Annotated in this window: 105 protein-coding genes and 2 riboswitches (2 of these 107 running past the window's edge); of the genes, 58 read left to right on the top strand and 47 right to left on the bottom strand. The window is 66.1% G+C overall.

The genetic code is table 11. The annotated features are described in order from the left end of the window. A protein-coding gene (locus tag KHO22_RS08980) for a porin (protein WP_211946764.1) crosses the window boundary here: on the top strand, positions 1-668 show its 3' portion. The gene continues 397 nt to the left of window position 1, outside the view; the window shows 668 of its 1,065 coding nt (coding positions 398-1,065); the start codon falls outside the window, past its left edge; the stop codon is at positions 666-668. A gap of 416 nt (positions 669-1,084) precedes the next feature. On the opposite strand, the gene KHO22_RS08975 is transcribed toward KHO22_RS08980, so the two are convergent. After that, entirely contained in the window at positions 1,085-2,065 is a 981-nt protein-coding gene (locus KHO22_RS08975) for an NAD(P)-dependent oxidoreductase (RefSeq protein WP_211946763.1), read from the bottom strand. A 198-nt stretch (positions 2,066-2,263) separates the two neighbouring features. Between KHO22_RS08975 and KHO22_RS08970 the strand changes: the two genes are divergently transcribed. Beyond that, the gene (locus tag KHO22_RS08970; RefSeq protein WP_211946762.1) at positions 2,264-2,959 is read left to right on the top strand and encodes a Crp/Fnr family transcriptional regulator; all 696 of its coding nucleotides are present in this window, start codon (positions 2,264-2,266) and stop codon (positions 2,957-2,959) included. Positions 2,960-3,007: 48 nt separating this feature from the next. Here KHO22_RS08970 and KHO22_RS08965 read toward each other — a convergent pair whose 3' ends face one another. From KHO22_RS08965 to KHO22_RS08920, 10 genes are all read right to left on the bottom strand, one after another. Then, a complete protein-coding gene (locus KHO22_RS08965; RefSeq protein WP_211946761.1) occupies positions 3,008-3,694 on the bottom strand; it encodes an RraA family protein in 687 nt (228 codons plus the stop codon). Positions 3,695-3,779: 85 nt separating this feature from the next. Then, a complete protein-coding gene (locus KHO22_RS08960; protein WP_211946760.1) occupies positions 3,780-4,244 on the bottom strand; it encodes a bacteriohemerythrin in 465 nt (154 codons plus the stop codon). Positions 4,245-4,378: 134 nt separating this feature from the next. Next, positions 4,379-5,920 carry an acetolactate synthase large subunit gene (locus KHO22_RS08955; protein ID WP_211946759.1) on the bottom strand — a complete coding sequence of 514 codons (1,542 nt, stop codon included), beginning with the start codon at positions 5,918-5,920 and terminating at the stop codon, positions 4,379-4,381. Positions 5,921-5,998: 78 nt separating this feature from the next. Further along, entirely contained in the window at positions 5,999-6,781 is a 783-nt protein-coding gene (locus tag KHO22_RS08950; RefSeq protein ID WP_211946758.1) for a class II aldolase/adducin family protein, read from the bottom strand. Positions 6,782-7,156: 375 nt separating this feature from the next. Beyond that, positions 7,157-8,350: an alpha-hydroxy acid oxidase gene (locus KHO22_RS08945; RefSeq protein ID WP_211946757.1), complete on the bottom strand. Its 1,194-nt coding sequence runs from the start codon at positions 8,348-8,350 to the stop codon at positions 7,157-7,159. A 321-nt stretch (positions 8,351-8,671) separates the two neighbouring features. Then, entirely contained in the window at positions 8,672-9,514 is an 843-nt protein-coding gene (locus tag KHO22_RS08940; RefSeq protein ID WP_268914531.1) for a Bug family tripartite tricarboxylate transporter substrate binding protein, read from the bottom strand. A gap of 294 nt (positions 9,515-9,808) precedes the next feature. Further along, a complete protein-coding gene (locus tag KHO22_RS08935) occupies positions 9,809-10,990 on the bottom strand; it encodes an aromatic ring-hydroxylating oxygenase subunit alpha (protein WP_230426800.1) in 1,182 nt (393 codons plus the stop codon). A gap of 2 nt (positions 10,991-10,992) precedes the next feature. Then, complete coding sequence (locus KHO22_RS08930; protein ID WP_211946755.1) at positions 10,993-11,883, bottom strand: fumarylacetoacetate hydrolase family protein; 891 nt, start codon at positions 11,881-11,883, stop codon at positions 10,993-10,995. A 190-nt stretch (positions 11,884-12,073) separates the two neighbouring features. Beyond that, complete coding sequence (gene hglS, locus KHO22_RS08925) at positions 12,074-13,498, bottom strand: 2-oxoadipate dioxygenase/decarboxylase HglS (RefSeq protein ID WP_211946754.1); 1,425 nt, start codon at positions 13,496-13,498, stop codon at positions 12,074-12,076. Between the two features lie 233 nt (positions 13,499-13,731). Then, positions 13,732-14,700 carry a PDR/VanB family oxidoreductase gene (locus tag KHO22_RS08920; protein WP_211946753.1) on the bottom strand — a complete coding sequence of 323 codons (969 nt, stop codon included), beginning with the start codon at positions 14,698-14,700 and terminating at the stop codon, positions 13,732-13,734. Positions 14,701-15,102: 402 nt separating this feature from the next. On the opposite strand from KHO22_RS08920, the gene KHO22_RS08915 reads away from it, so the two are divergent. Then, the gene (locus KHO22_RS08915; RefSeq protein ID WP_211946752.1) at positions 15,103-16,047 is read left to right on the top strand and encodes a histone deacetylase family protein; all 945 of its coding nucleotides are present in this window, start codon (positions 15,103-15,105) and stop codon (positions 16,045-16,047) included. Positions 16,048-16,173: 126 nt separating this feature from the next. Here KHO22_RS08915 and KHO22_RS08910 read toward each other — a convergent pair whose 3' ends face one another. Genes KHO22_RS08910 through KHO22_RS08895 form a run of 4 tightly spaced genes read right to left on the bottom strand, consistent with a single transcriptional unit; the run spans position 16,174 to position 19,033 of the window. After that, positions 16,174-17,160 carry an NADP-dependent oxidoreductase gene (locus KHO22_RS08910; protein WP_211946751.1) on the bottom strand — a complete coding sequence of 329 codons (987 nt, stop codon included), beginning with the start codon at positions 17,158-17,160 and terminating at the stop codon, positions 16,174-16,176. 16 nt (positions 17,161-17,176) lie between these two features. Continuing rightward, on the bottom strand, positions 17,177-18,055 hold the full coding sequence (locus KHO22_RS08905) for an SDR family NAD(P)-dependent oxidoreductase (protein WP_211946750.1): 879 nt from the start codon (positions 18,053-18,055) through the stop codon (positions 17,177-17,179). After that, positions 18,052-18,699 carry a Dabb family protein gene (locus KHO22_RS08900; RefSeq protein ID WP_211946749.1) on the bottom strand — a complete coding sequence of 216 codons (648 nt, stop codon included), beginning with the start codon at positions 18,697-18,699 and terminating at the stop codon, positions 18,052-18,054. The genes KHO22_RS08905 and KHO22_RS08900 overlap by 4 nt, the downstream gene beginning before the upstream one ends. Next, a complete protein-coding gene (locus tag KHO22_RS08895; RefSeq protein WP_211946748.1) occupies positions 18,689-19,033 on the bottom strand; it encodes a hypothetical protein in 345 nt (114 codons plus the stop codon). The genes KHO22_RS08900 and KHO22_RS08895 overlap by 11 nt, the downstream gene beginning before the upstream one ends. 300 nt (positions 19,034-19,333) lie before the next feature. Between KHO22_RS08895 and KHO22_RS08890 the strand changes: the two genes are divergently transcribed. Then, on the top strand, positions 19,334-20,317 hold the full coding sequence (locus tag KHO22_RS08890) for an AraC family transcriptional regulator (RefSeq protein WP_211946856.1): 984 nt from the start codon (positions 19,334-19,336) through the stop codon (positions 20,315-20,317). Between the two features lie 20 nt (positions 20,318-20,337). Here the strand turns inward: KHO22_RS08890 and KHO22_RS08885 are convergent, their stop codons facing one another. Together KHO22_RS08885 and KHO22_RS08880 are read right to left on the bottom strand one after the other, a co-directional pair. Further along, the gene (locus tag KHO22_RS08885; RefSeq protein WP_211946747.1) at positions 20,338-20,937 is read right to left on the bottom strand and encodes a TMEM175 family protein; all 600 of its coding nucleotides are present in this window, start codon (positions 20,935-20,937) and stop codon (positions 20,338-20,340) included. Positions 20,938-20,945: 8 nt separating this feature from the next. After that, positions 20,946-21,659 carry a YoaK family protein gene (locus KHO22_RS08880; protein ID WP_211946746.1) on the bottom strand — a complete coding sequence of 238 codons (714 nt, stop codon included), beginning with the start codon at positions 21,657-21,659 and terminating at the stop codon, positions 20,946-20,948. Positions 21,660-22,254: 595 nt separating this feature from the next. Here KHO22_RS08880 and KHO22_RS08875 point away from each other — a divergent pair. The 7 genes from KHO22_RS08875 to KHO22_RS08845 all read left to right on the top strand — a co-directional run bounded on the left by KHO22_RS08875 (position 22,255) and on the right by KHO22_RS08845 (position 29,035). Then, entirely contained in the window at positions 22,255-22,953 is a 699-nt protein-coding gene (locus tag KHO22_RS08875) for a hydrolase (RefSeq protein WP_211946745.1), read from the top strand. 182 nt (positions 22,954-23,135) lie between these two features. Beyond that, complete coding sequence (gene ada, locus KHO22_RS08870; protein ID WP_211946744.1) at positions 23,136-24,212, top strand: bifunctional DNA-binding transcriptional regulator/O6-methylguanine-DNA methyltransferase Ada; 1,077 nt, start codon at positions 23,136-23,138, stop codon at positions 24,210-24,212. Positions 24,213-24,225: 13 nt separating this feature from the next. Continuing rightward, positions 24,226-24,933 carry a 2OG-Fe(II) oxygenase gene (locus KHO22_RS08865; protein WP_211946855.1) on the top strand — a complete coding sequence of 236 codons (708 nt, stop codon included), beginning with the start codon at positions 24,226-24,228 and terminating at the stop codon, positions 24,931-24,933. Between the two features lie 138 nt (positions 24,934-25,071). Next, entirely contained in the window at positions 25,072-25,341 is a 270-nt protein-coding gene (locus KHO22_RS08860; RefSeq protein ID WP_211946743.1) for a hypothetical protein, read from the top strand. Positions 25,342-25,361: 20 nt separating this feature from the next. Continuing rightward, complete coding sequence (locus tag KHO22_RS08855) at positions 25,362-26,675, top strand: CitMHS family transporter (RefSeq protein ID WP_211946742.1); 1,314 nt, start codon at positions 25,362-25,364, stop codon at positions 26,673-26,675. A gap of 9 nt (positions 26,676-26,684) precedes the next feature. Next, positions 26,685-27,836 (top strand): ABC transporter substrate-binding protein, encoded by a 1,152-nt coding sequence (locus KHO22_RS08850; RefSeq protein ID WP_211946741.1) that lies wholly within the window; start codon positions 26,685-26,687, stop codon positions 27,834-27,836. 146 nt (positions 27,837-27,982) lie between these two features. Continuing rightward, on the top strand, positions 27,983-29,035 hold the full coding sequence (locus tag KHO22_RS08845; protein ID WP_211946740.1) for an alpha/beta fold hydrolase: 1,053 nt from the start codon (positions 27,983-27,985) through the stop codon (positions 29,033-29,035). Between the two features lie 277 nt (positions 29,036-29,312). Here the strand turns inward: KHO22_RS08845 and KHO22_RS08840 are convergent, their stop codons facing one another. The 3 genes from KHO22_RS08840 to KHO22_RS08830 form a co-directional block, all read right to left on the bottom strand. Further along, positions 29,313-29,579: a hypothetical protein gene (locus KHO22_RS08840; RefSeq protein WP_211946739.1), complete on the bottom strand. Its 267-nt coding sequence runs from the start codon at positions 29,577-29,579 to the stop codon at positions 29,313-29,315. A gap of 214 nt (positions 29,580-29,793) precedes the next feature. Then, positions 29,794-30,267 (bottom strand): OsmC family protein, encoded by a 474-nt coding sequence (locus KHO22_RS08835; protein ID WP_211946738.1) that lies wholly within the window; start codon positions 30,265-30,267, stop codon positions 29,794-29,796. A gap of 142 nt (positions 30,268-30,409) precedes the next feature. Further along, on the bottom strand, positions 30,410-31,006 hold the full coding sequence (locus KHO22_RS08830; protein WP_211946737.1) for an AraC family transcriptional regulator: 597 nt from the start codon (positions 31,004-31,006) through the stop codon (positions 30,410-30,412). A 300-nt stretch (positions 31,007-31,306) separates the two neighbouring features. Here KHO22_RS08830 and KHO22_RS08825 point away from each other — a divergent pair, with 300 nt between their 5' ends. Then, the gene (locus KHO22_RS08825; RefSeq protein ID WP_211946736.1) at positions 31,307-33,046 is read left to right on the top strand and encodes a cation:proton antiporter domain-containing protein; all 1,740 of its coding nucleotides are present in this window, start codon (positions 31,307-31,309) and stop codon (positions 33,044-33,046) included. 96 nt (positions 33,047-33,142) lie between these two features. On the opposite strand, the gene KHO22_RS08820 is transcribed toward KHO22_RS08825, so the two are convergent. From KHO22_RS08820 to KHO22_RS08805, 4 genes are all read right to left on the bottom strand, one after another. After that, the gene (locus KHO22_RS08820; RefSeq protein ID WP_211946735.1) at positions 33,143-34,126 is read right to left on the bottom strand and encodes a Bug family tripartite tricarboxylate transporter substrate binding protein; all 984 of its coding nucleotides are present in this window, start codon (positions 34,124-34,126) and stop codon (positions 33,143-33,145) included. Between the two features lie 49 nt (positions 34,127-34,175). After that, the gene (gene tcuB / locus KHO22_RS08815) at positions 34,176-35,384 is read right to left on the bottom strand and encodes a tricarballylate utilization 4Fe-4S protein TcuB (protein ID WP_211946734.1); all 1,209 of its coding nucleotides are present in this window, start codon (positions 35,382-35,384) and stop codon (positions 34,176-34,178) included. Then, positions 35,371-36,780 (bottom strand): FAD-dependent tricarballylate dehydrogenase TcuA, encoded by a 1,410-nt coding sequence (gene tcuA, locus KHO22_RS08810; protein WP_211946733.1) that lies wholly within the window; start codon positions 36,778-36,780, stop codon positions 35,371-35,373. The genes tcuB and tcuA overlap by 14 nt, the downstream gene beginning before the upstream one ends. Before the next feature lie 77 nt (positions 36,781-36,857). Further along, positions 36,858-37,784: a LysR family transcriptional regulator gene (locus KHO22_RS08805; protein WP_211946732.1), complete on the bottom strand. Its 927-nt coding sequence runs from the start codon at positions 37,782-37,784 to the stop codon at positions 36,858-36,860. 231 nt (positions 37,785-38,015) lie between these two features. Between KHO22_RS08805 and cysK the strand changes: the two genes are divergently transcribed. Next, positions 38,016-38,933: a cysteine synthase A gene (cysK, locus tag KHO22_RS08800; RefSeq protein ID WP_211946731.1), complete on the top strand. Its 918-nt coding sequence runs from the start codon at positions 38,016-38,018 to the stop codon at positions 38,931-38,933. A 59-nt stretch (positions 38,934-38,992) separates the two neighbouring features. Here the strand turns inward: cysK and KHO22_RS08795 are convergent, their stop codons facing one another. Continuing rightward, positions 38,993-39,823 (bottom strand): universal stress protein, encoded by an 831-nt coding sequence (locus KHO22_RS08795; RefSeq protein ID WP_211946730.1) that lies wholly within the window; start codon positions 39,821-39,823, stop codon positions 38,993-38,995. A 299-nt stretch (positions 39,824-40,122) separates the two neighbouring features. On the opposite strand from KHO22_RS08795, the gene KHO22_RS08790 reads away from it, so the two are divergent. From KHO22_RS08790 to ccmI, 18 genes are all read left to right on the top strand, one after another. Next, positions 40,123-40,578, top strand: a complete 456-nt coding sequence (locus tag KHO22_RS08790) for a universal stress protein (protein WP_211946729.1) — start codon at positions 40,123-40,125, stop codon at positions 40,576-40,578. 106 nt (positions 40,579-40,684) lie between these two features. Further along, positions 40,685-41,209 carry a hypothetical protein gene (locus tag KHO22_RS08785; RefSeq protein WP_211946728.1) on the top strand — a complete coding sequence of 175 codons (525 nt, stop codon included), beginning with the start codon at positions 40,685-40,687 and terminating at the stop codon, positions 41,207-41,209. Positions 41,210-41,344: 135 nt separating this feature from the next. Then, entirely contained in the window at positions 41,345-42,553 is a 1,209-nt protein-coding gene (serA, locus tag KHO22_RS08780) for a phosphoglycerate dehydrogenase (RefSeq protein WP_338031331.1), read from the top strand. 216 nt (positions 42,554-42,769) lie between these two features. Then, positions 42,770-43,321 (top strand): hypothetical protein, encoded by a 552-nt coding sequence (locus KHO22_RS08775; protein WP_230426799.1) that lies wholly within the window; start codon positions 42,770-42,772, stop codon positions 43,319-43,321. A 237-nt stretch (positions 43,322-43,558) separates the two neighbouring features. Then, on the top strand, positions 43,559-43,726 hold the full coding sequence (gene napE / locus KHO22_RS08770) for a periplasmic nitrate reductase, NapE protein (RefSeq protein ID WP_211946725.1): 168 nt from the start codon (positions 43,559-43,561) through the stop codon (positions 43,724-43,726). An 89-nt stretch (positions 43,727-43,815) separates the two neighbouring features. Then, positions 43,816-44,130 (top strand): chaperone NapD, encoded by a 315-nt coding sequence (locus KHO22_RS08765; protein ID WP_211946724.1) that lies wholly within the window; start codon positions 43,816-43,818, stop codon positions 44,128-44,130. Beyond that, positions 44,127-46,622, top strand: a complete 2,496-nt coding sequence (gene napA / locus KHO22_RS08760) for a periplasmic nitrate reductase subunit alpha (protein WP_211946723.1) — start codon at positions 44,127-44,129, stop codon at positions 46,620-46,622. Before KHO22_RS08765 ends, napA begins: the two co-directional genes overlap by 4 nt. Before the next feature lie 31 nt (positions 46,623-46,653). Beyond that, positions 46,654-47,154: a nitrate reductase cytochrome c-type subunit gene (locus tag KHO22_RS08755; RefSeq protein WP_211946722.1), complete on the top strand. Its 501-nt coding sequence runs from the start codon at positions 46,654-46,656 to the stop codon at positions 47,152-47,154. Between the two features lie 22 nt (positions 47,155-47,176). Beyond that, positions 47,177-47,764 carry a NapC/NirT family cytochrome c gene (locus KHO22_RS08750; protein WP_211946721.1) on the top strand — a complete coding sequence of 196 codons (588 nt, stop codon included), beginning with the start codon at positions 47,177-47,179 and terminating at the stop codon, positions 47,762-47,764. 3 nt (positions 47,765-47,767) lie between these two features. After that, positions 47,768-48,448, top strand: a complete 681-nt coding sequence (ccmA, locus tag KHO22_RS08745; RefSeq protein ID WP_211946720.1) for a cytochrome c biogenesis heme-transporting ATPase CcmA — start codon at positions 47,768-47,770, stop codon at positions 48,446-48,448. Positions 48,449-48,454: 6 nt separating this feature from the next. Further along, positions 48,455-49,123: a heme exporter protein CcmB gene (ccmB, locus tag KHO22_RS08740; RefSeq protein WP_211946719.1), complete on the top strand. Its 669-nt coding sequence runs from the start codon at positions 48,455-48,457 to the stop codon at positions 49,121-49,123. Positions 49,124-49,128: 5 nt separating this feature from the next. Then, positions 49,129-49,920 carry a heme ABC transporter permease CcmC gene (ccmC, locus tag KHO22_RS08735; protein ID WP_211946718.1) on the top strand — a complete coding sequence of 264 codons (792 nt, stop codon included), beginning with the start codon at positions 49,129-49,131 and terminating at the stop codon, positions 49,918-49,920. Continuing rightward, positions 49,917-50,084: a heme exporter protein CcmD gene (locus tag KHO22_RS08730; protein ID WP_211946717.1), complete on the top strand. Its 168-nt coding sequence runs from the start codon at positions 49,917-49,919 to the stop codon at positions 50,082-50,084. Before ccmC ends, KHO22_RS08730 begins: the two co-directional genes overlap by 4 nt. After that, entirely contained in the window at positions 50,081-50,560 is a 480-nt protein-coding gene (ccmE, locus tag KHO22_RS08725) for a cytochrome c maturation protein CcmE (protein WP_211946716.1), read from the top strand. The genes KHO22_RS08730 and ccmE overlap by 4 nt, the downstream gene beginning before the upstream one ends. Further along, complete coding sequence (locus KHO22_RS08720) at positions 50,557-52,578, top strand: heme lyase CcmF/NrfE family subunit (protein ID WP_211946715.1); 2,022 nt, start codon at positions 50,557-50,559, stop codon at positions 52,576-52,578. Before ccmE ends, KHO22_RS08720 begins: the two co-directional genes overlap by 4 nt. Beyond that, complete coding sequence (locus KHO22_RS08715) at positions 52,575-53,114, top strand: DsbE family thiol:disulfide interchange protein (protein WP_211946714.1); 540 nt, start codon at positions 52,575-52,577, stop codon at positions 53,112-53,114. The genes KHO22_RS08720 and KHO22_RS08715 overlap by 4 nt, the downstream gene beginning before the upstream one ends. After that, positions 53,107-53,640, top strand: coding sequence for a cytochrome c-type biogenesis protein (locus KHO22_RS08710; protein ID WP_211946713.1), 534 nt, complete (start codon positions 53,107-53,109; stop codon positions 53,638-53,640). The genes KHO22_RS08715 and KHO22_RS08710 overlap by 8 nt, the downstream gene beginning before the upstream one ends. Further along, on the top strand, positions 53,637-54,848 hold the full coding sequence (gene ccmI, locus KHO22_RS08705) for a c-type cytochrome biogenesis protein CcmI (RefSeq protein ID WP_211946712.1): 1,212 nt from the start codon (positions 53,637-53,639) through the stop codon (positions 54,846-54,848). Before KHO22_RS08710 ends, ccmI begins: the two co-directional genes overlap by 4 nt. 62 nt (positions 54,849-54,910) lie before the next feature. On the opposite strand, the gene KHO22_RS08700 is transcribed toward ccmI, so the two are convergent. Continuing rightward, positions 54,911-55,882: an L-threonine 3-dehydrogenase gene (locus KHO22_RS08700; protein WP_211946711.1), complete on the bottom strand. Its 972-nt coding sequence runs from the start codon at positions 55,880-55,882 to the stop codon at positions 54,911-54,913. Continuing rightward, a complete protein-coding gene (gene kbl / locus KHO22_RS08695; protein WP_211946710.1) occupies positions 55,879-57,081 on the bottom strand; it encodes a glycine C-acetyltransferase in 1,203 nt (400 codons plus the stop codon). Before kbl ends, KHO22_RS08700 begins: the two co-directional genes overlap by 4 nt. Before the next feature lie 88 nt (positions 57,082-57,169). Here kbl and KHO22_RS08690 point away from each other — a divergent pair, with 88 nt between their 5' ends. From KHO22_RS08690 to KHO22_RS08675, 4 genes are all read left to right on the top strand, one after another. Next, the gene (locus KHO22_RS08690; protein WP_211946709.1) at positions 57,170-57,766 is read left to right on the top strand and encodes a helix-turn-helix domain-containing protein; all 597 of its coding nucleotides are present in this window, start codon (positions 57,170-57,172) and stop codon (positions 57,764-57,766) included. 230 nt (positions 57,767-57,996) lie between these two features. Further along, positions 57,997-58,212: a hypothetical protein gene (locus KHO22_RS08685; protein ID WP_211946708.1), complete on the top strand. Its 216-nt coding sequence runs from the start codon at positions 57,997-57,999 to the stop codon at positions 58,210-58,212. 162 nt (positions 58,213-58,374) lie between these two features. Then, a complete protein-coding gene (locus KHO22_RS08680) occupies positions 58,375-59,850 on the top strand; it encodes an MFS transporter (RefSeq protein WP_211946854.1) in 1,476 nt (491 codons plus the stop codon). Positions 59,851-59,967: 117 nt separating this feature from the next. After that, a complete protein-coding gene (locus KHO22_RS08675) occupies positions 59,968-60,888 on the top strand; it encodes a LysR family transcriptional regulator (protein WP_211946707.1) in 921 nt (306 codons plus the stop codon). Between the two features lie 30 nt (positions 60,889-60,918). On the opposite strand, the gene KHO22_RS08670 is transcribed toward KHO22_RS08675, so the two are convergent. Then, positions 60,919-61,353, bottom strand: coding sequence for a DoxX family protein (locus KHO22_RS08670; protein ID WP_211946706.1), 435 nt, complete (start codon positions 61,351-61,353; stop codon positions 60,919-60,921). Positions 61,354-61,825: 472 nt separating this feature from the next. On the opposite strand from KHO22_RS08670, the gene KHO22_RS08665 reads away from it, so the two are divergent. From KHO22_RS08665 to KHO22_RS08640, 6 genes are all read left to right on the top strand, one after another. After that, positions 61,826-62,512: a hydrolase gene (locus tag KHO22_RS08665; RefSeq protein WP_211946705.1), complete on the top strand. Its 687-nt coding sequence runs from the start codon at positions 61,826-61,828 to the stop codon at positions 62,510-62,512. 258 nt (positions 62,513-62,770) lie between these two features. Then, entirely contained in the window at positions 62,771-64,642 is a 1,872-nt protein-coding gene (locus KHO22_RS08660; RefSeq protein WP_211946704.1) for an amidohydrolase, read from the top strand. 61 nt (positions 64,643-64,703) lie between these two features. Then, positions 64,704-64,997, top strand: coding sequence for a XapX domain-containing protein (locus tag KHO22_RS08655; RefSeq protein WP_211946703.1), 294 nt, complete (start codon positions 64,704-64,706; stop codon positions 64,995-64,997). A 34-nt stretch (positions 64,998-65,031) separates the two neighbouring features. After that, positions 65,032-66,153, top strand: a complete 1,122-nt coding sequence (locus KHO22_RS08650) for a porin (RefSeq protein WP_268914530.1) — start codon at positions 65,032-65,034, stop codon at positions 66,151-66,153. A 30-nt stretch (positions 66,154-66,183) separates the two neighbouring features. Further along, positions 66,184-66,906, top strand: a complete 723-nt coding sequence (locus KHO22_RS08645) for a YoaK family protein (protein ID WP_211946702.1) — start codon at positions 66,184-66,186, stop codon at positions 66,904-66,906. A 30-nt stretch (positions 66,907-66,936) separates the two neighbouring features. After that, positions 66,937-68,130 (top strand): polysaccharide pyruvyl transferase family protein, encoded by a 1,194-nt coding sequence (locus tag KHO22_RS08640; protein ID WP_230426798.1) that lies wholly within the window; start codon positions 66,937-66,939, stop codon positions 68,128-68,130. An 11-nt stretch (positions 68,131-68,141) separates the two neighbouring features. On the opposite strand, the gene KHO22_RS08635 is transcribed toward KHO22_RS08640, so the two are convergent. After that, the gene (locus KHO22_RS08635; protein ID WP_211946701.1) at positions 68,142-69,053 is read right to left on the bottom strand and encodes an adenylate/guanylate cyclase domain-containing protein; all 912 of its coding nucleotides are present in this window, start codon (positions 69,051-69,053) and stop codon (positions 68,142-68,144) included. A 384-nt stretch (positions 69,054-69,437) separates the two neighbouring features. Next, positions 69,438-69,553, top strand: a riboswitch (guanidine-I (ykkC/yxkD leader). Between the two features lie 54 nt (positions 69,554-69,607). On the opposite strand from KHO22_RS08635, the gene KHO22_RS08630 reads away from it, so the two are divergent. Next, entirely contained in the window at positions 69,608-70,564 is a 957-nt protein-coding gene (locus KHO22_RS08630) for a TorF family putative porin (protein ID WP_211946700.1), read from the top strand. 142 nt (positions 70,565-70,706) lie between these two features. On the opposite strand, the gene atzF is transcribed toward KHO22_RS08630, so the two are convergent. The 8 genes from atzF to KHO22_RS08590 all read right to left on the bottom strand — a co-directional run bounded on the left by atzF (position 70,707) and on the right by KHO22_RS08590 (position 81,726). After that, entirely contained in the window at positions 70,707-72,542 is a 1,836-nt protein-coding gene (atzF, locus tag KHO22_RS08625; RefSeq protein WP_211946699.1) for an allophanate hydrolase, read from the bottom strand. Next, positions 72,539-76,243 (bottom strand): urea carboxylase, encoded by a 3,705-nt coding sequence (uca, locus tag KHO22_RS08620; protein WP_211946698.1) that lies wholly within the window; start codon positions 76,241-76,243, stop codon positions 72,539-72,541. Before uca ends, atzF begins: the two co-directional genes overlap by 4 nt. Positions 76,244-76,352: 109 nt before the next feature. Continuing rightward, complete coding sequence (locus tag KHO22_RS08615; protein ID WP_211946697.1) at positions 76,353-77,042, bottom strand: urea amidolyase associated protein UAAP2; 690 nt, start codon at positions 77,040-77,042, stop codon at positions 76,353-76,355. A gap of 8 nt (positions 77,043-77,050) precedes the next feature. Beyond that, a complete protein-coding gene (locus KHO22_RS08610) occupies positions 77,051-77,857 on the bottom strand; it encodes an urea amidolyase associated protein UAAP1 (RefSeq protein WP_211946696.1) in 807 nt (268 codons plus the stop codon). A 32-nt stretch (positions 77,858-77,889) separates the two neighbouring features. Next, positions 77,890-78,738, bottom strand: coding sequence for an ABC transporter ATP-binding protein (locus KHO22_RS08605; protein WP_211946695.1), 849 nt, complete (start codon positions 78,736-78,738; stop codon positions 77,890-77,892). Positions 78,739-78,741: 3 nt separating this feature from the next. Beyond that, positions 78,742-79,617: an ABC transporter permease gene (locus KHO22_RS08600; RefSeq protein ID WP_230426797.1), complete on the bottom strand. Its 876-nt coding sequence runs from the start codon at positions 79,615-79,617 to the stop codon at positions 78,742-78,744. A gap of 8 nt (positions 79,618-79,625) precedes the next feature. After that, positions 79,626-80,627: an ABC transporter substrate-binding protein gene (locus tag KHO22_RS08595; RefSeq protein WP_211946694.1), complete on the bottom strand. Its 1,002-nt coding sequence runs from the start codon at positions 80,625-80,627 to the stop codon at positions 79,626-79,628. Between the two features lie 56 nt (positions 80,628-80,683). After that, positions 80,684-80,812: riboswitch (guanidine-I (ykkC/yxkD leader) on the bottom strand. Between the two features lie 203 nt (positions 80,813-81,015). Continuing rightward, the gene (locus tag KHO22_RS08590) at positions 81,016-81,726 is read right to left on the bottom strand and encodes an SDR family NAD(P)-dependent oxidoreductase (protein WP_211946693.1); all 711 of its coding nucleotides are present in this window, start codon (positions 81,724-81,726) and stop codon (positions 81,016-81,018) included. Between the two features lie 167 nt (positions 81,727-81,893). Between KHO22_RS08590 and KHO22_RS08585 the strand changes: the two genes are divergently transcribed. Both KHO22_RS08585 and KHO22_RS08580 read left to right on the top strand, forming a co-directional pair. Beyond that, on the top strand, positions 81,894-82,766 hold the full coding sequence (locus KHO22_RS08585) for an EamA family transporter (RefSeq protein WP_211946692.1): 873 nt from the start codon (positions 81,894-81,896) through the stop codon (positions 82,764-82,766). Between the two features lie 161 nt (positions 82,767-82,927). Beyond that, complete coding sequence (locus KHO22_RS08580) at positions 82,928-83,905, top strand: Bug family tripartite tricarboxylate transporter substrate binding protein (protein WP_211946691.1); 978 nt, start codon at positions 82,928-82,930, stop codon at positions 83,903-83,905. Between the two features lie 15 nt (positions 83,906-83,920). Here the strand turns inward: KHO22_RS08580 and KHO22_RS08575 are convergent, their stop codons facing one another. Then, a complete protein-coding gene (locus tag KHO22_RS08575) occupies positions 83,921-84,529 on the bottom strand; it encodes a GNAT family N-acetyltransferase (RefSeq protein ID WP_211946690.1) in 609 nt (202 codons plus the stop codon). A 60-nt stretch (positions 84,530-84,589) separates the two neighbouring features. Here KHO22_RS08575 and KHO22_RS08570 point away from each other — a divergent pair, with 60 nt between their 5' ends. The 9 genes from KHO22_RS08570 (at position 84,590) to KHO22_RS08530 (ending at position 96,034) form a co-directional block, all read left to right on the top strand. Beyond that, positions 84,590-85,087: a winged helix-turn-helix transcriptional regulator gene (locus KHO22_RS08570; protein ID WP_211946689.1), complete on the top strand. Its 498-nt coding sequence runs from the start codon at positions 84,590-84,592 to the stop codon at positions 85,085-85,087. Between the two features lie 324 nt (positions 85,088-85,411). Then, the gene (locus KHO22_RS08565; RefSeq protein WP_211946688.1) at positions 85,412-86,725 is read left to right on the top strand and encodes an MFS transporter; all 1,314 of its coding nucleotides are present in this window, start codon (positions 85,412-85,414) and stop codon (positions 86,723-86,725) included. A gap of 68 nt (positions 86,726-86,793) precedes the next feature. Next, positions 86,794-89,355, top strand: coding sequence for a nitrite reductase large subunit NirB (gene nirB / locus KHO22_RS08560; RefSeq protein WP_211946687.1), 2,562 nt, complete (start codon positions 86,794-86,796; stop codon positions 89,353-89,355). A 36-nt stretch (positions 89,356-89,391) separates the two neighbouring features. Next, positions 89,392-89,775 (top strand): nitrite reductase small subunit NirD, encoded by a 384-nt coding sequence (gene nirD, locus KHO22_RS08555; protein WP_211946686.1) that lies wholly within the window; start codon positions 89,392-89,394, stop codon positions 89,773-89,775. A 30-nt stretch (positions 89,776-89,805) separates the two neighbouring features. Continuing rightward, on the top strand, positions 89,806-91,047 hold the full coding sequence (locus KHO22_RS08550; RefSeq protein WP_211946685.1) for an NAD(P)/FAD-dependent oxidoreductase: 1,242 nt from the start codon (positions 89,806-89,808) through the stop codon (positions 91,045-91,047). Positions 91,048-91,103: 56 nt separating this feature from the next. Continuing rightward, positions 91,104-93,824 (top strand): nitrate reductase, encoded by a 2,721-nt coding sequence (locus tag KHO22_RS08545; protein WP_211946684.1) that lies wholly within the window; start codon positions 91,104-91,106, stop codon positions 93,822-93,824. A gap of 420 nt (positions 93,825-94,244) precedes the next feature. Further along, positions 94,245-94,922, top strand: coding sequence for a CsgG/HfaB family protein (locus KHO22_RS08540; protein ID WP_211946683.1), 678 nt, complete (start codon positions 94,245-94,247; stop codon positions 94,920-94,922). 30 nt (positions 94,923-94,952) lie between these two features. Then, a complete protein-coding gene (locus KHO22_RS08535; protein WP_211946682.1) occupies positions 94,953-95,381 on the top strand; it encodes a DUF4810 domain-containing protein in 429 nt (142 codons plus the stop codon). Then, on the top strand, positions 95,378-96,034 hold the full coding sequence (locus KHO22_RS08530; RefSeq protein ID WP_211946681.1) for a DUF799 domain-containing protein: 657 nt from the start codon (positions 95,378-95,380) through the stop codon (positions 96,032-96,034). The genes KHO22_RS08535 and KHO22_RS08530 overlap by 4 nt, the downstream gene beginning before the upstream one ends. Before the next feature lie 82 nt (positions 96,035-96,116). On the opposite strand, the gene mdtD is transcribed toward KHO22_RS08530, so the two are convergent. Then, entirely contained in the window at positions 96,117-97,538 is a 1,422-nt protein-coding gene (mdtD, locus tag KHO22_RS08525) for a multidrug transporter subunit MdtD (RefSeq protein WP_211946680.1), read from the bottom strand. Positions 97,539-97,637: 99 nt separating this feature from the next. Beyond that, positions 97,638-99,791, bottom strand: a complete 2,154-nt coding sequence (locus KHO22_RS08520) for a TonB-dependent receptor family protein (RefSeq protein ID WP_211946850.1) — start codon at positions 99,789-99,791, stop codon at positions 97,638-97,640. A 295-nt stretch (positions 99,792-100,086) separates the two neighbouring features. On the opposite strand from KHO22_RS08520, the gene KHO22_RS08515 reads away from it, so the two are divergent. The 4 genes from KHO22_RS08515 (at position 100,087) to KHO22_RS08500 (ending at position 105,055) form a co-directional block, all read left to right on the top strand. Further along, complete coding sequence (locus KHO22_RS08515; protein ID WP_211946679.1) at positions 100,087-100,707, top strand: flavodoxin family protein; 621 nt, start codon at positions 100,087-100,089, stop codon at positions 100,705-100,707. Positions 100,708-101,094: 387 nt separating this feature from the next. Then, on the top strand, positions 101,095-103,587 hold the full coding sequence (locus tag KHO22_RS08510) for a penicillin-binding protein 1A (protein ID WP_211946678.1): 2,493 nt from the start codon (positions 101,095-101,097) through the stop codon (positions 103,585-103,587). Positions 103,588-103,729: 142 nt separating this feature from the next. Beyond that, positions 103,730-104,155, top strand: a complete 426-nt coding sequence (locus KHO22_RS08505; RefSeq protein WP_211946677.1) for a hypothetical protein — start codon at positions 103,730-103,732, stop codon at positions 104,153-104,155. 195 nt (positions 104,156-104,350) lie between these two features. After that, positions 104,351-105,055 (top strand): porin, encoded by a 705-nt coding sequence (locus tag KHO22_RS08500; protein ID WP_211946676.1) that lies wholly within the window; start codon positions 104,351-104,353, stop codon positions 105,053-105,055. 40 nt (positions 105,056-105,095) lie between these two features. Here the strand turns inward: KHO22_RS08500 and KHO22_RS08495 are convergent, their stop codons facing one another. The 5 genes from KHO22_RS08495 to KHO22_RS08475 all read right to left on the bottom strand — a co-directional run bounded on the left by KHO22_RS08495 (position 105,096) and on the right by KHO22_RS08475 (position 111,730). Further along, a complete protein-coding gene (locus KHO22_RS08495) occupies positions 105,096-106,124 on the bottom strand; it encodes a YeiH family protein (protein WP_211946675.1) in 1,029 nt (342 codons plus the stop codon). A 530-nt stretch (positions 106,125-106,654) separates the two neighbouring features. After that, positions 106,655-106,978, bottom strand: coding sequence for a hypothetical protein (locus KHO22_RS08490; protein WP_211946674.1), 324 nt, complete (start codon positions 106,976-106,978; stop codon positions 106,655-106,657). Positions 106,979-107,228: 250 nt separating this feature from the next. Next, entirely contained in the window at positions 107,229-108,419 is a 1,191-nt protein-coding gene (locus tag KHO22_RS08485; protein ID WP_211946673.1) for an acetate/propionate family kinase, read from the bottom strand. A 4-nt stretch (positions 108,420-108,423) separates the two neighbouring features. Next, positions 108,424-109,353, bottom strand: a complete 930-nt coding sequence (locus tag KHO22_RS08480; protein WP_230426795.1) for a phosphate acetyltransferase — start codon at positions 109,351-109,353, stop codon at positions 108,424-108,426. Between the two features lie 58 nt (positions 109,354-109,411). Further along, positions 109,412-111,730, bottom strand: coding sequence for a DUF3141 domain-containing protein (locus KHO22_RS08475; RefSeq protein ID WP_211946671.1), 2,319 nt, complete (start codon positions 111,728-111,730; stop codon positions 109,412-109,414). A 786-nt stretch (positions 111,731-112,516) separates the two neighbouring features. Between KHO22_RS08475 and KHO22_RS08470 the strand changes: the two genes are divergently transcribed. Beyond that, the gene (locus tag KHO22_RS08470) at positions 112,517-112,858 is read left to right on the top strand and encodes a YciI family protein (protein WP_230426794.1); all 342 of its coding nucleotides are present in this window, start codon (positions 112,517-112,519) and stop codon (positions 112,856-112,858) included. 186 nt (positions 112,859-113,044) lie between these two features. Here the strand turns inward: KHO22_RS08470 and KHO22_RS08465 are convergent, their stop codons facing one another. Both KHO22_RS08465 and KHO22_RS08460 read right to left on the bottom strand, forming a co-directional pair. Next, entirely contained in the window at positions 113,045-114,106 is a 1,062-nt protein-coding gene (locus tag KHO22_RS08465) for a porin (protein WP_211946670.1), read from the bottom strand. 426 nt (positions 114,107-114,532) lie between these two features. After that, a protein-coding gene (locus KHO22_RS08460; RefSeq protein WP_211946669.1) for an extracellular catalytic domain type 2 short-chain-length polyhydroxyalkanoate depolymerase crosses the window boundary here: on the bottom strand, positions 114,533-114,735 show its 3' portion. 817 nt of this gene lie beyond the right edge of the window; 203 of the gene's 1,020 nt are visible here — the last part of the coding sequence; its start codon lies beyond the right edge, outside the window; its stop codon occupies positions 114,533-114,535.

The raw sequence follows: 114,735 nt of genomic DNA, 5'->3' as shown, positions 1-114,735 counted from the left end.
ATCCATTCTCCCTCAATGGCCAGAACTCGCCATTCAACATCTTCAGTTCCGTTTCATCCCAGGGCACCGGCTATGTCCCCTATACGTCCCGGTTCAACAACGCAGTCCAGTACCTCTCGCAAGATCTAGGACCATTCTCATTCGCGGCGTTCGCCGCACCGGGCGAAGTTCCAGGTGCTACAAGCACCGGATTGAGCTTTGGCGCAAACGTCATCTATGAAACCGAAAAGGCCCTGCTGTTCTACGCATATCTCGGTCAGCGAGGGGGTGCCGCGGTAGACTCCGCTCTGTTCAACAACCATTTTGTTGGCGGATCCTACAGGTTCGGTCCGGTCAGGCTGGGCGGCGTGTTCGAGATGGCAAGCAGCAAGTTCAAGAACACCAACGCTGCGCGGGGCTATGGTCTGACCTTCAGTTGGGACGTGACCACCAACGACGTGTTCAAGGCAGCAGCGACCAAGCGCCACGTGATTGGTGCGAGTGACTCGCCGCTGTTCGTGACCGTGGGTTGGGATCATTCGCTGAGCAAGCGAACGACGCTCTACACGCGCCTGGTGTTCGTAGACAACAGCGCTGGCGGCAGCACCACCCTCAACGCCATTCCGATCGATCCGAAAAGCGGTGCGTCTGGCCGATCGATCAACTTCGGCATCACGCATCGCTTCTGAAGCGGTTGATGACTTGAGCCGCTGGCACAGCGGTGCGAAGGGCGCAAGCCAAAGCGTCGCTGTGCAGCGGGGTGCCAGGGCTCGGGAACGGAAGTCATCCGCGCGAAGGCCGGCATATTCGAACTGGTCCAGCAGTTGGGCAAGGTCAGCCAAGTCTGCCGCGTGTCGGCATACTCGCTCGACAGCTTCTACCGCTTCACTACTATCGACAACAATTCGCCGGGAAGTCTTGCCCGATCGCCTGAATTAAACCGGCCAGCCCCCCGCGCAAGCCGGGGCAATTCTGTTTCCCCGTGATTAACCCGATAACATCTTCCGGGAATCGCGCTTCAGCGGCTTGCGTCGGGCAGTGTAAAACTGGTCAACTTCTGCCCCAACAATCTGGCCGAACTGCATGCCGCTTGAGCCAGGACGGGCTATAGATTAACGACGTTCGCGTGCGTCTCTCCGCGAAGCAACCGCATGGCAATGTCGACTGCCGTCAGACCCAGAACGCGATCGGAGTCTCGCGTAATGCCGGCCAGATGCGGGGTCAGAAGGACATGCGGGTGCTTTCGCAATGCACTGTCCGGAGGCAGCGGCTCTGTTTCGAAGACATCCAGAACGGCCCCCCCCAGCCACCCGCTCTCAAGGGCGGAAATCATATCGGCCTCGTTGATCACTGCGCCACGTGATACATTGACCAGCACGAGCCCCTTTTTCGCATGCGAAAGTACACTGGCGTTGATCATGCCGCGCGTGTTCGGTGTCAACGGGCAACAGAGAACGAGAAAATCCGAAACCGAGATCAGTTCTTCGACTGACATGTATGGAACGTGCCCGGGCAATCGGGCGGGTGTGCTGGTATTGACCCGGACATCCATACCAAAGCCGTCGCGAGCTATTTCGCAGACCCGCTTCCCGATTTGCCCGAACCCAATGATGCCAAGCGATTTGCCACGTAGTTCGACTGATCTGCTACTGGCTGAAGCCCTGATGGAACGCCATTTCAGTTTTCTGACTTCACTATCAAAGTCGGCCAGCCGACGGCTAATTGCGAGCATGCCAGCTATGGCAAATTCGGCGACCGAGTTGGCGTTCCCACCGGGTATGTTGGCCACAGGAATCCCCCGGTGCGTGGCCCTGTCCACAGGGATGATGTCGACCCCTGCGCCATGCCTGACTACCGCACGAAGGCGGTTCGCTTCCTCAAATATGTCATTTGGCAATCTGCGACGCACTATAATCGCATCAGCGCGCTGTATGAGCACGCGAAGCGCCTTATCCGCCTCCACCGGTGACAGGTTCTGGGGCACTTCGAGCACCTGCGCTTGTTCCTGGAGCAAAGCATGTGCATCCGGATGAATAGGATCCGTCAGCAGGATGACAGGTCGGCTTTCTTCGGTCTTCAGGCTCATAGCTATTGCGTGACTTCCGTTGGAGATAGATCTCAGTCTAAAAGATATAGAGACATTTTCAATTACTGTGCGCCTACCGCATTGTCCTCTTTGTTGAGTTTTTGTCTACATTCCGGCACCATGTCTCGGTACTGTGGCTCGTACGCTTGGGACCTGTTATTCCCGTTTTGCCGGCATTTTCACTGAGCGGATTTCAGAATGAGCCATACCCTTATAAAGTTGACCATTACGCAGTCCGAGCTGTTCTCATCGTGGCCGGCGGAATCTATTGAACGGCTGATAGCCGTCGCAGATGCCATCGTGGTCGAACCCGGAACCTGCGTACACCGCGCGGGGGACGCCGCCGATTTTCTCTATCTGCTTGCCTCAGGCTCGATGACCCTGACGCGTGACATGCCGTCCGGAGTTTCGTTTGCTGGTGGTCTTCACCTTCCAGGAGAGTTCCATGGGCTTGGTCCTGTCATCAGCCGAAAACCTCATATTCATACCGCGGTCTGCAAGGAAGAGACCGTATTGGTTCGCCTGCCTGCACAACTGCTGCGGCAAATCCTGGCAAACGACGGCCGCCTGTTTTTCCCGATTTTTTCCGCCCTGGAACGTCGCCACCTCAGGGCGTTGAACCTCTACGCGGGTGCCGTCATGCACTCGACGCAAGCACGAATTGCTGCTTTATTGATATCTGTCTACGCGCGCAGTCCGTCGGGCTCGACGATGCAGGTTAAATTGTCGCAGAATGAGATCGCCTCGATGCTCGGAACCCAACGTCAGGTCATCAATCGCGCTCTGAAGAATATGGAAAGCGAGGGAGTCATACGAGTCGAATATGGAAGAATAATAATTCTGGACACAAAAAAACTGGCAGGGATGTCACAAGATATCCGCGACTTTGGCTAGCCGATCGCAACGATGATCAATGAATCATCCGCCATGCGTTTTCCACACCTACTGTAGCGTTTCAGACTCTGCCAGCACGCCTGCTTTGCGCAACGCCAGCGTCAGCCATGGGCCTCGTTTCTTTCCTGCCCGAACGGACGCAATTGTTTCTGCCTCTTCGGCCACCTTGCTCTCTGCAGCCACAAGCACATCGGAAATGCGGTGTCGCTCTACGACAACAATCCCGTCAGCATCACCGACGATGAGATCGCCGGAGCTCACTGTGACCCCACCGGCGCTGACCGGGTGGCCGATACGCCCGGCCCAGTTTTTCGTGGGGCCATTCGGGTTGGTTCCCATGCAGAATACGGGGAAATCCGGGTTTTGAATCTCGATACTGTCGCGCACGGCGCCATCAACAACGACACCCGAGATATGGCGAGCCTTGCACATGGCTACCATAATGGCACCCAGCAATGCCGACGTTTGATCACCCTTGCCGTCGATGACAAGCACATCGCCAGGTTGTGCAAGATCGATCGCAGCATGGATCATGAGATTATCGCCGGGCCGCACATCAACGGTCAGTGCGGTTCCTGCGACGCTCATACGTGAATCAAGTGGTCGGATACGGCCATGCATCGCGCCTCGCCTTCCCGATACGTCGGCCAGGATCGCGGTCTGAAACTGCGCCGCCTGTTGCAGAATATCTTCAGGGAGACGAGGAAAGTCGGAGATAATGTTGGCTTGCTTCATATGTTCCTGGGCGGCGTAGTCTGTGCCTTCAAGGCCAAAATCGATTCAGAGGGAGACCAGCAAGCGATTTTCGGCCGGGGCAACATCAGGTTGCCAAATCATTCTGGAATTTAGGCGCCCGGCTGATCTTTATCACGCTTCCTCCGTATGCCTCGTGTGCACGCGATTTGGCGATCGCGTAATCCATTTCGTTGACATGTTCCGGAAGCCATCGCATCAGCTCCGACGCCAGGCTCACCCGCAATCTCTCCGCCAGATCAGCATCCGTTGCCGGGCCGGATAGTCGAGCAATGACTTCATCCAGCGACTTCAATACCGCGGCGTGCTCGTCCAGGTGGCACTGCCCATTGCTCGGCTTCAACCGCCTGATCTCTGCGTCTTCTTTATCAAAGTGGTCCGCTGCGTGCGCGCGTAGATCCTTCAATACGTGAACAGCTTCCTGCTGTGGCGCGCCTGCCAGCATCCGGATGTGCAACTCGAACAAGGCATGATCTCGATCGAGTTCGGTGTCGCCCAGGGCAATCGAGGGGGAGGGTTCCATTTCGCGCATGAAAATCGCTTTCCGCTGTTTTCGTGAGAAAGACCGGGTTGCCAGTTCCCTCTCTCGTTTCGGGTGGCGGCGGACGCCGCGCACCCCATATCCCCGAGATGGAACTGCCGGAAGAATGCTGAGCGTCGCCGTGATCAAACCATGAGTTCAATCAGGAACGGGTGCGTGCTCTCGAAGCTCCTGGCCATCAGATCGGCACACTCCTCCATGGTGGTGGCCCGGGCGGCTTCAACGCCCATCCCCTGTGCGAGGCGCACCCAGCAGAGCGCCGGATCTCCCAGATCAAGCATATTCATGGCCGTCCGGCCCGGTATCGCGCCAACATCCCTGTACTCACCAAGGAGGATGTTGTACTTGCTGTTGTTGAGGATGATGGTCGTGACCGGAAGCCGTTCGCGCGCCTGCGTCCACAAAGACTGAAGCGAGTACATCGCCGAGCCGTCTGCTTGCAGGCTGATGACACGGCGCTGTCTTCGCGCCCCGATTGCCGCACCGGTTGCGACCGGGAGGCCGTCGCCGATAGCGCCGCCGGCAAGATGCAGCCAGTCGTGCGGCGGCGCGGCATGCGTATATCGATAGAAGCCGCGGCCATACGAGATGCTTTCGTCAGACACGATCGCGTGCTCCGGCATGAGCGCCGCCACGGTCTGCGCCAGCCCTTCGGGCGTCGGGCGCCCGCTGGCGACTTGTGGGCGCGGTCCCGGGTCGGGGATGGGCGCATGCGGAGCATTCAGGGCTTCCGCCAAGGCTCGCAGCGCCTGCACCGGGTCCTGCTCGGGACGCGTCAGCACGTGCAGTTGCGTCTGCGGCTGATACAGCGTTGAAGGCTTGCCGGGGTAGGCAAAAAAGCCGACCGGCGGCTTGGCGTTCACCAGGATGATCTGATCGAAACCCCCCAGCGCCTCGATGGCGGCATCCATGACGTACGGCACGCGCTCGAGTTGCAGGCGGCCGCGGCCGCGAGCGAGATGTGGCGTAACGAAGTCCGCCATGACGCTTGCCCCGGTGGCGCGGGCAATGCGCCAGGCGAGGGCCTGCGATTCGCTCATCACTGCCTGGCCTGCCAGGAGAATCAGTACATTGCCATGGCCGCGCAACACGCGCGCCGCCTTGTCGATGGCACTTCCGTCGACCGCCGGCGGCGCGGGCGGTGCAAGGGGCGCCGCCACGACTCCGCCTTCGTCCCAGGAGACATCCGACGGCACGATCAGCGTTGAAATCTGACCTGGAAAGGTTCGCGCCGCCTGGACCGCGGCCGCGGCATCCTGACCGAGGTCCGCCGCCCGGGTGCTGGTACGAACCCACTGGGACACGGTGCGGGCCATAGCATCGGTGTCGGCGGTCAGGGGCGCGTCAAGCGGTCGATGGTAAGTGGCCTGGTCGCCAACGATGTTCAGGACGCCGCTACGTGCACGGCGCGCGTTGTGCAGATTGCCGAGGCCGTTGGCGAGGCCCGGGCCGCAGTGAAGCAGCGTACAGGCCGGCTTGCCCGCGATGCGGTAGTAACCGTCGGCCATACCGGTCACGATGTTTTCCTGCAATCCAAGCACACAGTGCATGCCATCGCTTTGATCCAGCGCGGCGACGAAGTGCATCTCGCTGGTTCCGGGATTGGCAAAGCAGGTATCGACACCTGATTGCAGCAACGTTTCAACAAGGCTCTTGGCGCCGTTCATTCATATACTCCGGACTGACAGACAGGGACTCATATATGGCAACCAAGGCGTCAGCAGATGCCTTGGCGCACCCACGATTCAGGCTCGATACCCGGTGTCGTCGCGGTCGATGAGGCGCAGCAGTGCGGTCCAGAGCCGATCCAGGTTCTCCGCCCCGCGCTCGCCTGCATCGCCGATCTGCCTGGCGGCGTGCTCGCATACCTCCGGCGGCGGCATGACCAGTTTCTGCCCCGCGGACAGGGTCTCGATCTGAATCTCGCAGGCCTTGTTCATCGCGTGCATGCGGACAAACGCTTCCGCAACTGAACGACCGGTCGTGAGCAAGCCGTGGTTGCGAAGAATCAGATGATGATGCGGGCCCATGGACTGCACGATGCGTTCGCGCTCGGAAAGGTCCAGCGCCAGGCCTTCGTAATCGTGATATCCCACGCGATTGTAAAGGCGCATGCCGACCTGGTTGAGCGGCAGAATGCCGCATTCCATCGCAGCCACCGCCATGCCCGCCTTGGTGTGGGTGTGGACGACGCACTCGACGTCGGGACGGGCACGATGCAGCGCGCTGTGGATGGTAAAGCCCGGTGCGTTCACCTTGTAGCGCTCGTCGTCTACGGGGTTTCCGTCGACGTCAATCTTGACCAGACTGGATGCGGTGATTTCGTCAAAGAACCAGCCATGCGGGTTAAGCAGGAACTGGTCATGCCGTCCTGGCACACGCGCAGAAATATGGGTAAAGATCAGATCGTTCATCCCGAGCTTTGCCGTCATCCGATACGCGGCGGCCAGCTCGACCCGGGTCTTCCATTCTGCCGGGTCCATGTTGCGGGGAATGCGATTGAGGTGAGGATCGGGGTTCGAGTTCATGAGCTAAGAATCCGTTTCAAAATGCAATCGGGATGATTCGTCGCTCCCGCACAGGCGGAAGCCCAGCGACTTTAGGTGGCCATTCGAGCACCGAGAAGGCAGTGGGTCCCCGCCTCCATAGTGACGGCGGCTCCATCTGCAACTGACTTTCATTGTGCTTGCCGGCGCTAATCCGTGTCGATCCGGTTCGTGGATCGATTGTCGCATTTGGTGCAATTCACGCGACGCGCAAGAGGCCGTGAGAATTCGCGAAGCCGTGGTTCGGGGACGCGCAGGTCCGGCGCAACGATGCCGCTCGCGCGTGGCCCGCAGGGAATCAGGGTACTCATCACACGATGCCCGGTCGCGAGCACCCGGATTCCAACGGCCTCTGCGCTACCATCTGCGCAGCATATCGCCTTGCAGGTCTTGGCACGTGTTCACGCCGAGCATTCCCATGTTGCGATCGATTTCATCTCGCAGCAATTGAATGGCATGCGTGACGCCGGCCTCGCCCCCCACGGCAGAGGCATAGTTGAATGGTCGCCCGACGAAGACCATGCTCGCGCCCGCTGCAAGCGCCTTCAGGACGTCGCTGCCCCGACGCACGCCGCCATCGATGAAGACAGGGCGGCCGGCGGCCTCTTCGAGGATTTCCGGCAGGACCTGCAATGCAGTGACCGCGCCGTCCATCTGCCGGCCGCCGTGATTGGATACCCACAGGCCGTCCACCCCCTGCTCGCGCGCCAATCTTGCATCGGCGGGATTCAGAATCCCCTTGACGATCAGTACGCCTTTCCACAACTGACGGATGAGTGCCAGGTGGTTCCAGTTGAGGCGATCGCGGGCGGTGTGCTCACGCATGACGGTTGCGGACAGCACGGGCGCCCCACGCTCCGCAAGCGAGTTCTCGAAGTGGGGCATGCCGTGGCACATCAAGGTTCGAACGAACGTGCCAAGGAGCCATCGCGGCCGAATTGCTCCATCCCATGCCAGCCGCAACGACGGTCGAAGCGGGGCTGAAAATCCACTGCGGACGGCGTTCTCCCGGTTGCCCATCACGGGTATGTCGACGGTCACGACCAGGGTCTTGCAGCCGGAGGCCTGCACGCGCGCGAGCAATGCGCGGATCTTGGCCTCATCACCCGGAACGTACGCCTGGAACCAGGTATCGGGGGCCTCCGCCATCACCTCCTCGAGGCGGATAAGCGATCCGCCGCTGAGGACCATGGGAATGCCGGCGGCCTTCGCCGCGCGCGTCTGTACGAGATCTCCACGGTATGCGCTCAGGGCACTCAACCCCATGGGCGCGATGCCGAAGGGGGAGGCGTATTTGCAGCCGAAGAGTTCGACTTCCTGGGTCCGGGCGGAAACGCCGACCAACACGCGCGGCGTGAGTGCCCACTGCGAGAATGCCTCCCGGTTCTTCGCATGCGAGAGGTTTTCTTCCGCTGCACTCGCAACGTAGCCGAAAATGGGGCGGGGCAGGCAACGCCTGGCGGCGGCCTCGAAATCATCGAGGCTCAGGATGCGCCTCAGCCTCGGCGAGGCGGATTCGACGCGGGCTGAACGGCGCGGGTTGTGGTTCACGGCAGCGGGCCTTTAGCCAGGATTGATGATTTTCGGGACTGGGAGCATGGTCGTTTCTGGCGACTGCCGAGAGTCACCAAGGCTTGAAACTCGCCGTACGTTGCGGGACGACCGAAGGGCCGCGGCCAGGCATTGCTTCCCTCCCTCACGCCAGGACGGGCCAAACGCTCTACAGATGTGATCCGCTCATGCTTGTGCCCCTAGATGAAGTCCTCGCTGCCTCACCGCGCATGTATGGTCGCTTGCGTGTTGCGATCAGGTCGTCGGGGATGCGGTTGATGAACCGCATCATATTGCGCGGGTTGGGGCCGTCCGGAGCTACTATTTCAGTTCAAGCCTGGTTTCTTTGACGATGTCATCAAATCGTGCAATTTCTTTCGCCACAAAATTCATGGTCTGCTCTGGCGTGCTTCCCAACACATTATGTCCCTCATGAATCCACTCATTCCTGATCTCCGGCTGGGCAAGCGCCTTTCGAACTTCGAGGCTAAGCCGCTGGAGAATCGGATCGGGCGTCTTGGCGGGCGCCAGGATCCCTCCCCACGCGCCGACATCAAGGCCGGCGATACCGGCTTCCTTTGACGTTGGCACATCGGGGAGAAGGCGTGATCGGTTCGAACCGAGAACCAACAACGGCCTGAGATTTCCACCTTGAATCTGAGCAAGGGAAACTGGCACAAATTCAACGATGAAATCCGGCTGGTCCCCTTGCATAGCCGTAAAGAGAGCCGGCGCTGAACGATAGGGAACGATTGTAAAATCCAGATTTGCGCGATGTTTTAAAAGTTCCGCAGCCAGATGCTGGCTCGATCCGAGCAATCCGACTCCTGCCATGAAGCCGTTACCGCGTTTTTTTGCTTCCTGCGTCAGGTCGGCAAATGTCCTGATTTTCGAATTGCGCCCGACGAACACGGCCAGATCACTACTGATTACCGTCGAGACCCCTTTGAACTGCTTAAGGATGTCGTAAGGTTGTGGCTTCAGGAGCGCTTGGCTAATCGCAACGGCAGTTCCCGCGACCAGGAGCGTATAACCATCAGGTTGGGCAGCAGTCACCAGCTTGACCGCTCCAACTCCACCCGCGCCAGGCCTGCTGTCAACCACGACCTGCTGTCCAAGCGACTTGCTCATGGCTTTCGCCAGCACTCGCAGAACAAGGTCCATCCCGGTTCCTGCGGCATACATGCTCACCAAAGTTATTGGCTTGCTCGGAAACGACTCTGTCGCCATTGCGGCCAGGGAGTAGCCGCCACACGCAGCGGCGAACGGAAGAGTACCCAAGGTCTTGAGCGCGTCTCTACGATTTGGCATTTGATGACTCGATGTCCGTTGCTTTAAAAAATCTGTGCGTGACGCCTTTCCGATCTATGTGACCCGAAGCGCGCAGGCTGCTCCTCCCTCGTTCGAGTCGCTCTTTCGCGTCGAATCCGGGAAAGGAGCAGCCTGGCTGGCAACGCCTTAGTTGGTCGCGTATGACATAAGGGTGGAGGGGTTCTCCAGCCGTTGCCAGACCTTGGGAGGCGTTCCATTACGAACCGCGTCCATTTCACGATTCAGGATCTGGCGCAGCATGGCAATGCCGCGGTCCGACGCACCAAGGATCTCGTTAGCGCGGTCGGCAATCGCGCCTTGTCCAACCAGGACAACATAGTCCTGTGCGCTAGTCAGACGCACCAGCGGGTCGTCAGGATAAATGCCGGCAAACAGTTCGTCGTGGAAGTCCGACGATTGATAGGATTCGCATTCGTCAAAATAGCGCTGGAGATCGCGATCCGCTTCCGGTGTCGTCGAAGGCGAGGCGCGTAGCGAAATACGCAACGTATGGGTATCGTCGATCGGCACCATGAAATTCACACTTTCAATCCACGGCTGCCCCTCCTTCACGGACGGCACCGAAACGTGGTTGCAGTATGGGAACGTCCAATCGCTGATCCGGGTCTGAAGCTTCCCCGATGTGAGCTTGCGTACCGCAGCCTGTCGAATGCCAGCCGAGGTCTCTTCGTAGCTGACTTCAGGCACATCGGCGGTCACGTATTCGCCGAACACGCCGACTCGTCCCATTTGATGCGCAAAGCTGACATGGACCGCATCGAGGGAGTTCTCCGAGTGCTGAAGCCAATTGCACGGCCAGATCTCCTGGCGCGAGTTGACAATGACACCGGCTTCCTCAAATTTCGGCTTGCGGAACAGGTCGAAGGCTGGCGGCTCCCCCTCCCCCATGTAAATGAAGACAAGGCCGCAATATTCGTGCACCGGATAAGCCGTAACCCGAATGTGACGCTCCGTGCCCGGACGCTCTGCCGGGCGCTCGGTGCACTGCCCTGCTCCATCATATTTCCAACCATGATACATACACCGGAGTTCATCGCCCTCCACCCAACCGGTGTGAAGCTTGGTGAGGCGGTGCGCACAACGGTTCAACATAACATAGGCACGTCCGCTTTGCCCGCGATAAAGCGCGAGATCCTCGCCGAGCACGCGGATTTCCCGAGCCTTTCCTGGCTCAACGCTGCGCGATAGCGCCACCGGATGCCAGAACTGACGGAGTACCTTGCCCATCGTGGTATCGGCTGACGTTTCCGAGAGTTGCCGCATCCTTTCGGCGAAGTCTTCACGGGCTTTGTTTCGTTGTTGATCCATGATTATGCAACCCCCACATTAAGAACATCCAAGCCACTGACTTCGAACGAAAGCTCGTCCCCGGCCTGCAGGAAACGACCACGCGCAAACCCGACTCCGGCCGGAGTACCGGTAGCGATAATGTCACCGGGCAAGAGAGTCATATAGGAGGACAGCGCAACGATGATTTCCTCTGTCGAAAATACCATCTCGTCCATACCCGCGTGCTGAACAATCTCCCCGTTAAGGCGCGTGGTAACCGTTAGCGTACGATCACGCAAGGCCTTGAGAACTTCAGGATCGCAGCTAATAGTCGGCCCAACTGCAGACGAATCGTCGTGCGACTTCCCCGCGGTCCAATCGGGCCAGAACGCCGTAGCCGGTTCCGTCTTGCCCAATGCCACCTTGCCCAGGTTACGGGCACTACCATCGTTCAATGCACATACCCCGGAGACAAAATCCAGCGCGTTTTCGAGCGTCGCATTCTTGCATGGCAGCCCGATAACGACGCCAACCTCTCCTTCGTAGTCAAACTTCGTCACCAGGTCTCGATTGGGAGCCATGCACTCGCCGGGGTCGACGAAGTTGGACGGGGCCTTGTAGAACATCAGAGGGCGAGACGGTGGCGCAGTCTTCGCTTCTGCGCCATGGGCGACATAATTGACTGCGATCGCAAACACACGAGCGGACGGATCAATTGGCGCCACCACACGTGCCTCAGCTGCCGGTACCCGGCGCAACGGCTGGCAAGCGGACACGCCTTTCGACAACACGCGTGCCAACGCATCCTCCTCCGAAACCACGTCGACATAATCACCACTCGGTTGGCCCACGACGATCCGACCATCAATCTCGTAGCGGCCAATTCTAAAGTTCTTCACGATCTGCTCCTCACTGTGATTATCTTTAACCAATTTTAGAATTCCTCGGCCACGTTATCGACCAGCAAAGAACTCCAAATGTCATGTTTGTTGCCTTCTGAACCGGCAGTTTTTTTGGCAGATGGACATGCTGTAGCCCGGAGCCCCTCGGAATGGGATCCTCATTCCATCCTTCTCAAACTGAATATGTGGGGCGTGAGGCCTTCCCAGCGCCCGACCATGTCTAGTCGGACAGACCGACGGAGATCAGAGCGTCCTGGCACTGCGCGATGCCAAGCGCGGCAAGTGCATTGGTCAGCGACTGCTGCTGCTCCGCTGCGTAGAGCGCGAACTCATCGCCGACCGTCGCGCCGAGCGCCTCCTCGAACGCTGCGCGGTTGGGCGATGCCTTGATCGCGTCACGGCCATCGGTGCCGAGATTCGACTGAAATATGCCCGCGGCGCTCACGGGGAGGAAGTCCTCATAGGTAATCGGTTCGGCCTTCAGCACGCCAGCGGCCACCAGCGCTTCAACGTCACCATCGGCGCCAGGTATCGCATCACACGGTCGGCTATCGCCGGCCGCGTAGCGGAAGTATGCAAGTCCCTGCTTGCGCATTGCGGCGTACGTGTCGGGGAAAGCCGTGAAGGCATGGCCGAGGGCATTGCGGTAGTCATCCGCATTGGAGCCATCGCCTGCCGGCTCTATCGTCGCTCGCACGTCCGCCAGAATCTGGTCGTAGAGCCGGCGGCCGTCTGGCGTCAAGGCTACGCCCCGCTGCTCGATCTCGCCAAAGCGTGCGGTGTGGGTGCCCGTCTCACCCGGGTCAGTCTCCTGGATAAAAGTGATCGGTTCACTCAGGGCCATAAAGCTGGTCTGGCGCAAGAGGATCGGGCAGTCACGCGCAGGCGGGCCTTCGATCACCGCCTTTGGCCGGATGCCGCGCGCGGGCATCCTTGCCTGTGCCGCGTCAATGTCCAGCGTGCGCGGCGTGAGGTGATTGATGTGCGGGCCGGGAAAGCACACGATGTCCGCGATCAGCGGATGGGCCTTGCGCAAGTCCTGGTACAGCTTCGCCGACACCGTCGACTTGCCGTGCCAGCGGAACGTCTCCAGGGCTTCGGCGATCAGCTGCTCGGCATCATCGGGGGTCAGGCCGCCCTGCTGTTCGCTGCGCTCGATCATGGCCACGCAGCGGGGAGTAAAAATAGAGCGCTTGCTCAATACCGAGGCAGCGGCACCTCGCAGATCGGCATCCTTGATCAGGTCCAGGCGCAGAAGGGAGGTGAATACCCGAAACGGATTCTCGGCGAGGCCCGCAGCGTCGATGGGGCGGAACGCTGTGGAGTGCACCGGCACGCCGGCTACCGCCAGGTCGTAGTAGCCGACAGGAAACATTGCCATCACGGCAAACAGGCGGCGAATCATTGCCAGTTCAGCCGGTGTACCGACGCGAATGGCGCTGTGTCGCTCCACTTCAATGCGGGATTCCCGCGTCGTGATGCCGGCGTCGCCGCCGGCGCGACTCTGTGACACATCGGCATTGATCTCGGCAACGAGATCTATCAGAGTGCCATACTGCGGGACCTCGGCCCGGTACATGTGGGACAAGGCGCGCGAGAACCGGGCGCGAATCTGGCTTGGCGAAGCGAATGCGGTTGACGTCATCTCAAGGTGCCAAAAAAATGCCGGAAAGGCTGGCGTTAGGAATCGGGGCGGCAGCGACGAGGTCGGCGGCCTCTCCCCTACAACCGGGGGAACCGGAAAGAGTTGATGCACTTTCGACATCAACTTCATTCCTTTACCTGCTGCTGTCTCTTGTCATGCCGAAGCGTCTTGATCGCGCTGCCGGAGCAGCCACTCGGACACGGCAAATCAAAACCTTGATTGCTCTTTAATATTTATAAATCCAAGATCAACTCTCTGGATTTTGAGCGAGAGCAGCAAATCATCATCGTATTGCCTGACTCACGTTCGGCGTCGGTGAGAACAAGATCCCGATGATCAGGCGTACCTGAAATGACGGGTGTTTCGCAAGCACGGCAAAGTCCACTCATGCAAGAGTATGGGACGTCAATGCCCGCAGCGAGCACGGCATCGAGAATGCTCGTTTTCTTGTCGACCTTGATTCTTTGGTTCGTGCGAGACAGCACGACCTCGACTTCTTCGTCGGTGGTGATTGCGGGATTTGCAGAGACGGGAGCAGCAAAGTATTCCCGATGGACCGTTCCGGGGTCTCGCCCCTGACACGCTTCGTCGAACGCCCTTAGCATTGGCGCTGGGCCGCAGGAGTACAAATGGGTCGCGCTCCCCTGGGATGCAACCAGGGAATCAATATCCAGCATTCGCTCCCGGACGCCACCGTCGAATGTCAGGTGAACGGCATTTCCTGTTTGCTCCGCGAGGTTCACAACCTGATCGACGAATGCGGCGTTGGCGCGCGCCCGAGCGGAATAATGGATCTCCCAGGAAGATCCTATTTGCGAGAGGCGCTGCACCATACACCAAATTGGCGTAATGCCAATTCCTCCTGCAATAAATACCGAATGACTCGCCGATTCATCGACCGGAAAGTGATTGCGAGGAGCCGATATCCTTATTTTTTGCCCGACCCGCAAATTGTTGTGGACAAAGATCGATCCCCCGCGGCTCGCCGCATCCATGGCGACGGCTACAGTGTAGCGATGGGACTCACCAGGCCTATTGGTCAGTGAATAGCTTCGAGTCAGTCCGTTTGGCAGCAAAAGGTCGATATGCGCGCCAGCTGTGACAATGGGCCAATCGGCGATGTCACAGGGCCGCAGTTCGATGCCAATCACGCCATCGGAGAGCCATTCGATAGCGTGAACACGTGCGTCCAAAAAGTTCATGGTGTCTCCAGAGTTCGTCGAGCCAATCCTCCGGTAGTACACCGGCAGCGATTCATAGCCTGTACGACCGATTCTCGAACGATTGGAAAACACCCTCAAGCGCAGGGAAGGCGGAACTGTCCGCAAAGTTTCAGTCGCCGTGCACGGCTCGAAAAGTCCGCAATTCCAGGGCATCCGGCCAGCGCCACCGCCCGAAGGGGCTCCATCGAAAAGATAACTGTAAAGCACAAAATGCACGACCGTGCCGGGCTGACGCTGCACTCCTCAAAAAAACGGCTGGATAGTTGGTGTCCGCACTCTACTGATATATTACATATCTGATGGGATTGCCGTGACGATCGACGTAGGCCACCGGTGTGCGATTCAGGGAGCGTCGCCGGTTGAAACCGAGTACAGCCGAACATGACAACTACGATTATTTATACCCACACCGCGTGTCTCGAACACCGCCCCGGGCCGCACCATCCGGAGTCGCCCGAACGCCTGAGAGCCGTCGTGCAGGCGTTGCGAACGCCGGCGTTCGCTTCGCTGGAATGGCGCGATGCGCCAATGGGCACCGTCGAGCAGTTGCGATTGATCCACGATTCGCACTACATCGACGAGATCGTGCAAAGCGCCCCCACCCAGGGATACGTGCCGCTGGACGCGGGCGATACGATCATGTCGCCGGGCTCGTGGGAAGCCGTCATGCGCTGCGTCGGCGCTGCTTGCGCGGGTGTCGATGCGGTGATGGACGGCCAGGCGCGTAACGTGTTCTGCGCGACGCGGCCGTGCGGCCATCACGCTGAACCGGCGAAGGCGATGGGCTTTTGCATTTTCAACCAGGCGGCGATCGCGGCAGCCTACGCCTATGAGGTCCACAAACTCGAGCGCGTCGCTGTGGTCGATTTCGATGTGCATCACGGCAACGGAACGCAGGCAGCATTCTTCGACCGCCCGGAGCTGTTCTATGCATCCAGCCACCAGTCGCCTTTCTATCCCGGTACTGGAGCCCGGTCCGAGACAGGGGTGAACCACAATATTGTCAACGTTCCGTTGCCTCGCGGCTGTGAGCCGGCACAGTTCCGTGCCGCGATTTCCGCCCTCGTGCTTCCCTCGCTAAGGGCGTTCGCCCCTGAAATCCTCATTGTCTCCGCGGGATTCGACGCGCACCGGCTGGATCCCCTCGCTGGCATGAACCTGGAGGACAGCGACTTCCACTGGATCACCAGGGAACTGATGCAGATTGCCGACGAGACGTGCGACGGCCGCATCGTCTCGATTCTGGAAGGCGGCTATAGCCTTGACGCATTGGCCACGAGTTCGATGGCTCATGTCAGCGCTCTGATGCAGTTCGATGCCGAGTGAACAGACGGCGGCGCGACCGCGTTCAGCGCGCGCTCGCGGCTCCGACGATACGGGCGGTCACGAGGATGGATTCTTGCGGAAACTGACGTCCCGTCGGCTGACGGGCCGAACGGCGTTCGCCCGCGATCAGAAGTCCCGTGGCTCGGTGATACGCAGTACCAGCTTGCTTGCCGCCTGGCCCGACTGGACCAGATCGAGCGCGCGTCCGGCTTCTTCCAGTGGCAGGCATTCAATGCGAGGCGGTCGCACTCGCCCGGCTCCGAGCAGGGCTGCGATCTCGCGCAGCCGCGTGCCGCTGGGCATCTTGCTGAACGCCAGGGCGGCCCGGACGCCGCGTCGGGCGGCCTCGGCAGGATCGGGACCGTAGTCACCGCTGACCAGCGTCAGGATGGCCACCAGGATGCCGCCGGACTTGAGAAGGTCCATGCCCTCCGGCAAGGTGCCACCTCCGACGGCGTCCAGTACCAGATCGGCGCCGGCCGGCGCCCATGCCCGCATGGCGGCTGCGATCTCACCGCCCCGGTAGTCGATCGCCTGCTCGCAGCCGAGCGCCATCAGTTCGTCGCGGCGCGCTGCACTGCAGGTGGCGGCCACGGTTGCACCGGTCGCGTTTGCCAGTTGAACAGCAAAGGTGCCGACCGCTCCTGCGCCGCCATGGACGAGCACGGTCTGCCCCGACCTGAGTCCGCCTTCGTCGAACAGCCCCGTCCAGGCGGCCAGCGCCGGGGTCGGGACTGCCGCGGCGTCTGCGAATCCCAGGTTGTCCGGCATGGGCACCACGGAATCCTGGCTGACGGCAACATACTCGGCATAGGACCCCCATTTGCCTGCGCCGACCTCGGTTTGCGCGAACACGCGCTCCCCCGGGGCGAAGCCCTGTACGCCGGAGCCCACCGCTGCCACGACACCGCTCACATCGAAGCCGATCACGAACGGGAAGCTGTATTGCATGAAGTGGCTCAGATAGCCTTCCCGACATTTCCAGTCCGCTGGATTCACCCCGGCACAGGCCACGCGGATCAGGACTTCGCCGGCGGCGGGTTCGGGCACGGGAACGTCCGCGATCCTGAGTACATCGGGTCCGCCTGTACGGTCAATAACGACTGCGCGCATGCGCTTTTCCATGGGCTCAACCTCCGCACAGGCCAGACTGGTTCAACGCCGGATGCGCCCATGCCGGGACAACGGGCGGCGGCAGATCGCCCTGCCCGTCAAGCGTACGGACGTCCAGTCCGTGCGCGAGGGGGAAGTGCAGGCTGTGGGCGATGTAGCCGGTGCGCTCGCGAGCCGGAACGCTGCATAGCGCGAGCGCCGTTTCCACCAGGTACTCCACTGGTTCGGTCGGATAGCCTTCCGGTATATAGCGCTCGCTTCCCGGCGTACGAATCGCTGTGCTTGGCGCCACGGAATTCACCGCGATACCATCGGCCTCCAGTTCCGCTGCGAGTCCCTCGGTGAATCGGTTGATGGCGGCCTTGACCGCGGCGTAGGCCGTCGCCCCGCCCGCGTGGTCGAAGTCGTTATAGGGGCGTGAAGGAGACAGTGCGGTGACGGATCCCAGGTTCAGGATCCATCCCGCGCCGCGTGCGCGCATCCACGGGATCGCTGCCCGGCTGAGCACAAAGGGCACACGCAGGTAGTGCTCGATCGTTCTGTCGAAGACTTCCAGCGGCATCGATTCGATGCGGCTGTATTCCGCCATGCCGGCATTGTTGACCAGGATGTCGAGACCACCCGCTGCTTCTGCGGCCTGCGGCACAAGTTGCTCTCGCTGCGCCGGATCCTCCAGGTCCGCCGCCAGCGCCATGGCACGCCCCCCGTGCTGCCGGATCAGGGCAACCGTCTCGGCCAGCGTGCCGGGTTCGTCTTCGGACCGGCCAAGGTGCCGCGCCGTGGCAACCACCACAGCGCCCTCCGCCGCGAAGCGCTGTGCGATGGCGCGGCCGATGCCGCGGCTGGCGCCGGTGACCAGCGCAATCTTTCCTGTCAGTTTCCCGTATCCGGTCATGGCGCGTATTCCTCTCTGTTGGTGTGGTTGGCAATCAGGCTCGTCGCGAACGGACAGAACGCATGGGAGATCGCATCGACCGTCCATTCGGGAAACTCGGGGTCGAACCATCGGTCGACCCGGCCCCAGTGGAAGGGGTGCATCAGGTACTCGCCCAGCAGGTCGTCCACGCTGGCGAACTCCTGCTGCCAGACATGGGTCCACGCGCCGGGCGACACGACGCGGGCAAGCCGCCAGTTGAGAATGCCGGGCATGTAGTCCGGCATTCTCAACAGGTCCCGCTCCAGGCCGCGGACCTGCCAGTCGGGCGCCTCGGGCCGGACGCGGAACATCAGCGTGCGGCAGATCCCGTGGCGAAGCAGCGGGGCACGCAGTCCGTACGAGATCGGACGGTATGTAACGCTATCCACCTCTGCCATGCCGTTCACAGCGGCCGCGAGGTCAGGTGATTCGGGCGCGGCCGGGTCGAATTGCAGGTCGAGCGTGCAGTCGCCCGCTCCCCAGCTTCCCGTCAGATTCCGGCCAATCGCCACCTGGCGGATGCCTGGCAGGTCTCTAACCCGGGCAAGGAGTACTTGTTCCTGTGTGTCCGCCCCCGCAGGGGTGCCAGGGCGGAATCGGATCTGTGCCGTCTCAAACCGCATCGCGAAGCTCCTTGCGCTGAGGTAACGCCGGTGTCGCATCGGTCATCACATGGCGCCGCCTGATTTCACACAACGTATCGACCTCCGACCAGAACGCGATGACCGGAGCTTCGATGCCGGCGCGCATGGCGTAGTACGCTGGCGCATCCGCCACTTGCCACAGCAGCCAGAGCGTATTGGGCGCGTCGTCCAGCGCCACGGGCGGCGAAGCCCAGCGCTGCAGAAGCGTGAGGCCCCTTGGGCCGCTACCGGGAAGGTAGTGGCTTTCCAGCAAGCCAAGCACGGCGGGCAGGTGTCGTGGGGCGAGCACGATTTCATCGAGTATGTGGATCATCTTTGAATCTCGCGCGACGCAAGCCGTGCGCGGCAGGGCTGCGATGCGGGAATCCCGGATCTCCGGGAGGGGAAAGCGGTCATGGTTTTTCCCGTATAGGCAGGTGGATCAATGCATGGCAACCTCCGTGGCCCAGGCCGTACGCAGGTTTTCTGCGCGGGTGGAAGTGCCGGGATCATTATGGGAGGCCTGGCCGCCACGGATCCCTACCCTGCCGATCAACCATCGCTACCGAAGCAATCAGGACGACCATCCATGAATGCCAACTTGCCGGGAAATCCCGGTCCAGTCCCGCAAGGCATGGTGCAGCGCTTGCTTGAGGAACTGAAGCGGCAAGGCGTCGAGGTACCGCCTGAGACCGGCGCTCCCGGGCATGCGCGGCCGGCGCAGTTCACCGCGCTCTATCGTGCTTCGATCGAGCGGCTGGAAGCCCTGGTCGCGAAAGGCAACGGCCACCCTCCAATGCGCAAGCAGGAGGTGGACTTGTTGTGTCGTTGCGTCTTGAGTTGCCAGACGCTCAGGGAGGCGATCTGCTGCGCGGCCGATTTCTGCGCGATGCTGTATCCGCGTGCCGGCGCGCTCAGCCTCGGGCAACGCGCAGGCCAGGCGGTCTTCCGCATGGATTCACTGCGACGCGCGAAAAGCTCTGCAGCTTGCCTGGTGGACCTGACAGGGCTCTTCTTCTACATGCTGCTGTTCGGTTGGCTGATCGGCCAGCCGGTGCGTCCGACCCATGTCTACCTGGCGCATCCCCGGCGCGAGGATGCCTTGCCTTTCCTGGGCTTGTTCCATGCCACCGTGACGTCCGGCGCGCAGACCTACGGATTCGAATTCGATGAGGCCTTGCTGGACCGTCCGGTCATGCGCCAGGCAGCGGAACTCGATACCTTCCTGGAAGACTTTCCTTACCGGCTGATCGGTGCGCCGGTCGAGGTCGTATCACTGAGCCAGCAGGTGCGCGGCATACTGCATGCAGCGCTGGTGCATGGCGCGCGGCTGCCGACTCTGGCTGAGCTGGCCGTACGATTTGACGTGAGCGAGCCGACCATGCGTCGCCGTCTCGCGGCCGACGGCAGCAGCTACCGGGTGCTGCGCGAACACAGCCTGCAGGAGTATGCCGAGCAATGCCTGTGTGCGACGAACTGGTCGGTAGGAAGAATCGCCGAGCAGCTTGGCTTTGCCAGCGAGGAAGCATTTCGCCGGGCGTTTCAGCGCTGGACAGGCCATGCACCAACCCGGTTCAGGCGCGAAAGCAGAAGTGAGGCGCTGAAAACCGGCCAGTAACAAGGTAGTTTGGCACCACCCTACGAATCCTTGCCTTCCTGCCCCAGTAGATACCTTTCGATTCGCGAATCAGGAAAAAACCAGAATGCAGCCATCGCAATCAGAATGAACGTTGCGGCGATAGTGCTGTAGAAACTGACCATGATCGCCAGTGCGTACACGACAAGCGATACCCTCCCCTTCAGATCCTTGCCAATCGCACGTGCGAGCGAGGAGCCCTTTCCCTCCGATGCGATGATGAGCCGCTGCAATATCCAATAGGAGATGGCGCACATGAACAGCACAAAGGCATACAACGCAGTCGGGACCTCCGAGAATTCTGACTTTCCGGTCCAGGTGGTGGTGATGGGAATCATCGTCAACCAGAACAGCAGATTGAGATTTGCCCACATGATCTTTCCATTGATGCCGCGCACCATCTGGAACAGGTGATGGTGGTTGTTCCAGTAGATTCCGACGTAAATGAAGCTGAGCACATATCCGAAGAATTGACGCGCCTCTGCTCGTACGCCATCCCAGTTGAATTCGGCGGGAAGCTGAATCTGATAGAGCATCAGCGTCAGGCTCACCGCAATGACCCCGTCACTGAAGGATTCCAGTCGGCTTTTGTTGATGGTCATGGCCTCCCTCAGATGAACTGTTTGCGGAAGGACAGACTGGCCAGATACAGAATCACCAGCGTGAAAGGCAACACGCTCCAGAATCCGATACGCATGTAAAGCACGGCGCCAAGAAACGCGCCCGCAACGAACCCGACGACGATGCTCCCGCTTTTCAGCACGGCCACCCCGTGCTCACGGCCGGGCGTGCGCATGAAACTGGATAGATCGATGCCGAACTGAGTGGTATTCCCCGTCATCATGGTGCTGGGGCTGATGTGCTTGATCAGGGTCTTGCTCGCCGTATTGCGGATTGCCAGGGCCATCAGACCCAGGCCGCCCGTCAGCGCCAGTTCGCCCGCACCGGGATCGGAAAACGGATCGAAGTAGAGGCCCGTCAGCATGAAGCCCGACAGGAACACCGCCTCCGCCACGAACATCCAACCCAGGGTCTTGTGGGACTGGCTGCAGCGGTCAATCCATATCTTGGCAAGCATCACCGTGACGATAAATAGCGGAATGGCCCCGAGCTTCACCCACAGGCCCGCGCCTCCTTTCACGAAAGCCGCGCCGGCCAGCACCAGGTTGCCAGTCACATGGGCGGTAAAGAAGCCGAGCAACGCGATGAAGCCTATGGTGTCGATGGCCCCACCCACGATGGTGAGCAGCACTGCCGTGCGGCATTGCGCCCACAAGCTGGTAGCCGGGTTGTCGTGAGGCTGCGAATCGATGATGAGCGCCATGTCGTTTAGATCCTCCGAACGGCATTGACTGGTTCGGGCAACGGTGGTTTGGACATGGGGAGTTCTCCTGTTCGTTCGGGACTGCGATCTGGTTGCAAACCGGGAATCTGCACCGCACGCTCGTTCGATCGTGTTGAGGTTGTTCCGCGGCGCTATTCTGCCACCTGTATGCAATAGCCGGGGAGTATCGGGATTCATCGAGCGGACACGTCGAAGTGCGGCCAGGGATGCGACTGCGTATCCGCCGGACCCGCGCGTTGATACAAGGCCGATCGGCGCTTCCATCCGGCGAACCGTGGGATCGGTCCTCGCTGCGGCGTCCTGGTCCGCCGTGGTGGCAGCCCAGGCCGCAGTTCCGCAATAGGTCGTCGCTGCCGTACGTCAGCCCCCCGATCGGGCACGGTTATCTCGCCCGTCTGACCGGCAAATCGTCCGGCGCCTGAATGTTCATTTATTTTGAACAACTATTACAGCGAAAGCCCCGTTTCGGATCACATCTCGTCGCTATAGTTCTCCACATGGCGACGCGACAACAACACGCCGCCTAGCGTGAAACTTCAAACCAATTGAATTCATTCCTGAACGGAGAGCCCCCATGTCGAACGCCAAGCTGCAAGTCCTGACCCCGCGCAACAGCCAGCTCATCATCATCGACCACCAGCCGCAAATGGCGTTCGGCGTGCAGTCGATGGACCGCCAGACCATGAAGAACAATGTCGTCGGACTGGCCAAGGCAGCGAAGATCTTCGACGTGCCGACCACGATCACCACCGTGGAAAGCGATTCGTTCTCCGGCTATACCTACCCCGAACTGCTCGACGTGTTTCCCGGCAAGGAAACGCTGGAACGGACCTCGATGAATTCCTGGGATGACCAGAAGGTGCGCGACGCGCTGGCGGCCAACGGGCGCAAGAAGATCGTGGTAGCCGGCCTGTGGACCGAAGTCTGCAACACGACCTTTGCGCTCAGCGCGATGCTGGAAGGCGACTACGAGATCTACATGGTGGCCGACGCGTCCGGCGGCACCACCAAGGAAGCGCACGACTACGCGATGCAACGCATGATCCAGGCCGGCGTGGTACCCGTGACCTGGCAGCAGGTGATGCTCGAATGGCAGCGCGACTGGAAGAACCGCGAAACGTATGACGCCGTGACGGGCCTCGCCAAGGAACACTCCGGCGCCTACGGGATGGGCATCGACTATGCCTATACGATGGTGCACAAGGCGGCACAACGGACCGCGACAACGCACGCCTCGATCGCACCGGTCCACGCGCCCGTGATCGAGCACTGAGCGTCCTTCGGCGCAGCTTGCCCGGCAACGCCGGAAGGGGCTTCACGGCCCCTTCCGGCGTTGCGCGGTGCCGCCCTGCCATCAAGGTTGCCATGACGGAATTTGCCCGCAAGAATCGGAGTTCTTGCGGGCAAATTCCGGCCTATTCTGGCACCGTGATCGACAAACCCCAGGCAAGCATCATGAACACGAAGGCCACCCACAACCCCGCGTACGCGACCGACGCATTGCGCTGGCAGGCGGTACAGGCCCGCGACGCCGGCGCCGACGCGCACTTCGTCTACGCGGTGCGCACGACCGGCGTGTACTGCCGCCCGAGCGCCTCGGCACGGTTGCCGAAGCGCGAGAACGTCGAGTTCTTCGATAGCGCCGCGGCCGCCGAGGCGGCGGGATACCGCGCCAGCCGCCGCGCCCGCGCGGACCGGACCAGCGCCGCCGCCGGGCGCGCCGCGCTGGTGGCAGAGGTCTGCCGCCTGATCGAGGCTTGCGACACTATCCCCAGCCTCGAGGCACTGGCCACCCGGGCAGGCTTGAGCCCGTTCCACCTGCATCGCGTATTCAAGGCCGAGACCGGCCTGACGCCCAAGGCCTACGCGTCGGCCTATCGCGCGCGCCGGCTGCGGACCGTGCTGGCCACGCCCGATACCTCCGTGACCGAGGCGATCTACGATGCCGGCTTCAACTCCAACAGCCGGTTCTACGAGACCTCCGACCAGTTGCTGGGCATGCGCGCGCGTGACTACCGCGACGGCGGCACGGGTGCGGTGATCCGCTTCGCGGTCGGGCAGTGCGCGCTGGGCGCCATCCTGGTCGCGCAAAGCCAGCGCGGCATCTGCGCAATCCTGTTGAATGACGATCCGGACACGCTCGTGCGCGAGCTGCAGGACCAGTTCCCCAACGCTCAGCTGATCGGCGGCGATGCCGGGTTCGAGCAGCTGGTCGCGCAGGTGGTCGGCTTCGTCGAGGCGCCTTCGATCGGGCTTAACCTGCCGCTGGACGTACGCGGCACCGCCTTCCAGGAACGGGTCTGGCAGGCCTTGCGCGAGATCCCGCCCGGCAAGACCGTGAGCTATGCGGAAATCGCCGAACGCATCGGCGCGCCCCGGGCAACGCGCGCGGTCGCGCAGGCCTGCGGCGCGAACCACATCGCTGTCGCCATTCCCTGCCATCGCGTGGTCCGCCGTGATGGCGACATCTCCGGCTATCGCTGGGGCGTGGACCGCAAGCGGGAGCTTTTGCGGCGTGAAGCCGAGGCTTGATCGCGACCACGCCATGTCGTCATCCGTCACGATGTTCGACCGGCTGGACTGGCCGGACATCGCCGCACAGCTCGATCTGCAGGGGTACGCCGTGCTCTCCGGCCTGCTCACACCGGAACAGGCCCGCCACGCCGCGCAGCTGCCCGCCTTGCGCGGCGTGTCGCTGGCCCGCGCCGGGCTCGGGCGCGGCGAACTGCTGGGCTTCGGCGATGCGCTGCCGGCACCGTGGGATGTCTGGCGCGTGGCGCTGTATCGCAGGCTGGCACCCATCGCAAACCACTGGAACGCGCGGCTCGATGCCGGGCTCGATGCCGGATACCGCTACCCTGCCGAACTGGACGTATTTCTTCAGCACAACCGGCAGGCGGGACAGGTACGGCCACAATCCCATCTGACGCGCCTTCGAACCGGCGACTATATCGCCCTGCATCAGCGCAGCGATGGCAAGCACGTGTTCCCGCTGCAGGTCATCGCGCTGCTGAGCGAACCGGGCGTCGACTTCCTGGGCGGCGAGTTCGTGATGACCGAGCAGCGGCCGCGCATGCAGTCGCGGCCGATGGTGTTGCCGCTGGCGCTTGGCGATCTGGCGATCATCGGCACCGCCCAGCGCCCTTTCAGGGGGGCCAGGGGCGACTATCGCGTCAATCTTCGACATGCGATCAGCCGTGTCCGCGACGGGGAGCGCATCGGCGTCGAGCTGTCGTTCCACGACGATCCATAACGCCGGCAGCCGGCCACGCAGAGCCAACCTATCCGTAGTTACCCTAGGTATCCGTGACGGCGAAATGACAGCTTGAGTCTCTAGCATCCCCCCTCCAGCCATTCGGGCGGGCACCGCTTTGTCAAGGAGACACCTGTCATGCAGATCGCCAGCATGCTTCACGAATCACAGCGAATCGCGTTCGCAGGCCTTCCCGCGGCGGCAGCCACCGGGCCGTTGGCCGGTGCGCAAGAGAACCAAAGGCAATGCCACGCACGCCTCTCGCGCAACATATACTGCCTCAGTATCGACACAGTGATCGCGGCGTCGCAGCCGGCGATGCTGTGGACGCCATTGGCAGCCAGCCAGGCCGGCGAGCGCAAGCTGAATACGCGCGCGGCGGCGTCGGCCTGCCGGTTCGTAGCGTGAGCACCGCCGGAGGTTCGACCATGCTGACCGCCATCGCCTATACGATGATCATCGTCTTCATGGCGCTGATCATGACCAAGCGCCTGTCGGCGATGGTTGCCCTGATCCTGGTGCCGATCGTCTTCGGGCTGCTGGCGGGCTTCGGCATCGAGCTGGGCCCGATGATGCTGGAAGGCATCAAGAAGCTGGCACCCACCGGCGTCATGCTGATGTTCGCGATCCTGTATTTCGGGATCATGATCGATGCCGGCCTGTTCGACCCCGCGGTGCGCGTCATCCTCAGGCTGGTCGGCAACGACCCGACCCGGATCGTGATCGGCACCTTCGTGCTGGCGACCGTGGTCTCGCTCGACGGCGACGGCTCGACCACCTACATGATCACCTGCGCCGCGATGCTGCCGCTGTACAAGCGCCTGGGCCTGAGCCGCCTGGTGCTGGCCTGCGTCATCATGATGGCCGGGGGGCTCATGAACGTCCTGCCATGGGGCGGCCCGACGGCGCGCGCGGCCAGTTCGCTCGGCGTGGACGTGGGCCAGCTGTTCGTGCCGATGATCCTGCCGATGATCGTCACCGGCATGTGGGGCATCTTCGTCGCGGGCCTGCTGGGGCGCCGCGAGAAGAAGCGGCTCGGGGCACTTGTGCTGCAGCAGGCCGGGACGCCGGCCGACAGTGCTCCGGCGGTCACCGCCGGCAACCCGGCCACCGCGCGGCCCCGGCTGCTGTGGTTCAACTTCGCGCTGACGGTGGCCCTGATGGCGCTGCTGATCCACGGTGCGATCCCGCTGCAGGTACTGTTCATGGTGGCGTCGGCGATCGCGCTGATGGTCAACTATCCGAACATGCAGGACCAGAAGGAGCGGATCGCCGAGCATGCCGGCAATATCGTGCCGGTGGTCTCGCTGATCTTCGCCGCCGGCATCTTCGTGGGCATCCTGTCGGGCACGAAGATGGTGGATGCCATCGCCGCCAGCGTGATTGCCGGCCTGCCCAACTGGCTGGAGCCGTACCTCGCGGTCGTGACGGCGGTGCTGAGCGTGCCGTTCACGTTCTTCATCTCCAACGACGCCTTCTACTTCGGCATCCTGCCGATCCTCGCCAAGGCCGGCGCCGTGCATGGCATTACCGCGGCGGAGCTCGGGCGCGCTTCGCTGATCGGGCAGCAGGTCCACCTGCTCAGCCCGCTGGTGGCGTCGACCTACCTGCTGGTCGGCCTGGCCGAGGTCGAGTTCGGCGACCATCAACGCTTTACGCTGCTGTGGGCACTTTCGGCGGCGGTGGTGATGCTGGCCGCGTGCATCATTTTCGGCGTCATCCCGGTCATGGGCCGGACCTGAGGCATTGCCATGCGAAATCACCGCACGCCACGGCTCGCCCGGCGACGCGCCCTGCTTGGGCTGGCGCTGGGCTGGCCCCTGGCATCATCCGCGCAGGACGCCAATGAACTGCTGGACTATGCGCCACGGGCGAAGCCGCCGCCTGGCTACGCCCCGGACTATGCCAGCGTTGTCCGCGCGGCCGAGGACGAAGGCCGCCTGGTGATCTACGCCACCGCCGACGCCGACCTGGTCCGGCCCATGCTGGCCGACTTCCGGTCGATGTATCCGCGCGTCCGGGTCGAGTACGACGACCTGACCAGCACCGAGCTGTATCACCGCTACCTGGCCGAGACCCAGCTTGAAACCGAGTCCGCCGACGTGTTGTGGAGTTCGGCGATGGATCTCCAGGCCAGCCTGGTCAGGCGCGGCTATGCCATGACCTACGCCTCGCCCGAAGCATCCGGCCTGCCCGCCTGGGCCCGCTGGCAGGACCAGGGCTGGGCCACCAGCATCGATCCGGTGGCGATCGCCTACAACCGGAAGCTGCTGCGCGCCGCCCAGGTACCGCGCACGCACGCCGACCTGGCGCAGCTGCTGGCGACGCAGGCCGGCCAGTTGCGCCGCAAGGTCGTCACCTATGACATCGAAAAGTCCGGCCTCGGGTTCCTGCTGGCCACGCAGGATGCCACGGCGGGCCCGGCCTTCTGGGACATCGCCGCGGAACTGGGCAGGCTCGACGCCCGCTATGTGTCGACTACCGCCGCCATGCTGCGCCAGGTCGCCAATGGCAGCATGGCGATCGCCTACAACGTGCTCGGCGCGTACGCGACAGGCCAGGCGCAGCACAATGCCGCAATCGGCGTCGCCTTCCTGACCGACTACACGCTGGTGCTGTCGCGCATCCAGTTGATCAGCCAGCGCGCGCGCCATCCGAACGCGGCCCGCCTGTGGGTCGACTACACGCTTTCGCGGCGCGGCCAGACCCTGATGGCGCAGCGCGCCGGGCTGTACGCCGTGCGCAGCGACGTCGGCGGCGACACCACCGCCGCCCGGCTGGTGACACAGCTCGGCACCAGCATGCGGCCGATCCAGAACGACGCGGCGCTGACGCGTCACCTCGACATCGCGGCGTATCGCGAGTTCGTCACGCGCTGGCGCACCGCCACGGGGCAGAAGTAGTACGCCAGGCGGGTTTCTTGTATCGGCGTATTGGGCCGCCACGCGCATATACACGGCGATACAAAGCCCCGGGGTTCCCGACACATGCCGCTTGCCGCGGCCTCCTAGACTCGTGCTCAAGTTGATCACGCACACAGGAGAAAGAGATGTCGGAGAGAATCGATCTGCCCCGCCGGGGCTTTCTGGGCGCCGCGGCAGCAACGCTGGCCGCGGCGCAACTGGGCCTGTCGCAAGCTGCCCGGGCGCAGACCGGCGCGGCGAAGGCGGCACCCCTGCCCCCGGTCAAGCCTGGCACCCACACGACCTTCGCACCGATCCGGCAAGTCAATGCCGGCGTGCTGAACGTCGGCTACGCCGAGGCCGGCCCGGCCGACGGGCCGGTCGCGCTGCTGCTGCATGGCTGGCCCTACGACATCTACAGCTTTGTCGACGTGGCGCCCCTGCTGGCGGCGCGCGGCTATCGCGTGATCATGCCCTATCTGCGCGGCAATGGCTCGACCACCTTCCTGTCGGCCGATACCAAGCGCAACGGCCAGCCATCGGCCATCGCGGCCGACATGATCGCGCTGATGGACGCGCTCGGCATCCGTAACGCCGTGGTGGCCGGCTTCGACTGGGGCGCGCGCACCGCCGACATCATGGCCGCGCTGTGGCCGGACCGCTGCCGGGGACTGGTATCGGTGAGCGGCTACCTGATCGGCAGCCAGGCGGCCGGCAAGCAGCCGCTGCCGCCCGAGGCCGAGCTGCAATGGTGGTACCAGTTCTACTTCGCCACGGACCGCGGCCTGGCCGGCTACCGCAAGTACACGCGCCAGTTCGCCAGGCTGATCTGGAAGCTGGCATCTCCGCAATGGCACTTCGACGATGCCACCTTCGAGCGCAGCGCGGCCGCGTTCGACAACCCCGACCATGTGGAAATCACCATCCACAACTACCGCTGGCGGCAGGGGTTGGCCAGCGGCGAAGCGCGGTTCGATGACATCGAGAAGAAGCTCGCCACGGCACCGGCCATCATCGTGCCGACCATCACCATGGAAGGCGATGCCAACGGTGCGCCCCATCCCGAGCCCAGCGCCTATGCCAGCAAGTTCACCGGCCGGTATGAGCACCGCAACCTGACCGGCGGCATCGGCCACAACCTGCCGCAGGAAGCGCCTGCCGCCTTTGCGCAGGCAGTCCTTGACGTCGACCGGCGCTGAGGCGCGGGAGGATGGATGCAGAGACTGCTGATACTGCTTGCCATGACGCTGTCTGCGCTCGCCTCGGAACTGGGCGGCGCGGGGCATCGTTGCACATGGACGGGGATGCCGCGGCTGGAGCGCGTCAGAGAGGAGGACCAGGAACGGTCTTAGTCCTGCGCCGCTCGCGTCCGGAGCCGGGGTGGCGGGCACGTAGTGCATCGCCATCGTCAAGGCGCCGTGCCGGTCCGGCCCGGCGCCATTGACGATGTCCCGGGCGCGATGGCGCCCGCGCCGGTTACAGCGGCACGATCTTCGGCTGGGCTTTCGGCTGGAACGGGAATCCCGGCGGAAACTCGGGCAGGTGCGGCATCGGCGGCATCGGAGGGAACGCTGGCAATGGCGGCATCGAGGGCATCGGTGGCATCGGCGGCATCGACCCGTTGGGGTCGGGCTCACCCACGGCAATGGACGGCATGGTGGCATAGCCGCCGCGGATGGCGGCGCGCGCGGCCAGATCCAGTTCGCGCACGTGCGCGAGGTTCTCGATCAGTAGCGTGGACATGGGAATCTCCTGTTAGTCGTGAAAAGCGAACGGCGGAAACGACGTTCGATCGGGACTATGCAGATGCCGTGCCACGGGTCGCGCGGGCCTTCAGGTGCGCGCTACGGCCTTGTACGGAGAGAATCTGGTGGGCGGCGGCCAACAGCCGCGCGAAACGTCGGCACGGTCCGAACAGCGATGGCCGTGTGCAGATGAACCCGCGCCGGCCTTGTTCTCAGGCGTCGACCTGCTCAAAAGTCGGCTCGCACAAGATGGGAAAGTTGAGCGAGTTGGCGATGAAGCATTGCTCGTGCGCCGCATGGTGCAGCCGCTTCGCCAGTTCCAGATCATCCGCGGCACGGATGGCGACGCGCGGCCGCAGCAAGATCTGCGTGAACCGGCCGGACTCGCCCTCGACCATCGTGCCCTGCGCGTCATCGGCATACGCGAGCACGACGATGCCCGCGTCGGCGCACAGGTGCAGGTACCAGAGCTTGTGGCACGCCGACGCCGACGCCACCAGCAATTCCTCGGGGTTCCAGCGTGCCGCGTCTCCCAGGAACGCCGGGTCCGACGAGCCGGGAATGGCGGGCTTGGCACCGGAGCGGATCACGTAGTCGCGCGCGTACGCCCGGTAGCCGGACGTTCCGCTTCCCTGGTTGCCGGTCCATTCGACCGAGACCTGATAGTGATGCTCACGCTTGGCCATGTCTGCGCTGCTCCCTGGATGGATGCCGTCGTTGAAGTGCGGCACATGACAGGCCCGGCCCGCCCCGCGTCGCCGGACACCATTATTCCAGAGGACACGGAAGCGCGGCCGAAGGTCCTCTGCCGTGGGTGCCGAAAACTGCTCAGGCGATGGATCGCCGCAGCTCGCGCGCCGGGCGGCTGGCCAGCCGCCGCGCCATCTGCAAGGAGACGCCGAAGCGGTCATAGAACGCAGATTCCACATCGCCGGCCGGAGGCCATCCGACAAAGCGCTTCAGGTCCGCCATGGCAACGTCTCCGGTCATGGCTTCGAACAGCAGGCGCATCAGCCGTTGCGTGCGGCAGAGATCCGTCAGCGCCGTGCCTTGCGAGAACAGCAGGCGGCGCAGCTGCGCCGCGGGCATGCCGAGCCGTTCCGCGATGAAGCCGGCGCTCCACGCATACTGAGGCTGGAGGAACACGCGCCTGGAGATGCGGTGATGCAGGCCGTCCTGCGGTGCCCCGGGCATGCCGCGCCGGATCTCGAAGGTACAGGCCGACGGCTGCGCACCGCTGCCGTCCAGATACATGTCGATGGCCTCGAACGGCTCGATCGTGACTTCCTGCCCCGGCACCAGCAGCCGCTCATGGCCACGCCGGCGGATGACCGAGCGGCCCTGCGTGGGCGCGACCGTCAGCGGAAACGCCAGGAACAGGCGATGCAGGCTGACGTGCGAGTGGGACTGCAGGTGGACGCGCATGGTGGATCGGAAATCGGTCGGTGTCGGGCAGGATCATCGCCGTTAACCGGGCCGCGCACCATCTGCAATTCCCGAATGCATTGTTTGCCTGCACCACACGCTGCGGCCACGGGTCAGACCCCTGGCAAGGCGCTCCGCGCGAACCCGTCCGACAGGACTGCCGCCGGATGCCGTTATCATGAGGGGGCCTGGTATGTCTGCCGGCGCACGGCAGACCCATCGTTGCCTGATCGGCAACGGGCTGCCGGGCCCGCCGCAGGAACGCCCCCGTTTTCAATCCGCCGCTCCCATTCGTCCTGCATGGAACACAACATTCCTCTTATCACCACGCTGGCGGCCGGCTTCGGCATCGCCCTGGTCCTTGGCTACCTGGCCGAGCGGATCAAGGTGCCGGCGCTGGTCGGCTACCTGGTCGCCGGCATCATCATCGGCCCGGGTACGCCGGGCTTCGTCGCCGACGTCCACCTGGCGTCCCAGCTTTCCGAGATCGGCGTGATGCTGCTGATGTTCGGCGTGGGGCTGCACTTCTCGCTGAAGGACCTGCTGGCGGTCAAGCGCATCGCCGTGCCCGGCGCGGTGGTGCAGATGGCGCTGGCCACGGCGCTCGGTGCGGGCGTGGCATGGCTGTGGGACTGGCATTGGGGCAGCGGGCTGATCTTCGGGCTGTCGCTGTCGTGCGCCAGTACGGTGGTGCTGCTCAAGGCGCTGGAGACGCGCGGCGTGCTCGAAAGCATGAACGGCCGCATCGCCGTGGGCTGGCTGGTCGTCGAAGACCTGGCCACGGTGCTCGTGCTGGTCCTGCTGCCGCCGCTGGCCGGGATTCTCGGCGGATCGACGGGCGCCGAAGCGGCGGAAGCCACATCGCTGTGGACCACCATCGCGCTGACGCTGCTGCAGGTCGGTGCCTTCATCGCGCTGATGCTGGTGGCAGGCCGCCGCGTGCTGCCGTGGTTCCTGTGGCTGGTCGCGCGCACCGGCTCGCGCGAACTGTTCACGCTGGCGGTCATTGCCTCCGCCATCGGCATTGCCTATGGCGCGGCCCAGCTGTTCAGCGTCTCGTTCGCGCTGGGCGCGTTCTTCGCCGGCATGGTCATGCGCGAATCCGAGTTCAGCCACCGCGCCGCACAGGAATCGCTGCCGTTGCGCGACGCGTTCTCGGTGCTGTTCTTCGTCTCGGTGGGCATGCTGTTCCGGCCCGCCATCCTGATCGAGCAGCCCCTGCACGTGCTGGCCACCGTGGCGATCATCATCCTCGGCAAGTCGGCCGCGGCCTTCGGGCTGGTGCTGGCCTTCCGCTATCCGCTCAACACCGCGCTGACGGTGTCGGCCAGCCTGGCGCAGATCGGCGAGTTCTCGTTCATCCTCGCCGGCCTGGGCCTTTCGCTCGGGCTGCTGCCCGCCGAAGGCATGAGCCTGGTGCTGGCCGCCGCGCTGATCTCGATCGCGCTGAACCCGGTGCTGTTTGCCGTCAACGAACCGTTCCGCCGCTGGATCCTCAAGCGCTCGGCACTGGCCAGGCGCCTGGAACAGCGCGGCGACCCCTACGCCGAACTGCCGATGAGCACCGAGCGCAAGTACCTGGAGGGCCAGGTGGTGCTGGTCGGCTACGGCCGCGTGGGCCGGCGCATCGCCAGTGCGCTGCAGGCGCGCGGCATCCCGTATGTGGTCGCGGAGCAGAACCGGGAGCTGGTGGAAAGCCTGCGCAATCGCGGCATCGCGGCGGTCTCCGGCAATGCCGCCGAGCCCGCCGTCCTGATCCAGGCCCATATCGCGCGCGCCGCGATGCTGGTGGTGGCCATTGCCGACCCGATCGATGTCCGCCAGATGGCCGGCATCGCGCGCACGCTCAACGCGTCGATCGAGATCGTCCTGCGCACGCACAACGAGGACGAGTCCGTCATGCTGCGCAAGGATGCGATTGGCACGGTCTTCTACGGTGAAGAGGAACTGGCCAGAGGCATGACAGCCCATGTGCTGGAACGCTTTGCGCCGGGTCCGCAGGTTCACGCAGCAGGCCATGCCGCGGGCCACGCGGCTTAGGCACCGCAAGCACCACGACGGGCGGCATCAGCAGGGCTGCAGGATGCCGTCCGCGCCGGGCGGGCGCTGAAGGCGTGCGGGGCGCTGCCCCCGCAATCACTCCGCGGCGGCGCCCGACGATTTCGCAACCTTCGTCCACCGCTCCGTCTCCTTGCGGATGAACTCGCCGAGTTGCGCCGGGGACATGTCGCCCGCGGTAACGCCCTGCTCTTCAAAGCGTTTCAGCACATCCGGTTGCCTGAGCGCCTGCGCCAGCTCCGCGCCCAGCCGCTGCGTCACTGCGGCGGGCGTGCCGCGCGGCGCCATCAGCGCGTACCAGGTGGTCACCTCGTAGCCCTTGATCCCGCTTTCCTCCAGCGTGGGCACGCCCGGGTAGGCCGGGGAACGTCTCGCGGTGGTGACGGCCAGCGCCCTGACCTTGCCCGAGCGCACATGGGGCGCGGCGGAAGGGCTGGTTTCGATGGCCATCTGGATCTGTCCGGCGATCAGGTCGGTCATCATCGGTGCGCCACCCTTGTACGGGACGTGGACGATGTCGGTTCCGGTCATCGCGCGGAACAGTTCCCCCGACAGATGCTCGGTACTGCCAGGACCGGCCGAGCCGTAGTTGACCTGCCCCCGATGGGACTTGATATAGGCGATGAGCTCCGCCACCGACCTGACGGGCAGCGACGGGCTGACCAGCAGCACATTGGGCGTCAGCGCCACCAGGCCAACCGGCACCAGGTCGCGCGTGAAGTCGTAGGGCAGCGACTTGTAGATGCCGGGCGCCATGGTATGCGCCACGGTGGCAAGCAGCAACGTATGGCCATCCGGCGTGGCGCGCGCAACGTTGGCGGCACCGAGGGTCCCGCCGGCACCGGGGCGATTGTCCACCACCACGGGCTGGCGCAGCGCTTCGCCCAGCTTCTGCCCGATCGTGCGGGCGATGATGTCCGTGGTGCCGCCGGAGGCGAACGGCACCACGAGCGTGACGGGCTTGTCGGGCCAGTCCTGGGCGGCGGCGGGCGCCAGGCCGGACCACGCGAGGCCCGCTCCTAACAGGCAGGCAAGAGCGGCGCGGCGAACGGGGTTGGTCATCGGACAGTCTCCTTGGGAATCGATGGTTTTCTTGTCGGTGTCGCAGGCTTCAGTCCGAGCCGAGCTGCAACGAACTGGGCTGACGCTTCTCGATCGCGGACTTGAGCAGTGCCGCGCAGCGGTAAATGCCGTGCGCGAACTTGCCAAACGGCAGCGTGGCGAAGAGCGCCATCACCACGCCCAGGTGCATGGCCAGCAGCAAGGCCATGGCGCCGGTATTGCGACCGGCCAGCAGGGCCATGCCGGAAATCGCGGTGAGCAGCAGCAGCGCGATGAAGCCGCGGTCCATGGGACGCTGGGCCGCATCGCCGCGGCCCGGGTCGCGCCGCAGGTTCAGCCACAGCAGCCCGGCCGGCCCGGTGAGCAGCCCGATGCCGCCGGCAATGCCAAGCATCACCGGCAGGCTGGCCACCGGATACGGTGCGTGCAGCCCCAGCACGTAGTGGTACAGCGTGGCCACGGCGGTTGACGCAAAGCACGCCATGAAGCCGTAGAACGTCAGGTGATGGAAGCGGCGGCGTGCCAGCGTGAAGCGGTCGTCCAGCTCGTTGCAGCCCTGACCGTGACCGCCGTCCAGGTACCTGAGCGTGAGCGCGTCGCGCGCGGCTTCGCCGACTGCCGGCGCGTTGGCGTGCCCCGGCGAAACGTCGCGCCAGAACCTCCGCACCCCGATGCCCAGCGACATCACCGCAAAGCCGAAGACCGCGCCGAACATCGCGGCCATCATGTTGTGCGGGAAGATCGCGTAGAAGTTGCCCGCCAGCGGCGCATGCCAAAGCGCGCCTTGCCGCGCGACGGCAAGCAGCAGGAACAGCGCCAGGCCGAACGCCAGCGCCAGCGCCACGGTCAGGCCATTGCGCCGGTAGAGCGCGCCCAGCGGCGCCGGCCACGCATACTCGGCATAGGTCTCTCCGCGCACCCGGGCCATTGCCTGCGGCACATTCACCGCGAATTCATGTGGCGGCGCGTACTGGCAGGCGTGATAACAGGCACCGCAGTTGTGGCACAGGTTGGCCAGGTAGTTCACGTCCGCCTTGCCGAAGGAAAGCCTTCGTGTCATGGCGGGGAACACGGCGCAAAAACCCTCGCAGTAGCGGCAGGCATTGCAGATCTGCATCTGCCGGGCCACCTCGGCTTCATTGCCGCTCAGGGGCAGCACCCGGATGGGGAGGGTCTTCCGGCCTCCCTTGCCTTGCGGGGCCATGCCGCCAGCGGCTTGTTCGCCGGCCTCGCGCACCAGCGCTTCAAGCTGCTTCACGTTGCGCTCCTTTCGATTGCGCGGCCGCCCGCGCTGCCCGGGTCCCGGCGATGCGGCCGAATGCGGTGCCGATCGACATGCCGACCCCCGCCGTATAGCCCTTGCCCAGCACGTTGCCGGCCATCATCTCGCCGGCCACGAACAGGTTGTCGCTGGGCTGTCCGCCGAAATGGACTGCGGCGTGCCGGTCGACCCTGAGGCCCAGGTAGGTGAAGGTGATGCCGGGCCGCAGCGCGTAGCCGTAGAACGGCGCGGTGTCGATGGGCCGCGCCCAGTGCGTCTTCGGCGGCACCAGGCCTTCCGTGCGGCAATCGTCCAGCGTGGTGTGGTCGAAGGTGCCGTTGCGGCAGGCGGCGTTGTAGGCCGCCACGCTGTCCACGAAGGCCTGCTCGGGCAGGCCCAGCTTGCGGGCCAGTTCCGGCAGGTTGTCGGCCACCGTGCCGGGAAACACCGGCGGCATGAAGCGGCCGACGGCCTTGGCGTCGATGACCGAGTAGGCAATCTGGCCGGGCTGCTGGGCCACCAGCCGGCCCCAGATGGCGTAGCGCTTGGGCCAGAAGTCCTCGCCTTCGTCGTAGAAGCGCTCGGCGTCGCAATTGACCACCACGCCCAGCGACACGCAGTCGATGCGCGTGCAGATGCCGCCGTCATACAGCGGTGCCCGCGCGTCGATGGCCACGCAGTGCGACTGCGACGGATCGCCGATCGGGTCGGCGCCGGCCTCGATCATGTGTTTGAGCAGCACGCCCATATTGAAGCGCGTGCCGCGGATCAGGAAATTGTCGGCCGGCCATTCGCCGCGCTCGTTCCGGCCCCACGCTTCGCGCAGCCAGTCGCGATTCGATTCGAAGCCACCCGCCGCCAGCACGCACGCGCGCGCCTCGAAGCGCTTGTCGCCACTGCGCGCGGCCACGAAGTGGCCACCGTCGAGTTCAATGGCATCGACGGGCGTCTCGTAGCGGATCTGTACGCCCATGGCCTCGGCGCTGCGGTAGTAGGCATTCACCAGCGCCTTGCCGCCGCCCATGAAAAAGGCATTGGTGCGGGCCACGTGCAGCGCGCCCGAGAGCGGCGGCTGGAAATGCACGCCATGGCGGCGCATCCAGGGGCGGCAGGTCGACGAAGCGCGGATGACCAGGCGCGCCAGCGCCTCATTGGTGATGCCGCCGGTGACCTTGAGCAGGTCCTGCCAGTATTCCTCTTCCGGGTAGCTGTCGACCAGCACGTCCTGCGGGGCGTCGTGCATGCAACGCAGGTTGCGCGTGTGCTGGGAATTGCCGCCGCGCCAGGCCCTGGGGGCGGCTTCCAGCAGCAGCACGCTGGCCCCGGCCTCGCGTGCCATGAGCGCGGCGCACAGGGCTGCGTTGCCCCCGCCGATTACGAGTACGTCCCACATCAGTACAGTCTCCGTTGTTGGCGGCGACTGTACTGAGCCGCCCGATGCCCCGCCAGAACGGATCGGGCAACGGGTGTTTACGAATCGTGAAGGGTAGCCCCGGGCCAGCGGCCGGCCCGCACCAGGTCGCGGGCCACCGCGGCCAGCGTGCCGCGCGCGGCCAGGCCCGCGGGAGACAGCTCGTCGTCCGACAGGCTGGCCAGCAGGTTCGGGCGCCGCACCGTGGCGTCGGCAATGGGGATCATGGCCAGGGGTTCGCCCCCGAGCCGCGCGACCGCCGCCCCGGGCTGCACCGTGGCGCCAAGGCCGGCACGCACAGCATCCATCAGCATGGCCAGGCCATCGATTTCGGCCACGACGTTGGGCGGATGGCGGCCTCGCGCGAAGGCCGCATCGAGTACGGAACGCAGCCCGTGCGGGCTGCTCGGCAGGATCAGCGGTAGCCCGCGCAGCTGCGCGAGCCTGGCGGTCTTGCCTGCCGGCAGACCCGGCATGTCGTCACGGCCGATCAGGAACAGGCGCTCCGTCAGCAGCGGTGCAAGGCTCCAGCGATGGTGCCCTTCCGCCTGGAACAGGACTGCGAGGTCGAGCTGGCGGGTGCCGATCATCGTCGCCAGGTTGCCGGACAGGCTCTCCACGAGGTGCAGGCGGATGTCGGGGTAGCGTTCGCGCATGGCCTGCATGAAGGGCAGGCCCAGCACGCTGATGGTGCTCGGCGCCATGCCCACGCTGACATGGCCGGAGAGCCTCGCAAGCTGGGCGGCGCGCACCGCGTCGTCGGCATGGCGCACCGCCAGCTGCGCCTGTCGCCAGAACGCCAGGCCGGCATCCGTCGGCACCACGCCCGTCGACGTGCGCCGCAGCAGGCGCGTGGAAAGTTCACCCTCCAGGCGACTGATCTGCTGGCTGAGCGCCGACGTGACCACGCCCAGCTTCTGCGCGGCCTGCCCCATGCTGCCGAGTTCGACGACCTGCAGAAAATACCGCAACTGCCTGAGCTCCATCCCCCCTCCTTCCAACCGGTTCCATCAGGGCACGCGGACGATCCCTGGGTGCGGCCCGTCGTCATTATCCGTGAACGCCGGGGAGACGGGCGGGTACGGAAGCGGCCGGGAAGCGCATGGGAAGCGGCCGCCCAGGTCCGCACAGCGGGAGCCGTAGCGGAAATTTCAATAGAATCCCGGATGGTCCGCATTTGCGCAGCGGCACGCCGCTGCACCCATCCCGGAGAAAACATGAAGGCAGTCAACATCCTGCAAACCATCGGCAATACGCCGCATATCCGCATCAACCGGCTGTTCGGCAAAGGCCACGAGGTCTGGATCAAGTCGGAACGGTCCAACCCGGGCGGCTCGATCAAGGACCGCATCGCGCTGGCGATGGTGGAGGATGCTGAACGCCGTGGCGTGCTCAAGCCGGGCGGCACGATTGTCGAGCCGACCTCGGGCAATACCGGTATCGGCCTGGCGATGGTGGCGGCGGTCAAGGGCTACAAGCTGATCCTGGTGATGCCGGAGAGCATGTCCATCGAGCGCCGCCGCCTGATGCTGGCCTACGGCGCGACCTTCGACCTGACCCCGCGCGAGAAAGGCATGAAGGGCGCGATTGCCCGCGCGGAGGAACTGATCGCCGCCATTCCCGGCGCCTGGATGCCCCAGCAGTTCGAGAACGCGGCCAATATTGACGTTCACGCCCGGACCACCGCGCAGGAAATCCTGGCGGACTTCCCCGAGGGTCTCGACGTGCTGGTCACCGGTGTCGGCACTGGCGGCCATCTTTCCGGCTGCGCGCAAGTACTCAAGCAGAACTGGCCGCAGCTCAAGGTGTTCGCCGTCGAGCCCACGGCATCGCCGGTGATTTCCGGCGGCGCCCCCGCGCCCCATCCGATCCAGGGCATCGGCGCCGGCTTTATCCCGGCCAACCTGAAGACCGGCCTGCTCGATGGCGTGATCCAGGTGGATGCCGAGCCGGCCCGCGACATGGCGCGCCGCTGCGCGAGCGAAGAAGGCATCCTGGTCGGCATTTCCTCCGGAGCGACCCTGGCTGCCATTGCCGCCAAGCTGTCCGAGCTTCCGGCCGGCGCACGCGTGCTCGGCTTCAACTATGACACCGGCGAGCGCTACCTGACGGTCGAAGGCTTCCTGCCCGCGTGAGGCAAGCGTCCGTGCGCCGGCTGGCAACGCCGGTGCGCGGCTCGATTGCTTCAATCGGCTCAATGCGACAGGAACAGCGGCACGCCGGTGTGCCGCACCAGCGTGCGCGTGGTGCCGCCCAGCATGCGCTCGCGCAGCCGGCTGCGGCCATAGCCGCCGGCCACCAGCAAACCCGCATTCAGTTCCCGCGTCAGCCGCAGCAGCACTTCCCCCGGCTGTCCACCCCGCTGCACGCGCAGCCAGGCGGCCACCCCATGGGCGGCCAGCCATTGCAGCAGGCGTTCGCCACCCGCTTGCTGCTCGTCTTCACCACCGTCGCCGGCCACCACCACGGCCGTCACGGCGGACGCCTGTGCCAGCAGCGGAAGCGCGTCGCTCACCGCGCGCGCGGCCGGCTGGCTGCCGTCCCAGCCCACCAGCACATGCCCTTGCGGTGCCAGCGTGGCGCCGGCAGGCACCAGCAGGACCGGACGCCCCGCATTCAGCAGCGCATACTCGGCTTGCTCCGCCATCAGCGGCGGGGCGTTGTCGCCAGCCTGCCATGGCGGCGGCAGGATCAGGTCCGCAAAGCGGCCTTCCGTTGCCAGCGCCCAACCGGGCTCGGCCTCGACCACCACATGGCGGTACGGCGCGGCACTGGCTGACGACGCCATCGCGGCCCGCAGCGTTGCCAGGTTTTCGTCGACGGTGCGCTGCAGCGCCGCCGCGGCCTGGTCGGCATACCGTCCCGCTTCGTCGCCGGCGCCGCGGAATGGCTCCAGCCGCATGCCGGTTGCGGTCAGCCCCACCAGCCCGGCGCCGAAGCGCCGGCACAATGCCAGTGCGGCTTCCAGGCGCGCCGCGCGTGCGGGGTCGTCGCCCAGCTCGACAAGGATCGTCTTGTAGTCCATCCGCTCATTGCTCCGTGGAAATGCGTGAGATCCGGCCCGGCGTCAGTCGAGCCAAGGCGTGAACCAGTGTAGGCATTGGCGCGCCACGATGCTTGATCGGTATCAAGGCGGCACGGCCCAGGCGTGATCCCGCGCCCTGTGCCACCCCGGCGATCCTGTTCCGCCCCGGCCAACTCAAAGCTTGATGCCGGTCAACCCGCCATCGTCCGCGGCGACTACGCTGAACCAGAAGCGCCCACGCGGCGCCTGATCCGATTTGCCGTTCCCGACGACTCGCCACGACTCACCGGAGGTTCCCCATGTATCAGCGCATCCTGCTGGCCGTAGATGGCAGCCAGTCTTCCGACCTCGCATTGAGCCAGGCCATCCTCCTGGCCACGGCCACCGGCGCCGAGGTCAAGGCCCTGTTCGTGGCCGACGACAGCGACGCCTTCTTCGATGTCGCCTACTTCGACGCCAGGGCCCTGATGGAAAGCATCCGCGCCTTCGGCCGCAAGGTCCTGACGGAGGCCGCGGGCAAGCTGGAGACAGCCGGCATCACGCATACCACCCAGCTTGTCGAAAAGCCGGTGGCCCCCGGCCAGATCTCCGCGACCATCGTCGCCCAGGCCGATGCCTGGAGCGCCGACCTGATCGTACTTGGCACCCACGGCCGGCGCGGCGTGCGGCGCCTGCTGATGGGCAGCGTTTCCGAGGGCGTGGTCGGCAAGAGCAGCCGGCCGGTGCTGCTGATCCGCAGCGAAGTCGAAGGGTAGCGCCGGGCCTGCACGGCCTTCGTCGCGGCGACGCAGGCCTATTGCGCACACCGCTACGCAGGCCGGACAATCCCGCCATGCGGGATCTCCCCGCCCGGAGCCCTTCATGAGAATCCGCCTGGCAACCATGGCCTCGCTGGCGTGCGTGGCAGCCTTGACCCTGGGCGCCTGCACGGCGCTGCAACCGGAACAGACAGGCCAGCGGCTGATCGGCAGCGACCAGAGTACCGTGCGCAGTACCTTCGGGGAGCCCACCGATACCTTCCGGTTTCCGAACGGCACGTCGCGCTGGCTCTACTCCGGGCAGCCGCTCGGCCATACGGTCTATGCCGCGGACTTTGACGCCACCGGCAAGCTGGTCAGCTATCGGCAGATGCTGACGGAAGCTGAAATCTATCAGGCGCAGGTCGGCGCGTGGACCAAGCAGGATGTGCTCGAACGCTTCGGCATGCCACGCGAGCCCACCCAGTACTACCCGCTGATGAAGCGCGAGGCCTGGACCTACAGGATGTATCAGGCGGGCTACCAGACCGCGCATTTCAGCTGCTACTTCGACGAAAACGGCGTGCTGCAGCAGACCATGATCATCGTCGACCCGCTCGGCGGCGACCGCCGCGGACGTTCGCGCTAGCGGTGCGCACCCCCGGGGGAGCCAACGTTGGCGGAAGGGGCTCCGGGACCGTGGCGGCGTTTTCGCGCAGAATAGGCCTTGCCGCGACGCAGCGAGGATTGCGCGCGGCTTCCCTGATCTCTACTTGCGCGGAACCTGAACGTGACCACTGCGATCCTGCTCGAAAACATCCACCCAAGCGCCGCGGCGCGCCTCGGCGAAGCCAGCCTGACGGTCGAACGCCGCAGCGGCGCGCTGGCCGGCGACGAACTGCGCCAGGCGCTGTCCAGCCATGATCTGGTGGGCATCCGCTCCGCCACGCACCTGCGCGCGGACGACATCCGCAGCGCACCAGACCTGCTCAGCATCGGCTGCTTCTGCATCGGCACCTCGCAGGTCGACCTGGACGCCGCGACGGCGGCGGGCATTCCGGTCTTCAATGCGCCGTTCTCCAATACGCGGTCGGTGGCCGAACTGGTCGTGTCCGAAGCCGTGATGCTGCTGCGCAAGATCCCGGAGAAGAATGCGCTCGCGCACGCGGGCAAGTGGGCCAAGGGGGCCAGCGGCGCGTTCGAAGCGCGCGGCAAGACCATTGCCATCGTCGGCTACGGCAATATCGGCTCGCAGGTCGGCGTGCTGGCCGAGTCGATGGGCATGCGCGTGGTGTACTACGACGTGCTGGCCAGGCTGTCGCTCGGCTCGGCGCGCGCGGCGGGCACGCTGGAGGAGGCCGTGTCGCAGGCGGACGTGGTCACGCTGCACGTACCCGCCACGGCGCGCACGCGCAATATGATCAACGCGGACGTGCTCGCCCGCTTCAAGCCCGGCGCGATCCTGATCAATGCCTCGCGCGGGACCGTGGTGGACATCGATGCGCTGGCGGCGGCGCTGCGCGACAAGCGCCTGGGCGGCGCCGCGATCGACGTCTTCCCCGAAGAGCCCAAGACCAACAACGATCCGTTTGCCAGCCCGCTGCAGCAGTTGCCCAACGTCCTGCTGACGCCGCATATCGGCGGCAGCACCGAGGAGGCGCAGGAGAACATCGGCACCGAGGTGGCCGCCAAGCTGCTGAACTTCCTGAATACCGGCGGCACGATCGGCGCGGTGAATTTCCCGGAAGTCGACCCGGGTCCGCTGCACGCGCCGGCGCGCCTGCTCAACATCCACAGCAACGCGCCCGGCGCGCTGGCCGCGCTCAACACGCTGCTGGCACAGGACGGCGTCAACATCAACGGCCAGCACCTGCAGACGCGCGGCCACACCGGCTATGTAGTCACGGATCTCGACCGGGTGCCGTCTGACGCGCTGATGGGAGCATTGCGTGCCCACGCCGGCTTCGTGCGTTCGCGCCTGCTGGTCCGCTAAGTCCTGCCGCCTCGCCAGCCCTCCGCTCCGCTATCCGGCCGCGCCCGCAGGCTTATCCCGTAAAGACGGGGCGAACCGGCCACATTCCGCGCCGGCTCGCCCCTTCCGAGCAACGCCGGCGCCGCCTTACTATTCCGCATTGCACAATGCCTCGTGACCTTGCTTGTCGCGGCAAGCATTCGCGCCCATGCTGAGGGCTCGAACAGGAGGACCATCATGCAACCCACCAACTTCGTCTGGCACTACACGGTCGGCACGAGGTTGCCGGCCATCGCGGAATCCGCGGTGCTGATTCCCGCGCGGTCGCTGCACGCCACGGCGTCACTGGGCGTGCTGTGGTTCTCGCGGCAGCAGACCTGGGAGCCATCCACGGCGCGCACTGGCTGGAAGCGCCACCCGGCCAACAAGATGGCGCTCCCGGAGAAAGAGGGCCTGTTCCGCTTCGGTCTGCCAGCCGCGGACAGCCGCCTGGTGCCGTGGCCGGGCGTCACGCGCCTGGCCGATATCGATATTCCCGAAGCGATGTCCATGGTCTCGGCCGGGCTGCGCCGGGGCGCCAGCCCGACCGACTGGCTTGGCGTGCTGACGCAGGTCCCGCTCGCGGAACTGCGCTTCCAGCGCTGGGACGGCACGGCATGGTGCGATGCACGGATGGACGACATCGACCTGGCGGCACTTGCCGCGATGCGGCCGGCAGTTCCGCCCGAGCATGGCAGGCGCATTCCCATGACCGCGACGCATGCCGGCGCGATGCACGACGTCCACTGATCCCGTGCCGGCCACAACACAGACACCATGAGCGGTGTTTGCGCCGCATGGGCCAGCACTTCCTGACGCTGACCGCGCCACCGCGCAAGCACTCTGCACGATGCAGTGAAGTGTTGCTGGCGCGCGCTCCCGCAGCACCGGTGCAAGTGCAGTCTTGACTCCTTGCCCCCCGCTATCTTTAATGGGTAACACACATCACGCCTGTCGTACGAAAGGCCCTGCCCATTACATCAAGCCATGATCCAACCTGGCGGCGTTGAAGATCCGCAGCGCAAGACGGAAGAACTGCGCAGTTTCCTGTTCCTCACCGCGGTAATGGTGCCGGTGCTGTCGGTCATCACCGTGGCCGGCTATGGCTTCATTGTCTGGATGACCCAGCTGATCAGCGGCCCGCCCTCGCACTGAACCCGGGCCACCCCGCGAGAAAGCGCGTTAATGGCAACAATAAAAAGGCTGCAGCACAGGATTAAACGGCCTTTAGCTGGAGTGACCGCATGCCAGCTGCAAAACCTGTCATCCCCATCGGGCTGATCCCGTCTACCGACGAGTGGCATATAGCGGGGATCGTGGTGTACGCGCATCCTCAAAGCGTGCCCCACGTTCGCGCCGCCGTCGAAGCCATGACCGGCGTGGAGATCCATGCTGCCAGCGACAACGGCAAGATGGTCGTCACCGTCGAAGCCCCCACCTCCCGCGCCATCGCTGCACAGCTCACCTGCCTTCACCAGCTTGAAGGCGTGCTGTCCGCCACCCTGGTCTACCAGCACAACGAAGACGCCGAAGCCATGAACGAGGAGATCACCGAATGAAAGTCTCTCGTCGGGAATTCATCAAGCAGACGGCCATCGCGGCAACGGCGTCGGTGGCCGGCATCGAGCTGCCCGCCGAGGCCGCCAACTTCGTCACCGACAGCGAAGTCACGAAACTGAAATGGTCGAAGGCACCGTGCCGCTTCTGCGGGACCGGCTGCGGCGTCACCGTGGCCGTGCGCGACAACAAGGTGGTGGCCACCCAAGGCGATCCGCAGTGCGAAGTCAACAAGGGCCTGAACTGCGTCAAGGGCTACTTCCTGTCGAAGATCATGTACGGGCAGGACCGGCTGACCAAGCCGCTCATGCGCATGAAGAATGGCAAGTACGACAAGAACGGCGAGTTCGCCCCGGTCACCTGGGACCAGGCGTTCGACGAGATGGAACGCCAGTTCAAGCGCGTGCTCAAGGAAAAGGGCCCGACCGCGGTGGGCATGTTCGGCTCGGGCCAGTGGACGGTGTGGGAAGGCTACGCAGCGTCCAAGCTCTATAAGGCGGGCTTCCGCTCCAACAATATCGACCCGAACGCACGCCATTGCATGGCATCGGCCGTGCAGGGTTTCATGCGCACCTTCGGCATGGACGAGCCAATGGGCTGCTATGACGATTTCGAAGCCGCCGACGCGTTCGTGCTGTGGGGCTCGAACATGGCGGAGATGCACCCGATCCTGTGGACGCGCATCACCGACCGCCGCCTGAGCCACCCGAAGACGCGCGTGGCCGTGCTGTCGACCTTCACGCACCGTTCGTTCGACCTGGCGGATATCCCCATCATCTTCACGCCGCAGACCGACCTGGCGATGCTGAACTTCATCGCCAACTACATCATCCGCAATAACAAGGTCAACAAGGACTTCGTCAACAAGCACACGGTCTTCAAGGAAGGCGTGACGGAGATCGGCTATGGCCTGCGTCCCGACCATCCGCTGCAGAAGGCCGCGAAGAACGCCGCCAATCCCGGCGACTCCAAACCCATCACGTTCGACGACTTCGCGAAGTTCGTCTCGAAGTACGACGTCGACTATGTCAGCAAACTTTCCGGGGTGCCGAAGGACAAGCTCAACCAGCTCGCCGAGCTGTACGCGGACCCGAATGTCAAGGTGATGTCGTTGTGGACCATGGGGTTCAACCAGCATACGCGCGGCAGCTGGGTCAACAACATGGTCTACAACGTCCACCTGCTGACCGGCAAGATCGCCACGCCTGGCAACAGCCCGTTCTCGCTGACCGGGCAACCGTCCGCCTGCGGCACGGCGCGCGAAGTGGGCACGTTCTCGCACCGGCTGCCGGCCGACATGGTGGTCACCAACCCGAAGCACCGCGAGGAAGCCGAGCGCATCTGGAAGCTGCCGCCGGGCACCATCGTCGAAAAACCGGGTTACCACGCCGTACTGCAGAACCGCATGCTCAAGGACGGCAAGCTCAATGCCTACTGGGTGCAGGTCAACAACAATATGCAGGCCGCCGCCAACCTGATGGAGGAAGGCCTGCCGGGCTACCGCAATCCCGCCAACTTCATCGTCGTGTCGGACGTCTACCCGACCGTGACGGCCCTGTCGGCGGACCTGATCCTGCCCAGCGCGATGTGGGTGGAAAAGGAAGGCGCCTACGGCAACGCCGAGCGCCGCACGCAGTTCTGGCACCAGCTCGTCGATGCGCCGGGCGATTCGCGCTCGGACCTGTGGCAGCTCATGGAGTTCTCCAAGCGCTTCAAGGTGGAAGAAGTCTGGCCGGCCGAGCTGGTCGCCAAGAAGCCCGAATACAAGGGCAAGACGCTGTTCGACGTGCTCTTCCGCAACGGCCAGGTCGACAAGTTCCCGCTCAAGGAAGTCAACGCCGAATACCAGAATGCCGAGGCCAAGGCGTTCGGCTTCTACGTGCAGAAGGGCCTGTTCGAAGAGTACGCGAGCTTCGGCCGCGGGCACGGCCACGACCTGGCGCCGTTCGACCGTTACCACGAGGAACGCGGCCTGCGCTGGCCCGTGGTCAACGGCAAGGAAACGCTCTGGCGCTACCGCGAAGGCAGCGACCCGTATGTCAAGGCGGGCGCGGGCTTCCAGTTCTACGGCAATCCGGACGGCAAGGCCGTGATCTTCGCGCTGCCCTATGAGCCGCCGGCCGAATCGCCGGACAAGGAATACCCGTTCTGGCTGGCCACCGGCCGCGTGCTGGAGCACTGGCACTCCGGGTCGATGACGCGGCGCGTGCCCGAGCTGTACCGCGCCTTCCCGAACGCCGTGGTGTTCATGCATCCCGAGGATGCCAAGGCACTGGGGCTAAGGCGCGGCGTCGAGGTCGAGGTGGTGTCGCGGCGCGGGCGCATGCGCTCGCGCGTGGAAACACGCGGGCGCGACGCGCCGCCGCGCGGCCTGGTGTTCGTGCCATGGTTCGACGCCAGCCAGCTCATCAACAAGGTCACGCTCGATGCAACCTGCCCGATCTCGCTGCAGACCGACTTCAAGAAGTGCGCGGTAAAGATCGTCAAGGTGTAGCCGCCCACGCCAACCCACAATAGGAGACGCCATGATGCCGAGCCGATCCTGGGCACCCCTGCTGGCCTTGTGTACCTGGCTGCTGGCCGCGTTCGCCATGTTCGCGGCCGCGCCCGCCGGCGCGCAGGGCCTGACGGACGCCATGCGCGGCCCCACGCCGGTGGCCAGCGAGAGCAAGGCCCCCATCCTCTACCCGACCGAGAACAAGGACATCCGGCGCACCCGCAACTACACCATGCAGCCGCCGACGATCCCGCACAAGATCGACGGCTACCAGCTCGACAAGGACTTCAACCGCTGCATGTTCTGCCATGCGCGCACGCGCACGGAAGAAACGCAGGCGATTCCCGTCAGCATCACGCACTACATGGACCGCAACAACAACGTGCTGGCCGATGTCTCGCCGCGTCGCTATTTCTGTACGCAGTGCCATGTGCCGCAGGCCGACGCCAAGCCGCTGGTAGGCAACAGCTTCGTCGACGTGGAAACGCTGCTCAAGCGCAAGCCCGGCGCCAAGAGCGCGGGCAAGTAGACAACAACAAAAGGGGCGCGCCATGCTGGACCTCCTCAAGCGCTACTGGCGGACCATCAACCGGCCCAGCGCCTATTTCAGCCTGGGCTTCCTGACACTGGGCGGCTTCATTGCCGGGGTGGTGTTCTGGGGCGCGTTCAACACCGCGCTGGAACTGACCAATACCGAGCAGTTCTGCACGGGTTGCCATGAGATGCGCGACAACGTCTACCAGGAACTGCAAGGCACCATCCACTTCACCAACCGCAGCGGCGTGCGCGCCAAATGCTCCGACTGCCACGTGCCGCACAACTGGACCAGCAAGATGGCGCGCAAGATGCAGGCGTCGAAGGAAGTGTGGGCCAAGATCTTCGGCACTGTCGATACGCGCGAGAAATTCCAGGAGCACCGCCTGGTGCTTGCCCAGCACGAATGGGCCCGTTTCAAGGCCAACGATTCGCTCGAATGCCGCAACTGCCACGACTACCAGTCGATGGATTTCACGCGCCAGAGCCCGCGCGCGCAGGCCATGCACTCCACCTACCTGGCCAACAAGGAAAAGACCTGCATCGACTGCCACAAGGGCATTGCCCACCACCTGCCCGACGTCTCGAAAGCGGAGGAACAGTAGCGCGTGCCGATCCGTTCTGGCGGGCTCTCCTGTGATGGCGTTGCCGGCGGCCCGGCTTTGCGGGCCAGCGAGCTGGCATTTTCGCGTGCGGGACGCCCGGTCTTCCGTGGCATCGACCTTGCCCTTGGCGCCGGCGGGCTGGTGCAGGTGATGGGCCCGAACGGCAGCGGCAAATCCACGCTGCTGCGCGTACTGTGCGGGCTGCTGCCGCCCGCCGAGGGCACCGTGAGCTGGCATGGCGAGCCGGTGCGCGCGGGCGATCCCGCCTACCTGCAGTCGCTGTCCTACCTGGGCCATGCCGACGGCATCGACACCGACCTCAGCGCCACCGAGAACCTGCGCTTCGCTGCGCGGTTGGCCGGCCTGCGGCCGTCATCGGAAGACGTGCGCGCCGCACTGGCGCGGCTCGGGATGGAGCGGGCGATGCAGGCCCCCGTGCGCACGCTTTCGCAAGGCCAGCGCCGCCGCGTCGCGCTGGCCCGGCTCGCCATGGCACGGCGCCCTCTGTGGCTGCTCGACGAGCCGCTCACCTCGATCGACGACCAGTCGGCCAACCGCTTTCATGAACTGCTGGACGCGCACCTTGGCGACGGCGGCATGGCCGTGATTGCCACGCACCGGCTGCTGCCCGGCGGTGGCGACGTGCTCGAACTCGGCGCCGACAGCGCGCCCGCGCCTGGCTGAATCGCCATGATGACCACGCTCGGCGCCATCATCATGCATGACCTCTCGCTCGCCTGGCGGCGGCGCGGCAGCCTGCTGGGCAGCGTGGTGTTCTTCGTCATCGCGGCAAGCCTGTTCCCGCTTGCCATCGGCCCGGACCCGCAGCAGCTGCGCGCGCTGGCACCCGGCATCCTGTGGGTCGCCGCCTTGCTGGCATCGATGCTGTCGCTGTCGCGGCTGTTCGCGCAGGAGTATGCCGACGGCAGTCTGGACCAGCTGCTGCTGTCGCCGCAGCCACTGGCCTTGCTGGTGCTGGCGAAGATCTGCGCGCACTGGCTGACCAGCGGCCTGCCGCTGCTGTTGCTGACGCCGCTGCTGGCCCAGCAATACAGCCTGCCGGCGGGACCGGCGCTGCTGCTGTCCGCATCGTTGCTGGTCGGCACGCCGGCGCTGAGCCTGATCGGCGCGGTCGGCGCGGCGCTCACGCTGGGCGTGCGCGGCGGCGCCGTGCTGCTGTGCATCCTGGTGTTGCCGCTGTGCGTGCCGGTGCTGGTGTTCGGCGCCAGCGCGGGCGCCGCGGCCGACGCCGGCCTGGACGTCATGCCGCAGTTCTCGCTGCTGGGCGCCTGCCTGGCGCTGTCGCTGTTCCTGTGCCCGCTCGCGACCGCGGCGGGGCTTCGCATCGCCATGGAGTAGGCCGCATGAGCCAACCGCTGCACTCCGCCCACGCTGCCGGCTGCCGGGGACCGGTCCGGCAGCCGGGCTGGCTGGCCTTTGCCGCGCCGGTACGCTTCTATCCGCTCGCGGGCCGGCTCGCGCCGTGGTTCTTCGCCGCCGCCGCGCTGCTGCTCGTGGCCGGCCTCTGGCTGGCCTTCGTCGCGGCGCCGACCGACGCGCAGCAGGGCGAGGTCTACCGCATCATCTTCATCCACGTGCCGGCGGCGTGGATGTCGATGTTCATCTACCTGGTCATGGCCGGCTACTGCGCGCTGGCGCTCGTGCTGCGCACGCGCCTGTCGTCGATGATGGCTTCGGCGCTGGCGCCGACCGGCGCGCTGTTCACCGCCATCGCGCTCTGGACCGGCGCGCTGTGGGGCAAGCCGACCTGGGGCACGTGGTGGGTGTGGGATGCGCGCCTGACCTCTGAACTGCTCCTGCTGTTCCTCTACCTGGGCTTTATCGCGCTGGAGGCCGCCATCGACGAGCCGCGGCGCGCCGAGCGCGCGTGCGCGGTGCTGGCGCTGGTCGGCGTGGCGAATATCCCCGTGATCTACTTTTCGGTGCAGTGGTGGAACACGCTGCACCAGGGCGCCTCGGTCAGCCTGACCGCGGCGCCGTCGATGGCCGCGACCATGCTGGCCGGCATGCTGGTGATGACGCTGGCCTGCTGGATGTACACCATCGCCGTGGCGCTGGTGCGCGTGCGCTGCATCCTGCGCGAGCGCGGCGAAGCCGGTACGCTGCCGGCCGACCTTCGGGAGACTGCACCATGAGTGGCTTCACGCTGGCTTCGCTGTCAGGCCACGCCGGCTATATCGCCGGCGCGTTCGGCATGGCCTTCGCGCTGATCGGCATCGAACTGGTGCTGCTGGGCCGGCGCAGCCGCGCCAGCGCTGCCCGGCACACGCCGCCGACGTCGCCGACCATACTGCGATGACACCGCGACGCCGCCGCCTCGGCATGCTGCTGGCCGCGCTGGCCTGCGCCGGCGTGGCGCTTGCGCTGGTGCTCAATGCCTTCCGCTCCAACCTGGTGTTCTTCTTCAGCCCGAGCCAGGTCGCCGCGCACGAGGCGCCGGCCGCGCGCAGCTTCCGCCTGGGCGGGCTGGTCGCGCCCGGCTCCATCCGCCGCGAGGGCGATGGCATGACCATCCGTTTCATCGTCACCGACAAGGCACGCGAGGTGCCCGTGGTCTATCGCGGCCTGCTGCCCGACCTGTTCCGCGAAGGCAAGGGCGTGGTCGCGCGCGGCACGCTCGACGGCAACGGCACCTTCGTCGCCAGCGAAGTGCTCGCCAAGCATGACGAGAACTACATGCCTCCGGAAGCGGCCGATGCATTGAAACAGGCGGAGCAGGTCAACCGGCGCATGGCCAGCCAGCTCGCGGAAGGCGAACGGGGAACGCAGCGGTGAATCCGGAACTCGGGCACTTCGCGCTGATCGTGGCCTTGCTGGCCGCTATGGTGCAGGCCGCGCTGCCGCTGGCCGGCGCCGCGCGCGGCAACCCGGCGTGGATGTCGGTCGCCAGGCCCGCCGCGCGCGTGCAGTGCGCGCTCGTGGTGCTGGCCTACCTGTCGCTGACCATGGCCTTTGCCGGCAATGATTTCAGCGTGCGCTATGTCGCCGCCAATTCGAACAGTGACCTGCCGCTCGCCTACCGCCTGGCGGCGGTGTGGGGCGGGCATGAGGGCTCGATGCTGCTGTGGACGCTGATGCTGGCGCTCTGGTCGCTGGCGGTCTCCGTCTTCAGCCGCCGCCTGCCGCTGCCGATGGTGGCACGCGTGCTCGGCGTGATGGGCGCGATCAGCGCTGGCCTGCTGCTGTTCCTGCTGTTCGCGTCCAACCCCTTCATCCGCCTGCTGCCGCCGGCCATGGCCGGACGCGACCTGAACCCGCTGCTGCAGGACCCGGGCATGGTGTTCCATCCGCCCATGCTCTACATGGGATACGTCGGCTTTGCCGTGACCTTTGCCTTCGCCGTGGCAGCGCTGCTCGAAGGACGCCTCGACGCCGCCTGGGCGCGCTGGGCCCGGCCCTGGACGACCGTGGCATGGATGTTCCTCACGCTCGGCATCATGCTCGGCAGCGCCTGGGCCTATTACGAACTGGGCTGGGGCGGCTGGTGGTTCTGGGATCCCGTGGAGAACGCGTCCTTCATGCCCTGGCTCGCCGGCACGGCGCTGATCCACTCGCTCGCGGTGACCGAGAAGCGCGGCGCGTTTCGCGCCTGGACCGCGCTGCTCGCGATCTTCACGTTCTCGCTGAGCCTGCTGGGCACCTTCCTGGTGCGCTCCGGCGTGCTGACCTCGGTCCATGCCTTCGCGGTCGACCCGAGGCGCGGCATCTTCATCCTGGCGCTGCTCGGGCTGGTGACCGGACTGGCGCTCGCGCTGTTCGCGTGGCGCGCGCCCAGGCTCGCGCGGCGCACGGGCTTCAGCCTGGTCTCGCGCGAGTCCTTCCTGCTGGCCAATAACGTGCTGCTGGCCGTGGCCGCGGCCACCGTGCTGCTCGGCACGCTCTACCCGCTGCTGCTCGACGTGCTGGGACTCGGCAAGATCTCGGTGGGCCCGGCGTACTTCGAACAGGTGTTCGTGCCGCTGATGGCGCCTGCGGTGCTGCTGATGGGCGCCGCGCCGCTGGCGCGCTGGCGCCATGGCGAGCTGCCGGACATGGCACGCCGGCTGCGCTGGGCCGCGGTGGCCAGCGCCGTCGTCGGTGTCGGCCTGTTGCTGGTGCTGCGCAACGCTTCGGCACTGACCGGGCTTGGCCTGCTGCTCGCGGCGTGGTGCGCGGCCAGCGCGGCAGCCAGCCTCGCCGCGCGGCTGCGCAACCAGCGCGGTCGCCGCCTTGCCACGCTGCGCCAGCTGCCCGCCGGCTACTACGGCATGCTGCTGGCCCACCTGGGCGTGGGCGTGTTCATCGCCGGGGTGACGCTGGTCAGCAGCCAGGAAAGCCTGCGCGAACTGCCGATGCGGCCTGGCGAGACGGTGGCTGTCGGCGGCTACGATTTCCGCTTTGGCGGCGTGGCACCGGGCACGGGCCCCAACTACGAAGCGCTGCGAGGCGCCGTCAGCGTGACGCGCCACGGCAGCACGGTGGCCACGCTGGCGCCGGAGCGGCGCATCTACCGCAGCCAGGACATGCCGACCACCGAGGCCGCCATCGACAGCGGCATCACGCGCGATCTCTACGTTGCGCTCGGCGAATCGCTCGGGGACGGGCGCTGGGCGGTGCGCGTCCATGTCAAGCCGTTCGTCGACTGGATCTGGGGTGGATGCGTACTGATGGCGCTCGGCGGGCTGTTGGCGGCGAGCGACCGGCGCTACCGCCTGCGCCGCCAGGTCGAGAGCGCGGCCACGCCGGCCGCCGATGCCACGCAAACCCAGGCCCCCGCGCTGGCACTGGCCGGCCGGGAGGAGACCCAGGCATGACGCGTTTCCTGCTCCCGCTTGCGGTGTTCCTGGCGCTCGCGGTCGCGCTCGCCGCGGGACTGCGGCACGATCCGCGCGAGCTGCCGTCGCCGCTGGTCGGCAAGCCGGCACCGGCGTTCGTGCTGCCGGTGTTGGAGCAGGACGGGCACAAGCTCGCTGCGGCCGACCTGCGCGGCAAGGTGTGGCTGCTCAATGTCTGGGCGTCCTGGTGCACGGCCTGCCGCGCCGAGCACCCGGTGCTGGTCGATTTCGCCGCGCGCTCGCGCGTGCCGCTCTACGGCCTCAACTACAAGGACCAGGACGGCGCCGCGCGCGACTGGCTGCGGCGCATGGGCAATCCCTACACGGCTTCGCTGGTCGATACCGACGGGCGCGTGGGCATCGACTTCGGCGTGTATGGCGTGCCCGAGACCTTCGTGATCGACAAGGCCGGCGTGGTGCGCTACAAGCAGGTCGGCCCGGTGACGAAGGAAGTGCTGGAACGCAAGCTGATTCCGCTGCTGGAGTCGCTGGAGAAGGGGGATGGGCATGCGTAGCGCCGTCCTCGCCTGCTGCGCCCTGGCCTTCGCCCTTGCATTTGCCCTTGCATTTGCCCTGCACGCCGGCGCCGCCACGCCCACCGACGCCGAACTCGATGCGCGCGTCCATGCCTTGTCCGAGCAGCTGCGCTGCCTGGTCTGCCAGAACCAGACGCTGGCCGATTCCAATGCCGAGCTGGCGGTCGACCTGCGCCGGCAGGTCCGCGAACAGTTGCGCCAAGGCGCCAGCGACGACGAGGTGAAGCAATATCTCGTGCAGCGCTACGGTGACTTCGTGCTCTACAAGCCGCCGCTCAAGCCGCTGACGTGGCTGCTGTGGTTCGGCCCCGTGCTGTTGCTGATCGCGGTCGGGGCGGGCCTGTGGCGCGTCCGGTCGCGCCGCGCGGCGCCCACGCCCCCGCTCGATGACGCCGATCGCCGCAGGCTTGCGCAATTGCTCGACGAGCCGCCGCCGCGTGCGTCCGCGCCTGCCGCCGACCCTTCACCACCGCTGCCACCGCTGCCACCGCTGTCACCGCCATGACCACGTTCTGGTTCCTTGCCGCCGCGCTGATGGCCGCGGCCATGGCCGGCCTGCTGTGGCCGCTGTTGCGCCAGCCGTCGGGCGCCGTGGTGGCGGACCGCCCCGCCCCGGCATTGCGCGACGTCTATCGCGACCAGCTGCGCGAACTCGACGCCGACCTGCGCGCCGGGACGCTGAGCCCCGCGCGCCACGCGGAGGCGCGCGACGAACTCGCGCACCGCCTGCTCGACGACACCGGGCAGCCTGGCATCACGCCGCGCGAGCACCGTTCCTGCGCGCTGCTGGCCGCCGCCCTGCTGGCCTTGCTGCCCAGCGCGGCCATCCTGCTCTACCTGCATCTGGGCAATCCGGTAGCACTCTGGGGCGCCGGCGACATGCACGCGGCCGGGGACAGCCAGCACGAACTGAGCGTCGCGCAGGTCGAAGGCATGGTGAATCAGCTCGCCACGCGCCTGCGCGACAAACCCGATGATCCCGAGGGCTGGTCGATGCTCGCCCGCTCGTACACGGCGCTGCAGCGCTATGACGACGCGGCCGCCGCTTTTGGCCGGGCCGTTGCGCTCGCGCCCGCGGTCGCGGCACTGCGCTCGGACTATGCCGACGTGCTGGCAAGCGTGAACGGCGGCTCGCTCGAAGGGCCGGCGATGGAGCAGATCCGGCGCGCGCTGGCGCTCGATCCCGACGATCCCAAGGGCCTCGCACTTGCTGGCAGCGCGGCCGCGGAGCGTGGCGAGACCGGCGAAGCCATCGCATACTGGGAACGCCTGTACCGCCTGCTGCCGCCTGACTCGCAGACCGCGGCGCGGGTTGCGGCCAACCTGGCGGCCGCACGCGGCACCGGCAAGCCGCCTGCCGCCGCGAGCATCAGCGGCACGCTCGCGCTCGCGCCCGATACCGGCAGGACACCGGGACAGGATGAAACCGTCTTCCTCTACGCCCGCGCGGTTGACGGCCCGCGCATGCCGCTCGCGGTGCTGCGCCGGACCGTGCGCGACCTGCCGCTGCGATTCACGCTGGACGATTCGCAGGCACTGACGCCGGAACGCAAGCTGTCGGGCCAGCAGCAGGTCATGGTGGAGGCGCGCATCTCGGCAAGCGGCAATGCGACGCCGCAGGCGGGGGACCTGGTCGGCCAGGCCGGACCGGTACGCATCGGTGCCGAGGACGTACGCGTCGTGATCGGCGGCACGCAAGCTGCGGCGCGCTGACGGGGCGGCCGCAATCCGCTGGCCGGGGCGCGGAAGTGGGGTTGGCTGGCGTAGATCGCCGCCTAGGTTGACGGATGCGCCAGGCCCGCGGTCTGGCGCAGGTTCTCCAGCATGTCCCGGACCATCTCCTCCAGCCCGTACTGCGGTGCCCAGCCCCAGTCGCGCCGGGCCACCGCATCCTCGATCGAATCCGGCCAGCCCTGCGCAATCGCCTGCCGGTAGTCCGGTTCGTAGCGCACCTCGAACCCGGGCACCTGCCTGCGGATGGCCGCGGCAATGTCGGCTGGCGTGAAGCTCACGCCGGCAACGTTGTAGCTGCCGCGCTCGGTCAGCTTGTCCGCGGGCGCCTCCATCAGCTCGATGGTCGCGCGGATGGCGTCGGGCATGTACATCATCGGCAGGCGCTCGTCTTCGCGCAGGAAGCAGGTATAGGGCTCGCCCTTCACCGCCGAATGGAAGATGTCCACGGCATAGTCGGTGGTGCCACCGCCCGGCGGCGTCTTGTGCGAGATCAGCCCCGGATAGCGCAGGCTGCGCACGTCCACGCCATGGTTGTCGTGGTACCAGCGGCACCAGCCCTCGCCCGCCTGCTTGGAAATGCCATAGACGGTCGTGGGCTCCATCACGGTCTTCTGCGGCGTGTGCTCGCGCGGCGTGGTGGGGCCGAAGGCGGCGATGGAACTCGGCCAGAACACGCGCTCGATGCCGAACTGCCGCGCGTGCTCCAGCACGTTCAGCAGGCTGGTCATGTTGAGGTTCCAGGCCCACTGCGGCGCCTTCTCGCCGGTGGCCGACAAGGCCGCGGCCAGCAGGTAGATCTGCGTGATGCCATGGCGTTCGACGATCGTCGCCAGCCCGCCGCGGTCGGTGGCGTTGAGCATCTCGTGCGTCAGGTGCACATGGCGCCCGGTCGGCACCACGTCGGACGTGATGACGCTGGTCCTGCCATAGCGCTCGGCCAGTGCCAGCGCAAGCTCGGAGCCGATCTGCCCGTTGGCGCCGACGATCAGGATTTTCGGTGCCGCATCGCTCATCGGGCCAGCCCCAGTTCACGGCCGGCCTGGCCGAACGCATCGAGCGCCGCCTGCAGCGCCGCTTCGTCGTGCAGCGCACTCATCTGCACGCGGATGCGTGCCTGGCCCTTCGGCACCACGGGATAGAAGAAGCCCACCACATACACGCCCAGCTCCAGCAGCCGCTGCGCGAGCTTCTGGGCCTTTTCGGCGTCGTAGACCATGATCGGGATGATCGGGTGCTCGCCCGGCTTCACGTCGAAGCCGAGCGTGGCCAGGCCCTTGCGGAAGAATGCGGTGTTGCGCTCCAGCCGGTCGCGCAGTTCCGTGCTGCCTTCCAGGATGTCGAGCACGGCGATCGACGCGCCCACGATGGCCGGTGCGACCGTATTCGAGAACAGGTACGGCCGCGAGCGCTGGCGCAGCAGCGCAACCACTTCCTTGCGCGCGCTGGTGAAGCCGCCGGACGCGCCGCCGAGCGCCTTGCCCAGCGTGCCGGTGATGATGTCGATCTTGCCGAACAGGCCGCGCAGTTCATGCGTGCCGCGCCCGCGCGCGCCCAGGAAACCCGTGGCATGGCATTCGTCGATGCCGAGCAGCGCGCCATGCGCGTCGCAGAGGGTGCGCATCTTGTCCAGGCGCGCAATGGTGCCGTCCATGGAAAACACGCCGTCGGTGAACACCAGCTTGTAGCGCACGCCGTCCGCCTCGGCCTGCGCGAGTTGCGCACGCAGGTCGTCCATGTCGTTGTGCTTGTAGCGGTAGCGGCGAGCCTTGCTCAGGCGGATGCCGTCGATGATGGAGGCGTGGTTGAGTTCGTCGCTGATGATGGCGTCTTCCGCGCCCAGCAGGGTTTCGAACAGTCCGCCGTTGGCATCGAACGCCGAGCCGTAGAGGATGGTGTCCTCGGTGCCGAGGAAACCGGCCAGCCTGGCTTCCAGCGTCTTGTGCAGGTCCTGCGTGCCGCAGATGAAGCGCACCGAACTCAGGCCGAAGCCATGCGTGCGCAGCGCCTCGTGCGCGGCCTCGATCACGCGCGGATGGGAGGACAGGCCAAGGTAGTTGTTGGCGCACAGGTTGATGACCTCGCGGCCATCGGTGGTGCGCACGCGCGCGCCCTGCGGCGTGGCAATGACGCGCTCTTCCTTGTACAGCCCCGCCTGGCGGATGGCGTCAAGCTCTGCACGCACGGATGCGTAGAATGCCTCGGCACTCGACATGGTTTGGCTCCCGATGCTAGGATCTGATCGATAAATCGAACACATTCGTTAAAAAGAACGTTTTGTGCAATATAACGAACCAACCGCCATGACGCAACCCCCCATCCAGAAGCCGCAGGCCGATGGGCCACCCGCCGTCGGCGCCGCGCTGCAGGCGCTGCGCCAGGAGCAGCAGCTTTCGCTCGACGACCTGTCGCGCCGGGCCGGCGTATCCAAGTCGATGCTGTCGCAGATCGAGCGCAACCTGACCAACCCGACCGTGGCGGTGCTCTGGCGCCTGGCGAATGCATTGGGCATCAACCTTGCCGATCTCCTGTCCGCCGATGCGGGAGGCCGCCCGGCGGGCGGCATCGCGCTGGTGCAACCGCACGCCATCCCCTCGCTCAAGAGCCCCGACGGCCACTGCGAGCTGAAGATCCTCGGCCCGATCGAACTGGCCGGGCGTTTCGAATGGTATGAACTGACGATCCAGGCCGGCGGCGTGCTGGCCTCCGAGGCGCACGAAACCGGCACGCAGGAACACCTTTCGGTGCTCAGTGGCGCCATGTCGGTGCAGGCCGGTGCGGACGAAAAGAAATTGCGGCATGGTGAAACGGCGCGCTATGCGGCGGACGTGCCACACACGATCCGCAATAGCGGCAAGGCGACGGCAACGGCCTTATTGGTTGTAGTGCACCCGGCTTAACTGCGGCAAGCACGGAACGTTGATCCTCTGCGGAACCCGGCCGTTGCTCCGGCGTCAAACGCCTTAGTCCTCGGAAACGCATTGACGCGCTGCAGCATGGCGCCGCCGTATCGCGCCGCATTGGTGCGTGACGCAGGCATGTGTCTTGCGTAATTTCTTGGCTTCGAACGCGCGGCATCCGTTCCGCGCCAGTCCCAGCAAAGCGACCCCCTTCATTCAAGGAGACGAACGTGCTGAGCCCGCATGAACTCGCTACGCTGCTGCTGATCAGCGGCGGCCCCGAATCCCTCGATACCACCGACTCCCGGCAGATCGATCCTGTCGACCTCCACGCGCTCGTCGACAAGGAACTCGTCCGGCTCGAGATCCTGAACGGCCAGCGGCAAAGCCCGCGCCTGACGAGCGACGGCCATTCGATGCTGCGCGCCATGGGCTGTAGCCGCTGAGCCACTCGCCCATCAGTCCGCGAACCGGCGCCCGAAGCGACGCCGGCCCCATGAGCCCGGCCGCGCCGGCTCACATCACCGAACGCCTATACTGACCCGCATCGGCGCACGCACGGGTGCGTGCGGGCCCGGCTTCGGATTCCCACATCTCGACACTTCGACATTTCGACGCGAGGCGATCCCCACTCTTCCGCGAGCGGCGCGCAGAGCGATATCCCCGCGCGCCTCGACCGCCTGCCCTGGTCGCGCTGGCACTGGCGCGTCGTGCTGGCGCTGGGCATCGCGTGGGTGCTCGATGGCCTTGAGGTCACGCTGGTCGGGTCGGTCGGTGCCGTGCTCGAACGGCGCGACACGCTGGCACTGAGCGCGACCGAAGTTGGCTGGACGGGCTCGCTCTATATCGGCGGCGCCGTGCTCGGCGCGCTGGTCTTCGGCCGCATGGCAGACCGCCTGGGCCGCAAGCGGCTGTTCCTGGCCACGCTGCTCGTCTATATGGTGGCGACGCTGGCCACGGCGTTCTCATCGGACTTCGCCATGTTCGCGCTGTGCCGGTTCTGCACGGGCCTTGGCATCGGCGGTGAATATGCGGCCATCAACTCCGCCATCGACGAACTGATTCCCGCGCGCGTGCGCGGCCGCGTCAACCTGGCCATCAACGGCAGCTTCTGGCTGGGCGCAGCGCTCGGTGCCGGGCTAAGCCTGGTGCTGCTTGACCCGCGCGTGCTGGGGCCGGTGTGGGGCTGGCGCGCGTGCTTCGCGCTGGGCGCCGTGCTGGCCGTCGCCATCATGCTGGTGCGCCGGCACGTGCCAGAAAGCCCGCGCTGGCTGGCCACGCATGGCCGGCCGGCCGAGGCGGAGCAGGCAATCGCCGGGATCGAGGCGCAGGTGTACCCGACGCGACAGGTCCGCCCGCTTGCGCCAACCGTCCATCCGGGCCCTGCCACCCACGCGTCGGCGTCTCCCTCCGTGCGCGACGTGCTTTATCTGCTGGCGCGCCGCTATCGGCAGCGCAGCCTGATCACGCTTGCACTGATGCTGGCGCAGGCGTTCTTCTACAACGCCATCTTCTTCACCTATGCGCTCGTGCTCACGCGCTTTTATGGCGTGCCGGACGGCCGCGTGGCGCTCTACATCTTTCCGTTCGCGCTCGGCAACGCGGCCGGGCCGCTGGTGCTGGGGCCGCTCTTCGACGAGGTCGGCCGGCGCCGCATGATCGCGATCACCTACGTTCTGTCAGGCATCGGCCTGGCGGCCACGGGATGGGCCTTCACGCAAGGCTGGCTCGATGCCACCGGCCTGGCCCTGTGCTGGTCCGGGGTGTTCTTCCTGGCCTCGGCGGCGGCCAGCTCCGCGTACCTGACGGCCAGTGAAGTCTTTCCGCTGGAGATGCGTGCGCTGGCCATCTCGATCTTCTATGCGCTGGGGACCGGCATGGGCGGCTTCATCGCGCCGGTGCTGCTGGGTGCGCTGATCGAGCGCGGCAGCCGCGACGCGGTAGCGGCGGGCTACGGCCTCGGGGCCGCGCTGGTCATCATTGCCGGGCTGCTGGCCTTGCGCTACGGGGTCGATGCGGAACGGCGGCCGCTCGAAGACGTGGCACGACCGCTGGGAGGTGACTGGAGGAACAAAGCGGAGTAACACGCGCAGGATGCCTTGTCTCCAATGCCTTGCGAATCTCAAAAGATCGGCTCCGTTTTCTTCGCGAGTTAATATAAGAAAACACCTCTTTGTACAAAACGGTCAACAAATCTACAGATGAAAATCACGCTGGATGCGCTTCAGGTTGTCGAGTCCATTGCGCGCTGCGGCACCTTCGGACTTGCCGGCAAGGAACTGCATAAGGCCCCCTCTTCGCTGAGCTATGTCGTGCAGAAGCTGGAAAGCGACCTGGGCGTCACGGTGTTCGACCGCAGTGCGCACCGCGTCAGCCTGACCACCGCCGGCGAAGTCCTGCTCGACGAAGGCCGCCGCCTGCTGCGCGCCGCGAATGACCTGGAAGAGCGCGTCAGGCGAGCGGAAGCCGGCTGGGAGTCCGAACTCAGGATCGCCACGGATGCGCTGGTTCCGTTCGATGCAGTGCTGCCGTTCATCTCGGCATTCCAGGCGGAGAACAGCTATACCCGCTTGCTGTTTTCGCAGGAGATGCTCGGCAATAACTGGAAGGCGCTGGCATCGAACAGCGTAGACCTGCTGATTGGCGCCGTCGGGGATCCGCCCGCGGTCCAGGGCCTGTTTTCCGTGCCGGCCGGAAGCGTGCGGACTGTCTTCGTGGTCGCACCCGGGCACCCGCTGGCGGCAGCCGAAGAGCCGATCGACTGCGCCGTGCTGTGGCAGCACCAGTTCGTGGAAGTCAGCCTGCCGCAGGAAGGCGCCAGCGAGATGGTCCAGCCGCTCGTGGACGGGCAGAAGCACATCAGTGTGCCGACCCTCGATGCCAAGCTGTCGGTCCTGCTTTCCGGGCTGGCGTGCGGCTACCTGCCGGCCTGCGCGGCGCAACCGTACCTTGACAAGGGGCAACTCGTGGCCCGGCGGCTGGGCGAGGAACGCTCGCCGCTGACGCTGCATATCGCGTGGCGCAGCAAGGACCCCGGCCGGGCCATCGGCTGGTGGATCGAGCGCAAGGACACGCTGGCCGAGACGCTGCGGCAGCACCTCGGGCTGCAGGCCCCGGCCTGACGGCCGCGCCTGCTTCCGACCGCGGTCCTCTCAGGACCGGTCGCGCAGATCGTGCCAGGCCACCAGCAGGAACCCGCCCACTAGTCCCAGGTGTTCGAAGAACGCGTTCTCCATCATGAAGCGCGCCTCACCGGAGACATCCCAGAAGCGATTGGCCAGGAACGTGGCCATCAGCGTGAAGCCGGCCAGGCCCAGCGCGCCGAGCCAGCGGTAGAAGCCCGTCAGGATCATGACCGAAGCGCCCAGTTCCAGCGCGATGGTCGCCGCCGCCAGTGGCCCGGCCGGTGCCAGGCCGAAATGCTGCATCTCCGCGATGGCGGCCGGGAAATCCAGCGCCTTGTCCAGCCCGCCCTGCAGATAGGCGGCGCACAGTCCCAGCAACGCCACCCAGCGCACGGCCGGAGTGGCGAAGCGGGATATCCGGGCTTGCGTCCCGGGCGAGGTGACACGGCCGTGCTCGATCATCGAAGACCCTCCCTGTTCGCGTAGCGCTTTTGCCGGCGGCCGACCACGACGCCCGGCGAAGCGATGCCATATTAATTCATCAGAGATTGAACAAAAAACTTAACACGCGATTTTATTTCTTTCATCACTGCTGCCCTACCCGCATCACCGTGATGCATCCAAGAATGCTAGGGATGAATCGCGGTCCTTCCATTCGATGATCCATCCACTTCTTCGAATAGTCTGTTCGAAACTATCCGTTATGCCAGCGACGAGTGCCTCGATATACTTTCGCCACACGACGCGGACGGTCCGGCCAATGCCACCGTCCATCCCGGGTGCCATCGCACCACCGTCGAACGGATTTCGTTGCTGGCGAGCGGCCTCGCGAAGGCTGCCGTCGGTGCGCAGGTGATGCATCCCCCCGCCATGCCCGCGCAGGCCCACGTGCCGAACCGGAGACATGGCTGTCTTTTCGTTCCTGGAGAAAACCGTGAGCAATCCGAAGCTTGAAGTCCTGACCCCGCAAAACTGCCAGTTGATCTTCATTGACCAGCAGCCGCAGATGGCATTCGGCGTGCAGTCGATGGACCGGCAAGCCCTGAAGAACAATGTAGTCGGGCTGGCGAAGGCCGCGAAGATCTTCAACATTCCGACCACGATCACCACCGTGGAAAGCGAGAGTTTCTCCGGCTTCACGTATCCCGAACTGCTCGATGTGTTTCCCGACCACAAGCTGCTGGAACGCACCTCGATGAACTCGTGGGACGACCAGAAGGTGCGTGACGCGCTGGCGGCGGCGGGCCGCAAGAAAGTCGTGGTTTCAGGCCTGTGGACGGAAGTCTGCAACAACACCTTCGCGCTCAGCGCGATGAACGAAGGCAACTACGAGATCTACATGGTCGCCGATGCCTCCGGTGGCACATCGAAGGAAGCGCACGATTACTCCATGCAGCGCATGATCCAGGCCGGCGTCGTGCCCGTTACCTGGCAGCAGGTCCTGCTCGAGTGGCAGCGCGACTGGGCGCGCCGCGACACCTATGACGCCGTGATGGCACTGGTCAAGGAACATTCGGGTGCCTATGGTATGGGTGTGGACTATGCCTACACCATGGTGCACAAGGCGCCGCAACGCACGGCGCAGAAGCACGAGGCCATTCCTGCCGTTCCGGCGCGCTGACCCCTTCCCGGGCTGAATGCGGGCGCGGCGGGAGGGACTGCCGCGCTTGCGCCGAAAGCCACCGCCCCGTCCCCGGACGCCCACGCGGCCGGGCGCATGACGCGACCGCCCGGTTCGCCTTGCCCCGGCCGTTCTCCACCAGACAGAATGCCTCGCGAGAACGATAATACGGACCGCACCGCACCGCCCATGACCCGCCGCCAGTTCATTGCCGGAGCCGCAGCGCTCGGCGCGGCGGCTGCCTCCAGGAGTTTCGCCATGAATGCTTCGACCGCCCCGGACCTGATTCTCGTCAATGGCAAGTTCACCACGCTGGACCGGGCCAATCCGCAAGCCGAAGCCGTCGCCATCCGCGATGGCCGCTTTGCCGCCGTCGGCACGAAGCAGGAGATCATGCAGACCGCCGCCGGCGACACGCGCGTGATCGACCTCGGCGGACGCCGCGTGATCCCCGGGCTGATCGACAGCCACATGCACATCATCCGCGGCGGCCTGAACTACAACATGGAGCTGCGCTGGGACGGCGTACGCTCGCTCGCCGACGCCATGCGCATGCTGCGCGACCAGGTGGCGCGCACACCCGCTCCGCAGTGGGTGCGCGTGGTCGGCGGCTTCACCGAGCACCAGTTCGCCGAGAAGCGCCTGCCGACCATCGATGAACTGAACGCGGCGGCACCGGACACACCCGTGTTCATCCTGCACCTGTATGACCGCGCCATCCTGAACGGCGCGGCGCTGCGCGCCGTGGGCTATACCAAGGACACACCCAACCCGCCGGGCGGCGAGATCGTGCACGACAAGGCTGGCAATCCCACCGGCCTGCTGCTGGCCAAGCCGAACGCGACGATCTTGTACGCCACGCTGGCCAAGGGTCCCAAGCTTCCGCCCGAGTACCAGAAGAACTCCACGCGCCATTTCATGCGCGAGGTGAACCGCCTGGGCGTGACCGGCGTGATCGATGCCGGCGGCGGCTACCAGAACTACCCCGAGGACTACAGCATCATCGAAGAGCTGCACAAGGAGGGGCAGCTCACGGTGCGGCTCGCGTACAACCTGTTCACGCAGAAGCCCAAGGAAGAGCTGAGCGACTTCAAGACCTGGACGTCGACCGTCAAGCCAGGCCAGGGCGACGACCTCTATCGCCACAATGGCGCCGGCGAAATGCTGGTCTACACGGCGGCCGACTTCGAGGACTTCCGTGTCGAGCGCCCCGACATGGCGCCGTCGATGGAAGCCGATCTGGAGCCGGTTATCCGCCTGCTGGCGGAGAAGCGCTGGCCGTGGCGGCTGCATGCCACCTACGACCAGACCATCTCCCGTGCGCTGGATGTCTATGAGAAGGTAGCCAAAGACATTCCGTTCAACGGCCTGAACTGGTTCTTCGACCACGCCGAGACGATTTCCGACCGCAATATCGACCGCATCGCCGCGCTCGGTGGCGGCATCGCGGTGCAGCACCGTATGGCATACCAGGGCGAGTACTTTGTCGAGCGCTATGGCGCACGCGCTGCCGAAGCCACGCCGCCGGTCAAGAAGATGCTGGAAAGAGGCGTGAAGGTCGGCGCCGGCACCGACGCCACACGCGTGGCCTCCTACAACCCGTGGGTGTCGCTGTACTGGCTCACCACCGGCAAGACCGTGGGTGGCATGTCGATGTATCCGCAGGCCAACCTGCTCGACCGGGAAACCGCGCTGCGGCTCTGGACTGAAGCCAACACGTGGTTCTCGAACGAGGAGGGCAAGAAGGGGCAGCTCGCCGTGGGCCAGCTTGCGGATCTCGCGGTTCTTTCCCAGGATTACTTCACGGTGCCCGGCGACGATATCCAGGACATCACTTCCGTGATGACCGTGCTGGGCGGCAAGGTGGTCCATGGCGACGGCGACTTCGGCAAGCATGCGCCGGACCTGCCGCCGCCCATGCCGGACTGGTCGCCGGTGCGGCATGTGGGCGGCTACCAGCCTCGCCCGACGGCACAGGCACGCGCGCTGGCGCTGAGCACCGCATGCGGCTGCGACAGCGCCTGCGGCGTGCATGGCCACGCGCATGCCAGGGCCTGGACATCCGATATGCCGGTCTCGGACGAAGGCACATTCTGGGGCGCGCTCGGCTGCTCGTGCTGGGCGTTCTGACACGGCCAGGACATGGCCAGGACAAGGCCCTGAAGCGGTCCGCACCAACAGGAGGTCAGTGATGAAGGTCTATTTTGTCTCACTCGCGGCCGGCGTGCTCGTCGGCATCATCTATGCGTTGCTGCAGGTGCGCTCCCCGGCGCCGCCGGCGATCGCGCTGATCGGCCTGCTCGGCATGCTGATCGGCGAGCAGGTCGTGCCGACGGTGAAGCGGCTGGTCGCCGGCGAACCCGTCACCGCCGCGTGGTTCCGCAGCGAATGCGTGCCCAAGATCACCGGCGCGCCGCCCAAGGCGGATGGCGCCGCCGATGCGCCCGTCACGCTTGCGGCGCGTGGCAAGGAAGGCGGGCAATGAGCCGGCTACTGTACGGTTGGTGCGGGCGGCATCGATGATTGCCCGCACCAACCGCATGGCCGCGCCCCGGTGCCTTGGCGCCGTAGCGGCAGCGCTGTGCGCCATGGCCGCGTGGCCCGCGCTGGCGGACAATGCCGTGACCGTCTATGGCCGGCTCAACGCGGCCGCGGAGTATGTGACCGTGACCACGGCCACGGACGGCACCAAGCCCGGCGGGCTGTCGCGCCTCACAAGCAACCGTTCGGTGTTCGGCCTGCGCGGCGAAGAAGAACTCGGCTACGGGCTCAAGGCGATCTGGCAGATCGAGAGCACGCTGTCGATCGACACCGGTGCCGGCCAGATCGCCGCGCGCGATACGCGGCTCGGCCTGCAGGGCCACTTCGGCACGCTGTTCATGGGCAACTGGGACACGCCCTATACCAGCTCGACCAAGGGCTACGACCCGTACTACCCGACCACGGCCGGCTATATGGCGCTGATGGGCAACGGCGCCGCGGCCACCACCGACAACGTCGAGAACACCAGTTCCTTCGACCGGCGCCAGAAGAACTCGCTGCACTACCAGACCCCGAAATGGAACGGCCTGGGCGGTGCCTTTGCGTGGGGGCTGCCGGAAGAACGGAATACCGTGCCGCGCAATCCCGCGCTGTATTCGTTCGCGGCGGGCTATGACCGCGGCCCGCTCAACCTGACCCTGGCCTACGAGATCCACCATGCCTACCAGACCGCCGGCCGCAACGACGATGCGATCAAGGCCGGCGTGTCGTACCAGTTTCCCTCCACGCGCATCAGTGCCGCTTACGAGCGCCTGCACTACCGCACCGCCACCGGCGACCTGACGCGCAACAGCTACTACGTCGCACTGGTGCAGCAGGCCGGGACCGGCAGCGTGCGTGCCGGCTTCACCTTCGCATCCGACGGCGCGGGCAGCGCCACGGAAACGATCGGCTCGGTGCGCAGTGGCGCGCAGACCGGCGCGTTCCAGGTGACGGTCGGCTATGACTACCCGCTGTCCAAGCGCACCGCCGTCTATGCTTACTACAGCCGCATCAACAACCGCAGCAACGCCGCCTATGACTTTGCCATCAACAGCGTTGGCGTCCACGCGGGCGCGGACCCGCAGACCTTTGCGCTCGGCATGCGCCACAACTTCTGACGGACGCCTGGCGCCGTCGCGGAGACAGCCTTGAGCCCCGCCCAGCCGCCGGACGCGGCCGCTCCCGTAGCAGGGCCGGCGACCGGCTGCATCCTGGCCTTTATCGCGGGCTATGTGGACGTGGTCGGCTTCATCTCGCTGTTCGGCCTGTTCACGGCGCATGTGACGGGCAACTTCATCATGATCGGCGTCGATGTCGCGGGCAACGCGCCGGGCCTGCTGGCCAAGCTGCTGGCACTGCCGGCCTTCGTGCTGGCCGTCGCGGCAACCCGGCTGGCAGAGGTGCGCATCGCCAGGACCCGACGCTCCCCGGTCGCCCCGCTGCTGCTGGTGGAAGCCGTGCTGCTGGCGCTGTTCATGGCCGCCAGCCTGCACGCGGCGCCAGTCACCGACCCGTCAGCACCGGCGGCGATCGTGGCCGGCATGCTGGCCGTCATGGCCATGGGCATGCAGAACGCGCTGTCGCGGACTTCCCTGCTGGATCTGGGACCGACCACGATCATGACGGGCAACACCACGCAGATCGTCGTCGACCTCGTGGACCTTCCGGGCACATCCGGGCCCCAGCGGGACGCGATCCGGCGCCGGCTCCACAAGATGGGGCCGGCCCTGGCCGCCTTCGCGCTGGGTGCCATCCTCGGTGCGCTCGGCTATGCCAGGTTTTCGGTCTGGTGCATGCTGCTGCCCACCGTGTTGCTCGCCGCGGTCTGCGTTCCGGCCTGGCGGCGCGGCCAGGTGTCCGCGGCAGGCTGAACGGCGCCGACAGGACCTGGAGTAGACCAGGTGTCAGGCGATCGCCCTGCCATCCTCTTCGGCGCGTTCGACCGCCACAACTTCGGCGACCTGTTGCTGGCGCATGTGGTGGCACATGGCATGACCGGGCGCGCGCTGCACTATGGTGGCCTGGCGCAGCGCGACTTGTCGGGCTGCGGCGGCCACAAGGTGCAGGCGCTGGCGCGGCTGGCCGCGCGCTTGGGCGACACGCCGGTGGACATCGTCCATGTCGGCGGCGAGATCCTGACCTGCAGCGCATGGGAGGCTGCCGTGATGCTGCTCCCGGCCACCGAGGCGCCGGCCGTCGTCGCGCGGCTCGATGCCGGGCCGGCCGCACGCGCGGCCTGGGCACGCGAGCAACTCGGGCTGCGCGACCTTGCCCCATACCTGCTGCCCGATGGCCTGTTTGCCAACGTCGTGAACGTGAGCTACCACGCGGTCGGGGGGATCGACCTCGATCGGCTGGACCCTGCCATGCGCGCCGAAGTCGTGGCCAAGCTGAGGGCCGCCACGCGCGTGGGCGTGCGGGACCGGCACACCCACGCCATGCTGGAATCCGCGGGCGTCAGCTGCCATCTCGAGCCGGACCCGGTCGTGATGGTGGCCGAGCTGTTTGCGCCGCGCATCGACCGGCATGCCAGGCGCGGCGAGCCGGCCGGCGTCATGGCCGCATTTCCGCACGGCTACCTGGCCGTGCAGTGCAGCGCCGACTTCGGCGACGACGCGACGCTGGCGGCGCTTGCCCGTCAGCTCGAACAGCTGGCCCGCGAAGCAGATCTTGGCATCGTGCTGTTCCGGGCCGGCGCGGCACCCTGGCATGACGACCTGGACGTCTACCGGCGGCTGGCGACGCGCATGGGCGGTGTGCACGTAGCCATGTTCGGCTCGCTCGACCCGTGGGACATCTGCGCGCTGGTCGCCCAAAGCCGCGGCTTTGCCGGCAGCAGCTTGCATGGCGGCATCGTCGCCGGCGCGTGGGCGCTGCCGCGCATGGGCCTGCTGCGTCCGGGGCAATCGCTTGCGGCAAGCAAGCAGGCGGCCTTCGGCGACACCTGGGGCACTGCGGGCGCACCGGCGGCGGTGCCTGTCGACGCGCTTGCGTCGGGCATGGCGCAAGCCATGGCTGTCGAGCCGGCGCAGCGCCAGGCGCTGGCCCGGGAGATGGTGCAGGCCTGCCGGGCAGGCTTCGCCGCGCAATGGTGATGCGCCAGCCGTCACACGCGATCGACGCGCACGAAGAACTCCACCCCCTCCTCGGTGTCGTCCATCGCCTGGCCGAACGTGATCCAGCCGTGACTGCGCAGCATGGCGTCGTCGCGACGCAGGATGAAACTTTCTTCGCCGTCGATGGTGACATGGGTGCCGTTCGAACTCCGGTCGACCAGCACATAGCGGCCACCGCGCGTCTCCACGGTGGCCTGGAAGCGTGAGGCGCGCCGGTCCGACACCACGATCGTCATGCCGCTGTCACGACCGATGGTGACGGGCGCCGAGGCGAGATTCATCTCCACCACCGCCGCCCGGTAGCGCAGCGTGAGAAACACCGAGCAGGCGGTCCGCGGGCTTCCGGTATCGACCAGGGTCAGGTCGGTGGCCTGCTGCCAGATCGCCTCGAACAGTTCGACCGGCTGCTCGCGGCCGCGCACCTGTGTCGGGTACAGGTAGCGCGTGGTCTGGCGCAGCCACTCGGGAAGCTGCTCCACGGACTCGGCGCTGGTGATGATCTGTCCGCGCGACGCCAGCTTGCACAGCCGCGCGGCGAGGTTGACGGTATCGCCGAACACGTCGCCCGATGCATCGGACAGCACCGGCCCGTGGTGAAAGCCGATATGCATCGACATCGGAACGCCGGACACCGGCGGCAGCTGGGACACCGCGGACTGCATGTCGAGCGCGGCCTGCAGCGCGCGCCCGGCCGCAGGGAACAGCACCATGATCTCGTCGCCGATGGTCTTGACGATGCGCCCGCCGGCATCTTCGGAGCAGGACCGCATGACGCCGAGACATCGCGCGACCGCGGCCATGGCCGCCGCATTGCCGGCCACCTCGTACAGCCTGGTGCTGCCGCTGAGATCGGCGAACATCACCGACCCATGCGGCGCCTCGTTGAGCGGCTTTCGGTCCATATGCGGGTCCATATGCGCCCGGCCTGTCGTCCGTACCGGCCCGTTCTTCTCTGCGGTCACGCGATCGCGCCATGCTGGAATTCTGGCACCGCGAGCGGTGATCCTCAACACGGAATGGTAGGGCATCTGCACCAAAGACAGCATGAGATCCGCGAAATCCTTGGTCGTGAGCAGGAGCGGAGGGCGGATGATCTGAGAGAGCCTCCCGAAACCAGCGCGTTGCCGCGATGCCTCACAAGCAACGTGCAGCGGTGGCGGTACTGCACGCCGCATTGGTGCACCCTTGGCTGCGTGTTTCCTCGCTTCCCGGCGCATTCACGGCGCGGGTTCGTGGCATGCTACTTGCGTATCCATGTCCTCGGGGAGGCGACCACATGTCGCTCACCGAAGGGTAGCTAGGGTTCCGATCGTGCCGGGAGCACGATGACTGGTCCGAGAGCAACCGGCCACCGGCGCCTTGCGCGCCGGCGGCTCCACGGCGGGACAAAAGCCCGGGAGGTTCACTTCGCAGAGAGGTGGCTTCCCTGCCATTGTCCACCGATTGGAGCCACCCTATGCCGGGAATCCCCGACCACCGTCATCCCGCCCGAAGCCTTTGCGCCGGCCTGGCCCTGCTTGCCTCAGCCCACTGCGCAGGCATCGTTCATGCGCAAGACGCCGCGCCCGCGCCAGCCGCCGACACCGCCGACCCGAAAGCCGCTGCAGCCCCCTATACGTTCACTGGCCACCTCGACCTGGTATCGCGCTATGTCCTGCGCGGCGCCACCACCACCTATGGCAACGGCGCCCCGCTTGGCAATGCCGGGGCGGACGCGCCCGAGTCCTCGCGGCCAGCCCTGCAATGGGGCCTGGACCTGGCCCATGAAAGCGGCTGGAGCCTTGGTTACTGGGCATCCATGATCAACTATTCGTACCGCCAGCTCGGTCGTTCCTACAGCGATCGCAGCATCACCGATTTCCAGAGCAGCCGCTCCGTGGAGAACGACTTCTACGGCGCCTACAGCGGCAAGCTGGCGGGCGAACTCGGCTATACCGTGGGCATGACCGCCTACTACTACATCAACGGCGAACACGCCAATGCATTGGAGACCAAGGCGGGCCTCTCCTACGGTCCGGTCAGCCTCAACGCGCAAACCCTGCTCAACGACGTGGTGTGGGGCAACAAGGGCGATACGTACTGGACGCTGGTCTACACCCAGCCCCTGCCCTACGGCATGACATTCAGCGCCACCGCGGGCGCCTACACCTATCGCAAGGAAGGCAAGTATCTCGGCACCACCGACACGCTGACGGGCACTGCCTGTGGCCCGGGCGCGGCCTTCGTGGTGAACGGCTGCTTTGCGGGCAATGCGCCGGTCGGCAAGGCGTTCAGGCACCTGACGCTGGCGTTGAACGCACCCATTCCCGGCACGCCGGCAAGCGTGGGAATCCAGTGGATCCTCGGCGGCAAGAACCGCTTCGGCGTCAGCCAGAAGAACCAGTTCCTGGCATCCGCGACGATCGGGTTCTGATCCGCCGAGCCAGGGAAATCGCAACCGGACCGGGGGTTCCCGATGCAGGCTGCCCCCGCCCCGGGCTGGCCAGCAGGGAACCGCCGTGTACCGATGCGGCGAGGTTCCCGGCCGGCGCCCGTCTTGGCCGGACGACCCGGCGCTACGGTTGCCCGGCGCCCTCCCGTGCCAGCCAGGCCCGCCATCCGCCGTAGGCGGTGATGTCTTCGGCCCCTGCCAACCCCGCGGGCTCGCAGATGAACCCCGGGACACTGGCACCGTCGGCCAGTTGCGTGCGGCCAATTCCCAGCGGGGCGGGAATGCCCGCCACAAAGCTGCCAAAGCTGGCCTCCGGCAGTTCCCACACCTCCACTTCGATGGCTGCGCCGCCGTCGTCCACGCGCACCAGTCCCGGGCGCTGCGGGCCGTCGCCTGGCAAGGCATGGAGCCGGTAACAGGGCGCCGTACGGGTGCGCGCCACCAGCCGGGCACCACGCTCGGTCAGCTGATGGTGCAGCGGCTGGCCTTGCAGGTGCGCACCACAAACCGCGACGCGGACCTGCCCGGAGCGGATCGCGGCAAGCGGCGCGGCATCGTCCGGCAACGAGCGGCCGGTCGCGCCCAGGGTGGCGGCGCGCCCACGCAGCGCCTGTTGCCAGCGCGTCGCCAGCCGCAGCAAGGGCACATCCTGATGCGCGGGAGCCACCACCGTCACGCCAAACGGCAGCCCGGCTTCCGTGAAGCCAGCCGGCACCGCAATGCCGGCGTAGTCGAGCAGGTTCATGAAATTGGTGAAGCGGCCCAGATCACCGTTCAACCGGACCGGTTCGGCCAGCATGTCGTCGACGGTGGGATGCTGCGGCGCCGTCGGCAGCATGAACCCGTCGACCTGGTCCCACACGGCGTCACACACACGGCGCAATTCGCGCAGGCGATAGCTGGCGGCAAAGGCATCGGCGGCGCTTGGCACGGCGCCGCCAAGCGTGATCTGGCGCGTGACCGGGAACACCGCTTCTGGCTGCGCGTCGATGAAGGCGCGGATGGCCTGATAGCGCTCGGCCACCCATGGGCCATCGTAGAGCAGGCGCGCGGCTTCCAGGAAAGGGGCGATATCGATTTCGATCAACTCCGCCCCCAGCCCACGGGCGTGGGCCAGCGACCGTGCCCAGGCATCGGCGTAGCCGGGCCCCAGCTGCCCCAGCTGAGCTGGCACCGGTACCCCCAGGCGGAACGTGGCAGCGCCGCCAAAGTCGAAGCCGTGCGGCAAGGCGTGGCGCGAGAAGGCATCTGCGCCATCGTAGCCCCGCGCCGCCGCAAACACGCGGTGCGCATCGTTGGCGGTCAGCGCAAAGATCGACACCGTGTCCAGCGAGCGGCAGGCCGGCACCACGCCCGTTGCGGACAACACGCCGCAGGTGGGCTTGAGGCCCACAAGGTGATTGAACGCGGCCGGGACGCGTCCCGAGCCCGCCGTGTCGGTCCCCAGCGCGAAGCTCACGTGCCCCAGCGCCACGGCAACGGCCGAACCCGAACTGGAGCCGCCGGATACATGCGCCGCGTCGAAGGCATTGCGGCAGGCGCCATACGGCGAGCGCGTGCCGTTCAGCCCGGTGGCGAACTGGTCGAGGTTGGTCTTGCCGATGGCGATGGCGCCCGCGTCGAGCAGCCGCTGCACCACAAAGGCGCTGTGTTGCGGCGTATAGGCATAGGCCGGGCAGGCCGCCGTGGTAGGACAGCCCGCCAGGTCGATGTTGTCCTTGATGGCGAACGGGATGCCATAGAGCGGCAGGTCCGACGGATTGCACGCCAGGAGTTCCCGGGCACGCCGGCGCAAGGCCTGCGCATCGAGCCGATGGATCCAGGCACGGTGCGGATCGTCCGCGGTGGCAGCAATCACGGCCTCCACGACATCGACGGGCGTACGCCTGCCATGGCGATAGTCCGCCTGCAGGGAGGCAATATCCAGGGAAAACGGCATGGCAGTGGAATGGTCGGTCATGCTGCCACCTCGATTTCCGGCACCTCGCGATCCTGCGCCGCCTCCGGCACGATCACCACCACCTCCTGCCCCGCTCCGACCGGTGCGCCTTCGGCACAGCCAACGCGCCATACCGTGCCGGCGCAAGGCGCGGTCACGGCAAATTCCATCTTCATGGACTCCACCACGACCAGCGTGTCGCCTGCTTTCACGTGGCTTCCCGCCTCCACCAGCAGCTTCCAGACACTGCCGGGCACCGCACTGCAGACCGCGCGCGCGCCCTCGGGGCGCGTGCCGGCATCGTCGGCCGGCGCCATCGCGCCGGCGTTCTCTTCCATATGCTCGGCATGGCCCAGCTCGCGCCAGCGTTCCCGCTCGGCGGCAAAGGCGGCTTGCTGTCGCGCGCGGAAGGCTGCGATATCCACGGTGCTCTCATCCAGCATGGCCTGGTAGTCGCGCATGGCGAAGCTGCCAGCCTCGATGCGCAGCGGGTAGCGGCCCGCCGGGAAATCCTTGCGGATCTGCGCCAGCTCGGCCTCGCTGACGGGATAGAAGCGAATCTTGTCGAAGCAGCGCAGCAGCCAGGGCTTGCCGGCCTCGAAGGCCGGTGCGCCGCTGTCTGCATCGCGCCAGCGGTTCCACATTTGCAGCGTGCGGCCGACAAACTGGTAGCCCCCGGGGCCTTCCATGCCGTACACGCACATATACGCGCCACCGATGCCCACCGCGTTCTCGGGCGTCCAGGTGCGCGCCGGGTTGTACTTGGTGGTCACCAGCCGGTGGCGTGGGTCGAGCGGAGTGGCCACGGGCGCGCCCAGGTAGACATCGCCCAGTCCCATTACCAGATAGCTGGCTGCGAACACGATGTCCCGAACCTCTTCGACCGATGCCAGCCCGTTGATGCGACGAATGAACTCGATATTGCTGGGGCACCAAGGCGCATCGGGACGCACCGACTGCATGTATTTGTCGATGGCGAGGCGCGTGGCGCTGTCATCCCAGGAGAGCGGCAACCACACGGTCCGGGAGGGCACCGAGAGGCCGTCCGTGTCCCCCAGGGCGTCGTCGGCCTGCACGATCGCCTCAACCAGTGCGCGGCGGTCGAGCTGCGATGGATCGAAATGCAACTGCAGCGAGCGGATACCCGGCGTCAGGTCGACGATGCCCGCCAGCCTGCGCGACTGCAGGGCGGCGTGCAGCGCATGGATGCGCATGCGCAGGCCGATATCGAGCTGCGCATCGCCCAGTTCGACCAGCAGGTAACGGTCGCCGGCCTGCCGCATCACCAGCCCGGGCCGGCCGGCGGCGCCCGCCCTGGAGAACACCACCGGCGACTCCGCCGAAGCGGCCGCCGGTACCGGCGGCTGCGCGGCAAGCGTGGCTGCTAGCGCGTCCTGCGCGCAGCGCAGGCGCCCCGCCTCGTCCTGCCCGATGCGGCGAAAGCGCACCCGCGCGCCCGGCCGGAGCTGGCCCAGCTTCCATCGTTCGGCCGCGGCCACCACCGCCGGGCAGACGAAGCCACCGAGGCTGGGCCCGTCGGGGCCGAGGATCACAGGCATATCGCCGGTGAAGTCGATCGCACCGATGGCATAGGCGTTGTCATGAATGTTCGACGGATGCAGCCCGGCCTCGCCGCCATCGGGCCGCGCCCATTGCGGCTTCGGGCCGATCAGGCGCACGCCGGTGCGGCTGGAGTTGTAGTGAACTTCCCATTCCGCTGCGAAGAAGCTGTCGATATCCGCTTCGGTGAAAAAGTCCGGTGCGCCGTGCGGGCCGTACAGTACGCTGATCTCCCAGGCTTCGCCCGGCGTTGGAAACGACGGTACGGCCGACTCGGGCAATGACGCGGGCTCCGTCGCCGTGTCATCGCCGATATGCAACACGTCCGCCACGCGCAAGGTGCGGCCGCCGTGTCCGCCGAACTGCCCCAGCGTAAAGGTGGAACGGCTGCCAAGGTAGCGTGGCACATCGAAGCCGCCGCGGACCGCCAGATAGGCACGGCTTCCCTGAGCCGGCCCGGCACCGATGGCAAGCGTGCTGCCCGCCCGCACGCGATGTGCGACCCACGGCGCCAATGGCCTGTCGTCCAGCGTGACCGGCAAGGGCGCGCCGCATACGGCGATGACCGCGTCATGCCAGAAGCGCAGGGTCGGGCCGCCCAGGGTGCACTCCAGGCCGGCGGCACCTTGCGCATTGCCGACCAGCCGGTTGGCAATGCGCAGGGAAAGGTCATCCATCGGGCCGGATGGCGGCACGCCCACGTCCCAGTAGCCCACACGGCCGGGCCAGTCCTGCACCGTGGTCTGCACGCCGGCTTCGAGCACCTCGACGGCATTTGGCTGGTAGCGCAGGTCGCCCAGCGAACGCGTGACGATGCGCCCGGCGACGAAATCCTCGCTGGCGGCCACGGTACGCAGGTATCGCAGGTTGGTCTCGATGCCGCCCACGCGCGAACCAGCCAGTGCCTGCTGCAAGCGGCGCACGGCATCGGCCCGGTCCGTGCCGGTGACGATCAGCTTGGCCAGCATCGGGTCGTAGTGAGCAGGCACCTCGGTGCCTGCGCTCACCCAGCTTTCCACGCGGATATCGCCAGGAGTATCGCCAGGAAACGCGACTTCGGTCAGCAGGCCGGCGCTGGGCTGGAAGTTGCGCGCCGGATCTTCGGCATAGAGGCGCACCTGGATCGAAGCCCCGCGCGGCGCCGGCGCGTGCAACGCAAACCTGTCACCGCGTGCGAGCTTCACCATCCATGCAACCAGGTCGACGCCGGTGACCTGTTCGGTCACGCCATGCTCCACCTGCAGCCGCGTGTTGACCTCCAGGAAGTAGAACGCGCCGGTGTCGGCATCGAGCACGAACTCCACCGTGCCGGCGGAGCGGTAGCGGACGGCGCGGCCGAGACGCACGGCGGCGTCGGTCAGCGCGCTGCGTGTCACAGCGTCAAGACCTGGCGCCGGGGTTTCCTCGACCACTTTCTGGTTGCGGCGCTGCGCGGAACAATCGCGCTCGCCCAGCGCAATCACGTTGCCTTGCCCATCGCCGAACAACTGCACCTCGATATGGCGGGCGCGCTCCACGAACTTCTCCAGGAACAGGCCGGCATCCTTGAAGTTGGCACGCGCCAGGCGCTCTACCGCCTCGACGGCCGGCACCAGCTCCGCTTCGCTGCGCACCAGCCGCATGCCAATGCCGCCACCGCCCGCGCTGCTCTTGAGCATGACCGGGTAGCCGATGCGCGCCGCCTCGGCCAGCGCATGGGCCAGTCCGTCGAGCAGGCCGCTGCCCGGCAGCAATGGCACGGCATGCTGCTCGGCCAGCGCGCGCGCGGTGTGCTTGAGGCCGAAGGCCTGCATCTGCCCCGGCGTCGGCCCGATGAAGGCAATGCCGGCCGCCTCGCAGTCCCGTGCGAAGCCGGGATTCTCCGACAGGAAGCCGTAGCCCGGATGGATGGCACCCGCGCCGGTTTCGCGCGCGGCTTCCAGGATGCGGGCGCCGTCGAGGTAGCTCTGCGATGCGGGCGCCGGGCCGATGCAGACGGCGGCATCCGCCAGCGCCACGTGGGCGGATTCGGCATCGGCCTCCGAGTAAACCGCCACCGAACGCAGGCCGAGTTGCCGCAGCGTGCGGATGATGCGACAGGCGATCGCACCACGATTGGCGATCAGCACGGTATCGAAGCGCGCCCCGGCCGGGCCGGTGCCGCGATCAGAAAACTTGGACATGGGGAAGGTTCCCTCTCGATGTCGGGCAGGTCGTCCTGCCGGATGGGATGCGGCCACGGGTCGTCCCGCGGCGGCGCCTGTGCAGATCAGTACTGGCGCAAGGGAGGGATCAGAGGCGCGGTGCGGCGTCCCAGACGATGAACTCGACAGGCGTCGGGTCGTAGCCGTTGCATGGGTTGTTGAGCTGCGGGCAGTTCGATACCAGCATCCATACATCCATCTGCGCATGCAGCTCGACATATTTGCCCGGTCCGGAAACGCCATCGGCAAATTGCAGCGTTCCTTCCGGCGTGACCGGCACGTTCATGAAGAAATTGATGTTGGGCACCAGGTCGCGCTTGCTCAGGCCCACGTCCGACTGTGACATGGCGAGCAGATAGTTGTCGCGGCAGGAGTGCATGAACTTCTTCTGCAGCGCGTAGCGCACGGTGTTGCTCTCCGCGGCGCAGGCCCCGCCCAGCGTATCGTGCCGGCCGCAGGTGTCAGCCACGATGGTGAGCATCGCGTTGCCCTGGTTGGATACCAGCACCGAACCCGTGGTGAGGTAGATGCCGCCCTGGCGCAGCAGCGTGTCGGCGACACTGTAGTGCTCTGCCACATCGTGCCGGTTGTAGAACAGCACATCGGCCGCCTGGTTGCCCATCAGGTCGACGATGCGTACGGTCTGGCCGGCGCGGATTTCCGCCAGCCATGGCTCTCCGGCAGGCTGGCGGTGGCGCAGCGTGGCGCCGGCGGGATCGAGGGAACTGGCATGCGGCTGGAATGCCGCGCTGGCCGGAATGGTCGTGGTGATCGTCATGAACGGCCTCAGGAAATGGCGAAGATGTCCGCGTTGTGCAACGCGCGCGCGCACTCGGGACGGAAGCTGCGGCAGTAGTCGTCGGCCGGCGCCGGGCCGGAGCGCCATGCAGCCACGCCGATCGCGCCCGGCTGGTAGCCATTGCGCGGGTCCAGCGGATGCGGCGCGGTGGAGATGGCGAGGATCAGGTCCATTTCGCAGCGCAACTCCACCGCCGTGCCACGCACGCTGCACGCCGCATCGAAAGCGAAGCGCCCTTCCCCGTCCACTGCCACCTTGCTGAACAGGTTGACGGGCGCGATCAGGTCACGCGCGGACAGCCCATACTTGCCAGTCTCCACCAGCAGGCCGTCGCGGCCCGAGCGATGCATGGCGTTGCGATGCGCCTCGAAGCGTTGTTCGCCGTACTTGTCGCGCATGCGCACGGTATCGAGCAATGCGCCGAAGGGATCGTGCCACCCCAGCGTGTCATGCGTGAGCGAAGCCATGGCGCGGCCCATGTCGCTCATCAGCACGTGGCCGCGCGTGAAGTGGGCGGTGTGCAGGGCCTTGCAGGTATCGGGCATGCTGTAGCGCTCCAGCCTGTCGTGGGCGGCATAGAGCACCACGGCGCAGTTGGCCCGGTCACCCAATGCCACGAAGCGCAGCGAGGTGCCGCGCGACAGGCGCCAGCTCCAGTGCCCGCCACCGGGCACCATCTCGCTCCACAACACCTGCGCGGCCGGCAGTTGCGGAGCAAAGCGCTGCCAGTGCGGCGCGGCATCCACCGGGGAGCCCGGCGGGGGGTTGTCCAGGGTGTGTTCGGCATGTGCCATCGAAGGTCTCCGTGTCGGGTTCGTCTGTGGGGTCAGGCGGCAGCGGCCGCGCGCGACAGCTGGTCGAGCAGGTCCAGGTCGGTCTGCATGCCCGAAGTCATCCGGATGCGCGCCAGGATGTCGCGCTTGAGCTGCAGGAACTCCTGCGTGTGTTTCATCTCCTGCCGGCGCGTGGCGGGCAGCGGCACTTCGTAGACGCTGTCGATGCGGCCCGGGCGCGGTGCCATCAGCACGACGCGCTGGCCCAGATAGATCGCCTCTTCCACGTCGTGGGTGACGAACACCACCGTGGTCTTTTCCAGCCGGTGCACATGCAGGATCAGGTCATGCATGACCTCACGCGTCTGCGCGTCCAGCGCGCCAAAGGGCTCGTCCATCAGCAGCACGCGTGGGCGGCTCATCAGCGCACGGCCGATGGCCACGCGCTGCTGCATGCCGCCGGAAAGCTGGCCGGGGTAGGCGTCCGCCACGTGCGCCAGCCCCATCAGGTGCAGCAGGGCATCGGCCCGGCCCGATGCGGCTTCCACATCCGCGCTGCTGCGGCTCCGGGTGAACAGGCCCAGGCGCCGGCAGAAGCGGATATTCTCGGCGACTGTCAGCCACGGGTAGAGGCTGTAGTGCTGGAACACCATGGCGCGCTCGGGCGCCGGTGCTGTGATTGCGTGGCCATCGCACAGCAACGTGCCGGCGTCGAAGCTCTCCAGGCCTCCCAGCGTGCGCAGCAGCGTGGACTTGCCGCAACCGGAAGCGCCCACCAGGGTGACGAAGCCGTTGTCGGCCACGTCCAGGCTCACGTCCCGCAGGGCCGGGTGGCCGCTGCGGGGACCGAAGAACTTCCAGACGCCGCGGGCGCTGAGCTTGGGTTGGATGGATTCGGTCATGGTTCAGCGCCCCATGTAGAGATAAGGGAAGGCCAGCCGGTGCAGGCGCCGCATGAGCTGGTCCAGCAACAACCCGACCAGCCCGATCAGCAGGATGCCGGCGAAGATCTTGTCCGTCTGGAGGAAGCGCTGCGCCTTGAGGATGGAAAAGCCCAGCCCGGAGCCCGCGGCCACCAGCTCGGCCACCACCAGGTAAGTCCAGGCCCACCCCATGGTCACGCGCAGCGTGTCAAGCAAGGCCGGCTTGGCCGACGGCACGATCACGTGCTGGATGATCTCGCCGCGCGATGCACCCATGGTCTGCGCTGCCTCGATCTGCGCCAGCGGCACGCGTCGCACATCCTCGGCCACCATCAGGACCATCTGGAAGAAGGTACCGATGAAGATAATGGCAACCTTGGCGCCTTCATCGATGCCGATCCACACCATCACCAGCGGGATGAAGGCGACCGCCGGCATGTAGCGGATAAAGTCGGTCAGCGGCTCCAGCAGCGCCTGTATGGTGCGATAGCTGCCGATTGCCAGGCCCAGTGGCAACGCCAGCACTGCCGACAGCGCCCATCCCGCCAGCACGCGTGCGGTACTGATGGCGACATCGCCCGCCAGGTCCTCGTCGAACGCCCAGTCGTGCAGACGCGACAGCACCGCGGCCGGGCCGGGCATGAACACGGGATCGACCAGGCCACTGGCGGCCAGCAGCGCCCAGGCCAGCAGCGGCAGCAGCAGGCCCGCCCCGACCAGCAGCGCCGCGCGGCGCGCCGGGAGTGCCGTACGCAGGCGCCACCACGGCGTGCGCACCGGGAGCCATTCGGGTTCGCGGCTGGCTTCGGCGGGCCGCACCGGCGGCAATGCCGTCATGAGGAGGTCGTTGTCAGGCATGTGCGGCCTCACTTGAGTGCTTCCGCCAGCAGCGTGGCATCCACGCCGCGGCCTGCGTCCGGCTTGCCTTCCAGCAGCTTGTTGTCGCGCAGGAAGCCGGCAATGGTGGGCGCCACCGCCTGCAGCGACGCGGGCTGCGCGGCGTCGAGCGCGGCGCGGTTCGCGGCCGCGTCGAAGAAGCGGGTACCGGGCAGGAAGACCTTGTAGTCGTCCGGCTTCATGCCGACCACCCTGGCCATGATGGCCGCGGCCTCGGCCGGTTGTTCCCGGATGAAACGCTCCGCGTCGAACCACGCGCGGATCATGCCCACCAGGTCCTTGCGCTTGGTGGCGATGGCCTTCTGCTGTGCCACCAGCAGGTCGGGAATCAGGCCCGGCATGTCGGCGGAGGTGAACAGCGCATGACCCTTGCCGCTGCGCACGATGCGGTCGATCCAGGGGTTCCAGACCACCGCGGCGTCCACCCGCCCCATCATGAAGGCGGCGGCGGCATCGGCTGCGGCCAGGTTGACGATCTTCACGTCGGACGGCTTGAGGCCGGCCTTTGCCAGCGCAGTGGCCAGCACGAAGTGCGAGATGCTGTATTGCTCCAGTGCGACGGTCTTGCCCTTCAGGTCCGCCACGGTGCGGATCTTCGCACCGGCCAGCAGCGCGTCATTGCCGGCCGAGTTGTCGTTGACCAGCACGGCCTTCAGCGGCAAGCCCTTGGCGAGCGGACCCAGCGTGTCGGACCAGGACTGCGAGTTGGCGTCGAGCTGTCCGGATGAGAGGGCCGCGATCGAATCGCTGTAGTTGGCGAACCAGACCAGCTTGACATCGGCGCCGTGCTTGCCGAAGAAGCCCTTCTGCTGGGCCACATACCAGGCCACCCAGCCGGGCCAGTCGGAGACGCCGACGCGCACCTCGGCACGAACTGGCGTGGCGGCAAGGCATGCAAGGGAGACGGCAACACCGGCGAGGACGGCATGCAGGCGTCTGGCAATGAGAAACGAGGACAGCAGGCGAGGCATCGGAGGGGCTCCTTTCGACAGTGGCAAAGCAGGGAAGACACCTCGCAACGAAGTGAACCTCCCGGGCTTTTGTCCCGCCGTGGAGCCTGGACGCGGTCTGGTCTGAAGCCAGCGCGCCTGAGGCCGGTTGCTCTTGGACCAGGCATCGCACGCACAGCGCGACCGGAACCCTAGCGACCCTTCGGTGAGCGATGATGCATCGCTTCCCTGGTCGAGATAGAGCAAAGCGTGTGCCAGTGCGCAGGCGTGGTTTGCGCACCTTGAGCGTGCAGGAATGGCGCGGAATCGGGGAGCGGCTGGCCGCCTTGAGGTGCAGGCAGCGCCCATCGCACTGCTTGAGTGCGATGGGCGCCACGGCAGCGGCCTGGCCCGGGCCTGCGCCAGCGGCTCAACTCAGGCCGTCGAGCACCAGGTGCTGTCCGTGAACCGCCGCCGCGGCCTCCGAGGCCAGCAGCGCGACCATGCGCGCCGCGGAGCCGGTGGAAACCCATTGCGAAGGATCGGCGTTGGGCATGTCTCGCCGATTCGCAGGGGTATCCAGCACGCCCGGGGCAATGCTGTTGACGTTGATGCCGGCACCGCGCACTTCGCGCGACAGGCTTTCGACCAGCCGCTGCAGCGCGCTCTTGGACGCGCAGTACGCGCCCATCGATGCCACGCCCGCCGACGCGCTGCGCGCCGTCACGGCAATGACCTTGCCGCTGCCCCGCGCCAGCATCGCGGGAATGAAGGGCCGCGTCACGGCAATGAACGACCATGCGTTCAGGTCCATCATCCGCGTCCAGGATTCGCGGCTGATGGCGTGCGTGGCCTCGCCCATCTCGAAGCCTCCGGCCACGTGGACCACGACATCCACCGCGCCGAACGTGTCGAGGATCTCGGCGCCGGTCGCGGCCATGGCGCTCCCGGACGTGACATCGGCCTCGCGCAGCAGCATGCCGCCATCCGCATCCGGATGGGCAAAGACGCTTTGCAGGTGCTGCAGCTTGTGGTCGATCAGGGCCAGCCGGCAGCCCTCTCCCGCGAAACGGCTGGCCACTGCACGGCCCAGGGCGCCGGCGGCGCCGGTGATCACGACATGACGAACGGCAGCTTCCATCTCCTGGCTCCTGTTGCAAAGGACTGACTCCACCATAGTCGGGCAGCGCGGAAAGGGAAATCCGGATGTCGCGCGAACTGTACAGCGCGGAAATCCCGCACCCGTCTATGGCGCCCGGCGCGCGCATGGCGCAAGATGCGGCTGCATCACCCAACCAGGATTTCCAATTGCCTCTGAACCGCCTGCGGCAAAGCGCCACCCTTCTCGCCGTCGTGGCGCTGACCGGCTCGATGGCCTCCCTGTGCATCGGCACCTCGTTCGCCAAGTCGCTGTTCTCCGCGCTCGGGGCGCAGGGGACCACCGCGCTGCGCGTGGGTTTTTCGGCGCTGATCCTGCTGGCCGTGTGGCGCCCGTGGCGGATACCGCTTTCCGCCGCCAATGCGCGGGCCATCGCCCTGTACGGTGCCGCGCTGGGCGCGACCAACCTGCTGTTCTATATGTCGCTGCGCACGATTCCGCTCGGACTGGCGATTGCCGTCGAATTCACCGGCCCGCTCACCGTGGCGGTGCTGTCGTCGCGGCGCGCCATCGATTTCCTGTGGATCGCGTTTGCCGTCACCGGGCTGCTGCTGCTTCTGCCGCTGGGCGAGGCCTCCACCCATCTGGACCCCGTCGGCATCGGCTTCGCGCTGGCGGCGGGCGTCGGCTGGGCGCTCTATATCATCTTCGGCCAGCGTGCCGGCAACGCGCACGGCGGCCAGGCGACTTCGCTCGGGCTGACCGTGGCGGCCCTGGTGGTGCTGCCATTCGGCGTGGCCCACGCCGGCACGGCCATGTTCAGCCCGCCGCTGCTGCTCGCCGGGCTGGCCGTGGGCGTGCTGTCCAGCGCCATTCCCTATTCGCTCGAAATGGTGGCGCTCAAGCGCCTGCCGCGGCGCACCTTCGGCATCCTGCTCAGCATGGAGCCCGCCATGGGCGCGCTGGCCGGGCTGGTGTTCCTGCACGAGCAGCTCAGCATGATCCAGTGGCTGGCGATCGGCAGCATCATCGTGGCCTCCATCGGCTGCACGGCCACGGCGCGCGGCAAGCCTGCGGGCTGATCCATGCTGCGTCTTGGAACATTCTGGCCGGAACGTTCTGCCCGGCATGGCCAGCCGCTCATGGTTTTCCCTCTGCGCCGCGCGCTTGACTGAACGCGGGGTGGGCTCCAGATTGGACCGCGCGGTACGACACCTGCCTTCCAAACCAGGAGACAGCAAGCATGCGAACCATCAAGGTGGCACTGGCGGCATTCGGACTGATGACCGGACTCGGTTCGCTTGCCGCGGCCCAGACGTGGCCCGGCAAGCCCATCACCATGGTGTTGCCGTTCCCCGCCGGCGGTTCGACCGATGTGGTCGGGCGCGCCATGGCCGACGAAATGGGCAAGCGGCTCGGACAGCCCGTGGTGGTGGAGAACCGTGCCGGCGCCAGCGGCATCGTCGGGGCCAGCTATGTCGCCAAGGCCCCCGCCGACGGCTACACCATGATGTTCACGACCACGCTGCCCATCATGACCAACCAGTTCGTGTACGCGAAGCTGCCTTACGATCCGCGCAAGGACTTCGCGCTGATCTCGCAGGTGGCCTCGGGCCAGCTGGTGCTGGCAGTGCACCCGTCCGTACAGGCGAAAAGCGTGAAGGAATTCGTGGCCTGGGCGCAGCAGAACAAGGGCAAGGTCAACTACGGCTCATGGGGCGTGGGCTCGGCCGCGCATCTGATGGGCGCGTTCATGAGCAACAGCCGCGGCATGGAGATGAGCCATATCGCCTACAAGGGCGAGGCGCCGATGCTGCAGGACCTGATCGGCGGACAGGTGCAGATGGCGATCGGGTCGTATATGTCGATCAAGCCCTATCTGGAGTCCGGCAAGCTGCGCGCGCTCGCGGTAACGGGCGACAGGCGCATCGACGGCATCGCGGACGTGCCCACGTTCCAGCAGGCCGGGCTGGCCGAGCCCGAGTTCCGGCCGGTCGGCTGGCTGGTGCTGGTCGCGCCCGCCGCGACGCCGGCACCGGTGCTGGCCCGGCTGGAGAAGGAAGCCATCGCGGCCGCCAATACCACCGCTGTCAAGGCAAGGCTGCAGGTCGCCGGGCTGGAAGCCATGGGCACCACCTCGGCCCGCTTCCGCGATGACTACCAGACGGCCATGCCGGTGCTGGAGCGGGTGGTGAAGGTCTCGGGCGCGCGCGTCGAGTAGTGCCGCGCGCCCGGCTCAACCGGCAGCGGCCCAGTCGGCCGGCATCCGTGTGGCGATGTTCGCCGCGGCTGCCCCGAGCGCAAGCGTGGCCTCGTGGAGATAGCTGTCCTCGGGGTTGCGCCGGCAGCTGAATCCCAGGCCGCGCAGGATGGCCAGCATGCGCCGGTTCTCGCTGAGCACATCGCCGCGCATGCAGCGCACGCCGGCTGCCTGCGCCAGTTGCAGCAGCCGGGCGATCAGGCGACGGCCAAGACCCTGGCCTTGCCAGGCATCGGCCACGAGCACGGCGAATTCCGCCGTGCCGTGCCCGGTCACCACGAACTGGCCGTTAGCGATCACCGCTTCGGTGCCGCCGTCAGCGCCCGGGGCCGTCACGACCAGGGCCACGCCATCCGCGCCAGCCCTCACCAGCCCTTCGACAATCCCGTCGGCCACGCGGCCGCCCGTCAGGAAGCGGAAATAGCGGCTTTCGCGCGACAGGCCTTCGACCATGCCGCGCATGGCCGCGCCGTCCTCCGCCTGCGCCGCGCGCAAGGTCACCTGCTCCCCGCGCCGCAGCGTCCAGCTCTCATTGCCGACCCGCTGTGACGCCTGCGCCGCCAGACCCAGCCATGTTCCGTACATCGTTTCCACCTGACTTCATAATTCGTAGTCAGAGTATAGGCAAACACCTGACTTTTGCAAATGAAGTCAGCGTGCTATCCTCAGTGCATCATGAAAGCCACGGCCACTGACCTTCGCGATTGTTCGATCGCCTCCACGCTCGCGCTGATCGGCGAGAAGTGGACGATCCTGATCCTGCGCGACATCTTCCAGGGTGTCAGCCGCTTTGATGAGTTCCTGCAGCGGCTGGAATGCTCACCTGCCGTGCTGTCCGCCCGCCTGAAGACGCTGACCGAGGCCGGGCTGCTGCGCCGGGTCGGCTATAAGGAGCCGGGCGAGCGCGAGCGGTTCGAGTACCGGCCGACCCGTGCCGCGGTGGAACTGCTGCCGGTGCTGGTCGGGCTGATGCAATGGGGAGACCGCCACCTGGCGGCCGACGGCACCGGCCCGGTGGAAATCCGCTCGCGCCGCAACGGCCAGCGCGTCAGCGCGGCACTGGTCGACGAAGACGGCCAGGCGGTGTCGCCGTCCGACATGACGGTCATGCGCCTCACACCATCGGGCACGCCGCAAGACTGATTCCCCGCCGGCACCTCGGCGATACATTGCAGCGCACCATGAGTGTGCCGCGCCGGCTGATGCGCCCCATCAGGGCGCAAAAGCATCGCCCGCCCCGCCCGTTTGCCGCGAAATATCCCGCTCACCATCACTTCGCCTCCTGGCACAGCGCTTGCGTAACTGACACGGGCGGATCAACGGCGATCCGCCCACCCCACAAGCGCGGCGGCTATGCCATGTAGCCGCTGTCTGGACAACGGCGTCCCCTGAACCGGCATCACCCCGGTTTGCGGGACGCCTTTTGTTTTGGGCGGTGCGCACGCACCGCTCCTCGGAGCGAGAACGATGACCGGCAAAGCCACCCGCATCCACCTGCTGAGCCTCGGCACGCCGCAGATGCGCGCCTTCCACCTGACCTGGATGGCGTTCTTCGTCTGCTTCTTCGCGTGGTTCGCCTGCGCGCCGCTGATGCCGGTGCTCAAGGGCGAGTTCGGCCTCACGCCGGCGCAGATCGCCAACATCAATATCGCTGCGGTGGCGGTGACCATCCTCGTGCGGCTGGTGATCGGCCCGATGTGCGACCGCTTCGGCCCGCGCAAGACCTATACCGGCCTGCTGGCGCTGGGCGCGCTGCCGGTGCTGGGCGTGGCGTTCGCGCAGAGCTACGAGACCTTCCTCGCGTTCCGCCTGCTGATCGGCGCGGTCGGCGCCAGCTTCGTCATCACGCAGTACCACACCTCGGTGATGTTCGCGCCCAATGTGGTCGGCACCGCCAACGCGGCGGCGGCCGGCTGGGGCAACGCCGGCGGCGGTGCCGCGCAGGCGCTGATGCCAATGCTGCTGGGCGCCGTGCTGATGCTGGGCGTGGACCACACCATGGGCTGGCGCGTGGCGCTGCTGGTGCCGGGCGTGCTGATGCTGGTGATGGCCGTCGTCTACTGGTGCTTCACGCAGGACTGCCCCGAAGGCAATTACTCCGACATGCGTGCGCGCGGCCAGGCCATCACGGGCAGCGGCAAGGGCGGCGGCTGGGAGAGCTTCCGCATGGCCAGCGCCAACTACCGCGTGTGGCTGCTGTTCATTACCTACGGCGCCTGCTTCGGCGTGGAGATCTTCATCCACAACATCGCCGCCACGTTCTACGTGGACCGCTTCGGCCTGAGCCTGAAGGCCGCAGGCCTGGCGGCCGGCAGCTTCGGCCTGCTGGCGCTGTTTGCCCGCGCGCTGGGCGGCTGGCTGTCGGACAAGGCGGCGCGCCGCCGCGGCCTGGATGCGCGCTCGACGCTGCTGTTCGTGCTGATCCTCGGCGAAGGCCTTGGCCTGCTGTGGTTCGCGCAGGCAGGCAATGTGACGCTGGCCGTCATCGCCATGCTCCTGTTCGGCCTGTTCACCCACATGGCCTGCGGCGCCACGTATGCGCTGGTGCCCTTCATCGACCGCAAGGCGCTCGGCGGCGTGGCCGGCATCATCGGCGCCGGCGGCAACGTGGGCGCGGTGGCCGCGGGCTTCCTGCTCAAGGGCCTGGGCGACCTGCAGCAGACCCTGACCGTGCTGGGCGTGCTGGCGGCGCTCGCCGCACTGTGCGCCATCGCCATCCGTTTCAGCGCCGAGCACAAGGCGCAGGAACAGGCGCTGTACGACAGCGCGCTGGCCAGCTGAATTCCCCGCATCCCCACGAAAACAGCATCCCGAGCAGCACAGACTGACTACCGGACAAGGAACGCATCATGAAACTGATCATCGTCGGCCACGGCATGGTGGGTCACAAATTCCTGGAATGCCTGGCGGAAGCCGGCGCGCAGAACCTGGAAGTGACCGTGCTTTGCGAAGAACCGCGCCCCGCCTACGATCGCGTCCACTTGTCCGAGTTCTTCGCCGGCAAGTCGGCCGACGATCTCTCGCTGGTGCCGGCAGGCTTCTTCGAGCAGAACAACAACATGCTGCTGCGCCTGAATGCGCGTGCGGTGTCGATCGACCGCGCCGCGCGCACCGTAACGGTGTCGAGCGGCGAGACGCTGCCCTATGACAAGCTGATCCTCGCCACCGGCTCCTATCCCTTTGTACCGCCGGTGCCGGGCAAGGACCGCAAGGACTGCTTCGTCTACCGCACCATCGAAGACCTGGAAGCGATGCGCGAATGCGGTGCGCGCTCGAAGACCGGCGTGGTGGTCGGCGGCGGCCTGCTGGGCCTGGAATGCGCCAAGGCGCTGCGCGACATGGACCTGCAGACCCACGTGGTGGAATTCGCGCCGCGCCTGATGGCGGTACAGGTCGATGAAGGCGGCGGCCGCATGCTGCGCCAGAAGATCGAAGGCCTGGGCGTGACCGCGCACACCGGCAAGAACACCACCGAGATCGTCGACGGTGAAGACGGCACCCACCGCATGGTGTTTGCTGACGGCACGCACCTCGACACCGACATGATCGTGTTCTCGGCCGGCATCCGCCCGCGCGACGAACTGGCCCGCGCCAGCGGCCTGACGGTGGGCGAGCGTGGCGGCATCGCGGTGGACAACAATTGCCGCACCTCCGACCCGGACGTCTACGCCATCGGCGAATGCGCGCTGTGGCAAGGCAAGATCTACGGCCTGGTGGCTCCGGGCTATGACATGGCGCGCGTGGCTGCCCGCCACCTGCGCGGCGAAACCGTGGAATTCGGCGGCGCCGACATGAGCACCAAGCTCAAGCTGATGGGCGTGGACGTCGCCAGCATCGGCGATCCGCACGGCGCCGTGCCGGGCGCCCGCATCTATCAGTTCAGCGACGACCGCAAGGAGGTCTACAAGAAGCTGGTGGTCTCGGACTGCGGCAAGTACCTGCTGGGCGGCGTGCTGATCGGCGATGCCAGCGAGTACGGCACGCTGCTGCAGATGATGCTGAACAAGATCGAGCTGCCCGAGTCGCCCGAGTTCCTGATCCTGCCCGACAGCAGCGGCAAGGCCCGGCCGGCGCTGGGTGCCGACGCGTTGCCCGACACCGCGCAGATCTGCTCGTGCAACAACGTATCCAAGGGCGAGATCTGCGGCGCCGTGTGCGACGGCGCCACCAGCATCGGCGCGCTCAAGACCTGCACCAAGGCCGGTACGGCCTGCGGCGGCTGCGTGCCGCTGGTCACGCAGATCATGAAGGCCGAGATGAAGAAGCAGGGCATGGCCGTCAACAACCATCTCTGCGAACACTTCCCGTACTCGCGCCAGGAGCTTTACCACCTGGTTCGCGTGGGCAAGTTCAAGTCCTTCGACGCGCTGCTGGCAGCGCATGGCAACGGCATGGGCTGCGATATCTGCAAGCCGACCGTGGGCAGCATCCTGGCTTCGTGCTGGAACGAGTTCGTGCTCAAGGAAGAGCATGCCAGCCTGCAGGACTCCAACGACTACTACCTGGCCAATATCCAGAAGGACGGCACGTACTCCGTGGTGCCGCGCATGCCGGGCGGCGAAGTCACGCCCGAAGGGCTGATCGCCGTGGGCCAGGTCGCCAAGAAATACGGCCTCTACACCAAGATCACCGGCGGCCAGCGCGTGGACCTGTTTGGTGCCCGCGCCGAAGAACTGCCCTATATCTGGGAAGAACTGATCGCGGCGGGCTTTGAATCGGGCCATGCCTACGGCAAGGCGCTGCGCACGGTGAAGTCGTGCGTCGGCTCGACGTGGTGCCGCTACGGCGTGGGCGATTCGGTCGGCCTCGCCATCGAACTGGAGAACCGCTACAAGGGCCTGCGCGCGCCGCACAAGATCAAGTTCGGCGTGTCCGGCTGCACCCGCGAATGCGCCGAGGCGCAGGGCAAGGACGTGGGCGTGATCGCCACCGACAAGGGCTGGAACCTGTACGTATGCGGCAACGGCGGCATGAAGCCGCGCCACGCCGAGCTGCTGGCGAGCGACCTCGACCACGACACGCTGGTGCGCTACATCGACCGCTTCCTGATGTTCTACGTGCGCACCGCCGACCGCCTGCAGCGCACCAGCGTGTGGCGCGACAACCTCGAAGGCGGCCTGGACTACCTGAAGGCCGTCGTCCTCGACGACAAGCTGGGCATCGCCGCCGACCTGGAAGCGGAAATGCAGCACGTGGTGGACACCTACGAAGACGAGTGGAAGAAGGCCGTGACCGATCCTGAGACGCGCAAGCGCTTCCGCCACTTCGTCAACAGCGAGCGCCGCGACGACAACCTTGTCTTCATCGAAGAGCGCGGACAGATCCGCCCGGCCACGCCGGAGGAACGGAACTTGCAACGTTCCCGCCTGAACCACATTCCCGTGGTGGCCGTGCCCGCAAAAGCAGCCTGAATGCAGCCGAATGCAACGAAAGCGAAGGAGAACGTGATGAGCCATCCCCACCATCCCGAAACCTGGACCGCGATCTGCACCTTGCGCGATATCGTGCCCAATACTGGTGTCTGCGCCCTGGTCGACGACCAGCAGGTCGCGGTGTTCCGCATTGGCCGCGGCGAAGAGGTCTACGCCATCGAGAACTTCGACCCGAATTCGCAGGCGGCCGTGCTGTCCCGCGGACTGGTCGGCAACCTGGGTGAGCGCCTGGTGGTGGCGTCGCCGATCTACAAGCATCACTTCGACCTGCGCACCGGCGAATGCCTGGAAGCGCCGCAACACTCGGTCAATGCCTACCCGGCGCGCGTCTATGACGGCAAGGTCTGGGTGGCCGCCGACGTGGTCCTGAGCGAAGTCGAGGAAGAGCTGGCAGCCTGACACCCCATGTTCCTGACGGAGACCCTGCGCATGACGCCATCCGCCCCCTCGCAGCCCCGGCCCCGGCTGGTCGTCGTCGGCAACGGCATGGCCGGCATGCGCACGGTCGAGGAACTGCTCAAGCTGGCCCCGGACCTGTATGACATCACCGTCTTCGGCGCCGAGCCGCACGGCAACTACAACCGCATCCTGCTGTCCCCGGTGCTGGCCGGCGAGAAGACCGTCGACGACATCATGCTCAATACGCGCGAGTGGTATGCGCAGAATGGCATCGAACTGCTGGCCGGTGACCCGGTGGTGGCCATCGACCGTCCGCGCCGCACCGTGCGCGCGCAGTCCGGCCGCGAGGTGCGCTATGACCGCCTGCTGCTCGCTACCGGTTCCAAGCCTTTCATCCTGCCGGTGCCCGGCCACCAGCTCGAAGGCGTGATCGCCTTTCGCGACATCCAGGATGTCGAAACCATGCTGGATGCAGCACGCAACCATCGCCATGCCGTGGTGATCGGCGGCGGGCTGCTCGGGCTGGAGGCCGCCAACGGCCTGCTGCGCCAGGGCATGGACGTGACCGTGGTGCACCTGTGCGACAGCCTGATGGAGCGGCAGCTCGACAAGCCCGCCGCCACCCTGCTCAAAAGCGCGCTGGAACGCAAGGGCCTGCGCTTCATGCTGGGCGCGCAGACCGGCGAGATCCTCGGCGATACGCGCGTGACCGGCGTGCGCTTCAAGGACGGCAGCGAGATCCCGGCCGACCTGGTGGTGATGACCGCCGGCGTGCGCCCGAATATCGAGCTGGCGGCTGGCGCCGGCCTGCACTGCGAACGCGCCATCGTGGTGGACGACACGCTGCAGACCTACGACCCGCGCATCTATGCCGTCGGCGAATGCGTGCAGCACCGCCAGGCCACCTTCGGCCTGGTCGCGCCGATCTGGGACCAGGCGCGCGTGTGCGCCGCGCACCTCGCCGGCGCGGGCCATCGCCGCTATATCCAGCAGGCCACGGCGACTAAACTCAAGGTGACCGGCGTGGACCTGTATTCGGCCGGCGACTTCATCGGCGGCGATGGCAGCGAAGACCTCGTGCTGCGCGACGCGCGGCGCGGCGTCTACAAGCGGCTGGTGCTGCAGAACGGCTGTCTCGTCGGCGCCGTGCTATATGGCGACGTGCAGGACGGCCCGTGGTACTTCGACCTGATCCAGCAGCGCGCGCCGGTCGCGGCGCTGCGCCAGCGCCTGCTGTTCGGCAAGGCCCAGTGCGAGGCGCTCGCTGCCTGACGCGCCTGACGCGCCGGAAGCCCGCCGACAACGACATCGCCCCCAACGGAGAACGCGTGAACCTGTCCGACATCCCGGTGGTATCCGCCACCCCGACCACGACCACCGCCACGACCTGCCCCTACTGCGGAGTCGGCTGCGGCGTGCGTGCCACCGTGCGCGCCGATGGACAGGTCGAGATTGCCGGGGATGCGGAGCATCCTTCCAATCGCGGCCGGCTGTGCGTGAAAGGCTCCGCACTTGGCGAGACGGTCGACCTGCAGGGCCGCCTGTTGCACCCGAAAGTGCGCGGTGCGGACGGCGCGCTGGAACAAGTGTCGTGGGACCACGCGCTCGACACCGTGGCGCAAGGGTTCTCTCGCATCGTGCGCGAACACGGCCCCGATGCCGTCGCGCTCTATGTATCCGGCCAGTTGCTGACCGAGGACTACTACGTCGCCAACAAGCTGATGAAGGGCTTCATCGGCACCGCCAATATCGACACCAACTCGCGCCTGTGCATGTCGTCGGCCGTGGCCGGCCACAAGCGCGCGTTCGGCGAGGACCTGGTGCCGGGCAACTACGAAGACCTGGAACTGGCCGACCTGGTGGTGCTGGTAGGGTCCAACACGGCCTGGTGCCATCCGATCGTGTTCCAGCGCCTGGTCAAGGCCAAGGAAGCGCGCCCGGAGATGAAGATCGTCGCCATCGACCCGCGCCGCACGGCCACGTGCGAACTGGCCGACCTGCACCTGGCGGTACGTCCGGGCACCGATGTCTGGCTGTTCAACGGACTGCTGAGCTACCTCGCGCAAGAAGGCAAGGCCGACACCGCCTTCATCGGGACCAGCACGTCGGGGCTGGATGATGCGCTGCAGGCAACCGTCGATTGCAGCGACCCCGGGGCAGTCGCGCGCGCCTGCAAGCTCGACGTCGAGGACGTGCTGGCCTTCTATCGCCTGTTCGGCGAGACCGAGAAGGTCGTTACGGCCTTCTCGCAAGGCGTCAACCAGTCGTCGGCCGGCACCGACAAGGTCAACAGCATCATCAACTGCCACCTGCTGACCGGCCGCATCGGCCGCGCGGGCATGGGGCCGTTCTCGCTCACCGGACAGCCGAATGCGATGGGTGGCCGCGAAGTCGGTGGCCTCGCCAATATGCTGGCCGCGCACATGGAGCTGGCCAATCCGCTGCACCGGGACATCGTGCAGGACCTGTGGCAAGCGCCGGTCATGGCCGACCGCGCTGGCCTCAAGGCGGTGGAACTGTTCAATGCGATCGAGCAGGGCCGGGTCAAGGCCGTGTGGGTGATCGCCACCAATCCCGTGGTCAGCCTGCCCGATGCCGACCAGGTGCGCCGCGCGCTGGCCAAATGCGAACTGGTAGTCAGTTCGGACATCATCGAGCGCACCGACACCAACGACACCGCGCACGTGCTGCTGCCGGCGCTGGGCTGGGGCGAGAAGGACGGCACGGTTACCAACTCGGAGCGCCGCATCTCGCGCCAGCGCGCCTTCCTGCCGGCCCCCGGCGAGGCGCGCGCCGACTGGCGCATCCTGTGCGACGTGGCCAGGCGCATGGGCTTTGCCGGCTTCGACTATGCCGGACAGCACGAGATCTTTGACGAGCATGCCCGCCTGAGCGCCTGGCGCAATGACGAGGCACCGCGAGCATTCGATATCGGCGGCATGGCCGGCATGGACAAGGACAGCTATGACAATTTCGAACCCGTGCAGTGGCCGGTCATCGCGGGTTCGCCGGCGGGGACGCGCCGGCTGTTCGAAGACGGACGCTACGCCCATGCCGACGGACTGGCGCGCTTCGTCGCCACGCCGACGCGCGCGCCGGCACATGCGCCGGACGGCGACTATCCGCTGATCCTCAACACCGGCCGCGTGCGCGACCAGTGGCATACCATGACGCGCACCGGCAAGTCGGCCCGCCTGGCGGACCACCTGCCCGAGCCTTTTGTCGACATGCATCCGCAGGATGCGCTGCTGTGCGGCGTCGGCGAAGGCAAGCTCGCGCGCGTCTCCACGCGCTGGGGCGCCATGGTGGCACGCGTGCGGCACGGCGGCGGCATTCCGCGCGGCAGCGTGTTCGTGCCGATCCACTGGAACGCGCAGTTCAGTTCCGACGCGCGCGTCGGCGCGCTCGTGAACCCGGTGGTCGACCCGGTTTCGGGCGAACCCGAGTTCAAGCACACGCCGGTGTGCGTGGAGCCGTTCGGCGTCAACTGGCACGGCTTCGTGCTGAGCCGCAAGGAACTGCCCGCCGACACCCTCACCTACTGGACGCGCGTGCAGGGGCAGCGGTTCCAGCGCTACGAATTCGCCGGGCGCGAAGCCATTGCCGACCGTGCCGCATGGGCGCGCAGCCTGCTCGGCGTGACCGACCCGGATGCGGACTGGCTCGAGTATGAGGACCGCAGCGCCGGCACCTATCACGCCGGCTATGTCGTCAACGACCGGCTGGAGGCGTGCGTCTACATTGCCACCCGCCCGGACCTGCCCTCGCGCTCCTGGCTGGCGGAACTGTTCGGCCGCGAACGGCTGGAGGATGCCGACCGCATCGGCCTGCTGATGGGACAACCGATGCAGAAGGGCGCCGATGCCGGCCCGACGGTGTGCTCGTGCTTCGGCGTGGGCCGCAATACCATTTGCGATGCGGTACGCGAGCACGGCCTGACAACCCCGGCCGAGATCACGGCCTGCGTCAAGGCCGGCGGCAACTGCGGCTCGTGCGTGCCGGAGCTGAAGAAGCTGCTGGTGGAGATTCGGGTGGCGGAGGCTGCCTGATTCCCCGAGCGAGCGGCCACGCCGCTCGCTGCCCGCGTCTGTTGCGATTCCCCAACGCATTGTGAACAACTGCGATTTCTGACGCCCGGCGCGTGGTTGGCACCGACACCACGCCATGAAGTCCGCCGCCGGACAGGATTGCGTCAACGCCAGCGCCCGACGACCGGGTTTTCCGGCGCCTGACGCGGAAAATGCCCCCTTCCCAGGCACGTCCCACCCGGCGGCGCGAAGATCCGAGCACTGAGCCGCGCGCCCGCCGCCGGCTGCCCCGTCGAAGAACGCGACGATTCTCCGCTCACATCCGCCGAAACTTTTCGCGCAAATTGGCTTAGAGTCCTGTCTGGCTCCGGCCTCTCCGGGCGTCGCTTGCCTGTTAGAGCCGGGGCATGTAGCTGGTTTTGATCCAACGAAGGAATTGACATGAAGAAACTGACTGCCGTATCCCTGGCCGCTGCCGCCGGGCTGCTGGCGATGCTTGGCGGCTGCGCCACGGAGTCCTCCACCGCACTGCCCGTGCAGAAGGTCGAAAGCGCCAGCCGGCCGTACAACGGCGTGCGCACGCCGATTGCCGTGGGCAAGTTCGACAATCGCTCGAACTATATGCGCGGCGTCTTCTCGGACGGCATTGACCGCCTGAGCGGACAGGCCAAGACGAGCCTGGTCACCCACCTCCAGCAAACCAACCGCTTTAACGTGCTCGAGCGTGAAAATCTCGACGAGATCAAGCGCGAGGCCTCGATCAAGAACCAGGCGCAGCGCCTGAAGGGCGCCGACTATGTGGTGACGGGCGATATCACCGAATTCGGCCGCAAGGAAGTCGGTGATGTGCAGCTGTTCGGCATTCTCGGCCGGGGCCGCGAGCAGGTGGCTTATGCCAAGGTCAACCTGAACATCATCAACATCAGCACCTCGGAGGTCGTGTACTCGACGCAAGGCGCCGGCGAATACAAGCTGTCGAACCGCGAGGTGATCGGCTTCGGCGGCACGGCAAGCTATGACTCGACGCTCAACGGCAAGGTGATGGACCTCGCCATGCGCGAGGCGATCAATAACCTGGTGGGCGCCATCGACAGCGGCTCCTGGAGGCCGGGCCAATAACCGGCTGTCCGCACAACTACGAGAACAACGATGATAAACACGGTCACGCTGCGCAGCGCAGCGTTCTTGTCGGCAGCGGGCAGCCTCCTGCTTGCCGGCTGCGCGGGCCCACAGCCCATGTATCAATGGGAAGGCTATCAGGTCCAGGTTTACGAATACTTCAAGGGCGAGTCGAAGGAAGCGCAGGTTGCCGCGCTCGAAGAGGGCCTGCAGAAGATCAAGGCAAAGGGCGGCGCGGTGCCGCCCGGCTACCATGCCCAGCTTGGCATGCTCTACCTGAACATCGGCAAGGGTGATCAGATGGTCAAGGAGTTCCAGACCGAGAAGACGCTCTTCCCCGAAGCGACGCCGTATATGGACTTCCTGCTCAGGAACGTCAAGACGGACACCCGGACCGAGACCAAGGTCAGTACCGCCGTGGACGCCAAGTCCCGTACCGCCGCAGGGAGCAGCAAATGATGCGCCGACTTCTGACCTATGTCGCGAGCCTGGGCATCGTCATGCTCTTCGCTGGCTGTGCCGTGCCGAACAAGCAGGTGGACTATGCCGCGTTCAAGGCGAGCCGGCCGCGTTCCATCCTGGTGTTGCCGCCGCTGAACGAGTCGCCCGACATCAAGGCGACCTACGGCATGCTCGCGCAGGCCACCGCGCCGCTGGCGGAGTCCGGCTACTACGTGCTGCCAGTGGCGCTGGTTGACGAGACGTTCCGCCAGAACGGCCTGACGGTTCCCGGCGACATCCATGCCACGCCGGTCGCCAAGCTGCGCCAGATCTTTGGCGCCGACGCCGCCTTGTACGTGACCGTGGCCGAGTATGGTTCCAAGTACCAGGTCATCAGCAGCGTGACCCGCGTGGCCGCAAGCGCCAAGCTCGTCGACCTGAAGACCGGCGACGTGCTCTGGAACGGTACGGCCGTGGCGGCAACCGACAGCTCCAGCAGTGGTGGCGGCCTGATCGGCATGCTGGTCAATGCGGCGATCACGCAGGCGATCAACCACTCGCTCGACGCCAGCTACAAGGTCGCGGCGACCACAAGCTACCGCCTGCTGTCGGCCGGCCAGCCCGGCGGCATCCTGTACGGTCCGCGCTCGCCGAAGTACCAGTCGGACTGACATCCGACGCACCAGGCCGGAGGACGTCCGCGTCCGCGGCCTGGATTCAGACGAAGTCCCCCGCCCCTTCCCCCATACCCCCCTACCCCTCCGCCCGTTCCGTCCGATGCACCACCGCCCGTGCCTCGTGCGGCGACAACTGCATGAAGATCCACGCCGAAGCACACGTGATCAGCCCCATGCAGATAAAGGTGGCATGGAACGCGGGCAGTACGCCCGACGGCCCGTTGCCAAAGCCCTGCTCGAACGTCGTCAGCAGCGCCCCCGCCGAGGTGACGGCCAGGCTCATCGACAGCATCTGCACCATCGACAGCATGCTGTTGCCGCCGCTGGCACTGGTGCCGCTCAGGTCCTTGAGCGTGACCGTGTTCATCGCGGTGAACTGGATCGAGTTGACCATGCCGAACAGCGCCAGCAGCGGGATGACCATCCACAGCGGCCGCTGCGGCGTGATCAGCGCGAAGGCGGCCATCACGACGCCAACCGCAAACGTGTTGGCCACCAGTACGCGGCGGTAGCCGTGCTGCTCGATCAGATGCGTGGCCAGGCGCTTGGATGCCATGCCGGCCGCGGTGACGGGCAGCATCATCAGGCCGGCGTCGAACGGCGAGTGGCCGAGGCTGATCTGCAGCGTCAGCGGGATCAGGAACGGCATCGAGCCATTGCCGATGCGCGCGAACAGGTTGCCGAGCAAACCCACGCTGAAGCTGTGGATGCGGAACAGCCGCAGCGTGAAGAGCGGCTGGCGACGACGGCCCGCATGCAGCACATAGGCCGTCAGCGCGGCCATGCTGGCGATCAGCAGCATCAGCACGGTCGCATGCTGGAAGCCCAGTTCGGCCAGGCCGTCCAGCGAGAACGACAGCGCCAGCATGGCGACGGCGAGCAGCAGATAGCCCGCGACATCGAAACGGCCAATGCCGCTCTGGCGCGCGTTCGGCATGTAGCGCACCGTCGCCAGCGCACCGAGAATGCCGACCGGGACGTTGATCAGGAAGATCCAGTGCCACGACAGCGCCTGCGTGAGCCAGCCGCCCAGCGTCGGGCCGATCAGCGGACCGATCATGCCCGGGATCGCGACAAAGCTGAGCGCCTGCAGGTACTGGTCGCGCGGAAACGTGCGCAGGACCGAGAGCCGCCCCACCGGCAGCAGCATGGCGCCGCCGACACCCTGCACCACGCGCGCCGCCACCAGGAACGGCAGCGTGCCCGCATACGCGCACAGCAGCGAGCCGAGCACGAACAGCGCGATGGCGGTCTGGAAGATGGTGCGCGTGCCGAAGCGGTCCGCCAGCCAGCCCGACGCCGGGATGATCACGGCCATGGTGAGCGAGTACGCAATCACGACCGACTGCATGCGCAGCGGGCTTTCGCCAAGGCTGCGCGCCATCGACGGCAGCGCGGTGTTGACGATGGTGGAATCCAGCGTCTGCATGAAGAAGCCGACCGCCACCACCCACAGCATGATGCGGCGGGTGCGGTCGTCAGGCATGGGCGTGGTCATGGCTGCGTACTCCGGTGCTGGCCGGGATGCCGGCCAAAGCCGCAACCTTAGGCCGGAGGAGGGTGGCGTGGCAAGTCCGCGCGCCACTTACATCGCCACTTACATCGCCGCGCGCAGCCCGACGAAAAAGCGCCGGCCCGGCGCCGGCTCGAAATACCGGCCATTGGCTTCGTTGACGATCACCGAGCCGATGTACTTGCGGTCCGCAATGTTGTCGATGCGGCCGAACGCGAACAAGCGCGTCTTGCCGATCCGGAATTCGTAGCCGGCGCGCAGGTTGAAGGTGGCATAGCCGGGCGCGGCCTGGGTGTTGAGGTCATCCGCATAGATCAGGCTGTCCACGTGCATTTCCGCACCCAGCACCAGCGGCGGCAGCGGCCGCCATGCAACGTCGAGGTTCAGGCTGTGGCGCGCCGTGCCGGGCAGCCGGTTGCCGGCGTTGACGGTCTGCCCCTGCGCGTTGAGAAACGACTCGCCGAAGTAGGCGGACAGGTAGGTGTAGGCGAGGCCGGCCTCGAACTGGCTGCCGGTCGTGCCATTGGCCGATGCGCCCACCTGCGCGCCGAAGCCGCCGCGCCAGGCCAGCTCCAGGCCGCGACGGTGTACGCCGTTGACGTTCTGGTAGACGGTGCGGCCGGCGTTGTTCGACAAGGGCACGACTTCGTCATGGCTGTCGGCGTCGAACAGCGCCGCCTCCAGCCGCTGGCGCTGCTGCTGCCACTTGATGCCGATCTCGCCCTGGCGGCTGGTGGATGCCTGCAGGCCAAGGTTGCTGCCGACGCCGCCCGGACCGTAGGCCACCTCCGTCAGCGTCGGTGATTCAAAGCCGCGGCCCAGGTTGGCGTAGACGTTGAGCGTGTCGAGCGCATGCCAGACCATGCCCAGCACCGGGCTGACGTTGTTGTACGTGGTCGAGCCGCTGTCGTCCGGGCTCGCGGCGGTAACGAAATGATCATCGATGCTCAGCTTCACGCGGCTCGCGCGCACGCCGCCGACGAGTTCCCAGGACGGATGGAAGCTCCAGTCGAACTGCGCGAAGGCGCCGAGGTCGGTGGCCTTGTCGGTTTCGTCGCGGCGCAGCGCGCCCTGGCTGCCGTTGTTGTTGACGAAGCCGGTGCGGCCATCGCGCATGCCGTTGGCCTCGACACCGGCGGACCATTGCAATGGCAGGCCGCCGGCGGTGGTATGCCGCGTCCATGACAGCGCGGCGCCGCCGTAGGTCCGGTCAAGGTCGACGATGCCGCCGGACGAGGTCGCGGCAATGCCGCTCATGCCGAGCCGCTGGTTGAGCTGGCGCGTGCCGGCGTAGAGCCGGCCCTGCAGGCTGTCCGCCTCGCTCAGCTTGTGGTCCACCACTACGCCGGCCTGCGTCTGCTCGACCGTCTTGCCGGTATCGAACTGGGTAGCGGCCGCAACGGCCTGGCGCGGGTTGGCATCGGCCTGGGCGCGCGTCAGGCCCAGCGGGTCTTGCGCCAGCGGCTGGTTGAAGTAATTGAACTGGCCGGTCACGCGTGTCGCGTCGGTCGGCTGGGCCACGACCTTGGCATTGAGCTGGTAGCGTCGCGCGGCACTGTGGTCGCGGTAGCCATCGGTCTGGTAGGTCCAGGCGTCCAGCGTGCCGCCCAGCTTGTCGTTGCCGCCGCCAAGCGCCACGCCGGCCTGCCACTGGCCGTCGGAGCCGAACCCGGTCGAAGCGCGGCCGGTGAAGCCGTCCTTGGGCGGATCCGGGGTGAATACCTGCACCACGCCGCCCGAGGCATTGCCATACATCTGCGCGAACGGGCCGCGCAACACCTCCACGCGGCTGGCATTGGCAAGGTCGGCGGTTGCGGCCTGGCCCTGTCCGTCGGGCATGGTGGCGGGAATGCCATCCACATACAGCCGCACGCCGCGCACGCCGAAGGTCGAGCGCGTGCCGAAGCCGCGCACGGAGAGCTGCAGGTCCTGCGAATAGTTCTGGCGATCGCGTACCGCGACGCCCGGCACGCCGGCCAGTACTTCGGACAGGTTCACCAGCGGCGAGGTCGCGCGCAGCGGATCGACCGGAACGCTGTCCACCGCGGCGGGGGCGTCGAACCGGCGCTGTTCGCTGCGCGATGCGCTGACCACCACATCCGGCAGCGCCGCCTCCGGCTCGCTGGCCACCGCCTTGCCGTTTGCCGCCATGGCGGCCAGTGCGCAGAACGCAGACGCCGTCGTTTGCCGCGCCAGGAGGTGCCGGATTGCCAGGATCTGCTTGCCGCCTGTTGTCATCGTTGGAGAGCGGTTGCGGGCTGGCGCGGTCGTGGAATCCATCCGGCGCCGGATTGGGGTGGATGCGGGATAACTTTATATGGTCTGCGCCGGATTTGCCATGCGACGAACGGGCGGGAAAACCCCCTTTCCGTCACGGCTATGTGTCATCAAAAAACTTCAATGACTTGTTTCCATAAGATCCACCATTACCGCGAGCCACACGCCTAGACTTCTTTCAACGGCAGCGCACACAGCCAAGCGCCGCCAGCAAATCAGGTTCAATTCCTTTGTTTATTCAGTGAGGCAAGACACCATGAACACCCACCAGACCCGCGTTGCCATCGTCTATCACAGCGGCTACGGCCACACCGCCAGGCAGGCCCAGGCCGTCGCACGCGGCGCCGGCAGCGTGGAAGGCGTGGAAAGCCTGCTGATCAGCGTCGACGAGATCGACCAGCACTGGGACACGCTGGAAGAAGTCGACGGCATCATCTTCGGCGCGCCGACCTACATGGGCAGTGCCTCGGCCCAGTTCAAGGGCTTCATGGACGCGACTTCGCGCAATGTCTTCGCCAAGGGCGGCAAGTGGGCGAACAAGGTGGCTGCCGGCTTTACCAATTCGGCGTCGCGCTCGGGCGACAAGCTGGCCACGCTGCAGCAGATCTCCATCTTTGCGGCCCAGCACGGCATGCACTGGGTGAACCTGGGCCTGCCCCCGGGCCACAACAACTCCAAGTCGACCGAGGATTCGCTGAACCGCCACGGCTTCTTCCTCGGCGCCGCGGCGCAGTCCAACGCCGACGAGAGCGCCGACGTGGTGCCGCCGCTGGCAGACCTGCGTACCGCCGAGCACCTGGGCGCACGCGTCGCCGAAGTGGCACAGCAACTTGCCGTGGGCAGGCGCGCGCTTGCCACGCTGAAGCTGGCCGCCTGATTGACAGGCGCCCCTGTGATAACGGCCCGTCCGGTACAGACCGGACGGGCCGTTTGCCGTGTGGCCGCGGCGCTCGGAAGCGGTGACGCAGGCCGATGCGTCGCACCGGTCAACTTAGCGTTCTAGGGGAGGCCCCTGCCCGGAACGGCCTGGGATGCGTGGCCTCCCCTGCCCCCCCAGAGGCCTGCGTATTGTGACGAGGGATGCGAAGGCTTTATGACGCAATGACCACAAGCCCGAACTTGTCGGTGGCCGGAACCTCGCTTTTTGTCAGACACCTCGATGCGACCCGGGACGTTTTGGTAGGATTCAGTCTTTTCGAAGACCGGTATTCCGAGTGCCCTGCTCTGTCCTGCGCCCCCGCCTTGTCATGATCGTGGTTGCTTCATGAGGCTGGACAAGATCAAGTCCCTGCTCGTCCCGCCGCTGACCCAGGCCTGGGCTCAGTTGCAACCGGTGCAGCGCCTCAAGTCCCTGCCATCCCTGCGGCGTCCGACACGCAGGCAGGCACTGCTTGCCGTGGCGGCGGTGCCTGCGGCGTTCCTGCTCTATGTGCTGGTGCTGATCCCGTTCACGCCGGGCATCAGTGACATCCGCAAGGCCAGGTTCGAACGCCCGGCGCAGGTGCTGTCGTCCGACGGCAAGGAACTGGCCGTCTTCAAGTGGGCAAATCGCGAGTGGGTGAAGCTGTCGGAGATCTCGCCCGCGGTGGTTGATGCACTGATCTCCACCGAAGACCACCGCTTCTACCAGCACCATGGCCTGGACTGGCGGCGCACCGCCTCGGCGGCGCTGCACACCTTCTCCGGCGACCGCCAGGGCGGTTCCACCATCACCCAGCAGCTCGCGCGCAACCTTTACCCGGACGAGATCGGCCGCGCGCCGACCATGACGCGCAAGCTCAAGGAGGCGATCACCGCATTCAAGATCGAGGCCCTGTACACCAAGGAACAGATCCTCGAGACCTACCTGAACACGGTGCCGTTCCTGTACAACGCGTACGGCATCGAGATGGCCGCGCGCACCTACTTCGACAAGTCGGCCCGCTCGCTCGACGTGCTGCAGAGCGCCACGCTGATCGGCATGCTCAAGGGCAACAGCTACTACAACCCGGTGCTGAACCCCGAGCGCGCGCTGGACCGGCGCAACACGGTGCTGGCGCAGATGGTCAAGCGCGGCCGGCTCGACGCCGCGCGCTTCGAGCAGCTGAAGAAACGGCCGCTGCGCATCGACTTCGAGCGCCAGACCGAGCCGCCGGGCCCGGCGCCGCACTTTGCCCAGCAGTTGCGCAAGTGGCTGATCGGCTGGGCCGACCGCAACGGCTATGACATCTACGCCGATGGCCTGGTCGTGCACACCACCATCGACGCGCGCCTGCAGGCGCTCGCCACGCAGGCTGTCACGGCGCAGGGCAACCGGCTGCAGTCGATCGCCAATGCCGCCTGGGCGCCGCGCGCCGGCTGGGCGGCCAGCAAGGACCTGGTGCAGGCCTTCGTGCGTGAAACGCCCGAGTACCGCAGCGCCGTGGCCGCCGGCACGCCGGCCGACGAGGCACTCAAGCACCTGCTGGCCAACCCGGCCTTCATGCAGGCGCTGCGCCAGCAGAAGACGCGCATCCAGGCAGGCTTTATCGCCATCGATCCGCGCACCGGACAGATCCGCGCCTGGGTCGGCAGCCGCGACTACACGCAGGACGCGTTCGACCATGTGCAGAGCGCGCGCCGCCAGCCGGGCTCCACGTTCAAGCCCTTTGTCTACGGCGCCGCGTTCCAGCAGGGCAAGACGCCCGACGACACACTGGTGGACCAGCCCGTCGAGATCCAGCTCGCCGGCGGCGAAGTCTGGCGCCCGACCGACGAAGGCCGCCCGAGTGGCCGCGCCATGACGCTGCGCGACGGCCTGGTCTATTCGCGCAACACCATCACGGCCCAGCTCATGCAGGAAGTCGGGCCGTCGCGCGTGGCCCGGCTCGCGCGCGCCATGGGCGTGCGCGACAGCAAGCTCGACACGGTGCCGTCCCTGGCGCTGGGCACGAGCCCTGTGACGCTCAAGGAAATGGTGGCGTCCTATGCCACCATCGCCAATGCGGGCGAATACATCGCACCGACCATGGTGACGCGCATCGAGGACCGCGACGGCAAGGTCCTGCAGGAATTCCAGCCGGCGCGGGCCGAGCGCGCCCTGCCCGCCGCCACCACGCAGACCCTGCTCGACGTGATGCGCGACGTGATCGACCGCGGCACCGGGGCCAGCATCCGCTCGCGCTTCGGCATCCGCGCCGACGTAGCCGGCAAGACCGGCACCACGCAGGACAATGCCGACGGCTGGTTCATCCTGATGCACCCGGAGCTGGTGGCCGGCGCGTGGGTCGGCTTCAACGACAGCCGCGTCACGCTGCGCAGCGACTACTGGGGACAGGGCGCCCACAGCGCCCTGCCGATCGTCGGGGACTTCTACCAGCACTCGCTGCGCGGCCGCATCATCGATGGCCGGGCGCGTTTCGCCGCAGAAGAGGAATCCGGCGTCTTCAGCGCGCTGGCCACGCAGGTACGCGGGTGGTTTGCACGGCTGTTTGGCGGCAAGGGCCCAGCGGAAGCACCCGGCGCGCGTCCCGCGCCGCGCCGCCCGGCGCTGCCGCCGCCGGAAGCCGACGTCACGCCGCAGCCGCCGGCGCAGGCCGCCAATATCACGGACGCCTCCGACGCCACCGCCGGCATGGCGCTCGACCACGGCGAAGTCGTCGTGGCCGTGCCGGAGCAGGCACCCGCGGAAACCACCGACTCGACCGCCGGCACCGCGCCCGCGCCATCGGCCTTGCCGGCCCCGCCCCCCGCTGCCCCGGCGACTACCGCGCCGGGTGCAAGCAGCGCGCCTGGCTGACCTGCGGCCAGCACTTCCCCCCGGGTGTGACCCGAAGACTGCCTGCCGCCCGCCGGCCACCGCGACGCCGCGGACAACTGCTGGCGACCGGGCCGATCCGTGCCTACATTGATTCCATCGGTGTTAGCGGGAGGGCACGGCCATGTCCAGACAACTTGCCGTGATGATGGTGCTGCTGGCCGCCAGCGGGCTGGCACAGGCTGTCACCAAATGCCAGAACGGGAGCGAAACGCTCTACACGTCGGCGTCCTGCCCGGCAGGCTACCGCAACGTCACGGGTTCCATGCGGTCCCACGTGATGACGGTCCCCGGCGTCGCGAAGAACCAGGAGGCCGACCGCGCAATGTCGGCCCTGCGCATGCAGGCGGCCGCCCAGAACCAGGCCGACGAGGAGATGGACTTGCGCGCCCAGAACGCATTCTGGAACCAGTGCCTCGTCATCGACTACCGCGTGCGCGCGACCGAGCGCGCCATGCAGACGACCGAATACTGGAGCTACGCCGACCGCTACCGCGAACACGCGGACGCGTTGCGGGCGCTGCAGTACGGCATGGGCTGCCTGGGCTGACTGCCTCCGGCCGCTACACGGGGGGCGGCGTGACGGCTCCGGCATGCGCGCGCAGTTAAGCGCGTGGCATGTGCGAAAACAGACGGTCCTCTCAAGCGAACTTGGGCGTCATGGCACCTGTGACCCGATCGTGGTCACCAGGCACCCCTGCCGTTGCAGGGATGCGTGCGATCCACATGACGAGGGGGCCCGAACATGAAGATCCGCCTAGCCTGCCTGGCCGCACTATCGGTGCTGCCTGTCGCCGCGCATGCGCAAGCCAGCACCACACCGTACGGCATCCTCGATGCCAGTGTGGAACATGTCGCCAATATGCCCGCCACCGGCACGGGCAGCCATTACGTCATGCGCGAGTACTCCAGCGACCTGTCGTCGACGCGTTGGGGACTGCGCGATGGCAAGGAACCCGGCACCGGCCTGAAGGCCTTCGTCGCGATGGAAAGCGGGGCCTATGCCGATGTCGGCAACACGAGCCAGGCCAACCGCGCCAGCGTCGGCGCGGCCTATGCGCTGGGTCCGGCCAGGGCCGTTGCCGGCTATCGCTGGTCCTATGACAGCTTCAGCACGATCGCGCTGCGCAGCAATCTGTACTGGCTTGGCCTGCAGTACCAGGTCACGCCCTTGATACAGCTGGGCGGCGCGGCCTACTACAACGATGCCAGCGGCAGTTCAGGCGATCCCTACAGCTTCATGCTGACCGGGTCCTATGCCTATTCCAAGCGCACCGATGTCTATACCGTGCTGGGATTCGCCAGGAGCCGCAACGGCCCGGCCATGGGACTGACGGGCTTCGGGCCGTCACTGAATCCGTATGCGACCGCGTTGTCGGGGCCGACCGAGCAGGTCGGCGCAAGGGAGAGCCAGTTCGGCGCGGTGATCGGGCTGCGGCACCGGTTCTGATGACGCCTGCGCGGCGCCAGTCACCGGCGCCGCGAGGACACTAGAACCGCATCACGACCAGCATGCCGTAGAACAGGACAGCCAGGAACAGCGTCTCCAGCACCATCAGCGCTACCGGCTTCCAGCCCACGGACAGGATGTCCTTGAGGTGCGTCTTCATGCCGATGGCGACCATGGCCATGACCAGGCACCACTGCGAGGCGAACTGTCCCGCCTTGACCAGTGATGCCGGCAACCAGCCGGTGCTGTTGATCGCCACCAGCACCGCAAACGCCACGGCAAACCACGGCAGCAACGGCGGACGCGTCCCCGTACCGGCTTCGCCTTGTGCCCGCTGGTGCCGTTGCGACAGCCATGCGGCCAATGCGATCACGGGCAGCAGCATGGCCACGCGCATCAGCTTGATCAGCGTGGCCGCATCGCCGGCTTCGTGCGAGATGCTGTAACCGGCCCCCACGACCTGCGCCACGTCATGGATCGTCCCGCCGATAAAGGCTCCGGCCTGCAACGGCGGCAGCGCCAGCAGTTGCGCGATCATCGGGTAAAGCACCATCGCCATCGTCGACAGCGTGCTGACCGAGATCACCGTGAACAGCGTCGCGCGCTCCTTCAAGGGATGCTGCGGCATGGCTGCGGCCAGGGCCAGCGCCGCCGAAGCGCCGCAGATGGCGACGGCCCCGCCGGTGAGCAAGCCGAAGAATGTCTGGAATCCCATCAGCCGCGCCAGCACGATGCCGCACAGGATGGTCAGTCCCACCGCGAGCACGACCATGGCAACGGAGTGCCAGCCGAGCGCGGCGACCTGCGACGCAGTAATACGCAGGCCCAGCAAGGCCACGCCCAGCCGAAGCACCTGCTTGGCGCTGAAGTCAATGCCGGAGGCGCTCGACGGTTCCTTGGACAGGAAGTTCAGCGCCATGCCCAGCAGCAACGCAAACAGCATCACGGGTGCGTGGTAATGGTCGGCAAGCGACATGGCCGCGACGGTCACGACCGCGCTGATGACCATGCCGGGCAGATAGCCGCGGAACGTGGCCAACAAAGTCGGGTTCAGAAATTTTACGGACATGGCTGTCTCTCCGGTGCATCGGTGTGGGGCAGCCTGTCCTTGCGGGAGGCTTCTGGCTGGGATTGCGGACGCTGACTTCCCGGCATGGCTCTGTGTGGCGGCAATGCCGTGCGGCTACCAGAGCGTCCGGCAAGAGCGGATGGTGGCCTCGGCAAACTCCCGATCGGTCTGCGGTGCTCGCGTCTCAAGGCGCGGAGCCTTCGGCCCCCGCCTTGTTGCGTTGCCAGCCGGCTGTCGAAGAAACCGGCGCAGACGGCTGGTGATCCTGACGGTCAGCGCGGACAAAGCCTGACTGGCCGCGGCGAGGGAATTGCGCATGATCGGGTCTCCACCGGAGCGCCTGGCGAGAGTCGACCATCTGATCGACCGGGGAAGATCCAGGCCACGTTGCTTGCTACGCCATCAATGTAGGCTGGCGCCCGGGAATGCGCTTTGCATTGCCTGCGGCAGGCTTGACATTTCATGACAGCGATCTTTCGCGCGCTATCGGGTGGGGATCACATGGATGAAGTGGAGACGCGGACTGCGACTCACAGCGGACCGGGCAGTGTTTTCAGCCCGAGCCAGAGCACACCGATCACGACATTGACCGGCACGATGAGCACGCCGGGCACATAGAAGAGCGCCGACAGGCCGGGGGCGCTCAGCATCAGCTCGGCCGCGCCACCCATGCCAAAGAAAATCAGCCCGCACCCGAGCCAGCGCCGCATATACGTCAGCAGCCAGTGCGCGTGCATCTGGTTGAAGCGCCAGGCGGCGGAGCGTTCCAGCAGATTGCCCCTGCTGGCGTCCTTGTACAGCCAGTCAAAGAAGAAGTAGCGGTACAGCAGGGTGCGAAAAAGGAGTTCTCGCATAATTACCCCAGTGTAGCAACTGCATGTCGCTCCGGCGCGAGTCGAGACGGCAGCGGCTTTCACGCCATCCTTGACCCGTTCGGGCAGGGCTTGCGCGGCTTCCCGACCCGAGGTCAGTGTGACGGGGGATGATCGTCTAAAGCACAGTGCAACCGGAGATCCTCGTGGGCCATCGCCGGCACATGTTCGGCACCCACCAGCGTTGCCCTTTGCACTGCGATGCGCACCGCATGCTCGTTCGAGACGGGCTTCAGCGCGCCCCGATGTCGATCAATGCCCCGGTATGCCTGGCAATCATCAGTTCTTCATCCGTCGGGATCACCCATACCCCAACCTGCCCGGACGCCTCGCTGATGCGCGTCGCGCCGCTGTCATTGGCCGCGGCATCGACGGTTACTCCCAGCCAGGCCGCCTGGCGGCAAACGCGCTCCCGGATCGGCGCCGCATGTTCGCCAATCCCCGCGGTAAAGACCAGCGCGTCGAGGCCCTGCGCCGCCGCGGCCAGCGAGCCAAGCTCGCGCCCGATGCGGTAGGTGTACAGCTCTACGGCAAGGCGGGCGCGCGCATCGTCGCTGGCGAGCAGCACACGCATGTCGCTCGATTTGCCGGAGACGCCGAGCAGGCCGGACTTGCGGTAGACCAGGTCCTCGATGTCGCGAGCGCCCATGCCCAGTTCGCTGATCAGGTACAGGATCACGCCCGGATCGAGGCTGCCGCAACGCGTGCCCATTGGCAGGCCGTCGACCGCGGTGAACCCCATGGTGCTGGCCACGCTGCGTCCGGCCACGAGTGCGCACATGCTGCTGCCATTGCCAAGGTGGGCCACCACGGTGCGGCCGGCCGCGGCCCTGGCGTCGATACCGGGGAGGACGCTGGCGATGTACTCGTAGGAAAGACCGTGAAAGCCATAGCGGCGGATGCCGCGCTCGGTCATCGAAGCCGGCAGCGCAAAGGCCTGGGCGATTTCCGGCTGCGACCGGTGGAAGGCAGTGTCGAAGCAGGCCACCTGCGGCAGTTCCGGCCGCCGTTCGGCGAGAATCCGGATCGGCTTGAGGTTGTGCGGCTGGTGCAGGGGTGCCAGCGGGCAAAGCGTATCCAGCTCCGACAGGAGTTCTTCGCTGACCCTTTCCGGCTGCGCGAAGCGTACCCCGCCGTGCACCACGCGGTGCCCGACCCCGACCAGCGTATGGCCTTCCCCATGACCTCTCAGGAAATCCGCCAGAAAGGCAACGGCGCCGCCATGTCCCAGCTCGGTCCCGTCGCCCCACTGCCTGGTCTCGACTTCCGTGCCCGAGGCGTCCGACGCGCGAAAGCTCGGCGACGTGTAGAGTCCGTCGAGACTGCCCCGCAGGACCAGTCTGAGTGCGTCGCCCTGCGCATCGTAGGCGCAGTACTTCAGGCTCGACGAACCTGCGTTCAGCACAAGGATCACGTCGGCCATGTCATCACCCCTGTACCTGGCCGGAGTCCCGGCGCGCCTTCGCCACCAGCGCCGCCACCGCACATGACGCGAGGCGCGTCATGACGGCATCCGCGCGGCTGGTCAGGATGATGGGCACCCGCGCCCCCAGCACGATGCCTGCGGCATCGGCGCCGGCCAGGAATGTCAGGCTCTTTGCGAGCATATTGCCGGCATCCAGGTCCGGTACCAGCAGCACGTTGGCGCGCCCGGCCACCGGCGAGTCGATCTTCTTGATACGCGCGGCGTCCAGGTTGATGGCGTTGTCCAGCGCAAGCGGGCCGTCGACCACCGCACCGGTGATCTGGTGCCGGTCGACCATCTTGCACAGCGCGGCCGCGTCGATGGTGGACGGTACCTTGGTATTGACCGTTTCCATGGCCGACAGGATCGCCACCCGTACGTCCTTGACCTGAAGTGCATGCGCCAGGTCGATGGCGTTCTGGAGGATATCCGCCTTTTCCTCCAGCGTCGGCGCGATGTTGACCGCAGCGTCAGTAATGATCAATGCGTCCTCGTGGCCGGGCACATCCATCACGAAGCAGTGGCTGATCCGCCGGGCCGTGCGCAGGCCGCTGTCGCCCCTGACCACGGCCCCCATCAGTTCATCGGTATGCAGGCTGCCCTTCATCAGGGCCTCGGCCTTGCCTTCGCGAACCAGCCGCACTGCGGCGGCAGCGGCGGCATGGCTGTGCTCGGCATCGACCAGCGGATACTGGCCGATTTCGATACCACTGGCGCGGGCGGCCTCTTCGATGCGATCGCGGGGCCCGACCAGGATAGGCGCGATCAGACCCAGCCGCGCCGCCTCCACCGCCCCCTCCAGCGAACTCCGGTCGCAAGGATGGGCGACCGCGGTGGGCGTCGGTGGGAGGGACTTGCAGTAGTCGATCAGGCGCTGATACTTCTCGTGCATGGCTTTCTCCTGCGTCACCAGCTTGCAGTTGGATTCCGGCGACCGCCGGCACTTGGCGTCAGGACGCGCGCACAAACGGTACCGCGGCGCGACGTGACCGATCGGGCTTGATCGACAGGGCCGAGCGGATTCGCTCGAGCATCGCAGCCTGCTCGGCCGTCGGCGCGCGGCCAATCAGCCGCTCGTCATCCCTGAGCTTCTCGGCCAGTGCCTGCAGGCGCTGGCGATCGTTCTGGTCGCGCAAAAGGACGGGCAGCGTCTCGAGCGCCCGCTCCGGCGCGTACAGCGTGATGAGCTCCTGCTGGCCACGAATCCGGCGCCACGCCTCGGGCAGCAGTTCGGGCAGCAACTCCGCGTAGTCCGTCACCAGCTCCTTGCGCAACTCGAGCCTCGACAGCGGCAACGGCTCGCCCTGTCGCTTGAGCAGGCAGGCCACCCGGGCGATGGCCTCCGCGTAGCCGCCCTGCTCGATCGATGCCAGCGCTGCCTTGACCTCGGGCAGTTCCCGTGGCTCGGTAACCGCTGGCGGACCGGCATGCGACGTTTTGTCCTGCGGAACCAGCGAGAGCATGTTCGCGTACAGATTGAAGAAGGTGGCTTCCGTCATCGCATCGCGCACGGCACGATAGGCGTCGAGGCCTGCGCTGAGCATGTCGGCGCCGGCCTGCTCACGCTTGCGCAGCGGATGGTCGGCGTCCAGCGCCTGCCGGTTCGCCTTGACCGCATTGGCGGCGTGACCCAGCCACGCCATCCAGGGATTCATATCCGAGAACGCCCAGTTCTGCATCCGCAGCGGATGGAACTCGCGCAGCATGCGTGCCGTCGTTTCGTTCGACATGGCCTGCACGAACGGCTGGGCGAAGAGTTCATAGGCACGCTGGTTGAATTCGGACAGCGCAGCGACGGCCTCGAACGGCTTCTCGTCAACGCGCTCGAAGCGGTTGAGCCTTTGCGCGATGTCTTCGAGGGAATGTTCGCGGAACTCGACCTCATACTCGACGCCACCGTCAGACTTGCGCTCGTGGATCACCATGCCGTAGAGCCCCGGAGGCAGCAACTCGATGCTCTGCAGCACGGAAACGATCTGCGCGTGCTCCTTCTGCGCAACCTTGCCCGAGACGAAGATGCCGAGGTGGCCGACGTCCTGGTGCATCATCCCGACGATGACCTGACCCCGGGCCTTGATCTCCTCGGTGCTGCCATAGACATCCACCACCCAGTTGAAAGCCTGCTGCGGCGGAGTGATGTTGTCCCCCATCGAGGCAAACAGCACGATGGGAGCCTTGATGTCGCGCAGATCGAACGCCTTCCCGCCGGCATCCTTGACGTCTCCGCTCCAGAGCTTGTTGCCCACGAAGAGGTTGCGCGTGATCCATTCGATCTCTTCGCGGTTCATCAGGTAGTAGCCGCCCCACCAGTGCTCGAACTCCAGGAAACGCGGCGGCTCGGTATCGGCCTTCCGGTACAGGTTGTAGTACTTGTCCCACAAGCTGTTGGCCGGATTCAGGTTCTCGAAATTCTGGACCAGCCAGGCACCATCGAACTTGCCGTTGCCCAGGTCAGCCGTCAGGGACGACAGCCAGGTCCCGCCCAGCAGGCCGCCCGAGTAGCGCATCGGATTGTCACCTTCGCCCTCGCTCCAGGCGCCGCCCCAGTAAGACATCGGCGCGCCGTTGATGACGATGGGCCCGGTGTCGTCCGGATCCGATGCGGCGAGCATCATGGCGGCCCAGCCTCCCTGGCAATTGCCAATGATGGCCGGCTTCTGGCTATCCGGATGCAGCGCACGCACCTTCCTGATGAATTGCTGCTCGGCTTCGCACACGTCCAGCAGCGTCTGCCCCGGCTCCGGGTCACGGAAGAAGATCACGAAATAGACCGGGTGGCCCGCACGCATGGCCACGCCGACCTGGGAATCGTCCTTGAAGCCGCCGATTCCCGGGCCGTGGCCAGCACGCGGATCGATGATGACGTAAGGGCGACGGCGGTTGTCGATGGTGACGCCCGCTGGCGGCGTGATCTTCAGCAGCGCATAGTTGACGGGCCGGGCGAAGCTGCGGCCGTCCAGCACGGTTTCGTACTCGAAGTGCAGAACGGGCTTGAGCCCTTGGACCGCATTCTCGACAAAGTTGTTGCCACGCTGCCTGATCGTGTCCCAGAACAGGATCGCACGCTGCATGCCGTCGACCGCGTAGGCATAGTAGTTCGTCGGGTCCGCAGCGGCCATCCAGCCAGCGGGCGTCGTCGCCTCGTCGGCCATGGCTTCCTGCGCGCGTTGACTGAATACCTCTTGCGCATGCTGCAGGCGCTTTTGCAGCACCACGCCCGTCTTCAGGCCCACTTCACGGGCGTGCGCCAACTTCTTTCCTGCGTCCATGCTGTCCCTCCGCTAAGGAATTGCCGTAAACCAATGGCTCGGAAACACCAATCAGGAACTCTGACCCCGACTGCGGATATGGAGTTCTCCGGCGCCGGGAAAGTAAAACTCTGGTCCATTCCATGCATGCCACGCCGAAGCACATGGCCACTTGCCACCGCTACGCGGGTCGCCCCCGCGTTCGGCTGCTGCGCTGGTTTGCGCAGGCCGGACTGACCTGCACGGCTACGGCTTCACTGTGGACCGCCTCGACCCGGTCGTCCTGCCTGACGTTCTTGAGGCGTCCCGGATCCGCCACCAACAACTCTATCCGGAACCTCCGGGCGGCCCGACATGAAATCTTTCCTGCGTCGAGATAAGAAATTCTTTCACCGCGGGATATGAGCCGGGCCACGCACATCAAGCGGAACTGAAGGCGATGGGGCGCTGGCGAAGTCTCTTCCGAAGGGTTCCGTCTGAGCGGCTTGCGCCCTGCCTTTGTCACATGATTGCCATTCGGGAGCGATAGCCCGAACACGGCGGCGAGCGTTGGTATCCACTGGAGGTCAAAAAGAGTTCTTCGCTGATTGCCGGGGAAGGCTGAAAATCCGCAGACCGAGTTCGGCCAGAAGCGGTCAGTCACGCAGCCATACAGCCAACGAGAGCAAAGACGATGCAAGATCAACGGCTTACATGCCGGGAATCTGCACATGTCAGAGCGCATCATCCCTATTAGGGCGCGTTACACATCGCCCCATAACTCTTAGGCCTCACAAACAGCAACGACCTCAACCGAAGGATCGAACGATGACGAAATACCTTATCTCCTTTCCTGGAAGGGCAATGGAAGTCCCCGCCGAGGACTTTGCCGCCGTGAGCGAAGCTGCGCACGAGGTCATACGCGAGGCGAAGGCTGCAGGCGTGTATGTGTTCGGTGGTGGTATCAACAAGGATGTCGCACCACTCATGGTCGCCTCAGACGGCACGGTCACAAACGAAACCTATCCCCAGACGAAGGAGTTCGACGGCGGCTTCTGTGTCCTGCAGCTTCCGTCGCGCGAAGCTGCCATCCTGTGGGCTGCAAAGATCGCCAAAGCTTGCCGCTGCTCGCAGGAACTCCGCGAGTTTGGGTATGACCCCGAGAGCTGAGGGGCAGGGGCCCGTACCCACTGCGATCGATGACAGTCTCCCGCATCTACTTTCTTCATCGCCATGATCAAAGTCGGTGAGCCGAAAAAAAGCCGGCATTATGCCGGCCAACGTCCTTGAATCCAGCAACATTCCAAGGTCGATATGAGCTTTCCCGGCGCGCGCAAATGCCGCGCCTGTTTCGCGTCAGAAGCGGTGACGGACACCGACCATCGCGCCGGTCTGGTTCTGTCCTGGCAGCGTATTGGCCGTGCCGGTCACGCCGAAGGTAGCATTGCCCTTGTTGCTGACATAGCCAAGCAGCAGGTACGCGTCGGTGCGCTTCGAGAAGGCGTAGTCGGCGTTCAGCACGAACATCCACGAGTCCTTGCTGTCGGTTCGGGCGTCGGTGTAGTAGGCACCGCCGGTCAGCGTGAAAGCCGGCGTGAACTTGTACAGCGCACCAAGCCAGTACAGGTTGTCGTGGCGGGCCGTACCCGTGGTGACTTCATCGCGCATCCAGCGATAGCCGGCGAACAACTTGGCATCCCCGATCGCGTACGACCCGCCCACTGCAGCACGCTTGGCTGCAAGACCCGATGAGGCAAGGGTGCTGCCCTGGAACTGATCATAGGCGACGCCCACCGAGAACGGTCCGTTCGCATAGGCCAGGCCAGCGCCGAAGTTGGTACCGACCTTGAAATGGCCCGGCACTTCGCCGCCCAGGCCCGTGTTCACGTCGCGGCCGAAGCTGTAGAAGCCGGTCGCCGTCAGGCCACCGAACTTGCCGGTGTACTTGATGGCGTTATCCGCGCGGCCGTTGAACTGGTTGTCGACCGAGTTCAGGGAGTAGCTCGGGCCCAGCGCCATCGGGTCATAGGCAGCGAACAGGTCATACAGCGAGTTCTGCTGACGGCCGAGTGTCACGGCACCGAAATCGCCCTGCAGACCGACATAGGCCTGGCGGCCAAACAGGCGACCGCCCTGGGCGGACTTGCCGGTGTCGATATCGAAGCCGCTTTCCAGCACGAAGATGCCCTTGAGGTGATTGCCAAGGTCTTCGACCCCGCGCAAACCCCAGCGCGAACCGGACAGGCCACCCGAGGTCACGCCGGTGACCGAGCCGCCTCCATTGGCGCCTTGCACGTGGTTCTGGAAGCTGATGCCGGCATCGGCGATGCCGTAGAGCGTGACGTTGGACGACTGTGCAGATGCGGCGCCGGACATGGTGCTGACAGCAACCGCCACTGCGAGAAGATGCTTTTTCATTATGGAATCGAGAGACTGTTTGAACGAGTTGGCTTCCTTCTGTCAGGCCACATCAATGCCGGGAACCGAGCCGAGGTGCCACGCCTGACGCATCGGGAATATTGAGGCGCTTCTGTGACACCATTGAGCAAGGAATGGCCGGATCCGTGGATATATTGTTCGTCTCTGTGGACAATCGGACGGTTCTCGCCCTGCGGGCGTCGGCCTCAGACGCGGGGTCTCAAAGCGTGAGCGCACGCCGGGCAATGGAAAGGCGCGTAGCGGGAAAGGTACGTAGCGCAAATGGCAGGCGCGTTGGCCCGGAATGCCGGCAAGGTATGCCGGCCCGACTCCGACCGAATACGTCGCCTGGCCGGCCTTTGCGGGCTGTGCACGGACATTGACGCCGTGTGGCATCCCCGCAAAGGGGCGTTGCTTGTCTGTGCTTTACGGCTTGGCGAGCAAGCGGCTGACCATTGCGTTGACCGCACGCATTTGCGCGCCCGATTTCAGCGCGTAGTCGGCACCGGTATAGCCGAACCAATCCCAGCAGCCTTGCGGGTTGAAGGGGACCGTCGATGCATTCACCTGCGGGTACAACACAAGGATGTTGTTCGTGTCGGCCCAGCTGTTGTAGTTCGTCTTCGCGT

It is taken from the genome of Cupriavidus yeoncheonensis, from assembly GCF_905397275.1.
In the GTDB taxonomy this organism is placed as follows: domain Bacteria; phylum Pseudomonadota; class Gammaproteobacteria; order Burkholderiales; family Burkholderiaceae; genus Cupriavidus; species Cupriavidus yeoncheonensis.
This window is presented reverse-complemented; position numbering and strand designations above follow the sequence as displayed.

Bases quoted from the DNA above. Each gene is read 5' to 3' on its own strand.
- KHO22_RS08875 (WP_211946745.1), top strand. From the start codon at position 22,255: ATGTCGAACGCCAAGCTGCAAGTCCTGACCCCGCGCAACAGCCAGCTC.
- KHO22_RS08895 (WP_211946748.1), bottom strand. From the start codon at position 19,033: ATGATCCACATACTCGATGAAATCGTGCTCGCCCCACGACACCTGCCC.
- KHO22_RS08910 (WP_211946751.1), bottom strand. From the start codon at position 17,160: ATGCGCGCAGTCGTTATTGACCGTACAGGCGGACCCGATGTACTCAGG.
- ccmB (WP_211946719.1), top strand. From the start codon at position 48,455: ATGATGACCACGCTCGGCGCCATCATCATGCATGACCTCTCGCTCGCC.
- KHO22_RS08885 (WP_211946747.1), bottom strand. From the start codon at position 20,937: ATGACCATCAACAAAAGCCGACTGGAATCCTTCAGTGACGGGGTCATT.
- KHO22_RS08790 (WP_211946729.1), top strand. From the start codon at position 40,123: ATGTATCAGCGCATCCTGCTGGCCGTAGATGGCAGCCAGTCTTCCGAC.
- KHO22_RS08570 (WP_211946689.1), top strand. From the start codon at position 84,590: ATGAAGTCAGCGTGCTATCCTCAGTGCATCATGAAAGCCACGGCCACT.
- KHO22_RS08765 (WP_211946724.1), top strand. From the start codon at position 43,816: ATGCCAGCTGCAAAACCTGTCATCCCCATCGGGCTGATCCCGTCTACC.
- tcuA (WP_211946733.1), bottom strand. From the start codon at position 36,780: ATGTGGGACGTACTCGTAATCGGCGGGGGCAACGCAGCCCTGTGCGCC.
- KHO22_RS08540 (WP_211946683.1), top strand. From the start codon at position 94,245: ATGAAGAAACTGACTGCCGTATCCCTGGCCGCTGCCGCCGGGCTGCTG.
- KHO22_RS08940 (WP_268914531.1), bottom strand. From the start codon at position 9,514: ATGGACCTTGTTCTGCGAGTGCTGGCGAAAGCCATGAGCAAGTCGCTT.
- KHO22_RS08660 (WP_211946704.1), top strand. From the start codon at position 62,771: ATGAATGCTTCGACCGCCCCGGACCTGATTCTCGTCAATGGCAAGTTC.
- KHO22_RS08795 (WP_211946730.1), bottom strand. From the start codon at position 39,823: ATGGACTACAAGACGATCCTTGTCGAGCTGGGCGACGACCCCGCACGC.
- KHO22_RS08755 (WP_211946722.1), top strand. From the start codon at position 46,654: ATGATGCCGAGCCGATCCTGGGCACCCCTGCTGGCCTTGTGTACCTGG.
- KHO22_RS08510 (WP_211946678.1), top strand. From the start codon at position 101,095: ATGAGGCTGGACAAGATCAAGTCCCTGCTCGTCCCGCCGCTGACCCAG.
- KHO22_RS08615 (WP_211946697.1), bottom strand. From the start codon at position 77,042: ATGACGATCACCACGACCATTCCGGCCAGCGCGGCATTCCAGCCGCAT.
- KHO22_RS08955 (WP_211946759.1), bottom strand. From the start codon at position 5,920: ATGAACGGCGCCAAGAGCCTTGTTGAAACGTTGCTGCAATCAGGTGTC.
- napE (WP_211946725.1), top strand. From the start codon at position 43,559: ATGATCCAACCTGGCGGCGTTGAAGATCCGCAGCGCAAGACGGAAGAA.
- KHO22_RS08750 (WP_211946721.1), top strand. From the start codon at position 47,177: ATGCTGGACCTCCTCAAGCGCTACTGGCGGACCATCAACCGGCCCAGC.
- KHO22_RS08550 (WP_211946685.1), top strand. From the start codon at position 89,806: ATGACGCCATCCGCCCCCTCGCAGCCCCGGCCCCGGCTGGTCGTCGTC.
- KHO22_RS08850 (WP_211946741.1), top strand. From the start codon at position 26,685: ATGCGAAATCACCGCACGCCACGGCTCGCCCGGCGACGCGCCCTGCTT.
- KHO22_RS08860 (WP_211946743.1), top strand. From the start codon at position 25,072: ATGCAGATCGCCAGCATGCTTCACGAATCACAGCGAATCGCGTTCGCA.
- ccmI (WP_211946712.1), top strand. From the start codon at position 53,637: ATGACCACGTTCTGGTTCCTTGCCGCCGCGCTGATGGCCGCGGCCATG.
- KHO22_RS08970 (WP_211946762.1), top strand. From the start codon at position 2,264: ATGAGCCATACCCTTATAAAGTTGACCATTACGCAGTCCGAGCTGTTC.
- atzF (WP_211946699.1), bottom strand. From the start codon at position 72,542: ATGACCGACCATTCCACTGCCATGCCGTTTTCCCTGGATATTGCCTCC.
- KHO22_RS08965 (WP_211946761.1), bottom strand. From the start codon at position 3,694: ATGAAGCAAGCCAACATTATCTCCGACTTTCCTCGTCTCCCTGAAGAT.
- KHO22_RS08520 (WP_211946850.1), bottom strand. From the start codon at position 99,791: ATGACAACAGGCGGCAAGCAGATCCTGGCAATCCGGCACCTCCTGGCG.
- ada (WP_211946744.1), top strand. From the start codon at position 23,136: ATGAACACGAAGGCCACCCACAACCCCGCGTACGCGACCGACGCATTG.
- KHO22_RS08670 (WP_211946706.1), bottom strand. From the start codon at position 61,353: ATGATCGAGCACGGCCGTGTCACCTCGCCCGGGACGCAAGCCCGGATA.
- KHO22_RS08865 (WP_211946855.1), top strand. From the start codon at position 24,226: ATGTCGTCATCCGTCACGATGTTCGACCGGCTGGACTGGCCGGACATC.
- KHO22_RS08935 (WP_230426800.1), bottom strand. From the start codon at position 10,990: ATGGATCAACAACGAAACAAAGCCCGTGAAGACTTCGCCGAAAGGATG.
- nirB (WP_211946687.1), top strand. From the start codon at position 86,794: ATGAAACTGATCATCGTCGGCCACGGCATGGTGGGTCACAAATTCCTG.
- KHO22_RS08830 (WP_211946737.1), bottom strand. From the start codon at position 31,006: ATGCGCGTCCACCTGCAGTCCCACTCGCACGTCAGCCTGCATCGCCTG.
- KHO22_RS08605 (WP_211946695.1), bottom strand. From the start codon at position 78,738: ATGACCGAATCCATCCAACCCAAGCTCAGCGCCCGCGGCGTCTGGAAG.
- KHO22_RS08835 (WP_211946738.1), bottom strand. From the start codon at position 30,267: ATGGCCAAGCGTGAGCATCACTATCAGGTCTCGGTCGAATGGACCGGC.
- KHO22_RS08960 (WP_211946760.1), bottom strand. From the start codon at position 4,244: ATGCGCGAAATGGAACCCTCCCCCTCGATTGCCCTGGGCGACACCGAA.
- hglS (WP_211946754.1), bottom strand. From the start codon at position 13,498: ATGACGTCAACCGCATTCGCTTCGCCAAGCCAGATTCGCGCCCGGTTC.
- KHO22_RS08530 (WP_211946681.1), top strand. From the start codon at position 95,378: ATGATGCGCCGACTTCTGACCTATGTCGCGAGCCTGGGCATCGTCATG.
- KHO22_RS08535 (WP_211946682.1), top strand. From the start codon at position 94,953: ATGATAAACACGGTCACGCTGCGCAGCGCAGCGTTCTTGTCGGCAGCG.
- KHO22_RS08485 (WP_211946673.1), bottom strand. From the start codon at position 108,419: ATGGCCGACGTGATCCTTGTGCTGAACGCAGGTTCGTCGAGCCTGAAG.
- KHO22_RS08730 (WP_211946717.1), top strand. From the start codon at position 49,917: ATGAGTGGCTTCACGCTGGCTTCGCTGTCAGGCCACGCCGGCTATATC.
- KHO22_RS08650 (WP_268914530.1), top strand. From the start codon at position 65,032: ATGATTGCCCGCACCAACCGCATGGCCGCGCCCCGGTGCCTTGGCGCC.
- KHO22_RS08880 (WP_211946746.1), bottom strand. From the start codon at position 21,659: ATGGCGCTCATCATCGATTCGCAGCCTCACGACAACCCGGCTACCAGC.
- KHO22_RS08905 (WP_211946750.1), bottom strand. From the start codon at position 18,055: ATGACCGGATACGGGAAACTGACAGGAAAGATTGCGCTGGTCACCGGC.
- KHO22_RS08855 (WP_211946742.1), top strand. From the start codon at position 25,362: ATGCTGACCGCCATCGCCTATACGATGATCATCGTCTTCATGGCGCTG.
- KHO22_RS08710 (WP_211946713.1), top strand. From the start codon at position 53,107: ATGCGTAGCGCCGTCCTCGCCTGCTGCGCCCTGGCCTTCGCCCTTGCA.
- KHO22_RS08600 (WP_230426797.1), bottom strand. From the start codon at position 79,617: ATGCCTGACAACGACCTCCTCATGACGGCATTGCCGCCGGTGCGGCCC.
- cysK (WP_211946731.1), top strand. From the start codon at position 38,016: ATGAAGGCAGTCAACATCCTGCAAACCATCGGCAATACGCCGCATATC.
- KHO22_RS08635 (WP_211946701.1), bottom strand. From the start codon at position 69,053: ATGGACCGAAAGCCGCTCAACGAGGCGCCGCATGGGTCGGTGATGTTC.
- KHO22_RS08500 (WP_211946676.1), top strand. From the start codon at position 104,351: ATGAAGATCCGCCTAGCCTGCCTGGCCGCACTATCGGTGCTGCCTGTC.
- KHO22_RS08580 (WP_211946691.1), top strand. From the start codon at position 82,928: ATGCGAACCATCAAGGTGGCACTGGCGGCATTCGGACTGATGACCGGA.
- KHO22_RS08470 (WP_230426794.1), top strand. From the start codon at position 112,517: ATGACGAAATACCTTATCTCCTTTCCTGGAAGGGCAATGGAAGTCCCC.
- KHO22_RS08890 (WP_211946856.1), top strand. From the start codon at position 19,334: ATGGTGCAGCGCTTGCTTGAGGAACTGAAGCGGCAAGGCGTCGAGGTA.
- KHO22_RS08505 (WP_211946677.1), top strand. From the start codon at position 103,730: ATGTCCAGACAACTTGCCGTGATGATGGTGCTGCTGGCCGCCAGCGGG.
- KHO22_RS08655 (WP_211946703.1), top strand. From the start codon at position 64,704: ATGAAGGTCTATTTTGTCTCACTCGCGGCCGGCGTGCTCGTCGGCATC.
- KHO22_RS08715 (WP_211946714.1), top strand. From the start codon at position 52,575: ATGACGCGTTTCCTGCTCCCGCTTGCGGTGTTCCTGGCGCTCGCGGTC.
- KHO22_RS08805 (WP_211946732.1), bottom strand. From the start codon at position 37,784: ATGGAGCTCAGGCAGTTGCGGTATTTTCTGCAGGTCGTCGAACTCGGC.
- KHO22_RS08495 (WP_211946675.1), bottom strand. From the start codon at position 106,124: ATGTCCGTAAAATTTCTGAACCCGACTTTGTTGGCCACGTTCCGCGGC.
- KHO22_RS08565 (WP_211946688.1), top strand. From the start codon at position 85,412: ATGACCGGCAAAGCCACCCGCATCCACCTGCTGAGCCTCGGCACGCCG.
- KHO22_RS08915 (WP_211946752.1), top strand. From the start codon at position 15,103: ATGACAACTACGATTATTTATACCCACACCGCGTGTCTCGAACACCGC.
- KHO22_RS08690 (WP_211946709.1), top strand. From the start codon at position 57,170: ATGACGCAACCCCCCATCCAGAAGCCGCAGGCCGATGGGCCACCCGCC.
- KHO22_RS08630 (WP_211946700.1), top strand. From the start codon at position 69,608: ATGCCGGGAATCCCCGACCACCGTCATCCCGCCCGAAGCCTTTGCGCC.
- KHO22_RS08610 (WP_211946696.1), bottom strand. From the start codon at position 77,857: ATGGCACATGCCGAACACACCCTGGACAACCCCCCGCCGGGCTCCCCG.
- uca (WP_211946698.1), bottom strand. From the start codon at position 76,243: ATGTCCAAGTTTTCTGATCGCGGCACCGGCCCGGCCGGGGCGCGCTTC.
- KHO22_RS08825 (WP_211946736.1), top strand. From the start codon at position 31,307: ATGGAACACAACATTCCTCTTATCACCACGCTGGCGGCCGGCTTCGGC.
- KHO22_RS08845 (WP_211946740.1), top strand. From the start codon at position 27,983: ATGTCGGAGAGAATCGATCTGCCCCGCCGGGGCTTTCTGGGCGCCGCG.
- KHO22_RS08575 (WP_211946690.1), bottom strand. From the start codon at position 84,529: ATGTACGGAACATGGCTGGGTCTGGCGGCGCAGGCGTCACAGCGGGTC.
- mdtD (WP_211946680.1), bottom strand. From the start codon at position 97,538: ATGACCACGCCCATGCCTGACGACCGCACCCGCCGCATCATGCTGTGG.
- ccmC (WP_211946718.1), top strand. From the start codon at position 49,129: ATGAGCCAACCGCTGCACTCCGCCCACGCTGCCGGCTGCCGGGGACCG.
- nirD (WP_211946686.1), top strand. From the start codon at position 89,392: ATGAGCCATCCCCACCATCCCGAAACCTGGACCGCGATCTGCACCTTG.
- KHO22_RS08785 (WP_211946728.1), top strand. From the start codon at position 40,685: ATGAGAATCCGCCTGGCAACCATGGCCTCGCTGGCGTGCGTGGCAGCC.
- KHO22_RS08465 (WP_211946670.1), bottom strand. From the start codon at position 114,106: ATGAAAAAGCATCTTCTCGCAGTGGCGGTTGCTGTCAGCACCATGTCC.
- KHO22_RS08595 (WP_211946694.1), bottom strand. From the start codon at position 80,627: ATGCCTCGCCTGCTGTCCTCGTTTCTCATTGCCAGACGCCTGCATGCC.
- KHO22_RS08950 (WP_211946758.1), bottom strand. From the start codon at position 6,781: ATGAACTCGAACCCCGATCCTCACCTCAATCGCATTCCCCGCAACATG.
- KHO22_RS08490 (WP_211946674.1), bottom strand. From the start codon at position 106,978: ATGCGAGAACTCCTTTTTCGCACCCTGCTGTACCGCTACTTCTTCTTT.
- KHO22_RS08675 (WP_211946707.1), top strand. From the start codon at position 59,968: ATGAAAATCACGCTGGATGCGCTTCAGGTTGTCGAGTCCATTGCGCGC.
- KHO22_RS08975 (WP_211946763.1), bottom strand. From the start codon at position 2,065: ATGAGCCTGAAGACCGAAGAAAGCCGACCTGTCATCCTGCTGACGGAT.
- KHO22_RS08820 (WP_211946735.1), bottom strand. From the start codon at position 34,126: ATGACCAACCCCGTTCGCCGCGCCGCTCTTGCCTGCCTGTTAGGAGCG.
- KHO22_RS08900 (WP_211946749.1), bottom strand. From the start codon at position 18,699: ATGCGGTTTGAGACGGCACAGATCCGATTCCGCCCTGGCACCCCTGCG.
- KHO22_RS08700 (WP_211946711.1), bottom strand. From the start codon at position 55,882: ATGAGCGATGCGGCACCGAAAATCCTGATCGTCGGCGCCAACGGGCAG.
- KHO22_RS08475 (WP_211946671.1), bottom strand. From the start codon at position 111,730: ATGGACGCAGGAAAGAAGTTGGCGCACGCCCGTGAAGTGGGCCTGAAG.
- KHO22_RS08775 (WP_230426799.1), top strand. From the start codon at position 42,770: ATGCAACCCACCAACTTCGTCTGGCACTACACGGTCGGCACGAGGTTG.
- KHO22_RS08480 (WP_230426795.1), bottom strand. From the start codon at position 109,353: ATGCACGAGAAGTATCAGCGCCTGATCGACTACTGCAAGTCCCTCCCA.
- ccmE (WP_211946716.1), top strand. From the start codon at position 50,081: ATGACACCGCGACGCCGCCGCCTCGGCATGCTGCTGGCCGCGCTGGCC.
- KHO22_RS08590 (WP_211946693.1), bottom strand. From the start codon at position 81,726: ATGGAAGCTGCCGTTCGTCATGTCGTGATCACCGGCGCCGCCGGCGCC.
- KHO22_RS08840 (WP_211946739.1), bottom strand. From the start codon at position 29,579: ATGTCCACGCTACTGATCGAGAACCTCGCGCACGTGCGCGAACTGGAT.
- KHO22_RS08920 (WP_211946753.1), bottom strand. From the start codon at position 14,700: ATGAACTTTTTGGACGCACGTGTTCACGCTATCGAATGGCTCTCCGAT.
- KHO22_RS08515 (WP_211946679.1), top strand. From the start codon at position 100,087: ATGAACACCCACCAGACCCGCGTTGCCATCGTCTATCACAGCGGCTAC.
- kbl (WP_211946710.1), bottom strand. From the start codon at position 57,081: ATGTCGAGTGCCGAGGCATTCTACGCATCCGTGCGTGCAGAGCTTGAC.
- napA (WP_211946723.1), top strand. From the start codon at position 44,127: ATGAAAGTCTCTCGTCGGGAATTCATCAAGCAGACGGCCATCGCGGCA.